Annotated in this window: 115 protein-coding genes, 2 pseudogenes and 1 riboswitch (1 of these 118 cut by a window edge); of the genes and pseudogenes, 65 read left to right on the top strand and 52 right to left on the bottom strand. The window is 72.6% G+C overall.

The genetic code is table 11. The features are described 5' to 3' along the window. On the bottom strand, positions 1-421 hold the start of the coding sequence (locus tag C2L58_RS35080; protein WP_103341926.1) for a sensor histidine kinase. It extends 761 nt beyond the left edge of the window; 421 of the gene's 1,182 nt are visible here — the first part of the coding sequence; its start codon is at positions 419-421; the stop codon falls past the left edge of the window. Positions 422-556: 135 nt separating this feature from the next. Between C2L58_RS35080 and C2L58_RS35075 the strand changes: the two genes are divergently transcribed. After that, entirely contained in the window at positions 557-1,033 is a 477-nt protein-coding gene (locus tag C2L58_RS35075) for a hypothetical protein (protein WP_103341948.1), read from the top strand. Between the two features lie 55 nt (positions 1,034-1,088). Here C2L58_RS35075 and C2L58_RS35070 read toward each other — a convergent pair whose 3' ends face one another. Further along, positions 1,089-1,616: a MauE/DoxX family redox-associated membrane protein gene (locus C2L58_RS35070; RefSeq protein ID WP_103341925.1), complete on the bottom strand. Its 528-nt coding sequence runs from the start codon at positions 1,614-1,616 to the stop codon at positions 1,089-1,091. Between the two features lie 147 nt (positions 1,617-1,763). Here C2L58_RS35070 and C2L58_RS35065 point away from each other — a divergent pair, with 147 nt between their 5' ends. Genes C2L58_RS35065 through C2L58_RS35050 form a run of 5 tightly spaced genes read left to right on the top strand, consistent with a single transcriptional unit; the run spans position 1,764 to position 4,261 of the window. Further along, complete coding sequence (locus C2L58_RS35065; RefSeq protein WP_103341924.1) at positions 1,764-2,456, top strand: hypothetical protein; 693 nt, start codon at positions 1,764-1,766, stop codon at positions 2,454-2,456. Next, positions 2,453-2,977, top strand: a complete 525-nt coding sequence (locus tag C2L58_RS35060) for a hypothetical protein (RefSeq protein WP_103341923.1) — start codon at positions 2,453-2,455, stop codon at positions 2,975-2,977. The genes C2L58_RS35065 and C2L58_RS35060 overlap by 4 nt, the downstream gene beginning before the upstream one ends. Continuing rightward, positions 2,943-3,509: a hypothetical protein gene (locus tag C2L58_RS35055; RefSeq protein WP_103341922.1), complete on the top strand. Its 567-nt coding sequence runs from the start codon at positions 2,943-2,945 to the stop codon at positions 3,507-3,509. Before C2L58_RS35060 ends, C2L58_RS35055 begins: the two co-directional genes overlap by 35 nt. After that, positions 3,506-3,679 carry a hypothetical protein gene (locus C2L58_RS50035; RefSeq protein ID WP_199191610.1) on the top strand — a complete coding sequence of 58 codons (174 nt, stop codon included), beginning with the start codon at positions 3,506-3,508 and terminating at the stop codon, positions 3,677-3,679. The genes C2L58_RS35055 and C2L58_RS50035 overlap by 4 nt, the downstream gene beginning before the upstream one ends. Positions 3,680-3,697: 18 nt before the next feature. Further along, on the top strand, positions 3,698-4,261 hold the full coding sequence (locus tag C2L58_RS35050) for a hypothetical protein (protein WP_103341921.1): 564 nt from the start codon (positions 3,698-3,700) through the stop codon (positions 4,259-4,261). On the opposite strand, the gene C2L58_RS35045 is transcribed toward C2L58_RS35050, so the two are convergent. Continuing rightward, positions 4,236-7,532, bottom strand: coding sequence for a S8 family serine peptidase (locus C2L58_RS35045; RefSeq protein ID WP_103341920.1), 3,297 nt, complete (start codon positions 7,530-7,532; stop codon positions 4,236-4,238). The genes C2L58_RS35050 and C2L58_RS35045 overlap by 26 nt on opposite strands. 208 nt (positions 7,533-7,740) lie before the next feature. Beyond that, positions 7,741-8,691 (bottom strand): LacI family DNA-binding transcriptional regulator, encoded by a 951-nt coding sequence (locus C2L58_RS35040; RefSeq protein WP_233226112.1) that lies wholly within the window; start codon positions 8,689-8,691, stop codon positions 7,741-7,743. A gap of 735 nt (positions 8,692-9,426) precedes the next feature. On the opposite strand from C2L58_RS35040, the gene C2L58_RS50965 reads away from it, so the two are divergent. Then, positions 9,427-10,503 (top strand): 4Fe-4S binding protein, encoded by a 1,077-nt coding sequence (locus C2L58_RS50965; RefSeq protein ID WP_103341918.1) that lies wholly within the window; start codon positions 9,427-9,429, stop codon positions 10,501-10,503. 6 nt (positions 10,504-10,509) lie between these two features. On the opposite strand, the gene C2L58_RS35025 is transcribed toward C2L58_RS50965, so the two are convergent. Both C2L58_RS35025 and C2L58_RS35020 read right to left on the bottom strand, forming a co-directional pair. Further along, positions 10,510-11,079 carry a TetR/AcrR family transcriptional regulator gene (locus C2L58_RS35025; RefSeq protein ID WP_103341917.1) on the bottom strand — a complete coding sequence of 190 codons (570 nt, stop codon included), beginning with the start codon at positions 11,077-11,079 and terminating at the stop codon, positions 10,510-10,512. A 9-nt stretch (positions 11,080-11,088) separates the two neighbouring features. Next, positions 11,089-11,805, bottom strand: a complete 717-nt coding sequence (locus C2L58_RS35020) for a TetR/AcrR family transcriptional regulator (RefSeq protein WP_233226111.1) — start codon at positions 11,803-11,805, stop codon at positions 11,089-11,091. Positions 11,806-11,890: 85 nt separating this feature from the next. On the opposite strand from C2L58_RS35020, the gene C2L58_RS35015 reads away from it, so the two are divergent. Continuing rightward, positions 11,891-12,694 carry an SDR family NAD(P)-dependent oxidoreductase gene (locus C2L58_RS35015; protein WP_103341916.1) on the top strand — a complete coding sequence of 268 codons (804 nt, stop codon included), beginning with the start codon at positions 11,891-11,893 and terminating at the stop codon, positions 12,692-12,694. Between the two features lie 84 nt (positions 12,695-12,778). Here the strand turns inward: C2L58_RS35015 and C2L58_RS35010 are convergent, their stop codons facing one another. Further along, the gene (locus C2L58_RS35010) at positions 12,779-13,213 is read right to left on the bottom strand and encodes an OsmC family peroxiredoxin (protein WP_103341915.1); all 435 of its coding nucleotides are present in this window, start codon (positions 13,211-13,213) and stop codon (positions 12,779-12,781) included. A 25-nt stretch (positions 13,214-13,238) separates the two neighbouring features. Then, the gene (locus C2L58_RS35005; RefSeq protein ID WP_103341914.1) at positions 13,239-13,688 is read right to left on the bottom strand and encodes a MarR family winged helix-turn-helix transcriptional regulator; all 450 of its coding nucleotides are present in this window, start codon (positions 13,686-13,688) and stop codon (positions 13,239-13,241) included. Between the two features lie 81 nt (positions 13,689-13,769). Between C2L58_RS35005 and C2L58_RS35000 the strand changes: the two genes are divergently transcribed. Then, complete coding sequence (locus tag C2L58_RS35000; RefSeq protein ID WP_103341913.1) at positions 13,770-14,276, top strand: DinB family protein; 507 nt, start codon at positions 13,770-13,772, stop codon at positions 14,274-14,276. Here the strand turns inward: C2L58_RS35000 and C2L58_RS34995 are convergent. After that, positions 14,263-15,024 (bottom strand): DUF1295 domain-containing protein, encoded by a 762-nt coding sequence (locus C2L58_RS34995; protein ID WP_199191609.1) that lies wholly within the window; start codon positions 15,022-15,024, stop codon positions 14,263-14,265. The genes C2L58_RS35000 and C2L58_RS34995 overlap by 14 nt on opposite strands. Positions 15,025-15,026: 2 nt before the next feature. After that, positions 15,027-16,289: an SAM-dependent methyltransferase gene (locus C2L58_RS34990; RefSeq protein ID WP_103341911.1), complete on the bottom strand. Its 1,263-nt coding sequence runs from the start codon at positions 16,287-16,289 to the stop codon at positions 15,027-15,029. 82 nt (positions 16,290-16,371) lie between these two features. Here C2L58_RS34990 and C2L58_RS34985 point away from each other — a divergent pair, with 82 nt between their 5' ends. The 20 genes from C2L58_RS34985 to C2L58_RS34890 all read left to right on the top strand — a co-directional run bounded on the left by C2L58_RS34985 (position 16,372) and on the right by C2L58_RS34890 (position 37,839). After that, entirely contained in the window at positions 16,372-17,640 is a 1,269-nt protein-coding gene (locus tag C2L58_RS34985) for an NAD(P)/FAD-dependent oxidoreductase (RefSeq protein ID WP_103341910.1), read from the top strand. Next, positions 17,634-18,368, top strand: a complete 735-nt coding sequence (locus C2L58_RS34980; protein WP_103341909.1) for a DUF1365 domain-containing protein — start codon at positions 17,634-17,636, stop codon at positions 18,366-18,368. The genes C2L58_RS34985 and C2L58_RS34980 overlap by 7 nt, the downstream gene beginning before the upstream one ends. Continuing rightward, a complete protein-coding gene (sigK, locus tag C2L58_RS34975; RefSeq protein WP_103341908.1) occupies positions 18,361-18,966 on the top strand; it encodes an ECF RNA polymerase sigma factor SigK in 606 nt (201 codons plus the stop codon). Before C2L58_RS34980 ends, sigK begins: the two co-directional genes overlap by 8 nt. Continuing rightward, a complete protein-coding gene (locus tag C2L58_RS34970; RefSeq protein WP_441296352.1) occupies positions 18,963-19,733 on the top strand; it encodes an anti-sigma factor in 771 nt (256 codons plus the stop codon). The genes sigK and C2L58_RS34970 overlap by 4 nt, the downstream gene beginning before the upstream one ends. Before the next feature lie 242 nt (positions 19,734-19,975). Next, positions 19,976-21,283: a cell division protein FtsZ gene (ftsZ, locus tag C2L58_RS34965; RefSeq protein ID WP_103341906.1), complete on the top strand. Its 1,308-nt coding sequence runs from the start codon at positions 19,976-19,978 to the stop codon at positions 21,281-21,283. Positions 21,284-21,358: 75 nt separating this feature from the next. Next, positions 21,359-22,063, top strand: coding sequence for a peptidoglycan editing factor PgeF (gene pgeF, locus C2L58_RS34960; RefSeq protein ID WP_103341947.1), 705 nt, complete (start codon positions 21,359-21,361; stop codon positions 22,061-22,063). 31 nt (positions 22,064-22,094) lie between these two features. Continuing rightward, the gene (locus tag C2L58_RS34955) at positions 22,095-22,811 is read left to right on the top strand and encodes a YggS family pyridoxal phosphate-dependent enzyme (protein WP_103341905.1); all 717 of its coding nucleotides are present in this window, start codon (positions 22,095-22,097) and stop codon (positions 22,809-22,811) included. A 98-nt stretch (positions 22,812-22,909) separates the two neighbouring features. Next, on the top strand, positions 22,910-23,512 hold the full coding sequence (locus C2L58_RS34950; protein WP_093947567.1) for a cell division protein SepF: 603 nt from the start codon (positions 22,910-22,912) through the stop codon (positions 23,510-23,512). Positions 23,513-23,627: 115 nt separating this feature from the next. Continuing rightward, positions 23,628-23,903, top strand: coding sequence for a YggT family protein (locus tag C2L58_RS34945; protein WP_013224824.1), 276 nt, complete (start codon positions 23,628-23,630; stop codon positions 23,901-23,903). Positions 23,904-23,955: 52 nt separating this feature from the next. Next, complete coding sequence (gene wag31, locus C2L58_RS34940) at positions 23,956-24,810, top strand: DivIVA-like cell division protein Wag31 (RefSeq protein WP_103341904.1); 855 nt, start codon at positions 23,956-23,958, stop codon at positions 24,808-24,810. Between the two features lie 124 nt (positions 24,811-24,934). Then, positions 24,935-25,546, top strand: a complete 612-nt coding sequence (locus tag C2L58_RS34935) for a hypothetical protein (protein ID WP_103341903.1) — start codon at positions 24,935-24,937, stop codon at positions 25,544-25,546. Between the two features lie 522 nt (positions 25,547-26,068). Continuing rightward, positions 26,069-29,227 (top strand): isoleucine--tRNA ligase, encoded by a 3,159-nt coding sequence (gene ileS, locus C2L58_RS34930; RefSeq protein ID WP_103341902.1) that lies wholly within the window; start codon positions 26,069-26,071, stop codon positions 29,225-29,227. A gap of 80 nt (positions 29,228-29,307) precedes the next feature. Further along, positions 29,308-30,933: a penicillin-binding transpeptidase domain-containing protein gene (locus C2L58_RS34925; RefSeq protein WP_103341901.1), complete on the top strand. Its 1,626-nt coding sequence runs from the start codon at positions 29,308-29,310 to the stop codon at positions 30,931-30,933. Between the two features lie 196 nt (positions 30,934-31,129). Beyond that, the gene (locus C2L58_RS34920) at positions 31,130-31,822 is read left to right on the top strand and encodes an ArsR/SmtB family transcription factor (protein WP_103341900.1); all 693 of its coding nucleotides are present in this window, start codon (positions 31,130-31,132) and stop codon (positions 31,820-31,822) included. Positions 31,823-31,919: 97 nt separating this feature from the next. Beyond that, positions 31,920-33,398 carry a potassium/proton antiporter gene (locus tag C2L58_RS34915; RefSeq protein ID WP_103341899.1) on the top strand — a complete coding sequence of 493 codons (1,479 nt, stop codon included), beginning with the start codon at positions 31,920-31,922 and terminating at the stop codon, positions 33,396-33,398. A gap of 119 nt (positions 33,399-33,517) precedes the next feature. Beyond that, positions 33,518-33,632: riboswitch (SAM riboswitch) on the top strand. A 39-nt stretch (positions 33,633-33,671) separates the two neighbouring features. Beyond that, positions 33,672-35,015 carry an aminotransferase class V-fold PLP-dependent enzyme gene (locus tag C2L58_RS34910; RefSeq protein WP_103341898.1) on the top strand — a complete coding sequence of 448 codons (1,344 nt, stop codon included), beginning with the start codon at positions 33,672-33,674 and terminating at the stop codon, positions 35,013-35,015. 212 nt (positions 35,016-35,227) lie between these two features. After that, a complete protein-coding gene (locus tag C2L58_RS50030; protein WP_233226110.1) occupies positions 35,228-35,632 on the top strand; it encodes a hypothetical protein in 405 nt (134 codons plus the stop codon). Positions 35,633-35,636: 4 nt separating this feature from the next. After that, positions 35,637-36,245, top strand: coding sequence for a hypothetical protein (locus C2L58_RS50025; protein ID WP_199191608.1), 609 nt, complete (start codon positions 35,637-35,639; stop codon positions 36,243-36,245). Positions 36,246-36,322: 77 nt separating this feature from the next. Further along, positions 36,323-36,913, top strand: coding sequence for a signal peptidase II (lspA, locus tag C2L58_RS34895; protein ID WP_103341944.1), 591 nt, complete (start codon positions 36,323-36,325; stop codon positions 36,911-36,913). Further along, complete coding sequence (locus C2L58_RS34890; RefSeq protein WP_103341897.1) at positions 36,910-37,839, top strand: RluA family pseudouridine synthase; 930 nt, start codon at positions 36,910-36,912, stop codon at positions 37,837-37,839. The genes lspA and C2L58_RS34890 overlap by 4 nt, the downstream gene beginning before the upstream one ends. On the opposite strand, the gene C2L58_RS34885 is transcribed toward C2L58_RS34890, so the two are convergent. After that, entirely contained in the window at positions 37,836-38,849 is a 1,014-nt protein-coding gene (locus C2L58_RS34885) for an AsnC family transcriptional regulator (RefSeq protein WP_103341896.1), read from the bottom strand. The genes C2L58_RS34890 and C2L58_RS34885 overlap by 4 nt on opposite strands. Positions 38,850-38,982: 133 nt before the next feature. Between C2L58_RS34885 and C2L58_RS34880 the strand changes: the two genes are divergently transcribed. From C2L58_RS34880 to C2L58_RS34870, 3 genes are all read left to right on the top strand, one after another. After that, positions 38,983-45,612 (top strand): DUF885 domain-containing protein, encoded by a 6,630-nt coding sequence (locus C2L58_RS34880; protein WP_103341895.1) that lies wholly within the window; start codon positions 38,983-38,985, stop codon positions 45,610-45,612. Continuing rightward, positions 45,609-46,820, top strand: a complete 1,212-nt coding sequence (gene fahA / locus C2L58_RS34875; protein WP_199191607.1) for a fumarylacetoacetase — start codon at positions 45,609-45,611, stop codon at positions 46,818-46,820. Before C2L58_RS34880 ends, fahA begins: the two co-directional genes overlap by 4 nt. A gap of 94 nt (positions 46,821-46,914) precedes the next feature. Next, a complete protein-coding gene (locus C2L58_RS34870; RefSeq protein ID WP_103341893.1) occupies positions 46,915-47,955 on the top strand; it encodes an LLM class F420-dependent oxidoreductase in 1,041 nt (346 codons plus the stop codon). Positions 47,956-48,120: 165 nt separating this feature from the next. Here C2L58_RS34870 and C2L58_RS34865 read toward each other — a convergent pair whose 3' ends face one another. Continuing rightward, entirely contained in the window at positions 48,121-48,702 is a 582-nt protein-coding gene (locus C2L58_RS34865) for a class F sortase (protein ID WP_103341892.1), read from the bottom strand. A gap of 257 nt (positions 48,703-48,959) precedes the next feature. Here C2L58_RS34865 and C2L58_RS34860 point away from each other — a divergent pair, with 257 nt between their 5' ends. Together C2L58_RS34860 and C2L58_RS34855 are read left to right on the top strand one after the other, a co-directional pair. Beyond that, positions 48,960-49,901, top strand: coding sequence for a Ppx/GppA phosphatase family protein (locus C2L58_RS34860; protein ID WP_199191606.1), 942 nt, complete (start codon positions 48,960-48,962; stop codon positions 49,899-49,901). Positions 49,902-49,942: 41 nt separating this feature from the next. After that, entirely contained in the window at positions 49,943-50,125 is a 183-nt protein-coding gene (locus C2L58_RS34855; RefSeq protein WP_103341891.1) for a hypothetical protein, read from the top strand. On the opposite strand, the gene C2L58_RS34850 is transcribed toward C2L58_RS34855, so the two are convergent. Genes C2L58_RS34850 through C2L58_RS34840 form a run of 3 tightly spaced genes read right to left on the bottom strand, consistent with a single transcriptional unit; the run spans position 50,106 to position 53,671 of the window. Then, complete coding sequence (locus C2L58_RS34850; protein WP_103341890.1) at positions 50,106-52,505, bottom strand: glycoside hydrolase family 65 protein; 2,400 nt, start codon at positions 52,503-52,505, stop codon at positions 50,106-50,108. The two genes, C2L58_RS34855 and C2L58_RS34850, sit on opposite strands and share 20 nt — an antisense overlap. Then, positions 52,502-53,233 carry an HAD family hydrolase gene (locus C2L58_RS34845; protein ID WP_103341889.1) on the bottom strand — a complete coding sequence of 244 codons (732 nt, stop codon included), beginning with the start codon at positions 53,231-53,233 and terminating at the stop codon, positions 52,502-52,504. Before C2L58_RS34845 ends, C2L58_RS34850 begins: the two co-directional genes overlap by 4 nt. Positions 53,234-53,242: 9 nt before the next feature. Then, positions 53,243-53,671 (bottom strand): ArsR/SmtB family transcription factor, encoded by a 429-nt coding sequence (locus C2L58_RS34840; protein ID WP_369904285.1) that lies wholly within the window; start codon positions 53,669-53,671, stop codon positions 53,243-53,245. Between the two features lie 123 nt (positions 53,672-53,794). Between C2L58_RS34840 and C2L58_RS34835 the strand changes: the two genes are divergently transcribed. Beyond that, a complete protein-coding gene (locus tag C2L58_RS34835; protein WP_103341888.1) occupies positions 53,795-54,295 on the top strand; it encodes a PaaI family thioesterase in 501 nt (166 codons plus the stop codon). Here the strand turns inward: C2L58_RS34835 and C2L58_RS34830 are convergent. Both C2L58_RS34830 and C2L58_RS34825 read right to left on the bottom strand, forming a co-directional pair. Next, positions 54,285-54,557, bottom strand: a complete 273-nt coding sequence (locus tag C2L58_RS34830) for a nuclear transport factor 2 family protein (protein ID WP_233226109.1) — start codon at positions 54,555-54,557, stop codon at positions 54,285-54,287. The genes C2L58_RS34835 and C2L58_RS34830 overlap by 11 nt on opposite strands. Then, on the bottom strand, positions 54,455-55,081 hold the full coding sequence (locus tag C2L58_RS34825; protein WP_233226108.1) for a MarR family winged helix-turn-helix transcriptional regulator: 627 nt from the start codon (positions 55,079-55,081) through the stop codon (positions 54,455-54,457). Before C2L58_RS34825 ends, C2L58_RS34830 begins: the two co-directional genes overlap by 103 nt. Here C2L58_RS34825 and C2L58_RS34820 point away from each other — a divergent pair. After that, entirely contained in the window at positions 55,080-55,541 is a 462-nt protein-coding gene (locus C2L58_RS34820; protein WP_103341886.1) for a pyridoxamine 5'-phosphate oxidase family protein, read from the top strand. The two genes, C2L58_RS34825 and C2L58_RS34820, sit on opposite strands and share 2 nt — an antisense overlap. A 35-nt stretch (positions 55,542-55,576) precedes the next feature. Here the strand turns inward: C2L58_RS34820 and C2L58_RS34815 are convergent, their stop codons facing one another. After that, entirely contained in the window at positions 55,577-55,948 is a 372-nt protein-coding gene (locus C2L58_RS34815; RefSeq protein WP_146073730.1) for a hypothetical protein, read from the bottom strand. A gap of 163 nt (positions 55,949-56,111) precedes the next feature. On the opposite strand from C2L58_RS34815, the gene C2L58_RS34810 reads away from it, so the two are divergent. After that, positions 56,112-57,089, top strand: coding sequence for a winged helix-turn-helix domain-containing protein (locus tag C2L58_RS34810; RefSeq protein WP_158264214.1), 978 nt, complete (start codon positions 56,112-56,114; stop codon positions 57,087-57,089). On the opposite strand, the gene C2L58_RS34805 is transcribed toward C2L58_RS34810, so the two are convergent. Beyond that, a complete protein-coding gene (locus tag C2L58_RS34805) occupies positions 57,086-58,285 on the bottom strand; it encodes an ROK family transcriptional regulator (RefSeq protein ID WP_103341883.1) in 1,200 nt (399 codons plus the stop codon). The genes C2L58_RS34810 and C2L58_RS34805 overlap by 4 nt on opposite strands. A gap of 100 nt (positions 58,286-58,385) precedes the next feature. Here C2L58_RS34805 and C2L58_RS34800 point away from each other — a divergent pair, with 100 nt between their 5' ends. Continuing rightward, complete coding sequence (locus C2L58_RS34800; RefSeq protein ID WP_199191605.1) at positions 58,386-59,126, top strand: DUF427 domain-containing protein; 741 nt, start codon at positions 58,386-58,388, stop codon at positions 59,124-59,126. Positions 59,127-59,130: 4 nt separating this feature from the next. Here C2L58_RS34800 and C2L58_RS34795 read toward each other — a convergent pair whose 3' ends face one another. After that, positions 59,131-60,411, bottom strand: coding sequence for a carotenoid oxygenase family protein (locus tag C2L58_RS34795; RefSeq protein WP_103341881.1), 1,281 nt, complete (start codon positions 60,409-60,411; stop codon positions 59,131-59,133). Beyond that, positions 60,408-60,971 (bottom strand): hypothetical protein, encoded by a 564-nt coding sequence (locus tag C2L58_RS34790; RefSeq protein ID WP_103341880.1) that lies wholly within the window; start codon positions 60,969-60,971, stop codon positions 60,408-60,410. The genes C2L58_RS34795 and C2L58_RS34790 overlap by 4 nt, the downstream gene beginning before the upstream one ends. Positions 60,972-61,062: 91 nt before the next feature. On the opposite strand from C2L58_RS34790, the gene C2L58_RS34785 reads away from it, so the two are divergent. Continuing rightward, positions 61,063-61,575, top strand: coding sequence for a PadR family transcriptional regulator (locus tag C2L58_RS34785; RefSeq protein WP_103341879.1), 513 nt, complete (start codon positions 61,063-61,065; stop codon positions 61,573-61,575). On the opposite strand, the gene C2L58_RS34780 is transcribed toward C2L58_RS34785, so the two are convergent. Continuing rightward, on the bottom strand, positions 61,529-62,320 hold the full coding sequence (locus C2L58_RS34780; protein ID WP_233226107.1) for a zf-HC2 domain-containing protein: 792 nt from the start codon (positions 62,318-62,320) through the stop codon (positions 61,529-61,531). The two genes, C2L58_RS34785 and C2L58_RS34780, sit on opposite strands and share 47 nt — an antisense overlap. 71 nt (positions 62,321-62,391) lie before the next feature. Here C2L58_RS34780 and C2L58_RS34775 point away from each other — a divergent pair, with 71 nt between their 5' ends. The 4 genes from C2L58_RS34775 (at position 62,392) to C2L58_RS34760 (ending at position 67,174) form a co-directional block, all read left to right on the top strand. Further along, the gene (locus C2L58_RS34775; RefSeq protein WP_103341878.1) at positions 62,392-62,943 is read left to right on the top strand and encodes a sigma-70 family RNA polymerase sigma factor; all 552 of its coding nucleotides are present in this window, start codon (positions 62,392-62,394) and stop codon (positions 62,941-62,943) included. A 164-nt stretch (positions 62,944-63,107) separates the two neighbouring features. Beyond that, complete coding sequence (locus C2L58_RS34770; protein ID WP_103341877.1) at positions 63,108-65,345, top strand: xanthine dehydrogenase family protein molybdopterin-binding subunit; 2,238 nt, start codon at positions 63,108-63,110, stop codon at positions 65,343-65,345. Between the two features lie 11 nt (positions 65,346-65,356). Beyond that, a complete protein-coding gene (locus C2L58_RS34765; protein WP_013224858.1) occupies positions 65,357-65,815 on the top strand; it encodes a (2Fe-2S)-binding protein in 459 nt (152 codons plus the stop codon). 135 nt (positions 65,816-65,950) lie between these two features. Beyond that, on the top strand, positions 65,951-67,174 hold the full coding sequence (locus tag C2L58_RS34760) for a PucR family transcriptional regulator (RefSeq protein WP_103341876.1): 1,224 nt from the start codon (positions 65,951-65,953) through the stop codon (positions 67,172-67,174). Here C2L58_RS34760 and C2L58_RS49485 read toward each other — a convergent pair. From C2L58_RS49485 to C2L58_RS34750, 3 genes are all read right to left on the bottom strand, one after another. Next, positions 67,171-67,338 (bottom strand): cyclic-phosphate processing receiver domain-containing protein, encoded by a 168-nt coding sequence (locus C2L58_RS49485; protein WP_158264213.1) that lies wholly within the window; start codon positions 67,336-67,338, stop codon positions 67,171-67,173. The two genes, C2L58_RS34760 and C2L58_RS49485, sit on opposite strands and share 4 nt — an antisense overlap. Before the next feature lie 104 nt (positions 67,339-67,442). Further along, on the bottom strand, positions 67,443-68,312 hold the full coding sequence (locus C2L58_RS34755; protein ID WP_199191604.1) for a TIGR03564 family F420-dependent LLM class oxidoreductase: 870 nt from the start codon (positions 68,310-68,312) through the stop codon (positions 67,443-67,445). Between the two features lie 16 nt (positions 68,313-68,328). Next, positions 68,329-68,994, bottom strand: coding sequence for a TetR/AcrR family transcriptional regulator (locus C2L58_RS34750; RefSeq protein ID WP_103341875.1), 666 nt, complete (start codon positions 68,992-68,994; stop codon positions 68,329-68,331). 142 nt (positions 68,995-69,136) lie between these two features. Between C2L58_RS34750 and C2L58_RS34745 the strand changes: the two genes are divergently transcribed. After that, positions 69,137-70,051, top strand: a complete 915-nt coding sequence (locus C2L58_RS34745) for an SDR family NAD(P)-dependent oxidoreductase (protein WP_233226106.1) — start codon at positions 69,137-69,139, stop codon at positions 70,049-70,051. A 47-nt stretch (positions 70,052-70,098) separates the two neighbouring features. Here C2L58_RS34745 and mgrA read toward each other — a convergent pair whose 3' ends face one another. Continuing rightward, complete coding sequence (gene mgrA, locus C2L58_RS34740; protein ID WP_103341874.1) at positions 70,099-71,127, bottom strand: L-glyceraldehyde 3-phosphate reductase; 1,029 nt, start codon at positions 71,125-71,127, stop codon at positions 70,099-70,101. A gap of 63 nt (positions 71,128-71,190) precedes the next feature. Between mgrA and C2L58_RS34735 the strand changes: the two genes are divergently transcribed. Both C2L58_RS34735 and C2L58_RS34730 read left to right on the top strand, forming a co-directional pair. After that, positions 71,191-72,072, top strand: a complete 882-nt coding sequence (locus C2L58_RS34735; RefSeq protein WP_103341873.1) for an AAA family ATPase — start codon at positions 71,191-71,193, stop codon at positions 72,070-72,072. Beyond that, positions 72,069-73,436 carry a vWA domain-containing protein gene (locus C2L58_RS34730; protein WP_103341872.1) on the top strand — a complete coding sequence of 456 codons (1,368 nt, stop codon included), beginning with the start codon at positions 72,069-72,071 and terminating at the stop codon, positions 73,434-73,436. Before C2L58_RS34735 ends, C2L58_RS34730 begins: the two co-directional genes overlap by 4 nt. Here the strand turns inward: C2L58_RS34730 and add are convergent. Beyond that, positions 73,414-74,388, bottom strand: a complete 975-nt coding sequence (gene add / locus C2L58_RS34725; protein ID WP_103341871.1) for an adenosine deaminase — start codon at positions 74,386-74,388, stop codon at positions 73,414-73,416. The two genes, C2L58_RS34730 and add, sit on opposite strands and share 23 nt — an antisense overlap. 162 nt (positions 74,389-74,550) lie before the next feature. On the opposite strand from add, the gene C2L58_RS34720 reads away from it, so the two are divergent. Beyond that, positions 74,551-74,766 carry an antitoxin gene (locus C2L58_RS34720; RefSeq protein WP_441296351.1) on the top strand — a complete coding sequence of 72 codons (216 nt, stop codon included), beginning with the start codon at positions 74,551-74,553 and terminating at the stop codon, positions 74,764-74,766. A 1-nt stretch (position 74,767) separates the two neighbouring features. Here the strand turns inward: C2L58_RS34720 and recQ are convergent, their stop codons facing one another. Then, complete coding sequence (recQ, locus tag C2L58_RS34715) at positions 74,768-76,606, bottom strand: DNA helicase RecQ (protein ID WP_103341869.1); 1,839 nt, start codon at positions 76,604-76,606, stop codon at positions 74,768-74,770. A gap of 68 nt (positions 76,607-76,674) precedes the next feature. On the opposite strand from recQ, the gene C2L58_RS34710 reads away from it, so the two are divergent. Then, a complete protein-coding gene (locus tag C2L58_RS34710; protein ID WP_103341868.1) occupies positions 76,675-77,103 on the top strand; it encodes a DUF6314 family protein in 429 nt (142 codons plus the stop codon). On the opposite strand, the gene C2L58_RS34705 is transcribed toward C2L58_RS34710, so the two are convergent. Continuing rightward, positions 77,100-77,843, bottom strand: coding sequence for an SDR family oxidoreductase (locus C2L58_RS34705; RefSeq protein WP_103341867.1), 744 nt, complete (start codon positions 77,841-77,843; stop codon positions 77,100-77,102). The two genes, C2L58_RS34710 and C2L58_RS34705, sit on opposite strands and share 4 nt — an antisense overlap. Positions 77,844-78,106: 263 nt before the next feature. On the opposite strand from C2L58_RS34705, the gene C2L58_RS34700 reads away from it, so the two are divergent. The 3 genes from C2L58_RS34700 to C2L58_RS34690 all read left to right on the top strand — a co-directional run bounded on the left by C2L58_RS34700 (position 78,107) and on the right by C2L58_RS34690 (position 80,094). After that, positions 78,107-78,838: a hypothetical protein gene (locus C2L58_RS34700; protein WP_103341866.1), complete on the top strand. Its 732-nt coding sequence runs from the start codon at positions 78,107-78,109 to the stop codon at positions 78,836-78,838. A gap of 2 nt (positions 78,839-78,840) precedes the next feature. Continuing rightward, positions 78,841-79,506 carry a hypothetical protein gene (locus C2L58_RS34695; protein WP_103341865.1) on the top strand — a complete coding sequence of 222 codons (666 nt, stop codon included), beginning with the start codon at positions 78,841-78,843 and terminating at the stop codon, positions 79,504-79,506. Positions 79,507-79,578: 72 nt separating this feature from the next. Further along, positions 79,579-80,094: a mycothiol transferase gene (locus C2L58_RS34690; protein WP_103341864.1), complete on the top strand. Its 516-nt coding sequence runs from the start codon at positions 79,579-79,581 to the stop codon at positions 80,092-80,094. Here the strand turns inward: C2L58_RS34690 and soxR are convergent. From soxR to C2L58_RS34665, 5 genes and pseudogenes are all read right to left on the bottom strand, one after another. Beyond that, entirely contained in the window at positions 80,082-80,561 is a 480-nt protein-coding gene (gene soxR, locus C2L58_RS34685; protein WP_103341863.1) for a redox-sensitive transcriptional activator SoxR, read from the bottom strand. The genes C2L58_RS34690 and soxR overlap by 13 nt on opposite strands. A gap of 203 nt (positions 80,562-80,764) precedes the next feature. After that, positions 80,765-80,860 (bottom strand): annotated as a pseudogene (locus C2L58_RS50960) (NADPH-dependent FMN reductase); the annotation flags it as partial. 169 nt (positions 80,861-81,029) lie between these two features. Next, on the bottom strand, positions 81,030-81,515 hold the full coding sequence (locus C2L58_RS34675) for a hypothetical protein (RefSeq protein WP_103341862.1): 486 nt from the start codon (positions 81,513-81,515) through the stop codon (positions 81,030-81,032). Further along, a complete protein-coding gene (locus C2L58_RS34670) occupies positions 81,512-82,921 on the bottom strand; it encodes a sensor histidine kinase (RefSeq protein ID WP_103341861.1) in 1,410 nt (469 codons plus the stop codon). The genes C2L58_RS34675 and C2L58_RS34670 overlap by 4 nt, the downstream gene beginning before the upstream one ends. Then, positions 82,918-83,607, bottom strand: a complete 690-nt coding sequence (locus C2L58_RS34665) for a response regulator transcription factor (RefSeq protein WP_103341860.1) — start codon at positions 83,605-83,607, stop codon at positions 82,918-82,920. Before C2L58_RS34665 ends, C2L58_RS34670 begins: the two co-directional genes overlap by 4 nt. 116 nt (positions 83,608-83,723) lie before the next feature. On the opposite strand from C2L58_RS34665, the gene C2L58_RS34660 reads away from it, so the two are divergent. Beyond that, the gene (locus C2L58_RS34660; RefSeq protein ID WP_103341859.1) at positions 83,724-84,620 is read left to right on the top strand and encodes a phosphatase PAP2 family protein; all 897 of its coding nucleotides are present in this window, start codon (positions 83,724-83,726) and stop codon (positions 84,618-84,620) included. 63 nt (positions 84,621-84,683) lie between these two features. After that, the gene (locus C2L58_RS34655; protein WP_103341858.1) at positions 84,684-86,060 is read left to right on the top strand and encodes a pyridoxal phosphate-dependent decarboxylase family protein; all 1,377 of its coding nucleotides are present in this window, start codon (positions 84,684-84,686) and stop codon (positions 86,058-86,060) included. On the opposite strand, the gene C2L58_RS34650 is transcribed toward C2L58_RS34655, so the two are convergent. After that, complete coding sequence (locus C2L58_RS34650; protein ID WP_233226105.1) at positions 86,057-87,682, bottom strand: thiamine pyrophosphate-dependent enzyme; 1,626 nt, start codon at positions 87,680-87,682, stop codon at positions 86,057-86,059. The genes C2L58_RS34655 and C2L58_RS34650 overlap by 4 nt on opposite strands. Positions 87,683-87,722: 40 nt before the next feature. Here C2L58_RS34650 and C2L58_RS34645 point away from each other — a divergent pair, with 40 nt between their 5' ends. Both C2L58_RS34645 and C2L58_RS34640 read left to right on the top strand, forming a co-directional pair. After that, on the top strand, positions 87,723-88,397 hold the full coding sequence (locus tag C2L58_RS34645; RefSeq protein WP_103341856.1) for a GntR family transcriptional regulator: 675 nt from the start codon (positions 87,723-87,725) through the stop codon (positions 88,395-88,397). Positions 88,398-88,436: 39 nt separating this feature from the next. Next, positions 88,437-89,282 (top strand): alpha/beta fold hydrolase, encoded by an 846-nt coding sequence (locus C2L58_RS34640; protein ID WP_103341855.1) that lies wholly within the window; start codon positions 88,437-88,439, stop codon positions 89,280-89,282. Here C2L58_RS34640 and C2L58_RS34635 read toward each other — a convergent pair. Together C2L58_RS34635 and C2L58_RS48880 are read right to left on the bottom strand one after the other, a co-directional pair. Beyond that, a complete protein-coding gene (locus tag C2L58_RS34635; RefSeq protein WP_103341854.1) occupies positions 89,256-90,260 on the bottom strand; it encodes a pirin family protein in 1,005 nt (334 codons plus the stop codon). The genes C2L58_RS34640 and C2L58_RS34635 overlap by 27 nt on opposite strands. Before the next feature lie 102 nt (positions 90,261-90,362). Beyond that, positions 90,363-90,974 carry a PhoU domain-containing protein gene (locus tag C2L58_RS48880; RefSeq protein WP_146073728.1) on the bottom strand — a complete coding sequence of 204 codons (612 nt, stop codon included), beginning with the start codon at positions 90,972-90,974 and terminating at the stop codon, positions 90,363-90,365. A gap of 125 nt (positions 90,975-91,099) precedes the next feature. Between C2L58_RS48880 and C2L58_RS34625 the strand changes: the two genes are divergently transcribed. Continuing rightward, positions 91,100-91,534, top strand: a complete 435-nt coding sequence (locus C2L58_RS34625) for a single-stranded DNA-binding protein (RefSeq protein ID WP_103341853.1) — start codon at positions 91,100-91,102, stop codon at positions 91,532-91,534. Positions 91,535-91,703: 169 nt separating this feature from the next. Next, a complete protein-coding gene (locus tag C2L58_RS34620) occupies positions 91,704-91,994 on the top strand; it encodes a hypothetical protein (RefSeq protein ID WP_103341852.1) in 291 nt (96 codons plus the stop codon). A gap of 205 nt (positions 91,995-92,199) precedes the next feature. Here the strand turns inward: C2L58_RS34620 and C2L58_RS34615 are convergent, their stop codons facing one another. Beyond that, positions 92,200-92,607, bottom strand: a complete 408-nt coding sequence (locus C2L58_RS34615; RefSeq protein WP_103341851.1) for a zinc-ribbon domain-containing protein — start codon at positions 92,605-92,607, stop codon at positions 92,200-92,202. 157 nt (positions 92,608-92,764) lie between these two features. On the opposite strand from C2L58_RS34615, the gene C2L58_RS34610 reads away from it, so the two are divergent. Then, on the top strand, positions 92,765-93,190 hold the full coding sequence (locus C2L58_RS34610) for a nitroreductase/quinone reductase family protein (protein ID WP_103341850.1): 426 nt from the start codon (positions 92,765-92,767) through the stop codon (positions 93,188-93,190). 1 nt (position 93,191) lies between these two features. On the opposite strand, the gene C2L58_RS34605 is transcribed toward C2L58_RS34610, so the two are convergent. The 5 genes from C2L58_RS34605 to C2L58_RS34585 form a co-directional block, all read right to left on the bottom strand. After that, positions 93,192-95,306 (bottom strand): transglycosylase domain-containing protein, encoded by a 2,115-nt coding sequence (locus C2L58_RS34605; protein ID WP_158264212.1) that lies wholly within the window; start codon positions 95,304-95,306, stop codon positions 93,192-93,194. 36 nt (positions 95,307-95,342) lie between these two features. Beyond that, entirely contained in the window at positions 95,343-96,164 is an 822-nt protein-coding gene (locus tag C2L58_RS34600; RefSeq protein WP_103341849.1) for an ABC transporter permease, read from the bottom strand. Further along, the gene (locus C2L58_RS34595; protein WP_103341848.1) at positions 96,124-96,930 is read right to left on the bottom strand and encodes an ABC transporter ATP-binding protein; all 807 of its coding nucleotides are present in this window, start codon (positions 96,928-96,930) and stop codon (positions 96,124-96,126) included. Before C2L58_RS34595 ends, C2L58_RS34600 begins: the two co-directional genes overlap by 41 nt. Next, complete coding sequence (locus C2L58_RS34590) at positions 96,927-97,367, bottom strand: MarR family winged helix-turn-helix transcriptional regulator (RefSeq protein WP_103341847.1); 441 nt, start codon at positions 97,365-97,367, stop codon at positions 96,927-96,929. The genes C2L58_RS34595 and C2L58_RS34590 overlap by 4 nt, the downstream gene beginning before the upstream one ends. A gap of 70 nt (positions 97,368-97,437) precedes the next feature. Continuing rightward, on the bottom strand, positions 97,438-97,761 hold the full coding sequence (locus C2L58_RS34585; protein ID WP_103341846.1) for an ArsR/SmtB family transcription factor: 324 nt from the start codon (positions 97,759-97,761) through the stop codon (positions 97,438-97,440). Between the two features lie 82 nt (positions 97,762-97,843). On the opposite strand from C2L58_RS34585, the gene C2L58_RS34580 reads away from it, so the two are divergent. The 4 genes from C2L58_RS34580 (at position 97,844) to C2L58_RS34565 (ending at position 100,807) form a co-directional block, all read left to right on the top strand. Continuing rightward, entirely contained in the window at positions 97,844-98,839 is a 996-nt protein-coding gene (locus C2L58_RS34580; protein ID WP_103341939.1) for a zinc-dependent alcohol dehydrogenase family protein, read from the top strand. 220 nt (positions 98,840-99,059) lie between these two features. Beyond that, on the top strand, positions 99,060-99,614 hold the full coding sequence (pspAB, locus tag C2L58_RS34575) for a PspA-associated protein PspAB (RefSeq protein ID WP_103341845.1): 555 nt from the start codon (positions 99,060-99,062) through the stop codon (positions 99,612-99,614). A gap of 74 nt (positions 99,615-99,688) precedes the next feature. Continuing rightward, a complete protein-coding gene (locus C2L58_RS34570; RefSeq protein ID WP_103341938.1) occupies positions 99,689-100,096 on the top strand; it encodes a VOC family protein in 408 nt (135 codons plus the stop codon). Between the two features lie 81 nt (positions 100,097-100,177). Then, on the top strand, positions 100,178-100,807 hold the full coding sequence (locus tag C2L58_RS34565) for a hypothetical protein (protein WP_233226104.1): 630 nt from the start codon (positions 100,178-100,180) through the stop codon (positions 100,805-100,807). Here C2L58_RS34565 and C2L58_RS50015 read toward each other — a convergent pair. Beyond that, positions 100,726-101,355, bottom strand: a complete 630-nt coding sequence (locus C2L58_RS50015) for a hypothetical protein (RefSeq protein WP_199191602.1) — start codon at positions 101,353-101,355, stop codon at positions 100,726-100,728. The genes C2L58_RS34565 and C2L58_RS50015 overlap by 82 nt on opposite strands. Positions 101,356-101,421: 66 nt before the next feature. On the opposite strand from C2L58_RS50015, the gene C2L58_RS50010 reads away from it, so the two are divergent. Both C2L58_RS50010 and C2L58_RS34550 read left to right on the top strand, forming a co-directional pair. Beyond that, positions 101,422-102,111, top strand: coding sequence for a GNAT family N-acetyltransferase (locus tag C2L58_RS50010; protein ID WP_199191601.1), 690 nt, complete (start codon positions 101,422-101,424; stop codon positions 102,109-102,111). Positions 102,112-102,264: 153 nt separating this feature from the next. After that, positions 102,265-102,621 carry a hypothetical protein gene (locus tag C2L58_RS34550; protein ID WP_103341842.1) on the top strand — a complete coding sequence of 119 codons (357 nt, stop codon included), beginning with the start codon at positions 102,265-102,267 and terminating at the stop codon, positions 102,619-102,621. Between the two features lie 10 nt (positions 102,622-102,631). Here the strand turns inward: C2L58_RS34550 and C2L58_RS34545 are convergent, their stop codons facing one another. From C2L58_RS34545 to C2L58_RS34525, 5 genes are all read right to left on the bottom strand, one after another. After that, positions 102,632-103,909 carry a sensor histidine kinase gene (locus C2L58_RS34545; RefSeq protein ID WP_103341841.1) on the bottom strand — a complete coding sequence of 426 codons (1,278 nt, stop codon included), beginning with the start codon at positions 103,907-103,909 and terminating at the stop codon, positions 102,632-102,634. Positions 103,910-104,111: 202 nt separating this feature from the next. After that, positions 104,112-105,542 (bottom strand): carboxylesterase/lipase family protein, encoded by a 1,431-nt coding sequence (locus tag C2L58_RS34540; RefSeq protein ID WP_103341840.1) that lies wholly within the window; start codon positions 105,540-105,542, stop codon positions 104,112-104,114. 198 nt (positions 105,543-105,740) lie between these two features. After that, positions 105,741-107,915, bottom strand: a complete 2,175-nt coding sequence (locus C2L58_RS34535; RefSeq protein WP_103341839.1) for a xanthine dehydrogenase family protein molybdopterin-binding subunit — start codon at positions 107,913-107,915, stop codon at positions 105,741-105,743. Beyond that, entirely contained in the window at positions 107,912-108,874 is a 963-nt protein-coding gene (locus C2L58_RS34530; RefSeq protein ID WP_103341838.1) for an FAD binding domain-containing protein, read from the bottom strand. Before C2L58_RS34530 ends, C2L58_RS34535 begins: the two co-directional genes overlap by 4 nt. Next, entirely contained in the window at positions 108,861-109,313 is a 453-nt protein-coding gene (locus C2L58_RS34525; RefSeq protein ID WP_103341837.1) for a (2Fe-2S)-binding protein, read from the bottom strand. The genes C2L58_RS34530 and C2L58_RS34525 overlap by 14 nt, the downstream gene beginning before the upstream one ends. A 195-nt stretch (positions 109,314-109,508) precedes the next feature. Here C2L58_RS34525 and C2L58_RS34520 point away from each other — a divergent pair, with 195 nt between their 5' ends. After that, positions 109,509-110,084, top strand: coding sequence for a TetR/AcrR family transcriptional regulator (locus tag C2L58_RS34520; protein ID WP_103341836.1), 576 nt, complete (start codon positions 109,509-109,511; stop codon positions 110,082-110,084). On the opposite strand, the gene C2L58_RS34515 is transcribed toward C2L58_RS34520, so the two are convergent. The 3 genes and pseudogenes from C2L58_RS34515 to C2L58_RS50950 form a co-directional block, all read right to left on the bottom strand. After that, a complete protein-coding gene (locus tag C2L58_RS34515) occupies positions 110,081-110,440 on the bottom strand; it encodes a hypothetical protein (protein WP_103341936.1) in 360 nt (119 codons plus the stop codon). The genes C2L58_RS34520 and C2L58_RS34515 overlap by 4 nt on opposite strands. Before the next feature lie 210 nt (positions 110,441-110,650). Beyond that, positions 110,651-111,025 (bottom strand): annotated as a pseudogene (locus C2L58_RS50955) (transposase); the annotation flags it as partial. Between the two features lie 40 nt (positions 111,026-111,065). Further along, entirely contained in the window at positions 111,066-111,422 is a 357-nt protein-coding gene (locus C2L58_RS50950) for a transposase (protein ID WP_233226103.1), read from the bottom strand. Positions 111,423-111,577 lie beyond the last annotated feature (155 nt).

The following is a 111,577-nucleotide window of genomic DNA, read 5'->3' as shown; positions in this document are numbered from 1 at the left end:
CGCAGCCACCGAGGATCGCCTGCGCGGTGGCCGCCCTCGGGGACAGCCGGTGGCAGCACGCCCCGACCATCAGCGCCAGCGCGAGAGCTTCGGCCGCACCCGGCTGCGGCGGCAGCCGGGCGCCCGTCGTGGCGAGCGCGGCGGCGACGGCCGTGCCCAGCAGCGACAAGCCGGACACGGCGGTGGCCAGACCGGCGATGTGGCCGGGAAACCGGCGGCGCAGCACGGCCAGCAGCGCCACCACCGGGCCGACCCCGGGCGCGAACTCGATGGCGACCGTGGCGAGCTGCCCCTGTCCGGGACCGGCCCGGGCCGCGACGACGGTGTCGAGGACGACCAGTGCCCCGAGGACGACCGCCTCGGCCACGAGCGGGCCACGGCGGCCGGTCCACGGGATCCGCGGGTGGCCGGCGAAGGTCATCCGCCGATGGTGCCGCACCGCGCGGCCGCGCGCCCCCCGCACCGGGCGAAACTCCTACCCGGGTACGAGACGGCGGTGCGCATCTCGTACCGGCGGCCGATCGCGCCGCGGTGGTTCCGCGGAAGACTCGGGCCGATGGACGATCGAAGCGAACAGATCCCGATGCGGGAGGCCGGTTCCCGCGGGACGCGGCCCGTCGAGGGCACGATCGAGGGCTTGCCGGGCTGGTACTTCGTGCTCGTCGGGCTGCTGGTGGCGAGCAATGACCTGAGCCGGCAGTTCAGCGACCGGTACGGCTGGGTCGCGCTGCTGCCGCTGGTGCTCGTGGCGGTGCACCTGACGCTGTGGTTCACCCTGTTGTCCCGCCGGCGGCGGTACCTGCGTTCGGTGTGGCGGAGCAAGCAGGCGCTCGCGCTCGTCGCCGTGCTGTTCACGGTGCGGCTGCTGCTCCAGTTCGGGCTCGCGAAGCTGACCGACGAAGCCGCGCCGCTGCACAGCTACACGCACCTGGTCATCGGGCTGGTGATGCTCGTCGTGACCACGGTCGGGGCGTGGTTCGACCAGTGGCTCGTCCTGCGCGTGGTGAACCGGGACGCGGACCGCCGACGGTGATTTTCCGGCCAACCGTCGTCGATTTCTTCCCGGGCTTCCGGAAACGGTAAAAGAATCATCGGAAAGCGCGGCCGGATTTTCGGCCGCCGGCTTCGCGCCACGCCGGAATCAGGTGGTTCGCCATCGCCAGGACCACCCCGGCGGCCACGCACGCCCCCCGGTCCGGGGCCGCCGCGGGCGCCCCGAGAACCACGCACCCGGCGCTGCCCGCGGCGAGCGCGACCGCCCGGGCCACCACCGCCCACGACACCGCCGCCGTCCCGAAACACCCGCACGGCACACCGGCCCGGCGCGTCCGCAGCACCGCCGCGTAACCCGCGAAAGCGCAGTACAGGGCCGTTTGTGCGACGGCGGGCGGGACCACGGCCGCCGGCTCGGTGAGCAGCGAGGCGAGCGTCGCCGTGCCCACGAGGACCTCGGCGCCGGCGGCCGGCGCGGCCACGAACGGCGGCAGCAGGCGGTGGGCGCGCAGCACCGCCCGGTGCTCCCGGGGCCGCGCCGCGTGGGCCACGCCGGCCACCGCGAGCAGGATCGCCCCGAACGCCGTCAGCGCGGTCATCGCCGCGGACCAGAAGGGGTGCACGGACCCACTGTATTCGCGGACACCGCAATAGTGGACAGAAGTACCGTCCCCGTTCGGAGCAATCCGAGAACCGTTGGAAAACGATCGTGGCCACCGCGGAATCCGTCGGCTAGTCTCACCGGGGCGATTCCGGGAATCGGAGGTCTCATGGCGACACAACGGCTGCGATTGGTGGCGCCGGGCGGCGATCGGGTGACCGTGGGCCTGCCCGCGGCGGCCCCCGTTTCCCACGTGGTGGCCGGTGTCCGGTTCGTCGGCGGTTCGTACGGCACCGGATTCCAGATCGGGCCGCGCGGCTACCACGATTTCGCGTGCACGCACGTCGCCCCGGCCGAAACCCGGGAGCGCCTGGTCGTGCACGGCCGGGAGGTGGCCGTCGCCGAAGCCCGTGACGGGCAGTCGTCCGTGGCCACCCTGTTCGGCGCCTACCACGAGCTGATGACGGTGTACGCGGGCCCGGCGCCCCGCCGCGAGCGCGTGCTGGCCCTGTTCGGCTCGCTGCGGATCGGAGACCACGTCGACGGCATGACCGTCGTGCCCCGCGCGGAGACGCTGCTGGACCCGATGAACGAACACTTCGTGGTCGTGGTCAAGGACCACGGTTCGCTCTCCATCCCCACGCCGCGCCAGGCCGCCGCGCTGATCCCGCGGCACGCGGGCGCGCGCACGCGCTACGGCGAGGTCTGGAAGGCCGGGTACGCGAAGGAGTCCGCGCGCTCGTTCGTCCTCGGCTGCCCGGCGGGCCTGGCCGAGGTCCACCTCGCGACCACGGCGGCGAAGACCGAACGCGAACGGCTCGACTGGCTCGACGGGATCGACATCGCCTGGGACCGCCGGTGACCCCGTCGATCGCGGTCACGCTCCTCACGTGGGCGGCGATCATCCTGCTGTTCTTCGGGTTGGCGGCCGTCCTGCGCGAAGTCCGCCTGCTGCGCGGGGTGGTCACCCGGACCACGGACGGCTTCGTGGCCGCGCCGCCCGATCTGGTGCTGGGCCCGCGGTTCGCCGGGGACGGCGGCCGGATCGTGGCGGCGGTCGATTCGGGCTGCCCGCTGTGCCTGACGGTGGTCGAGCGGCTGGCCGGGCTCGGCGCGGACGCGACCCTGCTGACCCACGAACCCCTGACGACGTGGGCGGACCTGGCCCACGGCCTGCCGGTGATCAGCGACGGCGAGGCGTGGCGTTCGGTTTCCCACCTCGCGCCACCGGTGCTGATGTCGCTCGACGGGACCGGCCGCGTCCGCCGGATGCTGCTCCCGGTCCGCGCGGCCGAAGTGGACACGGCACTGGCCGGCTGGGCCGGCCCGAAGGAAGGAGGCGAGACCGGTGACCCTGGAGTTGGCGCACATTCCCGACTTTGACCGCCCCGGCCCGGCGGCCGAGCCCACCCGCGCGGGGCGGAAGCTGACGGCCCGCGGCACGCGCAGGACGTTCCTGCGCGCGGTGACGCTCGGGGCGTTGACGATCGGCGCGACCGCGCTCGACTGGTCCGGCCTGTCCCGTGTCCGGAAGGCGAACGCCGAGTCCAGCCCGTACGGCATGCCGGGCTTCGACCGCAACGACTGCCGGGACGCCTACCCCACCGGCTACGCCGAACTGACCGACACCAGCGGCACCTACGTCAACACCTACGCCGCGTGCTTCGGCGGGTTCTGGCGGGGGAGCACCTACTGCGAAGCGGGCTGGCACAAGTACGGCACCTGGAACGAGGGCGGCATCCAGGTCGACCACCAGCCGGTGGCCAACACGTGCGGCCAGTTCGTGGGCAAGAACGCGTGGCGGTGGACGACGCCGGACATGAAGGTCTACCGCTGCTCCGACGGCTTCTCCACCTTCTGGGGTGGCGGCTACACCGGCCAGACGTACCTGACGATCTGCCGCGCCGCCCTGTGACCGAAGGGATCGCGCGGCGCCGGTGGCACCCGGTGACGCTCGCCGCCGGGCTCGCGCTGGCCGCGGCCGCGGTGACGATCGCGCTGGTGGTCGCGCCGGGCCGGCTGCTGCCGGGCGCGTGGCTCGTCCTGTGCGCGGCCGCCGGGTTCGCCACCAGCGGCTCCAGTTGAAGCCGGAACTCGGCCTTCGTGCTGAGCTCGCCGGTCTGGCGAGGCACTCCGACACTGGCGTTCTGCGCCGGGCTCGTCTGCGGCGGCGCCCTGAGCGCGCTCGTCCTGACCGTGGCGGGTTCCCTGCTGCGCGCCCCGCTTCCGGCGCTTCTGTGCTGGGCCGTGGTGGCCGCGGCGCTGGGTGCGGTGCTGCTGCGCGAAACGGGGGTGTGGTCCTTCCGGCTGCCCGAAAACCGCCGGCTGGTGCCGGACACGGTGTTCCGCCTCGGCCGCCACCTCGGCCCGCTGCAGTTCGGCTTCGAGATGGGCACCGGGGCGCGCACCTACCTGCCCAGCGGCCTGCCGTACGTCGCCGCGATCGCCGTGGCCCTCACGGCTTCGCTGCCCGCGGCGTTGTGCGCGGGCGCGGGGTTCGGGCTCGGCCGGGCGTTGATGACGACGGCGAACCTGCGCTACGACGGCGAAAGCGGCTGGGACGGCGAATGGCGGGCCCACGGCCGGAAGCTCAAGCTCCTGACCGGGGCCGCCTTCGCCGGCCCGCTCGCCGCCGTCGCCGTCACGGTGTTGTCTGGTACGCCCTGATCACCGTCTGGGTGACGGCGTTGCCGTCGGTGTCCCGGGCGGTGATCCGCAGCGACACGAACCCTCCGCCCGGCGGGTTGTGCACCACCGCGAGCCCGCCGTTGCCGAGGCGGGCGGTGGGCGTGGACGTCCACTTCGCACCGTCGTCCGTGGACGTCTCGACGCGCAGGTCCGCCAGCCGGAACTCGCCCGCGCCCGGCTGCCGCTGGGCGGTCAGCGCGAGCACGAACGGCTTCCCGGCCGGGGCGCGGCTCTGGTCGTCGACCGCGCCTTCGGCCCGGACCACCAGCAGCGGCAACGGTTTCGCCGGTGCCGCCGCCCCCGGCTCCCGGAACGTCCAGGCCACGTCCACCGCGGTACCGACCACCGACCACGGCACGCTGCGCGTGGCCACGGACCGCAGGGTGTAGGTCCCCGCGGCGTCCGGCATGGTCAACGCCCCGAAGGCCGGGCTCGGCGTGGCGGCCAGCGCGACGCCGTCGCGCGAAAGCGTCGCCGAGCCGGTGAGGCCTCCTGGCGGCGAGGTGTACTGCTCCGGGTCGCTGCCCGAGACCAGCGGGATCGCGTACGTCAGCAGGTTTCCGGCGCGAACCACCCCCCAGCCGTCCTGTGGTGCGCCGAACGCGGGCCCGACCGGGGCGCGGTTCCAGCCGGAGTGCTGCGGCCCGGGCCGGTAGGTCCGGTACGAGTAGTTGCTTTCCGCGTCGGTCAGCGGGTCCGGGTACACCGCCAGGAGGTGCTGCCAGCTCACCCCGGTCGTGTAGTACTCGGTGCGCCGGCTCGGCAGCGCTTGCGCCGCGACCTGGTAGGTCCCGCTGTCGGCGCCCGGGAACCCGAACGTGACGTCGTCGAGGCGCAGGCTCCCGGCCGGTTTCCCCTGGGTGTGGTAGCGGGCGTCGACCACCGCGAGGTCCCGGTCGCGCACCCGGAACACGGGATCGGCCGGCACGCGGCCGCGCTCGAGCAGCGCCAGCTGGTAGACGTACCCGTTCGGATCCACCCCGGGTGGCCGGGCGGCCAGCGTCGCCCGGAAGTACAGCGCGTAGGTGTGGTCGGTGACCTCGCGGTCCGAACCCACCGCGTACAGCTCGGTGCCCGGCTGGGCGATCCAGGCGAGCGTGTTCGTGCGGGTCCCGCCCGGATTTCCGGACACCAGGCCCAGTTCGCCGCCCTGCAGCCGTGCGTCGGGCCGATCGACCGCCGCCCGCAGCGGTTTGCCCGCCCGGGCGTCCAAAGTGAACGAAACGTCACCGGTCACCGGCTGGCCGGGCCGCGACAGCAGGGTCACGGCGGCGGGCCGGGTCTGGCCCGACGGGTCCCCGGACACGTCGAACGCGTTGAGGTCGTAGCGCCCCTTGGGTACCCGGACCACGGCCGTGCCGTCGGCGCGGAACGGCCGGACGCCGAACGCGGCTCCCGTCGCGGTGTCGACGAGCGTGGCGACCCCCGCGGTGAACCGCCCGTCCCGGCCGATCAGCCGCACGGACACGTCGTAGCTTTCCGCCTCCAGGAAGGCGCCGAGCGCGGTCTGCACGGTGATCCCGGGCGCCGTCGCGGTCAGCCGGGCGCCGTGCTGCCCGGCCGTGGCCGTGCCCGCTTGAAGGGTGACACCGACGTCGGCATCGCCGTGCGCGGGGACGACCACGGACGGCACCGAAGGCGTGAACAGCGACGCCGTCGTGGTGAGGGCCAGGGACACGGCCGTGTCGCCGTCGTTGTGGTAGGTCACGGTTTTCGTGACGGGTCGCGTGCGCGGCCAGGCGACGAAGCCGTAGCCGAGGCTGCCGGTGGTGGCGGTGACCTGCTGGGTGACCGCGCGCCCGGCGTCCACCCGGCCGGCGCCCTGCTCGGTGACGTCGGCGGTGGGGGTGGCGGTGCTCGTCAACGTCGTCTTGAGCCGGCCGGCGAGCCAGTCCGGGTGCCGCTGGACCAGCAGGGCCGCCGAACCGGCGACGTGCGGCGCCGCCATCGACGTCCCGGAAAGCCGGGCGTAGTTGTCGTCGACCGGAGCGGTGTCGCCGTCGCGCGTGCCCTCGGCCCGGGCCGAGACGATGCCTTCGCCCGGCGCCGCGATGTCGGGCTTGACCGCGTAGTCGCCGAGCCGCGCGCCCCGGTTGGAGAACGAGCTGGTGGTGTCCTGCGCCGACACGCTGCCGACGGCCAGCGCCGCATCCGCCGCGGCGGGCGCGACCACCGGTCCCGGCTCGGGCAGGTCGAGCGAGCGGTCGTTGCCGGCCGCGGCGACGAACAAGGTGCCGTACCGGCTGGTCAGCGCGTTCACCGCCTGGGACACCGGATCGGTGCCGTCGGTCGTGTCGCCGCCCAGGCTCAGGTTGACCACGCGGGCCTTCGGCGCGATCCACTCCATGCCGGCGATCACCGCGGATTCCGGGCAGCCGTAGGCGACGCAGACCTTGCCGCTGATCAGCCGGGCGTCCGGCGCCACCCCGCGGTAGCGCCCACCGGAGGCCGCGCCGGTGCCGGCGATGATGCCGGCGACGTGCGTGCCGTGCCCCAGGTCGTCGCCCGCGTCCGGCCGGGTCCCGGTGAAGTCCTGCGCTTCCACGACTTTGCCGGCGAGATCGGGGTGGTCGGCCCGGACGCCGGTGTCGAGCACGCCGACCGTGACGCCGCGGCCCGTGTAGCCCGCCTGCCACGCGGCCGGGGCGCCGATCTGCGGCACGCTGACGTCGAGTGCCGGGGTGGCCAGGCCGTCCAGCCACACCCGGCCGATCCCGGCCCGCAGCGCGGACCCGGCGGTGAGCCAGGTCCAGAACTCCGTGCCCCGGCGCCGGTCCTGGCGCAGGGCGGTGCCGCGCACGCTCGGCAGCTCCCGGACGGCGGTGGTGGCGGGCGGCGCGGCCGCGGGGGAGCCGGCGGACGACGTGACGATCAGGGGGAGGCTCCCCGCCGGGTCGCCGAGGTGCTGCCGCAGCAGTTCGGAAATGTCGAACAGCCGGGAATCGAGCCGGCCGGAGGCCACCAGCGCCAACGCGTCCGACGGCACCACGGTGATGTCGCCGGGCTTCGCGGGTGTGTGCGTTTCACGAAAGAAACCGATCCGCTCGCGGCCCGGGCCGGGTTCGACCGTGACCGTGTTTTCCCCGCGCAAATTCGGCAGTACCCGCACCCGGTCGCCGGTGATCAGCGTGACGGATTGGCCCGAATCGCGGGAGGCGCCGGGTGTGGCGGCCGGTTCCGCCGCCGCCGAAACGGGCAGTGACCAGCCCGCTACCACCACGGCCGCCAGTGCCAGCTGTCTTCGATGCATGTCAGGGCCCTCCGGCTGAGATCGTTTTCCCCCGGATTTCGTCTCGGCAAATGCGAGCGGGAAAAACAGCCGCGCGGTCGCCGCGGTCACGTTAACACCGGCCCGGGTGGGCCGGGCAATACGTCATTTCCGTGAACCAACAACCGACAATTGATCACCACAATACCGACCGTGGCAAAATGTCGGGAAAGTTATTCGACGCGCGGTGTCACAGCAGGCGTGGCGGTGCGGTGCTGGCGCGGGCGGCCAGCTTCGGCGCGAGCAGCCGGGTTCCGGGCGCGGTGCCGTCGTCGAGCTGCCCGATGACCGTTTCGACGGCCAGCGCGCCGATCTCCCGCGCCGGGATCGCCACGCAGGTCAGCTCGAGCAGGCTGTGCGCGGTCAGGCTGTCCGGGCAGACCGCGACGAGGGAGACGTCCTCGGGCACCCGCAGCCCCCGCTGGTGCAGCCCCGCCAGCACCGCGGGCAGCGCCGTTTCGTTGTGCACCACGAGACCGGTGACCTCGGGGTGCCGGGCGAAGAGCGCGTCGAGGCCGCGTAGCGTCCGCCGGTGGGTGGTCCCCCAGGCCAGCGTCGTCGAGCGGACGCCCCGGCGCGCCGCTTCCGCCGTGAAGCCCAGCGCGAGCCGGGCCGCGGAGCTGCTGCCGCGCCGGTAGGCCGCGGGCGGTGAGCCGATCAGGGCGACGTGTTCGTGCCCGAGGCCGGCGAGGTGGCCCAGGCTCAGCGCGCCCGCCGCGGCGAAGTCGAGGTCGAGGCAGCCGAGCCCGCGCGGCCGGTCCGGCAGGCCGATCAGCACCGCCGGCCGGCCCAGCCCGAGCAGCACGGGCACGCGCGGATCGGCCGCTTCGACGTCCATCACCACGACGCCGTCGGCGACGGACGAGGACACCGCGCGGCGCAGCGCGGCGGGACCCTCTTCGGCGGTGAGCAGGAGCAGGGCGTGGTCACGGGCGCCGGCCGCGGCGATCGCGGCGGCGACGAACTCCCGCACGACGACGTCGTGGGCGCCGGCGCGCAGCGGGACGACCAAGGCCAGGACGTTCGTCCGGTGGCCGGCCTCGAGCCGTGTCCCGGCGTGCCGGTGGTGACCGCGCTTGCGCATGGCGTTCTCGACTGCCCCCCAGAGACGGCGATCCGGCACGATGTCGTCGAACCGCATCGACGAAAATCGAACGTAGAGCACTCGCCGGGGATGTGCAAGCAGATCTCAGCTGGTCCGCCGGGTGTTCACCGGGCTCGGTGAAGATCGAACCGATTCGATCATCCGGGGGTGGACGGCAGGCCTGTGACGCCGCCGCGGTGACCAGACCGGCCAGCACGCCGGGCCGTTCCAGGGCGATGAAGTGGCCCGCTCCCGGCAGCTTGTGTGAATGCGGCCTTCGGCAGCAGATCGGCGTTGGCCCGGCGGCCGACCTGGAGCAGTTCGGCCAGGTAGTCCTCGCGCAGGGCGCTCTTGTCGCCGAGGCCGCCCCGCAGGATCCGGCGGAGCGCGGCTTTGGGTTCCACCCCGGCGATCGCCGGGCCCACGCCCGGCGCGAGGACGCCGGCCCCGGCAGGTCGAGGGCGTACACGGTGAGCCGGTCCGCGACGAGGGGGATGAGGTCGCGGAAGTGCTCGGCCTGGGTGCGCACGGTGTGCAGCAGGACCAGGGGAGCGTCGGTTGCCCGCCTCGAGGGAGCGCAACGTGCCTTCGGGGGCCCGCATGCGGGAAGGACGCGGCTGGTCGCGCCGGGGATGGGGAGCGTGGGGTGGGCGTTCGCGTCGGGCATCGCGCCGGCTTCCTCCCGGGAGCGGTCGGAAACCGATCGGTTTCCGACCGCAAGATGTGGTGCTACGGTAGGGAAACCGATCGGTTTACCGGGCGCCGCGGCGGCGTCCCTCCCGGGGAGGTCCGATGACTGTCACGCACGACGGCGAAGGAGAACCGGCGCTGCCGGCGAAGCTGGCCGCACACCCGTCGGTGCGGGCGGTGCTTTCGCGGCGCAAGGCCGGGGAGGACGCGGGGCCGCCGCCGGTGCTCGACGCGGACTGGCTGCGGGAGCTGTGCCTGGCCGCCGGTGCGGACGACGTGGCCGCGGTCGGCCTCGACCACCCCGACCTGGCCGGGGAACGCGAGTACGTGCTGGGCGCGCTGCCCGGCACCCGCACCCTGATCGCGATGGCGTTCCGGATGAACCGCGACAACTGCCGCTCGCCGGCCCGCAGCGTGGCCAACCAGGAGTTCCACCAGACCGACGAGCAGGCCAACCACGCCGCCCGCGGCGTGGTCCAAGCGCTGCAGGACGCGGGCCACCGCGCGATCAACCCGTCGGTCGGCTTCCCCCAGGAGATGGACCGCTTCGGCACGGACCGGATCTGGATGGTGGCGCACAAGACGGTCGCGGTCGCGGCGGGGCTCGGTGTGATGGGCCTGCACCGCAACGTGATCCACCCGAAGTTCGGCAGCTTCGTGCTGCTGGCCACCGTGCTGGTGGACGCGGAGGTGAGCGAGTACGGGACGGCGCTGGACTACAACCCCTGCATCGACTGCAAGTTGTGCGTCACGGCCTGTCCGGTCGGGGCCATCGGCAAGGACGGGGCGTTCGACGGCCTGGCCTGCACCACGCACAACTACCGCGAGTTCATGAGCGGCTTCACCGACTGGGCGCAGACCGTGGCCGACAGCGCGGACGCGGCCGACTACCGCTCCCGCGTCCCCGCCGCCGAAAGTGCCTCGATGTGGCAGAGCCTGAGTTCGCCGCCCGGCTACAAATCCGGCTACTGCCTGGCCGTCTGCCCCGCGGGCGAGGACGTCCTGGGCCCGTACCTGGAGGACCGCAAGGAGTACCTGAAGACCGTGCTGCGCCCGCTGCAGGACAAGCGGGAGACGCTGTATGTCCTGCCGGGTTCCCGCGCGCAGGAGTACGCCCGGCGCCGCTTCCCGCACAAGCCGCTCAAGGAAGTCACCGGCGGCTGGGCGCCGCCGGAGTGACGGACCTCAGCGCAGGCCCGCGGCGTCGAGCAGGGTGGTCACGGTCGGGACGATGAGCCCCTTCAGGTCGTCGACCCCGATGCCGGCCCGGGCGCTGGCGCCGTCGAAGACCACGAGGAGCTGCCGGGCCAGCAGCTCCGGATCGGCGGCCCCGCCCTGTTCGGCCTGCCGGCGGAAGAAGCCGAGCAGGTTCCGCTTGACCCGCCGCGCCACCCGGCTGGCGGGGTGGCGCTGGTCCTTGAGCTCGATCTGTGCGTCCAGGTACCGGCAGCCGTGGAAATCGGGGGTGCGCGCCTGCGCTTCCAGCCGCGCGAAGACGTGCATGATCCGGTCGCGGGGCGAGCGGCCGTCGTCCGCCGGCGGCAGCAGGCCGGCCACGAAGGCGGCCGCGCCGTCCTTCAGGCTCGCCGCGAGGAGTTCGTCCTTGCTTGCGAACAGCTGGTAGAGCGACCGCTTCGACACGCCCGCGGCCTTGCACAGCGCCTCGACGCCGATGCCGACCCCGTCCCGGTAGGTGAGGGTGGCCGCGGCGGCCAGCAGCCGTTCGCGGGAGGTGGGTTTCGCCTCGGTGGTCATCCCGCGAGGTTAACCCGGTTCGCCCGGGTTGAAAACCGATCGGTTTACCTCGTCGGCTTTCCCGGGGCGCGGCCGGGATTCGCTGCCACTGGCCGCCCTGTCGCGGAGGCCGGCCCGCGCGAAGGCGAGCACCTCCTCGACCAGATCGGACAGTTCGCTCGTCGCCGACCGCGACTGGCCCTCGCGGGTCACGTAGATCTCGCGGAGGCCGGTGACCACGGTGACGGCGGCGAGCCGGGGGAGCAGGGCGTCCGGCGGGAGGCCGATGTCCTCGCCGATGCCCGCCGCGATGAGGAGTTCGAGGTCGCGGTAGCCGGCCCGGGCGCGGCCGCGGAGGTCGTCGTCGGCCATGAGCAGGCCGGCGCGCAAGGCCCGGCGCTGCCAGATGTGTGCCGGGTCCACGCCGGAGCCGTGGTCGCGCGCGTCGAGTTCGCGCATGGTCGCCCGCATCCAGTCGCCGACCGCGTCGAGGGTGCTCTCCGCCTTCCGGGCGCGCAACCGGTCCCCGAGCGACTCCGGGGTGAACGGGTCGTCGGCGAACAGCAGGTCGTCCTTGGCCGGGAAGTGCAGCGTGACCGTGCGGGTCGCGACGTCGGCGCGCGCGGCGATCTGCGCGATCGTCGTTTCGCGGTAGCCCTGGCTCGCGAAGAGGTCCAGGGCCGCTTCCCGGATGCGGGTCCGGGTCTCGGCCTTCTTGCGCTCCCGGCGGCCGTCAGTCGCGATCATGACGGCAACTCTACCAGCCATCATAAAAATGCAGTCTGTGCTACTGTTAGCTTGAAAGGTAGAGAAGCTAACGGAAGGGCAAGTCGTGACGAAGAACTGGTTCATCACCGGGACGTCCAAGGGCTTCGGCCGTGAGTGGACCGAGGCCGCACTCGAGCGCGGCGACCGGGTCGCGGCCACCGCGCGGGACGTCGAAAGCCTGCGCCCGCTGGTCGACCGGTACGGCGACGCCGTGCTGCCCCTGAAGCTGGACGTCACCGACCGCGCCGCCGCCGTCGACGCGGTCGAGCGGGCGGCGGCCAGGTTCGGTTCGCTGGACGTGCTGGTGAACAACGCCGGCTACGGGCACTTCGGGATGGTCGAAGAACTCACCGAGGAGGAGGTCCGGGCGGAGCTGGAGACGAACTTCTTCGGCACGCTCTGGCTGACGCAGGCGGCCCTGCCGATCATGCGCCGCCAGGGGCGGGGCCGGATCATCCAGGTCACCAGCGAGGGCGGCATCCGCGCGTTCCCCGGCATCGGCGCCTATCACGCCTCGAAGTGGGCGGTGGAAGGGCTTTCGGAGTCCCTGCGGCAGGAGGTCGCGGCGTTCGGGATCGACGTGATCTGCCTGGAGCCGGGCCCGTACCGCACGGACTTCGGCGGCGGCAGCGTCCGGCAGAGCGAGCCGGACCCGGCCTACGAGGCGGTCCGCGAAGCGGGCCGGATCGAGTGGGACCTCGGCGACCCGCGGGCGACCCGGGCGCCGATGCTGGAACTCGCGGACACCGACGAACCGCCGCACCGGATGTTCTTCGGCAAGTCGTTCGCGGCGGTCGAAGCCGAGTACCAGGCCCGGCTGGACGGCTGGCGCAAGTGGGAACCCCTCGCCCTGGCCGCGTTCGGCTGAGGTGCCGTCGGCGCCCGCGGATTTGTGTTCTGACAAGCGAACGGCCCCTCGCCGCGAAGCGAGGGGCCGTACACCGGAGCGAGCTCAGGCGAGGGCCGCGTCCATGGTGATCGTCGTACCCGCCAGGGCCTTCGACACGGGGCAGGTCTTCTCCGCCGTCTCCGCGTACTCCGCGAACTGCTCCGCCGTCACGCCCGGGACCGAGGCGCGCAGGGTGATCGCGATGCCGCTGATCTCGAAGCCGCCGCCCTGGGCCGGGCCGAGCGTCACCTCGGCGCTCACGTCGATCGAGTCCGCCGTCAGCTTCTGGGACTCCAGCACGCCCGACAGGTTCATCGCCAGGCAGGACGAATGCGCCGCCGCGATGAGCTCCTCCGGGCTCGTCTGGCCGTCCGGGTCGCCCGCCCGGGTCGGGAACGAGACCGCGAACGTGCCCGCGTTGGACGAGTCCAGCGTGACCTCGCCCTTCCCGCTGTTCAGTCCGCCGACCCAGTGGGTGGTGGCGTCACGGCTGGGCATAAAGCCTCCTCAGTGCTCGGATGAGTCAGTGCTCGGATGAGTTCGAATACGCGGCGGCCGACGCCGTCAGCCGCCGCAGGGTGGTGATCAGTTCCCGCCGCTCCTGCTCGCCGAGGCCCAGTGCGCAGCCGATCGCCGAGGGGACGCCGGCGGCGCGCGTGCGCACCGCCCGGCCCTGCTCGGTCAGGCTGATCACCACCGTGCGTTCGTCCGCGGGCAACCGCACCCGCGTCACCAGGCCGTTGGCCTCGAGCCGCTTCAGCAGCGGGGAAAGCGTGCCGTAGTCCAGGTGCAGCGCCTCGCCGATCTCCTTGACCGGCCGGGCGTCGGACTCCCACAGCACCAGCAGCACCAGGTACTGCGGGTAGGTGAGGTCGAGCTCGCCGAGCAGGGGACGGTACGCGTCCGTCACCGCGCGCGACGCGGCGTAGAGCGCGAAGCAGGCTTGCTCGTCAAGAAGGAACTCGTCCGGCACGTCCGCAAACCTAGCCCACGATTACATCGTGCACAAGGTATTCCGGAGAACCTGTCGGTGGTGCCTGGCAGACTCCCGGCCATGACCGAACGACCCCAGCGCCCCGAAGTCCCGCTCACCGGTGGCGAGCGGGAAATCCTCACCGGCCTGCTCGACTACCACCGCGCCACCGTCGCGTGGAAGGCCGGCGGGCTCACCGAAGCCCAAGCCCGGCAGGTGCACCTGCCGAGCGAGCTGACGACCGTCGCCGGGCTGGTCGCGCACCTCACGCTCGACGAGTGGTTCTGGTTCGGCGTGGTCGTCGACGGCGAGGAGGACACCTGGGAGGAGCGCTTGAAGGACGACCCGGACGCGGAGTTCCGCGTCCCGGCGGACACCAAGCTCGAAACCCTCCTCGCGGACTACGAGAAGCAGTGCGCCCGCAGCCGCGAGATCATCGCGAAGCGCGACTTGGACGATCAGGTGACGCACAAGGACGAGACCTTCAACGTCCGCTGGGTCCTCACGCACATGATCGAGGAGACCGCGCGGCACGTCGGTCACCTCGACGTGCTGCGCGAACTGACCGACGGTCTCACCGGGGAGTGACCTTCTTCGGCGGCAACGGGAAGAACCCGCTGGTGCGCTCGACGTAGTGCGCGTACGCCGGGCGCGTGCGCGCCATTCCCTTCTCCAGCATGGGTTTGCCCGTTCCGCGGGCGAGGGTGAACGTCATCGCGACGGGGGAGAGGATCGTCAAGGCGCCCGGCCACGTCGAACAGGCCAGCAGGTAGAGGCCCCACCAGACGCACGCGTCGCCGAAGTAGTTCGGGTGCCGCGTGTAGCGCCACAACCCCGTGTCGAGCACCTTGCCCTTCGACGCCGGGTCGGCCTTGAACCGGCGCAGCTGGTCGTCGCCGATCGTCTCGAACGCGAACCCGACCAGCCACACCGCGACCCCGAGCCAGCCGAGGACGCCGATGCCCGTGCCGTCCACGGCGAACTGCACCGGCAGCGACACGAAGTACAGGACGACGGCCTGGAACAGGTACACGCGCAGGAACATCTTCAGCGGCCCGTGGCCCATCCGCGCGTACCGCGGGTCCTCCGGCAGCTTGTGGTTGCGCAGGTGCAGGTGCACCGAGAGCCGTACGCCCCAGACAACCGTCAGGAGCACCACCAAGAGCCGCAGCGGCAGCGGGCCGTCGCCGAACGGGAAGGCGGCGAGCGCGACGATCGCGAACCCGAGCCCCCAGAACGTGTCGATCGTGTCGTACCGGCGGCGCGCCCGCGCGATCCCGAAGGTCACGGTCACCGCCACGAGCGTGACGACGGCCGTGACGAGCAGCTGGGGCATCCTCACCACTCCCGCGTGGCCGGCAGGCCGGAGCCACCGTGCTGGCCGGGCCGCACGGCCAGGATCTGATCGACGCCCATCCGGTTCTCCTCGAACGCCAGCGCCCCGCCCACCAGGTACAGGCGCCAGACCCGCGCGCCCGTCTCGCCGATGAGCGCGACGACGTCGGCCCAGTTCTCCTCCAGGGTGGCCGCCCAGGCCCGGACCGTCCAGACGTAGTGCTCGCGCAGCGCCTGCACGTCCCGCACCTCGAGCCCGGCCGTCTCCAGGTGGTCGATGGTCCGCCCGACCGGGCGCATCGTCATGTCCGGCGCGATGTACCGCTCGATGAACGCCCCGCCGCCCGGGGCGACGTGCCCCCGGGACATCTGCTGCAGCAGCACCCGCCCGCCCGGCTTCACCATGCGGTGCAGCGTCGCCGCGTACGCCGGGTAGTTGACCTCGCCGACGTGCTCGCCCATCTCGATCGACGCGACCGCGTCGAACGGCGCGTCCGGCAGCTCCCGGTAGTCCTGGCGGCGCACCTCGACGCGGTCTTCGAGGTCGTGCTGGGCGAGCCGGCCGCGGATGTGCTGCAGCTGCTCGGCCGAGAGCGTGATGCCGACGGCCTCGACACCGTGGTGCTTGGCCGCGTGGACGAGCAGCGAGCCCCAGCCGCAGCCGACGTCGAGCAGCCGCATGCCCGGCCGCAGCCCCAGCTTGCGGCAGATCAGCTCCAGCTTGTCGTGCTGCGCCTGCTCCAGGCTCGACGAGCCGGAGGTGAAGTAGGCGCACGAGTACGCCATCGACTCGTCCATCAGCAGCTGGTAGAAGGCGTTGCTCAGGTCGTAGTGGTGGGCGATGGCGGAGCGGTCGCGCAGCAGGCTGTGCAGCTTCCCGGACAGCCGGGCCTCTTCGGCGGGCGGTTTCGGCGGGAGCCCGGCGACGCCGAGCCGGGCCGCCAGCCGGACGGCTTCGGCCCATTCGCGCGGTCCCAGCTTCGCCCGGTTGAGCTCACCCGCGCGGGTGAAGGCCCAGATCCGGCGGAAGCCGTCCGCCAGATCTCCTTCGACGTCGAGGTCGCCGGTGACGTAGGCGCGGGCGAGCCCCAGCTCGCCGGGCGCGTAGAGCAGGCGGCGCAGGGCACGGCGGTGGCGGAGCACGATCGTGGGTGCGTCCGCCGGGCCGGCCCGGGTCCCGTCCCAGGTCCGGAGGCCCACGGGGAGCGGGCCGCCGAGGAGTTTCGCGGCGAACGAGGCGAGGCGGTGCGCGGTGGTGTGCGGCATGACCGGGATTCGCTCTCCCCACCCCGGTGGATTGGTCGCCCGGTCGGGCAATCCGGGCGGGCCGCGGTCCCGAAGCACCGGTGTGGAGATCACCGGAGAACGCATCGGCGTCATCGGCAGCGGGGTGGCCGGGCTGACCGCGGCATACCTGCTGCAACGCAAGTACGAAGTGCTGCTGTTCGAGGCCGACGACCGCCTGGGCGGGCACGCGCACACGCACGACGTGCCGAGCACCCTCGGCGGCACCGTCGGGGTGGACTCCGGCTTCATCGTCCACAACGAGCGCACCTACCCGACCCTGCTCAAGCTGTTCGGCGAGCTGGGGGTGGCCACGCGCGACACCGAGATGTCGATGAGCATCCGCTGCGACGGCTGCGGCCTGCAGTACGCCGGCGCCAAGGGCGTGAGCGGCCTGTTCGCCCAGCGCGCCAACGCCGTCCGCGGCCGGTACCTGCGGATGCTGACCGAGGTGAAGCGGTTCCACCGGCACGCGAAGCGGCTGCTGGCGGCGAAGGACGCCGGCGACGTCACGCTCGGCGCGTTCCTCGCCATCGGCGGCTACACCCGCTACTTCGTCGACCACTTCATGCTGCCGCTGGTGTCCACCGTGTGGTCGGCCGACCGCGCCGACACCCTGCGGTACCCGGCGCGGTACCTGTTCGAGTTCCTCCGCAACCACGGCATGCTCTCGGTGCAGGACTCGCCGTCCTGGCGGACCGTCGTGGGCGGCTCGCGCGAGTACGTCGAGCTCGCGGCGAAGCAGCTGACGGCGGTGCACCTGTCGACGCCGGTGCGGTCGGTGCTGCGGACCGCCGGCGGTGTCGAGATCCGCGACGACGCCGACACGCCCCACCGCGTCGACAAGGTCGTCGTCGCCACGCACGCCGACCAGGCCCTGTCGCTGCTGGCCAACCCGACCGCCGCCGAGCGCGAGGTGCTCGGCGCGTTCCGCTACTCCGAGAACGAGGCCTGGCTGCACACCGACACGAGCGTGCTGCCCTCGTTGCCCCGCGCCCGGGCCGGCTGGAACTACCGCGCGCCCGCCTGCGGCGCGCCCACCGGCGCGGTCCAGGTCAGCTACGACATGAACCGCCTGATGCGCCTCGGCGAGCCGACCGGCTACGTCGTCACGCTCAACCCCGGCGACGGCCCCCACCAGGACCACGTCGTCGCGCGGATGCGGTACGAGCACCCGGTCTACACGCCGGAATCCGTGGCCGCGCAACGCCGGCTGGCCGGGCTCAACGACGGCGTGCTGGCGTTCGCGGGCGCCTACCACGGCTGGGGTTTCCACGAGGACGGCTGCGCTTCGGGCGCCCGGGCCGCGGAAAGCCTGGGGGTGAGGTGGTGACGAACGCGCTCTACGACGCCACGGTCGCGCACGTGCGGCGGATCGACCCGCCGCACGCCTTCACCCACCGCGTGTACCTGTGGCGGGTCGACCTGGACGACCTGCCGCGGCTGCCGTGGTGGCTGCGGCCGTTCGCCCGGTTCGACCCCCGCGACCACTTCGCGGCCGGCGACCCGCGCGGCATCCGGGAAAAGCTGGACGCCTGGCTCGCCGAGCGCGGGGTCGACCTGCGCGGCGGCCGGGTCGAGATGCTGGCCGCCGCCCGCGTGCTCGGGTACGCGTTCAACCCGATCAGCGTCTACTGGTGCCACGATCCGGCGGGCCGGCCGGCGTGCGTCGTCGCCGAGGTGCACAACACCTACGGCGGCCGCCACGCCTACCTGCTTCACCCGGACGAGGCCGGCCGCGCCCGCGCGGCCAAGGCGTTCTACGTCTCGCCGTTCCAGGAGATGGACGGTGAGTACCGGATGCGCCTCCCGCACCCGGAAGCGCTGCTCGACCTCACCGTGGCGTTGCGCCGCGGGACGGCCACGCCGCTGGTCGCTACGCTGCGGGGAGTTCGCCGCCCGGTGAACCCGCGGTGGCTGGCCCGGCTGGTCCTGGCCCGGCCGCTGCTCCCGCAGCGGGTGTCTGCGCTGATCCGCCGCCACGGCGTCGCGCTGTGGCTGCGGAAGGCCGCGGTCGTGCCGCGCACCCCGCAGAACGCCGGAGGACAGCTTCATGGATGAGCCGGCCCGCCCGCGCCACATGGCGCCGGTGCCCTCCGAAACCCCGGCCGGCCCGACGGCCGAGGAACTCATGGTGCGCGTCGCCAAGGGCGACGAGCGGGCCTTCGAGCTGCTCTACGACCAGTTCTCCGGGCCGATCTACGGGCTCGTCCGGCGGATCGTGCGCGACGCGGCCCAGTCCGAAGAGGTCGCCCAAGAGGTGCTCGTCGAGCTGTGGCGCACCGCCACGCGGTACGCGCCGGACAAGGGCTCGGCGCTGAACTGGGCGATGACGCTGGCGCACCGCCGCGCCGTCGACCGCGTCCGCTCGGCGCGCGCGAGCACCGAGCGCGAGCAGAAGGCGACCTTCGAGGCCGCCCGCGGCCGCCCGTTCGACGAGGTCGCGGAGTCCGTCACCGCGCGGCTCGAACGCTCCCAGGTGCGCCGGTGCCTGTCCTTCCTGACCGACCTGCAGCGCGAGTCCGTGCTGCTCGCCTACTACCAGGGCTATACGTATCGCGAGGTGGCCGAAGTGCTGTCGACGCCGCAAGGAACCGTCAAGACGCGGCTGCGGGACGGGCTGATCCGCCTGCGGGACTGCCTGGGGGTGACCGCTTGAGCACGCCGGAGATGCACACCCTGGCCGGCGCCTTCGCGCTCGACGCCGTCAACGACGTCGAACGCGCGGAGTTCGCCCGCCACCTCGAGCAGTGCGAGTCGTGCACGCAGGAGGTCGCCGAGCTGCGGGCGACGGCGGCCCGGCTGGGCGCGGCGATGGCCGAAGAGCCGCCGCCGGAGTTCAAGGACCGCGTGCTGACCGCCATGCACGCCACCCGCCAGCTGCCGCCGCGCACCCGGCCCGGTGCCCCGGAGCGGCACCGCCGCTCGGCGCGGGTGCCGCGCTGGGCGGTCGTCGTGTCGGCCGCGGCGGCCGTCGTGGGGCTCGCCGCGGGCGGGGTGTTCGGCGGGATCGCGCTGACCCAGCAACAGGAGCTGCAGGCCGCGCAGAGCCGGCTCGACCAGGCGAAACAGCAGTTCGCGCCGGTGGCGGCGCTGCTCGCGGCGCCGGACGCGAAGACCGCGCACGGCGAGGCGCCCACCGGCGGCGGCGTCACGGTCGTCCTGTCGCGGTCGCTGAACCGGGTGATGGTGATGGACGCGGGCCTGCCGTCGCAGCCGGGCGGGAAGGTCTACGAAGCCTGGCTGATCAGCGGCGCGGCCGCGCCGCGCCCGGCCGGGGTGATCGCGGCGGCGGACCAGGGCGGCCTGGTCGTGGCGGACGGCGTCGCCGGGGCCGACAAGGTGGCGGTGAGCGTCGAACCGGCCGGTGGATCGACGACCGGAGCCCCCACGGAAGTCCTCATGAGCATGCCCGTTCCCGCCTGATCCGGTGGCCATACCAGATCGGGCCGAAGGGGTGCTCGCGGCCCGTCGCTCTTGCGCGCTCGAACGTGTTGTGGCAAAACACCTTTGCGACACACGGCGTGCCTACTGGATTAGAGCCTGCCTGGTGCCTACCGTCCTGCCTAACGTCGGCGGTTGACATAACTCTCGATCTGGGGTTGAGGTTGAGGGTTGATCACCGGCGACGGGCTGTACGGGCACAACGATCAGGAAGGCGGACTTCGATGACGCCCCCGCACAACTACCTTGCGGTGATCAAGGTGGTCGGCATCGGCGGTGGCGGCGTGAACGCCGTGAACCGCATGATCGAGGTCGGCCTCAAGGGTGTCGAGTTCATCGCGGTGAACACCGACGCCCAGGCACTGCTCATGTCCGACGCCGACGTCAAGCTGGACATCGGCCGCGAGCTGACCCGCGGCCTCGGCGCGGGCGCCGCCCCCGAGGTCGGCCAGAAGGCCGCCGAAGACCACCGTGAAGAGATCGAAGAGGTCATCAAGGGCGCCGACATGGTGTTCGTGACCGCCGGTGAAGGCGGCGGCACGGGCACCGGTGGCGCGCCGGTCGTGGCCCAGATCGCCCGCAAGCTGGGCGCGCTGACCATCGGCGTCGTCACCCGCCCCTTCACCTTCGAGGGCAAGCGGCGCGGCAAGCAGGCCGAAGACGGCATCCAGTCGCTGCGCAACGAGTGCGACACGCTCATCGTGATCCCGAACGACCGGCTGCTGCAGCTCGGCGACATCGGCGTCTCGCTGATGGACGCGTTCCGCTCCGCGGACGAGGTGCTGCTCTCCGGTGTCCAGGGCATCACCGACCTGATCACCACGCCGGGCCTGATCAACCTGGACTTCGCCGACGTCAAGAGCGTCATGTCCGGCGCGGGCTCCGCGCTGATGGGCATCGGCTCGGCGCGCGGCGAGGGCCGGGCCATCCAGGCCGCGGAGAAGGCGATCAACTCGCCGCTGCTGGAGGCGTCGATGGACGGCGCCCACGGTGCGCTGCTGTCCATCGCGGGCGGCTCCGACCTGGGCCTGTTCGAGATCAACGAGGCCGCGTCGCTGGTCCAGGAGTCCGCGCACCCGGACGCGAACATCATCTTCGGCACGATCATCGACGACTCCCTCGGCGACGAGGTCCGCGTCACGGTGATCGCCGCCGGGTTCGACGCCGGCGCGCCGACGCACAAGAAGCTGGACCCGTCGACGTTCGGCTCCGGCTCCCGCGCGTCGTCCACCACCGCTTCGGCCTCGGCAGGGCAGGTCTCGAACTCGCAGGGGCCGCCGTCGGGCGCCACGCCGGTGCCCTCCGCGGGCAGCTCCGGCTACCCGGTGGCGCCGCCGCGGTCGCACTCGCCGCTGCCGCCGGCCGGCGGCAACCAGCCCTCCGGCGGGCTCCCGCAGCCCGGCGGCGGCTCGCGCGGCTACTCGCCGCTCGGCTCCAACGCGACCCAGGGCAGCCTGCCCGGGCGCGCGATGCCGGTGCACGACGACCCGTCGGACGACGAGGTCGACGTCCCGCCGTTCATGCGGCGCTAGCCACCACCTCTGAAGGCCATCACCCGCGAACTAGAGTCGGGGGTGATGGCCTTCAGTGACGTCCAGGAGGATTTCGTGCGGGTTCGGCGAGTGGTGACGACCAGGGCGGGCGGTGCGTCGCGGCCGCCCTACGACACCTTCAACCTGGGTGACCACGTCGGTGACGACGAGGGCAACGTCTTCGCCAACCGCAAGCGCCTGGCCGCCGAGCTGGGCCTGGCCGAGGACAAGCTGGCCTGGATGGAGCAGGTCCACGGCCGCACGGCGACCATCGTCGACGGTTCGGAGACCCGCGCGGCGGAGGCGACCGACGCCCTGGTGACCGCGACCCCGGGCGTCGCGCTGGTAGTGCTGGTCGCGGACTGCGTGCCGATCCTGCTGGCCGACGCCGAGGCCGGGGTGGTCGCGGCGGTGCACGCCGGGCGCGTCGGCACGCGGGTCGGGGTCGTCCCGGCCGCCGTCGCCGCCATGCGGGAAGTGGGTGCCGAGCCGCACCGGATCGAGGCCCTGCTCGGCCCGGCCATCTGCGGCGACTGCTACGAGGTGCCGGCCGCCATGGCCGCCGACGTCGAGAAACACGTCCCCGGCAGCGCCTGCAAGACCCGCAAGGGCACCCCCGGCCTCGACCTGCGCGCCGGGCTCTGGCGGCAGCTCGCCGACCTGGGTGTCGGCAAGATCGGTGTCGACCCGCGCTGCACGAACGAGGACAAGACGCTGTTCAGCTACCGCCGCGACGGGACGACCGGGCGGATCGCGGGCATCACCTGGATCGAAGCGTGACCGCCGACGTATTTCTTCCCGCGGAGGCGGCATGAGCACCGACCGGAAGGCCGAGCTGGCCGAGAACCTGGCCGAGGTCGAAGAGCGGATCGCTGCCGCTTGCCGCGCGGCCGGGCGCCCGCGGGACGAGGTCAAGCTGATCGCGATCACCAAGACCTTCCCTGCGTCCGACGTCGCGCTGCTGGCCGAGCTCGGCGTCACCGACGTCGGCGAGAACCGCGACCAGGAAGCCGGGCCGAAAGCGGCCGAAGTCGCCGCCGGGCTGCGGTGGCACATGGTGGGCCGGCTGCAGCGGAACAAGGCGCGGTCCGTGGTCGGGTGGGCGCACGAGGTGCAGTCCGTCGACTCCGGGCGGCTCGCCGACGCGCTCGCCAAGGCGGTGCACACCGAGCGTTACAGCGGTAAACGTGAGGAACCCCTCGACGTCCTGATCCAGGCCAGCCTCGACGACGACCCCGGGCGCGGCGGCTGCCCGCTCACCGAGCTGCCCGCGCTCGCCGACCGCATCGCGCAGTCCGGGGAGCTGCGGCTTCGCGGCCTGATGGCCGTCGCGCCGCTGGGTGCGGACCCGGCCGCCGCCTTCGAACGGCTCGCACGCGCGGGTGAAGCCCTCCGAAAAGATCACCCGAATGCCGCAGACGTCTCGGCCGGGATGAGCCATGATCTCGAACAGGCGATCACGCACGGCTCGACCTGTGTGCGTGTCGGAACCGCGTTGCTCGGGGGACGCGGTTTAGCCTCGCCGTAGGGAGCTCGCGCGGTCGTCACGTTTCGTGGCCGCCCGTGCGGGGCACTGACGGCGTGGAGATCGAGTCAGTGCGGGAGCGGCTAGGGCTAGGGAGAGGCATGAGCGCGCTGCAGAAGCTGAAGGCCTACTTCGGGATGGTGCCCGCTGATGACGACGGCTACGACGTCGAAGACGATTACCGGCGCGGTTACGCGGACGACGACTACGACTCCTACGAGGAGCCGGCACCGCGGTCGTCCCGCTCACGGTACCGCGACGTCGATGACACGTACGACGAGCCCGTCAGCCGCAGCCGGTCACGCTCCGTGCCCAGCTCCGAGCCCGCTGTCCACGGCGCGCTCGCCATGGACCGGCAGCCGGAACCCGTGGCCCGGCTTCGACCGGTCACCGAGCCGGTCGTGCGCCAGCCGGTGCGTGATCCGTTGAGCCGCATCACCACGCTGCACCCGACCAGTTACGCGGAGGCGCGGGCGATCGGGGAGCACTACCGCGAGGGCATCCCGGTGATCATGAACCTCACCGAGATGGAGAACGCGGACGCGAAGCGGCTCGTCGACTTCGCGGCCGGGCTGGCGTTCGCGCTCAGGGGGTCGATGGACAAGGTCACCAACAAGGTGTTCCTTCTCTCACCGCCCGATGTGGACGTCACCGCGGAAGACCGCCGGCGGATTGCCGAGGGCGGATTGTTTTTGCGGGGCTGAAGTCGCCCGTACCGCTGAGCGCAAGCAGACGTGACTTTGCCGACCCGGGGCGAGGTCGGCCCCCTCAACTGCGTCTTCGGAGAGGACGCCCGGTTAGAGTAGGTACGTGGAAGCTGTGTGGCTGGTCGTCTGGTACGTGCTGTTCGCCTTCTGGCTGCTGCTGACGGCGCGGATCGTGGTCGAACTCGTCCGGACCTTCGCGCGTGAGTGGCATCCGGCCGGAGGGGTTGCGGTCACGCTCGAGACCATCTACACAGTGACGGACCCGCCGGTTCGTCTGTTCAGGCGAATCATTCCGATGGTTCGAATCGGCGGCGTCGGACTGGACTTGTCGATTATGGTGCTGCTGTTGGTTGTGTTCTTCGCGATGCAACTGGCGACTCCAAGTTGATCGGGGAAACTTGGGTGGACCCTGCAGGCCATGGAGTGCGTGAGGTGATCTGATGTCGTTGACCCCCGCTGACGTGCATAACGTTGCGTTCAGCAAGCCGCCCATCGGCAAGAGGGGCTACAACGAGGACGAGGTGGACGCGTTCCTCGACCTGGTGGAGACCGAGCTGGCCCGCTTGATCGAAGACAACAACGAGCTGCGCCAGCAGATGGAGCAGCTCGACGCCGAGCTCGAGTCGGCTCGGAGCGAGCTCGACAGCGCCAAATCCGCCCCCCCGATGCGGGAAGAGCCGTCGCGCCGGCTGGCCCCGGTGCCGCCGCCGCAGTCGGCCATGGAGCAGACCCAGGCGCACTCGACGCACTCGATGGTCGGGGACAGCACGGAGCCGAACGTGCAGGCCGCCAAGGTCCTGGGCCTGGCCCAGGAGATGGCCGACCGGCTGACCGCCGAGGCGAAGACCGAGTCCGACGGGATGCTGGCCGAGGCCCGCACCAAGTCCGAGCAGCTGCTTTCGGACGCCCGGGCGAAGTCCGACTCGATGGTCAACGAGGCCCGCACCCGCGTCGACACGATGCTGAACGACGCGCGGACCCGTGCCGAGACCCTGGAGCGCCAGGCGCGCGACAAGGCGACCACGCTGGAGCGCGAGTCCCAGCGGAAGTACACCGAGACGATGAACAGCCTGAACTCCGAGAAGAGCGGGCTGGGCAAGAAGATCGAAGAGCTGCGCACGATCGAGCGGGAGTACCGCACGAGGCTGCGCGGGTTCCTCGAGTCCCAGCTGCGCGAGCTCGACGACCGCGGTTCCGCGGCCCCCGCGTCGGCGTCGTCGAACTCCGGGCAGTCGTCCGGTTCGACGAGTGGCGGCCAGGGTTACTCCTTCGGCCCGCGGGCCGAAGCCGGCTGAGTTTCCGTTCCGCGTCCACCCCATCGGCCCCCGCCGGTGGGGTGGACCACGGTTCGGAGTCGATCCGGTACCACACGTGGGCGGGTCGTGGTCCGCTCCCGGCCGGTTCGTGCTGTAATTCAGCGTGCTTTACATCGTGCTGGTCCTGGTACTGGCGGCTCTGGGGTTGCTCGTCACCGCGCTGATCACGGCTTCTTCGCTGTGGGCGTGGGTTTCCATCGGCCTGTCCGTGCTGGCCGGGCTGCTCCTGGTCGCCGACTGGCTGCGCCGCCGTCGCCGAGCTGCCGCGCCTCCGGCCCCGGCCGCCGCTGCGGCAGCTCCGGCCGCTTCGGCCGTTTCCCCGCCGGAGGCCGAGGCACCCGAGTCACCGGCCGAAGAACAAACCACCCTGATCCCGGCCTCCGGCGACCTCGGTGACCCAGCCGACACGCCCGACACCCCAGACACGCCCGACCCCGAGCCTCCCGAAGAGGCCGACGCTTCAGCCGAGGCCGAAACGAAGCCCGATTCCGACCCGGGAGTGGAAGAGACCCCGGAGGCCGACGTCGCGGTCCTGGCCGACCTCGAGGACGAGGTCGTGGTCGTCGACGAGCACCCCCGCTACCACCTCCGCACCTGCCCCTGGCTCGGCACCCGCGACACGATCCCGATCGGCGTGGGCGAGGCCCGCCAGCTCGGCTTCACCCCCTGCGACCGTTGCAACCCCGACGCCACCCTGGTCGCCGCCCACCGCTGACCGTGTCGACCCCCCAATCACGTGTGATGCCCCTCCAATCACGCGTGATGCCTCCCCAATCACGCGTAGTTGCCGCCGGAGCGGACGACACGCGTGCTTGAGGGGACGACACGCGTGTCTGGAGGGACGACACGCGTGTCTGGAGGGACGACACGCGTGTCTGGAGGGTCGGGCGTGGCCGGCCCGTTCGTCACGGGTCTGCACGAGGTGGGCACGCTCTGGCTGGTCGCGATCGTCGTGACCGGATGTGCCCCTCGTGACAACCCGGTTGCGCGGGCCGGTTAACCTGGTAGGCAACACGGCGTCGATCCGGCCATCACCGGGGAGCCTCCGGAAGAACCGAGCTTCACCGCTCTCAGTAGAACCGGACGGGTTCGGCCCGTGACAGCCGTCGAACGAAGTGGCCTGCGTGAGCGGGCAAGCGGGGTGGTACCGCGGAACGCCGAGGCGTCTCGTCCCCGTGTGGGTGACCGGTGCGAAGCCGGTCGTCCGTACGCGAGCGACGAACCGAGGAGCACCCGGATGTACCCCCAGGCCCAGCTTGGCGACGGCGCAGGAGTCCCGTCGCAGCCGTCGTTCCCCGCACTGGAGAAGCAGGTCCTCGCCTACTGGGAGAGCGACCGGACCTTCCAGGCGTCGATCGACGCGCGCCCGGCCGGCGAAAAGGGCGAAAACGAGTACGTCTTCTACGACGGCCCGCCCTTCGCCAACGGCCTGCCGCACTACGGCCACCTGCTCACCGGGTACGTCAAGGACCTGGTGCCGCGCTACCAGACGATGAAGGGCCGCAAGGTCGAGCGCCGCTTCGGCTGGGACACCCACGGCCTGCCCGCCGAGCTCGAAGCGATGCGCCAGCTCGGCATCACCGAGACGTCCGAGATCGAAGAGATGGGCATCGCGAAGTTCAACGCGGCTTCGCAGGAGTCCGTCCTCCGCTACACCGACGAGTGGCGCGAGTACGTCACCCGCCAGGCCCGCTGGGTCGACTTCGACAACGACTACAAGACCCTCGACGTCACCTACATGGAGTCGGTGCTGTGGGCGTTCAAACGCCTATGGGACAAGGGACTCGTCTACGAGGGCTACCGCGTCCTGCCGTACTGCTGGCGCGACGCGACGCCGCTGTCCAACCACGAGCTGGGCATGGACTCCGACGTCTACCGCAACCGCCAGGACCCGGCCGTCACCGTCGGGTTCCGCTTGCAGGGCAACGACAACGACCTCGACGGCACCTACCTGCTGATCTGGACGACGACGCCGTGGACGCTGCCATCGAACCTCGCCACCGCCGTGCACCCCGAAGTGCAGTACGTCGTCGTGGAGAGCGAAGGCAAGCGGTTCCTGCTCGCCGAAGCGCGGGTCGCCGCGTACGCGCGTGAACTCGGCGAAGAGCCGACGGTCGTCGCGCGCTACACCGGCACGCAGTTGCTCGGAACCCGTTACGCGCCGCCGTTCCCGTACTTCACCGGCACCGAGAACGCCCACCAGGTGCTGGCCGCCGACTACGTCACCACCGACGACGGCACCGGGATCGTCCACATCGCCCCGGCCTACGGCGCCGACGACAAGGTCGTCACCGACGCCGCCGGCATCCCGCCGGTCACGCCGGTCGACGCGCACGGCAAGTTCGACGCGACCGTGCCGGACTACGAAGGCCAGCAGGTCTTCGACGCGAACCCGAACATCGTGCGGGACCTCAAGAACGGCACCGGATCCGCGGCGCAGCAGGGCGCCGTGCTGCTGCGGCACGAGACCTACGACCACAGCTACCCGCACTGCTGGCGCTGCCGGAACCCGCTGATCTACCGCGCGGTCTCGTCGTGGTTCGTCGCGGTGACGCAGTTCAAGGACCGGATGGTCGAGCTCAACCAGCAGATCACCTGGTACCCGGAGAACGTCAAGGACGGCCAGTTCGGGAAGTGGCTGGAGAACGCCATCGACTGGTCGATCTCCCGCAACCGGTACTTCGGCACGCCGATCCCGGTGTGGCAGTCCGACGACCCGGAGTACCCGCGCACCGACGTCTACGGCTCGCTCGACGAGCTGGAGGCCGACTTCGGCGTGCGGCTGGACAACCTGCACCGGCCCTACATCGACGAGTTGACCCGGCCGAACCCGGACGACCCGACCGGCAACTCGACCATGCGCCGCGTCCCGGACGTCCTCGACGTCTGGTTCGACTCCGGCTCGATGCCGTACGCCCAGGTGCACTACCCGTTCGAGAACGCCGAGTGGTTCGAGCACCACTACCCGAGCGACTTCATCGTCGAGTACATCGGGCAGACCCGCGGCTGGTTCTACCTGCTGCACGTCCTGGCCACGGCGCTGTTCGACCGGCCGGCGTTCCGCACCTGCGTCGCGCACGGCATCGTGCTGGGCTCTGACGGCGCGAAGATGTCCAAGTCGCTGCGCAACTACCCGGACGTCAACGAGGTGCTCGAGCGCGACGGCTCCGACGCCATGCGCTGGTACCTGATGGCGAGCCCGATCCTACGCGGCGGCAACCTCGTCGTCACCGACAAGGGCATCCGCGACGCCGTCCGCCAGGCCGTGCTGCCGCTGTGGAACTCGTACTACTTCCTCGCGCTCTACGCGAACGCCGAGGGCATCGAAGGCCAGTGGCGCACCGACTCGCCGAACGTGCTCGACCGGTACGTCCTGGCGAAGACGCACGAGCTGGTCACCGACGTCGAGTACGCGATGGACCACTACGACGTCGCGGGCGCGTGCCAGACCGTCCGGGACTTCCTCGAAGTCCTGACGAACTGGTACGTGCGCCGCTCGCGCGACCGCTTCTGGGCGGGCGACAAGGACGCGATCGACACGCTGCACACCGTGCTGGAGGTGACTTCGCGGGTGGCGGCGCCGCTGCTGCCGCTGACCACCGAGGTCGTCTGGCGCGGGCTCACCGGCGGCCGTTCGGTGCACCTGACCGACTGGCCGAACGCGAACGACCTGCCCGCGGACGCGGCGCTGGTGACGGCGATGGACCGGGTGCGGCAGGTGGCGTCGTCGGCGCTGTCGCTGCGGAAGGCCAACAAGCTGCGCGTGCGGCTGCCGCTGTCGTCGCTGGTCGTGGCCGCTTCGGACGCGGAGACGATGGGTGCCTTCGCCGACATCCTGCGCGACGAGGTGAACGTCAAGGCGGTCGAGCTGACCACCGACGTCGGCGCGCACGGCGGGTTCGAGGTCGCGGTGAACGCCCGCGCCGCCGGCCCGCGCCTGGGCAAGGACGTCCAGACGGTGATCAAGGCCGTCAAGGCGGGGGACTGGTCGTTCCAGGGCGGCGCCGTGGTCGCGGCCGGGATCGCCCTGCAGGAGGGCGAGTTCGAACGCCGGCTGGTCGCCAAGGGCGGCGGCGCGGCGGCGGAGCTGCCCGGTGGGTCCGGGCTGGTCCTGCTCGACACCGAGGTGACGCCGGAACTGGCGGCCGAGGGCCTGGTCCGCGACCTGGTCCGGGTCGTGCAGCAGGCTCGCCGGGACGCCGGGCTCGACGTCGCCGACCGGATCGCGCTCACCATCGACGCGCCCGCCGACGTCGTCGAAGCGGCTCGGACGCACGAGGAGTTCCTCGCGTCGGAGACGCTGGCGACGTCGGTGAGCCACGGCCCGGTGGCCGAGGGCTTCGCCGGCACGGTCGGCGAGGGCACGAAGGTCACCGTGGCGGTCGCGAAGGCCTGACACCGGTCGTGAGTGGTAAGTAGGGTTAGAACCCGACTTACCACTCACGACGGTGGTGGGCTTGGGGGAGGGGAACGGGCATGAGCCCTGGTAAGAGACGCGGCGTCCTGATCGGTGGCGCGCTGCTGGTCGTCGTGGTTCTGGTGGCCGCGTTCTTCGTGCTGAACAGCGGGGGTTCGACGCCGGAGGCCGCCGCGGGCGCGACCACGGTCGAGAGCCCGGGCGCGCACGACCCGAACTCGGCGATCACCGAGTACCTGCAGGACTTTTCCGAGAACAACCCCGACGCGGCGGCCCGGCTGACCGACGACAACGCGGCGGCCGCGGTGGCGTTGCGGGCCACGCGGAACGCGCTGACCCCGTCGTCGGTCACCGCCAAGCTGACCGCCCTGCAGCCGACCCCGGCCGGCGGGAAGCAGACGGCCGGGACGTTCAGCCTCTCGTGGGTGCTGAAGCCGGGCAAGACGTGGACCTACGACGTGCCGTTCCAGCTCGCGCAGAACGGTGGGCAGTGGCTGGTCCACTGGGCGCCGTCGCTGCTGCACCCGAAGCTGGAGGCGGGCCAGCGGCTGGTGATCAGCACCGCCGCGCAGGACACCACCGCGGTCGCCGACCGCGACGGCAAGCCGCTGGTCGTCAGCGGGCCCGGCGGCGTGCGGCCGGTGGAGGGCAACCCGGCCCCGCTGCTGCGCTCGGCGCTCACCGGGCAGGTCACCGCCGCGGCCGGCGGGGGATTCGCCGTCGAGCGCGTCGACGCCGGCGGCAAGAGCCTCGAGACGCTGTTCGGGAAGGCGTCGGCCGAGGGGGCGAAGCCGCTCGTGGCGAGCCTGAGCCTGGACGCGCAGAACGCCGCCCAGGCCGCGGTGGACGGTTACCAGGGGTCGGCGATGCTCGTCGCCCTCGACACGGGTTCGGGCGACATCCTCGCCGTCGCGCAGAACGCCGCCGCCGGGAACTCGCCGAAGGCGCTCAACGGCCTGTACGAGCCGGGGTCGTCGTTCAAGATCGCGACCTCGGTGGCGGCGGTCCAGCAGAGCGGGCTCAACGCGACGTCGCCGGTCGACTGCCCGGGCGTCGCGACGATCGGCACGCGGACGGTCAAGAACGAGGGCTTCGAGCTGGGCGCGACCAACCTGCAGACGGCGTTCGCGCGTTCCTGCAACACGACGTTCGGGCAGCTCGCGCTCGGCCTGCCCGCGGACGGGCTGAAGAAGGCGGCCGACGAGCTCGGCCTCAACGCCGACTACGAGATCCCCGGGCTCAAGACGGAGCTGGGGAAGGTCGAGCCCGCGGCGAGCAAGGACGAGCAGGTCGAGGACGGGTTCGGCCAGGGCCGCATCCAGGCCAGCGCCCTCGGCGGCACGCTGATGGCCGCTACCGTCGCCTCCGGCAAGGCGATCACGCCGCGGCTGTGGCACGACGCCGAGACCACGGTCGTCAAGGGCTACTCGCCGCCGCCGGCGTCGGTGCTCGGCGAGGTGCGGAAGATGATGCGCGCGGTGGTCACCAGCGGCACCGGCCGCGCCGCCGCCGCGGCGGGCAACGTCTTCGGCAAGACCGGCACCGCCCAGTTCGGCGACGGCAAGCAGGCCACGGGCTGGTTCGTGGGCTACCGCGGCACCATCGCCTTCGCGGTGGTCCTGGAAAACTCGAACGACTCGGGCCCGGCCGTCCAGGTCGCCGCCAAGTTCCTCAAACCCCTCTGACCCCGCGTCCCCAGAGGGTCGGCTCGCGTACCCACAGGGTCGGCTCGCGTACCCAGAGGGTCGGCCGGCGAGCCGACTGCCCAGGTACGCAAGCCGACTGCTCAGGTACGCGAGCCGACCGTCCAGGTACGCGTGTCGTCCGGTGGGGTGCGATGGTTCGGCCGCGGGCGAAGGGTCGGGGCCGTAGCGTGGGGGTATGGAGACGATCGCGCTGGCCGAGGTGGCCGCGGTGCTCGCCGACCCGAGCCGGGCCACCATGTGCCTCGTGCTGCTGGACGGGCGGGCCTGGACCGTCGGCGAGCTCGCGAAGGCGGCCGGGATCGCCCTCTCGACGGCCAGTGAACACGTCACCCGGCTGGCCGGTGCCGGCTTCGTCGTCCGGGTCAAGCAGGGGCGCGCCAGCTACGTCCGGATCGCCGACCCGCGGGTGGCCGAGCTGATCGAGCACCTGGCCCAGCACGCCGAGCACCGGCCCGTGACCGGCCTGAAGTCCTCGCTGCGGGCGCGACGGCTCGGGTTCGCGCGGACCTGCTACGACCACCTCGCCGGCGAGCTCGGCGTGGCGCTGCGCGAAGGCATGCTCGCCACCGGCCTGGTCGACACCGCCAACGGCCTGGCGCTGACCCCGCGCGGGCGGACGGTGCTGGCGAACCTCGGCGTGCCGGTCGCCGCCGGGCGGCGGCCGCTGCTGCGGGACTGTCTGGATTGGACGGAGCGCCGCGACCACCTCGCCGGGGCCCTGCCCGCGGCGTTGCTCGACCGGGCGGTCGACGCCGGCTGGGTGGCCAGGGACGGCCACCGCGCGGTCAAGGTGCTGCCCGCGGCGGGGGAGCCGTTCGCTGCTCTCGGTGTCGATCTCGACGCGCTCGGTGGTGTCGCGGCGCCTTAACACACCGGGTGTCCGGCGCCGGGCAGCGGTACACGAACGAGTTAACGTCCGCGCCTCACTATTCTGAGGGCCCCACGGCACTCGGGAGGAGGCGGGCATGGACCAGCTTCCCGTGCTGCTCGGCGTCGGCGGCGTCGTGCTGCTCGCCTCCGTGCTGGCCGTGCGCGTGTCGATCCGGCTCGGCCTGCCCTCGCTGCTGCTGTACCTGGGGATCGGCGTCGTGCTGGGCGAAGCCGGCTTCGGCATCCGGTTCGACAACCCCGGGCTCACCCAGTCGCTCGGCCTCGCCGCGCTCGTCATGATCCTCGCCGAAGGCGGGCTGACCACCCGGTGGTCGGCGGTGAAACCCGCGCTGGGCCGCGGAATCGCACTGTCCACAGTGTCCGTGGTGGTGAGCATCGCGGTCACCGGCGCGGCGCTGCACTGGCTGCTGGGCCTGGACTGGCGGCTGGCGCTGCTGTGGGGCGCGGTGCTCGCCTCGACCGACGCGGCCGCGGTGTTTTCCGTGCTGCGCACGGCGGGGATCGGCAAACGGCTCACCGGCGCGCTCGAACTCGAGTCGGGCATCAACGACGCGCCGGCCTACATCGCCGTCGTGGTGCTGGCCGAAGGCACCACTGTGGACTGGACGCTGCCGCTGCTGGCGGTCTACGAGCTGGCCGCGGGCCTGGCCATCGGGCTGGCCTTCGGCTGGCTCGGCGGCCACGCCCTGCGCCGGGCCGCGCTGCCGGCGACGGGCCTCTACCCGCTCGCCACGGTCGCGGTGTGCGTCGTCGCGTACTCGTCCGGGCAGCTGCTGCACGCGTCCGGGCTGCTCGCCACCTACGTCGCCGCGCTGGTGCTCGGCAATTCGCGGCTGCCGCACCGATCGGACACGCTGTCGTTCGCCGAGGGCCTGGGCTGGCTGGCGCAGATCGGGCTGTTCGTGCTGCTCGGGCTGTTCGCGTCGCCGGGCCGGCTGCTCGACGCGATCGTGCCGGGCCTGGTCGCCGGCGCGGTCGTGCTGCTGCTGGCGCGGCCGGTCTCGGTCGTCCTGGCGATGCTGCCGTTCCGGCTGCCGTGGCGGGAACAGGCGTTCCTGTCGTGGGCCGGGCTGCGCGGCGCCGTGCCGATCGTGCTCGCCATGATCCCCCTGTCGCAGGGCCTGCCGGGCGCGCAGCGGCTGGTCGACGCGGTGTTCGTGCTGGTCATCGTGCTGACGCTGGTCCAGGGGGCGACGCTCGGCCCGCTCGCGCGCCGGCTCGGGCTGGCCAAGAAGTCCGAGCCGCACGAGGTCGAGGTCGACTCGGCGCCGCTGGACGAGCTGGGTGCCGAACTGCTGCAGGTCCGGATCCAGCCGGGATCGAAGCTGCACGGCGTGTACCTGTCCGAGCTGCGGCTGCCGATCGGGGCGACGATCAGCCTGGTCGTCCGCGACGGCGCCGGCTTCACGCCGCAGAAGACCAGCCGGCTGCAGGAGAACGACCAGCTGCTGGTCGTCACGACGAGCGCCGTCCGCGACGACGCCGAACGCCGGCTGCGCGCCGTCGACCGGGCCGGGCGCCTGGCTCGCTGGAAGGGCGAATCCGGTCGGTAACGAAGCCACCTCGGGGCGCTGTGCGCCGCGGCTGCGAGTGCTCACCGTCTGTGAACGGCGTCTCAGAATGTGAGGCGGGGGTTGGCCACCGGCCGCGTTCTCGGTTACCTTCTGACTCAGGTCATGAGTGCCAGCGCGAAGCCCCGGCTTGCTGGCCGGCAACCCTCCTACCGCGGTGGGGTGCCCCGGGTGAAGACCGGGCCGGTCGCGCCGTGCGACGGGCAAGCGCGGGCCCCTCGCCGGGGTCCCCCGGATCGCCGAGGAGGCACCCCGATGACTCTCGCCATCGACCGCACTCCGCTCGAAAGCCCCGCAAGCCCCGAAACCCGCGCCATCCCCGCCGTCGCGGGGGCGTCGCTGCGGGTGCCGCTGGTGACCGGCGGGGACATCGGCTACGCCAACCTCGACCACGCCGCGAGCGCCCCGTGCCTCGAGGCCGTCCGCGGCGCCGTCGACGAGTTCCTGCCCTGGTACGCCAGCGTCCACCGCGGGGCCGGCTTCGCGTCGCAGGTCTCCACCAAGCTCTACGAGCGCACCCGGGACGTCCTGCGCCGCTTCGTCGACGCCCGGCGGACCGACACCGTCGTCTTCACCCGCAACACCACCGACTCCTTCAACCTCCTCGCCCGCAGCCTGCCGCGGCACACCACGGTGATCGTCTTCGACACCGAGCACCACGCCGCGCTGCTGCCGTGGCCGGGACCGAACGTCCGGCGGATCCCGACCCCGCGCACCCGCCTCGCCGCGGTGTCCGCTGTGGACGAAGCACTCGCGGACGCCCCGCAGGGACCGCGGCTGGTCGTCGTCACCGGAGCGTCCAATGTGACCGGTGAGCTGCTTCCGGTGGCCGAAATCTCCGCTGTGGCGCGGAAACACGGCGCTCGCATCGCCCTCGACGCCGCCCAGCTCGCCCCGCACCGCCGGATCTCGCTCAAGGAACTGGACGTCGACTACATCGCCCTGTCCGGCCACAAGCTGTACGCGCCCTTCGGCGCGGGTGCGCTGATCGGCCGCGCCGACTGGCTGCGCGCGGCCCGGCCGTACCTCGCCGGCGGCGGCGCGACCAAGCTCGTCACCGAGGACGCCGTCGTCTGGAACACCGGCCCGGAGCGCCACGAAGCCGGTTCGCCCAACACCGTCGGCGTGTACGCGCTCGGCGTCGCGTGCGAAACCCTCGGTGACAACTGGGCCGCGATCGAAAACCACGAGCAGGCCCTGCTCGCCCGGCTGCGCAAGGGCCTCGAGGCCGTCCCCGGCTGCGCCGAGCTGCGGTTGTTCGACGCGCCGGTCGACCGGGTCGGCACGGTCAGCTTCGTCGTCGACGGCTTCGACCCGGGCTGGCTCGCCGCGGTGCTGTCCGCTGAGTACGGCATCGGCGTCCGCGACGGCGCCTTCTGCGCCCACATCGCGGCCAAGCGGCTGATCGGCGTCGCCGGCGGCGACGGGCAGCAGGCGGTCCGCGTCAGCCTCGGCCTCGGCAGCACGGCGGAACACGTCGACCGCGTGCTGCTGGCGCTGCGGCAGATCGTCGCCCGCGGAGCCCGCTGGGAGTACGCGAAGGTGGACGGCCGCTGGGCCCCGGTGGGCGACCCGCGGGAGCTGCCGCCCTTCTGCTGAGCGCTAGCCTGGACCGATGGGGAGAGGGCCGCGTTTCTGGTTTCCGCTGGCACTGCTGGGGTTCGCCCAGATCGGCCTGGCGGCGGTGCAGCTGGTAGCACGCCGTAGCCGGGCCGAGGACGAAGCCGCGAACCTCTTCGGGCCGTACTCGCTCCCGCCCGGCGCGACCGAGCACAGCCAGGCGTTCCGGTTGCCCCTGGACGATTTTTCACGTGGTGGAGAGCGGCTTGCCGGTCGGGCCCGCGTGGCTGGTCACGCTCGGCGTGGTGCTCGGCGGCACGGCCGTCTGGTACGCGCTCGCCCTGCGGCCCGTCCGCACCGGCTGGTTCGTTCTCGGCACGATCGGCGCGCTGCTCGCCGTCCCGCTGCTCGACCTGGTCGGGTCCTGGCAGTTCCGGCTCGGCGAGGGGCTGCGCGGCCCGCTGCTGGCCACGCTCGGCCTGCTCGTCCTCGCCGCCTACGAGCGCAGCCTGTTCCTCCTGCTCACCACGGTCGCGTTCGCCCTGGTCGCCGTGGTGCTTTCGGCGGACATGGCCGGCGTGCTGATCTCGTCGGTGATCCTGCTCGCCGCCGCCTTCATCGCCCTGCTGCGGGGAAACCCGCGCTCGATACCCTGACGCGATGGGGTGTGCACGGCGGTCCTGGTTCCCGTTGGCCGCGCTGGGGTTCGCGTTGCTGGTGATGGTGGCCGTCGAAGTGGTCCCCGGCGGCATCGAAGCCGCCCAGGGGTACCAGCCGTCCCCGAACTGGTACGGCCTCGGGACCGGCGGAGTCGGCGGTACCGGCCGTCCGGCCGGGAACGAGGTGCGGGCCGTCGCGGTCTCGGTCGATCCCACGCCCGCGACGAAGCTCGGCTGGCTCGCGGGTCTCGCCTGCGTCGTGCTCGCCGTGGCCGCCTGGTACTGGCGGGAGCTGCGGCCCCCGCGGCCCGGCCGGTTCCTGCTCGGCACGCTCGGGGCGCTGGCCGCCGTCCCGCTGCTCGACCTGGCCGGCGCCCTCCAGCTCCGGCTCGGCGGCGATGTCCGCGGCGCTCTGCTGGCGACGCTGGGCCTCCTGCTGGCCGGCTACGAGCGCAGCCGGTTACTGCTGGCCGTAGCCGGGGTGTTCGCGCTGGTCGCGACCGTGTTCCTGCCCCCGGTGGCCGGTGCGCTCGCCGCGGCGGGCGTGCTGTTCGCGGCCGCCTTCGCCGTCCTCCTGCGCCCGCGGCCGGACGGGCCCGACGCGGCCTGACCAGCGCCGTGGACAATGGACCGGTGAGCACCGAGCCCAGCCACTCCGAACCCGACACCGCCGTGCCCGCCGACGCGGTGCCCGATCCCGCCGCGGACGCGCCCGAGAACCCGGAGGTCCCGGCGAAGCCGCTGCTGCCCAAGCGGCGGGTCGGCTGGGTCTTCGCGGTCGCCGTCGTGTTCTGGGCGATCGACCTGGTGACGAAGAACCTGGTCGTGGCCAACCTGGAGGGCAAGGAGCCGGTCAAGGTCCTCGGCGGGCTGATCTACCTGCAGGTCATCCGCAACCCCGGTGCCGCGTTCTCGATGGCCACCGGCATGACGTGGGTGCTCGCCCTGGTCGCGCTCGCCGTCGTCATCGCGATCATCTGGCTGTCGCGGCGGCTGCGGTCGATCGGCTGGGCGATCGGCCTCGGCCTCGTGCTCGCCGGCGCCACCGGCAACCTGACCGACCGCATCTTCCGCGCGCCCGGCGGGCTGCAGGGCCACGTCGTCGACTTCATCTCGGCGTTCGCCCCGAACGGCAAGGGCTTCGCGATCTTCAACATCGCCGACTCCGCGATCTGCGTCGGCGGCGCCCTGATCGTGCTGCTGTCGCTGCTGGGCAAGGACTACGACGGCACGTCGACCAAGGACAAGAAGATCAAGCAGGCGGAGGAGCAGGCGTGAGCTCGCGGATGCTCCCGGTGCCCGACGGGCTCGACGGGATGCGGGTCGACGCCGGCCTCGCCAAGCTGCTCGGGCTGTCCCGCACGGTCGTCGCGGAGCTCGCCGAATCCGGGGACGTGCTGCTCGACGGCCGTCCCGCCGGCAAGTCCGACCGCCTTTCCGGCGGCGGCCTGCTGGAGATCACCCTGCCGGAGCCGGCGAACCCGGTGGAGGTCGTCGCGGAGCCGGTTGCGGGCATGCAGATCCTGCACGACGACGACGACATCGTCGTGATCTCGAAGCCGGTCGGTGTCGCGGTGCACCCGAGCCCGGGCTGGACCGGCCCGACCGTCGTCGGCGGCCTCGCCGCGGCCGGCCTGCGCATCGCGACCTCGGGCGCGGCCGAGCGCCAGGGCGTGGTCCACCGGCTCGACGCGGGCACCACCGGCGTGATGGTGGTGGCCAAGAGCGAGCACGCGTACACCGTGCTGAAGCGCGCGTTCAAGGAGCGCGCGGTCGACAAGGGCTACCACGCGATCGTCCAGGGCCACCCGGACCCGATGCGCGGCACGATCGACGCCCCCATCGACCGCCACCCGCGCCACGACTACAAGTTCGCGGTGGTCCAGGGCGGCCGCCCGAGCGTGACGCACTACGAAGTCGTCGAGGCGTTCCGGGCGGCGTCGCTCGCGCACATCAAGCTCGAAACCGGGCGGACGCACCAGATCCGCGTCCACTTCTCGGCGCTGCGGCACCCCTGCGTCGGCGACCTGACCTACGGCGCGGACCCGGTCCTGGCCCGCCACCTCGGGCTCAGCCGGCAGTGGCTGCACGCGAAGACCCTGGGCTTCGCCCACCCGGCGGACGGCCGCTGGGTCGAGTTCGAGTCGGAGTACCCGGACGACCTGGCGAAGGCCCTGGAAAAGCTGCGCGACGAGAGCTACTAGTCCTCGATCGACCAGGTCAGCGTGCGCTCGTCCGGCTCCGGCCGCGGGCTCCAGCGGACCGAAACCACGCGGGTGGTGTCCGGGAGGACGTACACCGTGTGGCCGCCGAGGGTTTCGCCCGGCTTGACGCCGATCTTGTGCGGCGGCCGGGACGTCAGCGACACCGGTGCCTTGCCGATCGCCTGGCCGTCGGCGGCGAGCAGCTCGAGGTAGTTGTCCGGCAGCGACGCGAACGGGATCGGCCCGCGGTTGGTGATCTCCGTGTGCACCACCACCGCACGCTCACCGGCTTCCAGGCGGTAGCCGGCCGCGCTGAACAGGTAGTCGGCCGGGTCCTGGACTTCCAGCAGCTGCACCGACAGCTGCTCGCCCTCCAGGCCCTGGGTCTCCATCACCTCGCCGAGCCGGCCCTGCTTGCCGGCGGCGGGCCCGCTCGGCCGGGCGGGGTCGTCGCCGCGGGCCCAGGACGCCGTCTGCGGCACGCCCCACGTGCTCACGGCCGGGTCGAGCGGCACCGGCGGCGGCGTGAACGGCCGGGGCGGGCGCGGCGGCTGCTGCGGTGGCGGGCCGGGGTAGCGCCCGGACGGCGTCCCCTGGACCTGGTGCGGCCCGGACGGCGTGCCCTGGACGGTGTAGGGCCCCGAAGGCGCGCCTTGCACGGTGTACGGCCCGGAAGGGGCGCCCTGGACGGTGTACGGCCCCGAAGGCGTCCCCTGGACGGGCGGGGGCATCGGCGGCGCGGGCTGGTGCGGCACCGGCTGCGAAGGCGGGGGGACCTGCGGCCGGTTCGCCCACGACGGCGGGGCGCCGGCGATGGCCGCGCGCAGGCCGTTCGGGTCGCTTTCGACGCCGACGAGCAGGGGGAGCCCGCTGCCGGAGAGGGCGACCAGCCGGTAGGCGACCTCGCGGGGATCCATGCCGACCTTGGCCGCCAGCTCGTGCACCGCCGCCTTGCCGAGGTCGGCGAGCGCGGCGAGCAGGCGGGCATCCACGGGATCGGTCACGGCCACATCGGAAACGCTACCGCCTGGCCGGTCCGCGCCGCCCGAGGCGGTCCGCCCCCGGCGAACGGTCCACCGTTTCTGTCGGTGATCTCCGTTAGGGTCGGCCGTGAGCACATCAGCCGAAGCTGGGGGTCCTGCCATGACCGCGGTCACCGAACTCGCCGACGAGTTCGTCGAAGCGCTGTTCGCCGCCGATCCGCTGACGCCGGCGCTGCTGGGCCTGCGGCCGGCGGCGCCCGGCTTGGCGGACCTGTCCGCCGAGGCCGAGCGGGCGTTCCGGGCCCGGCTCGCGGAGTTCCTCGGCCGGGCCCGCGCGCTCGAGACCGAGGGCCTGCCGGCCGAGGACCGCGTCACCCGCGAAGTCCTGATCACCACGGCCGAGAACCGCATCGCGGCGATCGACAGCCGGATGACCGAGTTCACCGTCACCGACCTCTCCGTCGGGATCGCGGCCGGCCTGCTCATGGCGTTGCCGATGACGACGGTGACGCCGGGCGAGGCCGCGGAGGCCCAGCTCGGCCGGCTGGCCGCGATCCCGGAGTACCTGCGCCAGGCCGCGCGGCGGCACGCGGACGGCATCGCCGACGGCCTGCTCCCGGTGGCCCACCTGGTCGACGCGGCGATCGCGCACCTCGACCGCTACCTCGCCGATCCCGACGCCGACCCGCTGCGCCGCCAGCCCGCCCCGGACGAGGAGTTCGAGCGGCGCCGGGAGGAGCTGCTCGCCGACGTCGTCCGCCCGGCCTTCGCCGGGTACCGCGAGTTCCTGATCACCGAGGTCAAGCCGCACGGGCGGCCCGCGGACCGGCCCGGCCTGTCGTGGCTGCCGGGCGGGGACGAGACCTACACCCGCTTGGCCCGGATGCACACGACCACCGAGCTCACCCCGGAAGAGCTGCACCGGATCGGCCTCGACACCATCGAGGCGCTCGCCGCCGAGTACCGCGAGCTGGGGCTGAAGGTGTACGGCACCGACGACCTCGCCGAGATCTTCGCGCGCCTGCGCACCGACCCGGCGCTGCGCTGGCGCGGCGCGGACGAGCTGCTGGAGACCGCCCGCACCGCCGTCGCCCGCGCGGCCGCGGAGGCCCCGAAGTGGTTCGGCCGGCTCCCGGAGCAGCAGTGCACGGTCGAAGCCGTGCCGGCGGAGGTCGCGCCCGGCGCGCCCGCGGCGTACTACCTGCGCCCGGCCGCCGACGGCTCGCGGCCGGGGATCTACTTCGCGAACACCCACGAAGCCACCGAACGGTTCCGGCACATGGCCGAAACGACCGCGTTCCACGAAGCCGTGCCGGGCCACCACTTCCAGATCAGCCTCGCGCAGGGGCGCACCGAGCTGCCGCTGCTGCGCCGCATCGGCATGTTCAACGCCTACATCGAGGGCTGGGGCCTCTACAGCGAGCGCCTCGCCGACGAAATGGGGCTCTACTCCGACGACATCGCCCGCCTCGGCATGCTGGCGGGCGACTCGCTGCGGGCGGGCCGGCTGGTGGTCGACACCGGGCTGCACGCGCTGGGGTGGAGCCGGCAGCAGGCGATCGACTACCTGCTGGAGTACACGCCGGAGTCGCGCGCCGAGGTCGAGTCCGAGGTCGACCGGTACATCGCGTGGCCGGGCCAGGCGCTCGGGTACCTGGTGGGGCGGCTGGAGATCCAGCGCGCCCGGGCCCGCGCCGGGCAGCGGCTCGGTTCGCGGTTCGACGTCCGCGCGTTCCACGACCTCGTGCTGGCCGGCGGCCCGCTGCCGCTCTCGGTGCTCGCCACCGTCGTCGACGAGTGGGTGGCCGGGCACGGCGACACCGTCGACGGCCTGGCGAGCGAGCTCGTCGAGCTGTCCTTCGAGCAGGAGCCGCTGAACCCGTCGATCCTCGGCCTGCCCGGCGACCACGATCGGCTCGCCGACCAGACGCGGGAAGCCCAGGAACGGTTCCGGGCGGCCTACACGGATCTCGCCGCCCGCGCGCGGGCGCTCCCCACCGGCGGCCTGACGCCGGAAGAAGCGGTGACGCGCGAGGTCGTGATCGCCTCGGCCGAAGTCGAGGCCGACCGGCTCGGCGCACGGGCCGCCGACATCGCGGTCAGCGACGGGCTCACTTCGCCCGCGCTCGGGCTGCTGATGGCCCTGCCGTACTACAAGCTGGACGACGAGAAGAAGGCCCGCGGCTACCTGACCCGGCTCGGCGCGATCGAGCCGTTCCTCGCCGATCTGACCGAGCGGCTGCGCGAGAGCCTGGCCGAAGGGCTGGTGCCGCCGGCGTACCTGGCCCGCGTCGGCGTCGAGTACGTCGACCGCTACCTCTCCGCGCCGGACACCGATCCGCTGAAGCTGGGCACGACGGCGGCCGTCGAGGGCTTCGAGGCCGAGCGGGACAGGCTGCTCGCCGAGGTGGTCCGCCCGGCGTACGCGCGGTACCGGGACTTCCTGCGCACGGAGGTCGAGCCCGCCGGGCGCCCCGACACCGCACCGGGGATCTCCCACGTGCCGGGCGGGGCCGAGCGGTACGCCGCGCTGATCCGCGCGGAGACGACCACCGAGCGCACGGCGCAGGAGCTGCACGAAACCGGGCTGGCGCTGATCGAGAAGCTCGCCGGCGAGTACCGCGAGCTCGGCGCGAAGGTGTTCGGCACCACCGAGCTCGGCGAGATCTTCGAGCGCCTGCGCACCGATCCGGCCCTGCGCTGGCGCGACGGCGAGGAGCTGCTGTCCGCGGCCCGGGACGCCATCGCGCGGGCCGAAGCCGTGGCGCCGCTGTGGTTTTCCCGCATCCCGGCGGAGAAGTGCGAGGTCGCGCCGGTGCCGGAGGCCGACGCGGCGAGCGGCACGATCGCGTACTACCTCCAGCCCTCGCTCGACGGTTCACGGCCGGGCACGTACTACGCGAACACCCACGAGGCGGCGAAGCGCCCGCGCTTCACCAGCGAGGCGATCGCGTTCCACGAAGCCGTGCCGGGGCACCACTTCCAGCTCAGCCTGGCCCAGGAGCTGCGGGACCTGCCGCTGCTGCGGCGGATCGGCATGTTCAACGCCTACGCCGAGGGCTGGGGCCTGTACGCCGAGCGGCTCGCCGACGAGATGGGCCTGTACTCCGACGACGTCTCGCGGTTCGGCATGCTCACGCAGGACTCGATGCGGGCGGGCCGGCTGGTCGTCGACACCGGGCTGCACGCGCTGGGCTGGAGCCGGCAGCAGGCGATCGACTTCCTGACCGACCACACGCCGATGGCGCCGCTGGAGATCGAAGCGGAGATCGACCGGTACATCGGCTGGCCCGCCCAGGCGCTGGGCTACATGGTGGGGCGGCTGGAAATCCAGCGGCTGCGCGCCGAAGCCGAGCAGGCGCTGGGCGAGCGCTTCGACATCCGCGGGTTCCACGAGGTCGTGCTCGGTCACGGCATGCTGCCGCTGTCCGCGCTGGCCAAGGTGGTCGAGGACTGGGTGGCCGGCCGGCTCGACACACCCGGCCGGCTCGCCGACGAGCTGGTCGCGCTGCACTTCGAACGGCAGCCGCTGTACCCGTCGGTGTTCGGCCTGCCCGGCGACCACGGCAAGCTGCCCGATCCGGGTGCCGAAGCCCAGGCCCGGCTCCGAGCCGGGTACGCGGCGATCGCCGCGCGCGCCGAGGCCCTCGACACCACCGGATTGCCCGCCGACGAGCGCGTCACCTCGGAAGTCGTGCTGTCCCAGGCGAAAGCGGCCATCGACGAAATGGATTCCGGCCGCGCCGACATCTCGGTCAGCGACGGGCTCGGCGCACCTGCGCTGCAGCTGCTGCTCTACCTGCCGCAGACGGTCCTGGACGACGAGCCGAAGGTCCGCGGCTACCTGAGCCGGCTCGCGGGCCTGGGCGGCCACCTCGACGCGCTGATCGACCGGCAGCGCGCGGCGGTGGGCGCAGGGCTGGTGCCGCCGGGCTTCCTGGTGCGCATCGGCATCGAGTACGTCGACCGCTACCTCGCCGCGCCGGAGAGCGACCCGCTGCGGGTGACACCGCCGTATGCGCTCGACGGCTTCGAGGCCGAGCGCGATCGCCTGCTCGCCGAGGTGGTCCGGCCCGCGTACGCGCGTTATCGCGCGTTCCTGGCCGACGAGGTCGCGCCGGTGGCCCGGCCGGAGACGTCGCCGGGCATCGGTGCCCTGCCGGGCGGGCCGGAGCGGTACGCGGCGCTGATCCGCGTCGAGACGACCACCGAGCGCACGGCGCAGGAGCTGCACGAAACCGGGCTGGCGCTGATCGAGAAGCTCACCGCCGAGTACCGCGAGCTGGGCGGGAAGCTGTTCGGCACCACCGATCTCGGGGAGATCTTCGACCGGATCCGGACCGATCCGGCGCTGCGCTGGCGGGACGGCGAAGAGCTGCTGGCCGGGGCCCGGGCCGCCATCACGCGGGCGGAAGCCGTGGCCGGGCAGTGGTTTTCGCGGGTGCCGGAGCAGCGGTGCCAGGTCGCGCCGGTCCCGGCGGCCGAGGCCACCAGCGGCACGATCGCGTACTACCTGCGGCCGTCGCTCGACGGCACGCGCCCGGGCGTCTACTACGCGAACACGCACGAAGCGGAGAAGCGGCCGCGGTTCACCAGCGAGGCGATCGCGTTCCACGAAGCCGTGCCGGGGCACCACTTCCAGCAGTGCCTCGCCCAGGGCCTCACCGGCCTGCCGCTGCTGCGCCGGATCGTGCACGTCAACGCCTACGGCGAGGGCTGGGGGCTCTACGCCGAGCGGCTGGCCGACGAGATGGGCCTGTACTCCGACGACGTGTCGCGGCTGGGCATGCTGACCCAGGATTCGATGCGGGCGGGCCGGCTGGTCGTCGACACGGGCCTGCACGCGCTCGGGTGGAGCCGGCAGCAGGCCGTCGACTACCTCGCCGAGCACACCCCGATGGCCCGGCTGGAGATCGAGGCGGAGATCGACCGGTACGCCGCCGATCCCGGCCAGGCGCTGGGCTACATGGTGGGGCGGCTGGAGATCCAGCGGCTGCGCGCCGAAGCCGAGCAGGCACTGGGGGAGGCGTTCGACATCCGCGAGTTCCACGACGTCGTGCTGGGCAGCGGGACCCTGCCGCTGCCGGTGCTGTCCGGCGTGGTCGCCGAGTGGGTGGCGCAGCGCCGTGACACGCCCGGCAAGCTCGCCGACGAGTGCCTGGAGCTGATGTTCGAGGCGCAGCCGCTGCTCCCGTCGGTGCACGGCCTGCCGGGGACGCACGACAAGCTCGCCGACCAGACCGCCGAAGCGGCCGCCCGGTTCCGCGCCGGGCTCACCGGCGTCATCGCGCGTGCCGAGGCGATCGACCCGGCCGGGCTGACCTCGGCCGACCGCGTCACCCGGGACGTCGTGATCTGGCAGGCCCGCACCCAGGTCGACCTGCTCGACTCCGGCCGGGCCGACATCGCGGTGAGCGACGGGCTGGACGCACCGGCCCTCAGCCTGCTCACCGAGCTACCGCAGACGATCCTCGACGACGACGTCAAGGTGCGCGGCTACCTGAGCCGGCTCGCCGCCGTCGGCACCTACCTGGACCAGGTGATCGAGCGGCAGCGGGCGGCGCTCGCCGAGGGCCTGACGCCGCCGGCGTTCCTGGCGCGCATCGGCGTCGGCTACGTCGAGCGGTACCTCGCCGCCCCGGAGAACGACCCGTTGAAGGTGCCGGTCCGCGGCCGGGAAGCCGAGCGCGACCGGTTGCTGGCCGAAGTCGTGTGGCCCGCCTACCGGCGGTACCGGGACTTCCTGGCCGACGAGGTGGTCCCGGTGGCCCGGCCGGAGACGTCGCCGGGGATCGGCGACCTGCCGGGCGGGCCGGAGCGCTACGCGGCGCTGATCCGGGCCGAGACGACGACCGAGCGCACACCGCAGGAGCTGCACGAAACCGGCCTGGCGATCATCGAGCGGCTGGCGGAGGAGTACCGCGAGCTGGGCGCCGAGCTGTTCGGCACCACCGAGCTCGCGGAGATCTTCGAGCGGATCCGCACGGACCCGGCGCTGCGCTGGCGGGACGGCGACGAACTGCTGGAGTCCGCCCGCGCGACGATCAAGCGGGCGGAAGCCGCGGCGCCCCGGTGGTTCTCGCGGATACCGGAGCAGCGGTGCCAGGTCGCGCCGGTGCCCGACGCGGAGGCCGAAAGCGGCTCGATCGCCTACTACATCGAGCCGTCGCTCGACGGTTCGCGGCCGGGCACGTACTACGCCAACACGCGCGAGGCGGACCAGCGGCAGCGGACGCTGAGCGAGTCCGTCGCCTTCCACGAAGCCGTGCCGGGCCACCACTTCCAGCTGACGCTCGCCCAGCAGCTCACCGGCGTGCCGATGCTGCGCCGCATCGGCATGTTCAACGCGTACGCGGAGGGCTGGGGGCTGTACGCCGAGCGGCTCGCGGACGAGATGGGGCTGTACTCGGACAACACGGCGAGGCTCGGCCTGCTGACGCAGGATTCGATGCGCGCGGCGCGGCTGGTGGTGGACACCGGCCTGCACGCGCTGGGCTGGAGCCGGCAGCAGGCGGTCGACTACCTGGTCGAGCACACGCCGATGGCCCGGATCGAGATCGAGGCGGAGATCGACCGGTACGCGGGCCTGCCGGGCCAGGCGCTCGGCTACATGGTGGGCCGCCTGGAGATCCAGCGGCTGCGCGCCGAGGCCGAGCAGGTGCTGGGCGAGGCGTTCGACATCCGCGAGTTCCACGACACGGTGCTGGGCAGCGGAACCCTGCCGCTGCCGGTCCTGGCGGACGTGGTGGCCGAGTGGGTGGCGGCGCGGGCCGCCCGGGACGAGGAGTGACTGTGACCTGGCTCGAACTCGCCGACGACACACCGTTCGGCCTGGACAACCTGCCCTACGGCGTCTTCTCCGTCGGCGGCGCGCCCGAGCGGCGGATCGGCGTGCCGGTCGGCGATCAGGTGCTCGACCTGACCGCCGCGGCCGCCGGGACCGCCGCCGCGTTCGCCCCGCTGCTCACTTCCGGGGTGCTCAACCCGCTGCTCGCCGCCGGGGCCGCCACCTGGCGCGAAGTCCGCGAGAGCGTCACCGAGTGGCTGACCGAACCCCGCTACGCCGACCAGCTCCGGCCGCACCTCGTGCCCCTGGCCGAGGTGACCACGCACCTGGCGTTCGAGGTCGCCGACTACGTCGACTTCTACTCCAGCGAGCACCACGCCCTCAACGCCGGCAAGATCTTCCGCCCGGACGCGACCGAGCTCCCGCCCAACTGGAAGCACCTGCCGATCGGCTACCACGGCCGGGCGGGCACGGTCGTGGCGTCCGGCACGCCGGTCGTCCGGCCGCACGGGCAGCGCAAGCCCCGCAACGCCGATGCCCCGTCGTTCGGCCCGTCGCAGCGGCTGGACATCGAGGCTGAGGTCGGGTTCGTCGTCGGCACTCCGTCCACTGTGGGCACCAGTGTGTCCGCAGCGGACTTCGCGGACCACGTGTTCGGCGTCTGCCTCGTCAACGACTGGTCGGCGCGCGACATCCAGGCCTGGGAGTACCAGCCGCTCGGCCCGTTCCTCGGCAAGTCGTTCGCCACGTCGGTGTCGCCGTGGATCGTCCCGCTGGCCGCGCTGGAGCACGCGCGCGTCGACGGCCCGCCGCAGGACCCGGAGCCGTTCGAATACCTCCGGACCTCCGAAAAGTGGGGGCTGGACCTGGCGCTGGAGATCCGCCTCAACGGCCACCTGGTGTCGAGCCCGCCGTTCGCGACGCAGTACTGGACGGCCCCGCAGCAGCTGGCGCACATGACGGTCAACGGCGCGAGCCTGCGCACGGGCGATCTCTTCGCCTCGGGCACGGTGACCGGCCCGGAGCGTGACCAGCGAGGCTCGTTCCTGGAGCTGTCCTGGGGCGGTCAGGAGCCGCTGGAGCTGCCCGGCGGCGTGGCGCGGACGTTCCTCGAGGACGGCGACGAAGTGGTGATCGGCGCGACCGCGCCCGGCCCGAACGGCACGCGCATCGGCTTCGGCGACGTGCGGGGGACGGTGGTTCCGGGCTGAACCGAGCCAGAAGTGGCGGTGCGCACACCGGAACGGGCTGGGGAGCGCGCATAATGACGGCGACTAAGCGCTTGCTCACCACAGGAGGACGCCCATGAGGATCGGGACCGGCATCAGCTACTCCGGAGGCTTCGCCGAAAGCGTCGCCGACGTCGTCGAACTGGAGAAGGCCGGCCTCGACGTCGTCTTCGTGCCGGAGGCGTACTCGTTCGACGCGGTCAGCCAGCTCGGCTACCTGGCCGCGAAGACCGAGCGCGTCCAGCTGGCGTCCGGCATCTTCCAGATCTACACCCGCACGCCGACGCTGACCGCGATGACCGCGGCCGGCCTCGACTTCGTCTCCGACGGCCGGTTCATCCTCGGGCTCGGGGCGTCCGGCCCGCAGGTCATTGAGGGGTTCCACGGCGTGAAGTACGACGCGCCGCTGGGCCGCACGCGGGAGATCGTCGAGGTCTGCCGCCAGGTGTGGCGCCGCGAGCGCGTGGTGCACGAGGGCAAGCACTACACGATTCCGCTGCCGCCCGAGCAGGGCACCGGGCTCGGCAAGCCGCTCAAGCTGATCAACCACCCGGTGCGGGAGCGGATCCCGGTGCTGCTGGCCTCGATCGGGCCGAAGAACGTCGCGCTGACGGCCGAGATCGCCGAGGGCTGGCAGCCGATCTTCTTCCACCCGGAGAGGGCCGCCGACGTCTGGGGCGCCTCCCTGGCCGAGGGCAAGGCCAAGCGCGACGCGGCACTGGGCGAGCTGGAAACGTTCGTCACGGTGGCCCTGGCCATCGGCGACGATGTGGAGCCCCTGCTCGACTACGTGCGCCCGGTCCTGGCCCTGTACATCGGCGGGATGGGTGCGCGGGGCAAGAACTTCTACAACGACCTGGCCTGCCGCTACGGCTACGAGGCCGAGGCGAAGCTGATCCAGGACCTGTACCTGGACGGCAAGAAGGAAGAAGCGGCGGCGGCGGTCCCGGCCGAGCTGCTGCGCGCGATTTCCCTGGTCGGCCCGGCGGGCTACGTGAAGGAGCGCCTGGCGGCCTTCGCCGAGGCGGGCGCGACGACGCTGGTGGTGAACCCCCTGCAGCCCGGCCGCGAGGCCCGCGTGGCGGCGGTGTCACAGCTGCGTGAGCTGATCGACTGAGGTCAACGCGCGGCGGCCACCTCGGGGAAGGTTCTCGAGGTGGCCTTCGCGCGTTTGAGGTGCGGGGGTCTTCGCGCCGCTCGGCCGGCGGGGTCGGGTGCGGTGCCTGCGCTGTGCTGCCGGAAAGCCGCAGCCGCACGGCCGCAGTGACCGCCGCCCCTGCCGCTAACCCAGGGTTGCGTAGACCGCGACCCTCGTACCGCCGAGACCGGCACTGTCGTACGTTCCGTCGCTCGTGATCAGCCGCAGCTCCGGCCCAGCGCCCTCCGGGGCCACCAGCGTCGTGTCCGGCTCGGTCGCCGGGAACACCGCCGTCCTGCGGACCGTGAAGCGGGACTCCCGGCCCCTCGCGTCGCGGATCGTGATCGCCGCTTTCGGCGGGAGCTTGTCCAACCGGGCGAACGCGCCGGCCGTGTAGCCGAAGCTCGCGTGGGCCGACAACACCGCCACCCCGGGGGCTCCCGGCGGCGGCCCGTCGGCGAACCAGCCCACGCCCGATGCCGTGCCCGGCTGCTCGCGGCGGCCACCCACGTAGCCGAGGGCCACTACGTGGTTGAGCGTCAGGCCCAGGTCCGGGATCAGCACCACCGCCGGCGGGGCTCCGGCGGCCTCGGGGCGGTCCGCGGCCGGGGTGGCCGCGGGCGCCGGTGCGAGCACCGACGTCACGGCGAGGAGGACGCAGCCGAGCCCGGCCACGACCGCGAACACGACGGCGGCCGGCCGCACGAGCTGCTCGGGTCGTTGCATCTCTTTCCCCTGCTCGACGCCGGTTCCGATGTCCGATTAATCGCAGGGCCGGCGCGGGCGTTACCGAATCGTGTCCGGTTGCCCAGGGGTTCACTCGATCGGGTTATCTCACTGTGACCTTCGCATCAGGAATGCGCCCCCGGAGGGCTTCATTCGCGGAAACGCCCGGCAATGACGCGTGAGATCGGACATGATTAGTGGTTTCGAGCCGTCGAACTGGGGATATTCACCTAGGCGGAAGTGAGGTGCGCCGAGCAGTGCGTAAAAGAGCTGTGCCCGCGGTGGGCGTGTTGGACGTCGGTTCGTTCAGCGCCCGGCTCGTGGTGGTGCCGGTGGACGGCTCACCCCGCGAACCCGTGGTCAACCACCAGACGCGGCTGCGGCTGGACCGTGAGCTCGACGTCCGCGGCCGCCTGTCCGAGCGCGGCATCGACGCCGTCACGGCGGCCGTCGCGGCGGGCATGACCACCGCCTACCGCCACGGCGTCAGCGACGTCTACCCGCTCGCGACCTCCTCGATCCGCGACGCGGCCAACGCGGCGGACGTCGTCCGGCACGTCGCCGGCGAAACCGGTGTCGAACTGCGGTTCCTCTCCGGCCGCCGCGAGGCCGAACTGACCTACCTGGCCGCCCGCCGGTGGTACGACACCGAACCCGGGCCGATGCTCGTGCTCGACATCGGCGGCGGGACGGTCGAACTGGCCGCCGGCTCGGGCGAGAAAGCCACCTTCGCGCGCTCGCTGCCGCTGGGGGCCCGCTCGATGACGCGGGACTGGCTGCCGTCCGAGCGCGTGTCGAACAAGCAGGTCAAGGCACTGCGGGCGCACGCCCTCGACGTCGTGACCACCGCGCTCGGCGCCGCCGACGTCGACGATCCGCGGGTCGTCGGCTGCTCCAAGGTGCTGCAGCAGCTCGCGCGGCTGGCCGGCGCCCGCCCGGGCAAGTGCAAGGAGCTGCGGCTCGACGAGCTCCGCGCGTGGATCCCGCGGCTCGCCGCGCTACCGCCGTCGCGGCGGGCGGAACTGCCCGGCATCTCGCGCAACCGCGCCCACCAGGCCCTGGCCGGCGCGATCGTCGCGGAAGCACTGCTGACGGTCGCCGGCGGCAAGGTGACGATCTGCCCCTGGTCGACCCGCGACGGCCTGCTGCTCACCCTGCAGGACAAGGCGCGGGCGGCGGCGGGGATGCACGCGGCCTGATCCGCTGGCCGTCACCGGGAAAACCGGGTATTCCGGAAAGCATGAGCGAGCAACAGCGCCTCCACGGCCGCGACGACGAAGACGAAGAGCTCCCGAAGCTCCCGACCCCCGGCAAGCTGACGCACGACGTGCCGACCGCGCCGGACCCGGACGTGAGCCCGGGTGGGACCGAGGACGTCCAGGTCCCACCCGGCCGCGAAGCCGCTAGCGACCTTCCTCGGTGATCGGGTTGGCCGGCTCCGCGTACTGACGCACCGCTTCCGAGTCGCGCCGCATCGGGGCGCGGCCGGGTGGCTGCTTCGGCGGCGTGCCGGCGTCGATCTTCGGGATGGCGTACCGCTGCGGCTCCTTGGTGATCGTGATGCGCTCCCCGTGGTGCACGACCTCCAGGGGCGCACCGGCGACGACGTGGTAGGTGGCCTGGTCGGGATCGACCTCGACCTGGAACCGGGTGCTGCGGAACATCAGGCGGAAGGTGATCCGCCCCAGCTGCGGGGGCAGCCGCGGCGCGAACGCGAGCGCCCCGCCGTGGTCGCGCAGGCCGCCGAACCCGGCCACGGCGCCCTGCCACGCGCCGGCCAGCGACGCCATGTGCAGGCCGTTGCGCACGTTGTTGTGCACGTCGTGCAGGTCGGTCAGCGCGGCTTCGGCGAGGTAGTCGTAGGCCAGCTCCAGATGCCCGACCTCGGCCGCCACCACCGCCTGCGTTCCCGCCGACAGCGACGAGTCGCGCACGGTCCTCGCCTCGTAGTAGGCGAAGTCGCGCGCCTTCTCTTCCGCGCTGAACGAGTCGCCGCACAGGTGCAGCGCCAGCACCAGGTCCGCCTGCTTGACGACCTGCTTGCGGTACAGGTCGAAGTACGGGAAGTGCAGCAGCAGCGGGTACTGCGCCGCATCGGTGTGCTCGTAGTCCCACTCGTCGTGGTCGAGGAACCCCTCCGACTGCGGGTGCACGCCGAGTTCTTCGTCGTAGGGCAGGTACATCGCCGCCGCGGCCGCGCGCCACGAGTCCAGCTCGACGGTGTCGACGCCGAACCGCGCGGCCACGTCGGGGTGCCGCTCGCACGACTGCGCCGCCGCCTGCAGGTTCCGCCGCGCCATCAGGTTCGTGTAGACGTTGTTGTCCGCCACCGCCGAGTACTCGTCCGGCCCGGTGACGCCGTCGATGCGGAACGTGCCGTGCCGGTCGTGGTGGCCCAGCGACGCCCACAGCCGCGCGGTTTCCAGCAGCAGCTCGGTGCCGTAGTCGCGCTCGAACTGCTCGTCGCCGGTGGCGTTGAGGTAGCGCAGGACGGCGTCGGCGATGTCCGCGCTGACGTGGAAGGCCGCCGTGCCCGCCGGCCAGTACGCCGAGCACTCGGCGCCGTTGATCGAGCGCCAGGGGAACGCCGCGCCGCGCAACCCCAGCTGGTGCGCGCGTTCCCGGGCCTTGTCCATTGTGGAGTGACGCCAGCGGAGGGCGTCGCGCGCCGCGTCCGGGATGGTGTAGGTGAGCACCGGCAGGACGAAGGATTCGGTGTCCCAGAAGGCGTGCCCGTCGTAGCCCGGCCCGGTCAGCCCCTTGCCGGCGATCGCGCGGCTCTCGCCGCGGGCCCCGGCCTGCAGGATGTGGAACAGGGCGAAGCGGACGGCCTGCTGCAGTTCGGGATCGCCCTCGATCTCGATGTCCGAAGTGGCCCAGTAGTCGTCCAGGAACTCGCGCTGCTCGGTGAGCAGCCCCTTCCAGCCCGTCTGGCGGGCGCCGGCCAGCGCCGCCTCGACCTGGGACCGCAGCGCGGGCACCGAGCGCTGCGCGGACCAGCCGTAGGCGAGGAACTTGGTGATCCGCAGCCGCCCGCCCTTGGGCACGTCGACGGCGACGGTGAGCCGCGCGAGGTCCTCTTCGCTGTGGATGCGGGCGCGGATCCCGTCGTCCACCTCGATCTTGTGGTCCATCGCCGCGGCCATCCGCAGCCCCGACCGGCGGGTCTGGTGCACCAGTACGGCGTTGTAGTCCGACGCGCGGTGGAACTCGCCGACCAGCGGCGATTCCAGCGCGGCGGCCACCCGCGGGTCACTCGTGTCGGACTCGATCGGCTCGTTGGCCAGCAGGTCCGACTGGACCACCAGCTGCAGGTCCTCGTCGAGCGGCTCGACCTCGTACCGGATCGCGGCGATCGCGCGCTGGGTGAACGACACGAGCCGCTCGGTGCGCACGCGGACCCGCCGCCCGGTCGGCGACGACCACTCGGTGTTGCGGCTGAGCGTCCCCGTGCGGAAGTCGAGGACCCGGTCGTGCGCGGTGGCGGCGCCGTAGCGCATGTCGAGCGGTTCGTCTTCGACGAGCAGCCGGATGATCTTGCCGTCGGTCACGTTGACGACGGTCTGGCCCTCTTCGGGGTAGCCGTAGCCGGCCTCGGCGTAGGGGAGTTCGTGCTGCTCGTAGAACCCGTTGAGGTACGTCCCGGGCAGCCCGCGCGGCTCGGCCTCCTCGAGGGTGCCGCGCAGCCCGATGTGGCCGTTCGACACGGCGAACGCCGATTCCGTGCGCTGCAGGGCGTCGACGTCCATGCCGCGCCACCGCAGTTCCCAGGGCGCGCACTCGTAGCCGTGCGGTTCGGTCATCGGTCCTCCAGCAGGTCGGCGAGGTCGTCGACGACGATGTCGGCCCCGTGGGCCCGCAGTTCTTCGGCCTGGTCCGCGCGGTTCACGCCCACTACGTACCCGAAGCCGCCGGCCTTGCCCGCCTGGACGCCGGACTGGGCATCCTCGAAGACGGCCGCGTGCGCGGGCTCGACGCCGAGCGCCTCGGCGCCGGCCAGGAACGAGTCCGGCGCGGGCTTGCCGCGCAGGTGCCGTTCGCGGATCACGTTGCCGTCGATGCGCGCCTCGACGTACTTGCTGAGATCGGCGCCGTCGAGCACCTTGGCGCCGTTCGCGGACGACGTCACGACGGCGATCCGCAGCCCGGCGGCCTTGGCCGCTTCGAGGTAGCGCACCGAGCCCGGGTACGGGTTGACGCCGCGCTCGTCGATGATCTTGAGGACCAGCTCGTTCTTGCGGTTGCCGATGCCGTTGACGGTCGGGGCGTCCACCGGGTCGTCCGGGGTGCCCTCGGGCAGTTCGATCCCCCGGGACCGCAGGAACTCCCGCACGCCGTCGGCGCGCGGGCGGCCGTCCACAAAGGTCGCGTAGTCGTGGTCGGTGAACTCCGCGAACCCGGCGCCGTCGCGGGCGCGGAGAAATTCGTCGAATGTCCGCTTCCAGGCCTCGCGGTGGAGGACCGCCGTGCCGGTCAATACTCCGTCGAGGTCGAACAGGCAGGCGGTGATGGTCTCGGGCAATCCCGTCATGCCCGCACGCTACCGGTCTTCGCCGGCGTTCGCGGGTTGTTCGGGGGTCCGGGTGGCGGAGCCCCCGGCTCGGGGCGAAGCCCCGGTTGTCTCAGCTTGTTCGGGGTGCGGGCGCACGTGGTGGATCAGTTCGTGCACGGTCGCGTCGGCGAGCCGGTACCGGACGACCCGGCCGACGCGCTGCGGCGTGACCAGGCCGTGGGCCCGCAGCAGCCGCAGGGCCTGCGATACCGCGGTGTCGGTCATGCCGGTGGCCGCGGCGAGGTCGGTGACGCTGATCTCGCGGGCGTAGTGGATGGAGACCAGCAGGGCCAGCCGGGACGGGTCGGCGACCACGGAGAAGCGCCGGGCCCATTCGTCGATGACGGCGCGGTCGCCGAGCCCGTCGACCGCCGCCGCGACGCGTTCCGGGTCGATCAGCTTGCGGTCGGTGCTCACCCCCGGATGATTCCACCCGTCGCGCGCGCGGACCACGGGTGGTCTGGGTCACGCCGCGCTTGACGCCGCCCGTCCCGCGGGCGACGCTGGCGTTAAGACAGTTGTCATAGTCGAGGAGCCGGGATGACCGACGTCGAAGCGCAGGTCCGTTCGAAGACCATCACGTGGCAGGACCCGCTGGAGACGGCTCGGCTCGGCGCCACGATGTCCGGCCTGGAGTACATGCGGGCGATCGCCGACGGCAGCGTCCCGCCGGCGCCGATCGCCGCGCACTTCGGCATGCGCTGGGAGCGCATCGAACCGGGCGAGGTCGTCGCGGTCGCCGAGCCGGACGAGTCGCTGTACAACCCGATCGGCATGGTCCACGGCGGCGTGGCGGCGACGATGCTGGATTCGGTGGTCGGTTGCGCGGTCCACACGACCCTGCCGGCCGGCGTCGGGTACGCGTCGGTGGAGCTGAAGGTGAGCTACCTGCGCGCGATCCACGCGGGCCGCGGCGAGATCCGGGCGACGGGCCGCGTGGTGAAGGAGGGCTCGCGGATCGCCTTCGCCGAGGGGGAGATCCGCGACGCCGGGGGCAAGCTGCTGGCCACGGCGTCGGGGACCTGCGTCATCACGCGCTGAGGGGTTGCTTGACGTCCCAGTGCTCGACGAGGAGACCGTCCTCGACGCGCAGGACGTCGACGACGGCCGTGCCGGCCACGTGCAGGTGCACCATGACGAGGTCGTTCTCCGCGACGACGTGCTGGATCCGCGCGGCCGCGCCGGCCAGTGGCGAGTTCTTCACGGCGTCGGCGAACGCCTCGCGGCCGGAGGGCAGGCCGGGGCTGTGGGTGACGAAATCGGGGTGCAGCGCGGCTTTCGCCGTGTCGAAGTCCTTGTGCACGAACAGGTTTTCCAGGCAGTCGACGACGATCCGGCGGTTCTCGGCGGTGGCGGCCGGACGCGGCGGGCGCGGATCGCGTCACCGCCACCGAAGCGGCCGATGACCGCCGCCAGCAGCGCCCGCGCGTCGTCGACGCGTTCGGTGCCGTGCTCCGCGATCAGTTCCTCCTGGAGTTCCCGCCGCAGCACCCGCGTCGCTTCGACGGCGGCCAGCGCGTGCTCGGTCAGGTGCAGCAGCTTCGTGCGCGCGTCGGCCGCGCCGGGCTCGCGGCGGACCAGCCCCCGGCGTTCGAGGTCGGCGACCGCCTTCGACGCCGCCTGCTGGGTCACGCCCATCCGCTCGGCCAGCGCGGTGATGGACAGCGGCGCGGCCAGGACGTGCTGGATCACGACGCCGTCGTTGAAGCGGAGTTCGCCGAAGCCCTGCCCGGCGAGCCGCCGCTGGACCTCGTCGGTCATCGCCCAGCCCGCGAAGAGCGCGGTCAGTGACAAGTCGAGGGTGTCGGCGCTAGGATGCACAACCATGGTTGTGGAATCTAGCAGAATTCCGGCCGAGCTGGCCGAAGCGTTCGTGCGCGTGGCGCACCGGATCGTCTGGTGCACGTTGGTGACGGTCGACCGGCGGGGGAGACCGCGGTCCCGGGTCGTCCACCCGATCTGGGAGCGCACCCCGGACGGACTGGTCGGCCGGCTGTTCACCCGGCCGACGCCGTTGAAGCTCGCCCACCTGGCGGCGACGCCGTACGTGTCGTGCTCTTATTGGGATCCGCAGCACGAGGTGGCGGTGGCGGAGTGCCGGGCCGAGTTCGAGGACGACGAGGAGACGCGCAAGGACCTGTGGGACCGGTTCGCATCGACGCCCGAACCGCTCGGCTTCGACCCGAAGATCCTCGGCGGCGAAGACCACCGCGACCCGAAGATCACGGTGCTGCGCTTGACACCCTGGCGGCTGTCGGCCGGTGGCGAAGCCTGGCGAGCGGCCTGAACCGGGGCGCGGCCGGCCGCGCCCCGGTGCCCGGGCTAGCAGTGGTACGGGCTACCGCGGTGTTCCAGGAGGCTGTCGTTCACCCAGCCCCGCGAACCGCTGCTGTAGACGAACGTCCACGTCGGCGTCCCCTGGACGTCGCCTCCGTCGACCCAGCACATGTACGTCGCGGCCGCCCCTCGCGCCCCGACCTTGTTGATGGCGCAGTCGAGATACGGACCGGAACGGATGTTGGTGGGGTCACCGGTCAGGTGACCGTAGGTCGGCTGGTCTTCCCGCCAGCCCGGGTGTGCACACGGATTGAGCGAGGTGGCCGAGGCGGTCGCGGGCCCGGCGACCGCGATCCCGGCGAGGGGCAAAGCCGCGAGCGCGGCGGTGGACAGCAACCGCCTGAAATGTGCTGACATGGTTTTCCTCCCGAAGAACTGAATGCGGAATCGTGCACCCGCCTGCCGGCTTTCCGCGGATTCGCGGTTCCGTTGCCGCGCGGGCAAAGCCGAGCTTCGGGCATCGGCGGCCACCTCTTCCACAACCTTTCCTCCTGGGGAAAACTTGCCGGGGGAGGGGACGATGATTCGTATTCATTTCACGGCGGCCGACCTGGCCAGGACCAGGCTCGTGCTCGAGCCGGCTCCGCTCGTCGAGGCGGCGTTCAGCCTGGAGTTACTGCTGCGTCGCCGGGGTGGCCCGGCCTTCGCGCCCTGGCGTGCGCTGGCGGCGTCGCGCGTGCGCACGCCGCTGCCGATGTTGCGGCAGCTCATCGGCCCGTCGGGGCTCTGGCCCGCGTTTCTGTGCGTCACCGAACCGCGGCTCGACACCGCCTGGGACCACGTCCGGAGCACGCCGCGGGGCCGCCTGCTCCCACCCGCGCAGTACCTCGAACGCCGCGGGCGCCTCCCGGCCTGGGGCCGGCCGCTCGCCGACGGGGATCGTGAGGTCGTCGACCGGGTCGTCGACGAGTACTGCGGCTACCACGACGCCGCGATCGCCCCGGTGTGGCCCACGATCACCGAGCACCTGCGGGCCGACCTGCGGCGACGCGCCGCGATCCTCGCCGAAGGGGGCGTCGAGGGGCTTTTCTCGAGCCTGCACCCGGCGCTGAGGTGGCAGGCACCGACGTTGTGGTGCGCCGTGCCGGAGATGCCGGACGCCGACGTCGAGCTCGGCGGGCGCGGGCTGTGCCTGGTGCCGTCGGTGTTCGCGCGGACCCCGGATTTCCTGGTCGGCGTGGCGGTCCCGACGATCACCTACCCCGCCGGCCCGCTCGACGGAGCACGCTGGTGGCCCGAGGCCCAGGTCGCCCCGGGGAGCCTCGCCGACCTGATCGGGCGAACCCGGGCGAACGTCCTGCGGGCCATCGCCCGGCACCCCGGCTCGAGCACGAGCCGGCTCAGCGGCCGCCTCGGCATCTCCCTCCCGGCGGTGTCCAAACACACGGCGGTGCTCCGGGCGGGCGAGCTGATCGTCAGCCACCGCCGGCGCCACCAGGTGGTCCACTTCGTCACGTCGCTCGGCGAGCGGCTGCTCGGCGAGGCCCACGCGGTCTAGCCGGCACCCACCCGGCGGTCGAACACCAGCCCCTCGGCCGCCCGCAGGCCCACGCTGATCGCGCCGGTCAGCACCGCGTCCTCGCCCAGCTCGCCCTGGACCACCTTCGGCACCAGCGGCGTGAACGCGCGCAACGCGCGGTCGATCGGCTCCAGCAGCAGGTCGGCCGCCGTGCCCATGCCGCCGCCCAGGACGATCAGCTCCGGGTCGATCACCGCCGCCACCGAGGCCACCGTGTACGCCAGGCGGTCGGCTTCCGCCGCCAGTGCCTGGCGGGCCAGCTCGTCGCCTTCGCGGGCCAGGCGGAACACCTCACGGGCCGATTTCGCCGTGCCCAGCCCGAGTTCGCGGGCGCCCTGGACGACCGACTGGGCCGCCGTCGCCTCTTCGAGGTGCCCGCGCGCGGGCGGGGTGCCGGGCTCGTCGGCCGCGCGCGTGCGGCCGTACGGGAGGTAGCCGATCTCGCCCGCCGCGCCGGTCGCGCCGCGGAACACCCGGCCGTCGACCATCAGGCCCATGCCGACGCCGGTGCCGATCGTGATGCAGCCGAACACCGACGCCCCGCGCGCGGCGCCGCTCTCCCACTCGCCGACCGCGGTGAGGTTCGCGTCGTTCTCCACCATCAGGTCCGGGCCCAGCGCCGCTTCGAGGTCGTCGATCAGGCCCGCGCGGCCCCAGCCGGGCAGGTTCGGCGCGTGCCGGAAACACCGCTTCTCCGGATCGGCGACGCCGGGGGAGCCGACCACGCGGACAACGATGTCGCCCGCCGCGAGGCCGGCCTCCGCGACCGCCGCGGCCGCGATCTTCCCGACCGCCGTCACCAGGGCCGCGCCGGACCGTGCCGTGTTGCGCTCGTCGCGGCGCGCCACGAGCGTCCGGCCGAGGTCCGACACCGCGACCCGCAGGTGCTCGCGGCCGATGTCGACCCCCAGCACGTACCCCGCGGTGGGGTCGGCTTCGTACAGCACGGCCGAGCGCCCGGTGCCGGTGGACGTCTGCCCGGTCGGCCGGGCCAGCCCGGCCGCCTCCAGCGCCAGCAGCGCCTGGCTGACCGTCGGCTTCGACAGCCCGGTGTCCTTCGCCACCTGCGGCCGGGTCGCCGGCCCGCCGCGGCGCAGCAGGTCCAGCACCGCCCGCTGGTTGATCTTGCGCATCCCGGCGGGGGTACCGACCGTGGGGATTGCTGCGCCGGTCACCCGTGCCCGCCTCCTGTCGTCCTCGTGCTGCCTGCCACGCTAGCCGTCCAGCCCCGGAGCCCGCCGGAATACCCGTCCTTCGCGGCCCGTTGAGCGGTGCATGAGCACTCCGGGACGCGGCCGGGTCCGCGTGGCACAAGGCGCGAAGCGGGTACGGGTGTTCCTCGGCGGGCAGGTCGTCGCGGACACGGTGCACCCCCTCCTGGTGTGGGAAGTTCCGTACTACCCCACGTACTACATCCCGCGCGCGGACGTCGTGAGCGGTGTTCTCACCCCCTCCGGCCGGACGGCGCACTCGCCGAGCCGCGGAGAAGCTGTTCTGTCGACGATAAAGGGTGCCGGAGCCGAGGCGGTGGACGGCGCGCTGGAGTACCCGGATTCCCCGATCGAAGAGCTCCGCGGCCACGTCCGCTTCGAGTTCGGCGCGTTCGACTGGTTCGAAGAGGACGAACAGATCTTCACGCACCCGCGCGACCCCGGCGTCCGCGTCGACATCCTGCCGAGCTCGCGGCACGTCCGGATCGAGGTCGACGGCGAGACCGTCGCCGACACCGTGCGGCCGCACCTGCTGTTCGAGACCGGCCTGCCGACCCGCTACTACCTGCCCCGCGTGGACGTCCGGATGGACCTCCTGGAGAAGGTCGACGTCGTGACGCACTGCCCGTACAAGGGCGCCGCCGAGCACTTCGACGTCGCCGGGCACGAGGACCTCGCCTGGAGCTACCCGACGCCGCTGCCCGAGAGCACCCGCGTCGCCGGGCTGGTCGCGTTCCTCGACGAGAAGGTGGACGTCTACGTCGACGACGTCCGGCAGGAGCGCCCGAAGACCAAGTTCGCCTGAGCGCTCACGCGTCCGGCAGCCAGTTCCCGTGGAAGCCCGCGGGCACCCGCTGTGGGAGGTGGACGGTCGCCACCGGCGCCGCGGCGAGGTTCCCGGCGTCGAGCACGACGAGGTCGCTGCGATCCTCCGCCGCGTCGTGGACGTAGGTGAGCAGCCAGCCTTCGCCGTGCTCGGCGGGGACGAACACCGCCTCGCCGGGGGTGCGCCCGGGCGCGAAGACGTGCTCGGTGGCCGTGTCCGTGTGCAGGTCGTGGCGGCGCAGGACGTCGCGGCCGGTGACGTGCCCGAAGCGCGCGTCGGACCCGGTGAGCCGGTCGTCGATGCGGGGGAACTCGCCCGGCCGGTCGTCGAGCCGGTCCTCGGTCACCGTGCCGGCCGCGAGGTCGATCGTCCAGCGCCACAGCGACGCCGGCGGGTCTTCGTGGCTGGCCCACCACTGGTGGTCGTAGCGCATCACGTGCACGACGATCCGGCCGTCGGGCGTATCGAACGCGTTGAGCGTGTGGAAGACGTAGCAGGGCTCGATCGCCAGCCAGCGCACGCCGGCCTCGGGCCGGTCGCGGCGCAGCACGCCGAGCCGGGCGCCGTAGCCGGGGTCCCAGCGGTACGGCATGCCCCGGCCGACCGACGCCCGGTCGAACACCACCGGCAGGTCGTAGAACACGACGTTCGCCCCGGTGAGCGCGAAGTCATGCATCATCGTCAGCCCGGGCACGTCGATCGGCTGTTTGACGACGAGCTTCCCGGCCGCGTCGGCGCGGTAGTAGCCCACGTGCGGGGCGGTGATGCTGCCGTAGCCGAAGAAGTGCAGTTCCCCGGTCACCGGGCAGATCTTCGGGTGCGCGGTCATCGCGTCGGCCAGTTCGCCGCCGAAGTCGTACACGCCCACGGTTTCGAGGTCCGTCGTGATCTCGTACGGCAGCGACGACTCGACGAGCGCGAGCGTGCGGCCGGCGTGGTTCACGACGTGCGTGTTCGCGACGCTGCTGTGCAGGTTCCGCGTGCCGTCTTCGTTGTACAGCTCGAGATCCGGGTCCGCGAAGCTCTCGGTGCGCACCCAGCGGTTGCGGTACCAGGCGGCGCGGCCGCGCTCGAGGCGGACGCCGTGGACCATGCCGTCGCCGGTGAACCAGTGCTTGCTGTCCCCGCGCGGGTTCGGGCCGTTGCGCAGGTACCAGCCGGTCAGCTCGGGCGGCAGGGCGCCGGTCACCGGGAGGTCGAACGCGGTCAGCTCGTCGTGGACGGGCGCGTAGGCCCCGGTGAGGTGGAAGGCGGAGGTGGTCATGCGGCTTCCCGGGCGGCGCGGGCGCGCACGATGCGCGGGTAGCGGATGGTGAAGGCGACCGGGACGGCGAAGCAGAGGACCTTGAGCGCGATCAGCGCGAAGGTGGCGTGCGGCGCGAAGTTCAGCAGGACGATGCCCGCGATGCCGCCGACGGTGAAGCTCGCCGCCCACACTGCCGTGATGATCACGTTGACCCGCTTGAAGATCGGGTTGTCCCAGAGCGCCTCCGGGGTCGACGTGCGGGCGATGCCGAGGGTGAAGGGCTTCCCGATGGCGAGCGAGCCCCAGGCGGTGAGCGCCAGCCACGCGTCGGTGAGCGCGCCGGTGTAGGTCTTCAGCGGTGACGCGGGGAAGCCGAACGCGACGGCGGTGAGCAGGGCGAAGAAGGCGAACCCGCTCCATTCGATGATCAGCGTGCCGGCCTTGCGGCCGTCTCGGCGGGCGAGCAGGAGCAGCGCGGCGGAGATCACCAGGCCGGTCAGGGCCGACCAGCGCCAGTCGAACTGGGTCGCGACCACGGCGAACGCGATCCACGGCAGCAGGCTCTTCAGGTAGTTCACGAGAGGTTCCTCCCCGACATTCCAACTTTGACAGGTCGAAGTTAGAACGTGTCGGTTGGACATGTCAATAGTGGAATGTCATGATGGCGGTATGAGCCTTCGACACGCGGTGCTGGGGATGCTGGCCGACGAGCCCGGAAGCGGCTACGACCTGCTGAAACGGTTCGAGCGGGCGATGGCCGACGTCTGGCCCGCGACGCAGAGCCAGCTCTACGGTGAGCTCGGCAAGCTGCAGGCCGCGGGCATGATCCGCGCTCGCGCCGAGGGGCCGCGCGGGCGCAAGGAGTACGAGATCACCGAAGCCGGGCTCGAGGAGCTGCGGCACTGGCTGGTCGAGGCCGACCCCGGGGGCCCGCCCCGCAGCGCCGGCCTGTTGCGGGTGTACTTCCTCGGCTCGGTCGCCCCGGACCAGGCGCGCGGCTACCTGGCGGCGATGGGGGAGTCGGGACAGGAGCGCGAGCGGCGGCTCGAGGAGCTGGAAGCCACGATCGACTGGGGCGAGGACAACCAGTCGCGGTACGGCCGGCTGGTCCTGGAGTGGGGCAAGCGCTTCTCGGTCATGCAGCGCGAGTGGGCGGAGTGGGCGGTGAAGCAGGTCGAGTGACCCGCTGGGTGCTCAGGCCGTGGGCCTGCCGCCGGAAGGGACGGGGGCGCGGCCGTCCCGCCGCCGGAGCGTCCACAGTGGACTCGAGCGTCGCGGTGCCGTCGCCGGCCGTGGCCGCCGGGAACGGAGTGCCCCGGTGCCGGTCGGCCCGGTGCACCGCGTAGAGCAACGCCAGGCCGAGCACCACGAGCACGTGCGTCGTCACGCGCGACACCGCGACCTGGCCGGTGGCGAGGTCGCCCGCCGACAGCCCCAGCAGCACTCCGACGAACCCGGTCAGCAGGGGCAGCTGGCCGCCCGCCGTCTTCGGGCGCAGGGCCGCGGTCAGCAGCCCGATGCCCACCGCCAGGTTCCACGCGCCGCTCTCGTGGCCGAGGTGGACGAGGGGGACGCCGTCGTGCGCGTGGGCCGTCCCGAGCAGCTGCGCGAACGCCAGCCCGAGCTGGGCGATCGCCACCACGGCCAGCGCGATCCGCCACCCCCAGCCCTCGCCGGAGGGGGCGGGCGTGCGCTCGAGGATCGCCGCGGTCAGATCCGGCACCGGCGGGGCCGGGCGCAGCAGCATCGCGCGCCGCAGCCGGTCCGCGCCGGCGAACCATTCCCGGCACGCGGCGCAGGACGCGAGGTGCTCGTCGGGCGAAGCCGGCTCCGCCTCGCCGTCCAACCGCGCCGACAGGGCTTCCCGGCATTCCTCGCACCTCATGGTCGAGTAGTCGGACGGCGGCTCCGCGAAGTTCCCCGTCACTGCTAACGCCGCCTTCCTCCCCACCACCACCCTCAACGGAGGCGCTTCGCGCCGCTGTATGTTTCCGGATCATGACCCACCGTGAGGACGACGACCGCGTCACGGCTCTCGCCCTGGCCGCCGGTCGCGGCGATCGGCGCGCGCTGGAAGCATGGGTCCGCGCCACCCAGGCCGACGTCTGGCGCTTCCTCGCCCACCTCACCGACGCCGCGGCGGCCGACGACCTGACGCAGGAGACCTACCTTCGCGCTTTCGGCAGCCTTCGCCGCTTCGCGGGCCGCTCGTCTTCGCGGACGTGGCTGCTGTCGATCGCCCGCCGCGTCGTCGTCGACCAGATCCGGGCCGCCGGTGCGCGACCCAAGATCGCCGGCACCGACTGGGCAGCCGCCGCCGAGCGCACCCCGGATCCCGCGGCCGGCTTCGAGGAGCTCGTCGCACTGCGCCTGCTGCTCGACGGCCTGGAACCGGACCGGCGCGAGGTGCTCGTCCTGACCCAGGTGCTCGGGCTGTCCTACGCCGAAGCGGCCGACGTCTGCGGCTGCCCGGTCGGCACCGTCCGCTCCCGCGTCGCCCGCGCCCGCGAGGACCTGATCCGGGCCCGGCGCGCCCGCGGGGCCGGCTGAACCAGCCCGCTGGGCCGTCCGGCGCTGTGGCGGCGCACACATTCGGGCGCCCGGACTGTCATCTCGTCACAGAGATGGGCGAACTCGACTACTCCGCGTTGACGACCGGCCAACGGCTCCTTAGCGTGGCGCGCACCCCGCCACCACCCAGCAAGGGATCCCCGATGGCCAGTCCCACCACCGAACAACCGGAGCCCGGGCAGGTCGGCCGCCGCCGCTTCCTGACCTACCTGGTCGCCGCGCCCACGCTCACCGTCGCCACGAAGCTGACCGCCGACGCCGTCGCCCCGGCCAGCGCCGAAGCCGTCGTCCCCACGCTGCCGCAGCCGGCGGAGATCCTCGACCTCGGTGACGTCCTGACCCTCTCCTGCGTGCCGACCGCCGGGATGCTCGTGCTCGAGATGACGTCCGGCGGCCGGGCGCGGCTGCAGCTGCCGCGCGCCGAGGTCGGCCAGGGCATCACGACGGCGACGGCCATGCTCGTCGCCGAAGAGCTGGACCTGCCGCTCGACCGCGTCGACGTCGTGCTGTCCGACGCCCGCACCGAGCTGCTGTTCAACCAGCTCACCGGCGGGTCCAACACGATGCGCTCGCTCTACGACCCGGTCCGCGCCACCGCGGCGACCGCGCGGGCCCGGATGGTCGCCGCGGCCGGGGCGCAGTGGGGGACCGGCGCCGCCCGGCTGTCCACACGCGACGGTGCGGTGTGGGCGCCGGACGGGCGCAGCGCCTCCTACGGCGCCCTCGCCGGGCCCGCGTCGCGCACGGACCTGACCACCGGGACCATCGCGCCGAAGGCCGAGTCGGCGCACACGCTCGTCGGGACACCGACCGCGCGCCAGGACGCCCGCGCGATGGTCACCGGCAAGCAGGTCTACACGCTGGACCTCGACGTCCCCGGCGCGAACCCGGTGATGGTGCGGCGCCCGCCGACCATCAACGGCACGGTGCGGACGGTCAACAACGAGGCCGCCGTCCGGGCCATGCCCGGGATCATCGACATCGCGGTCGTGAAGACCGGCGTCGCGGTGATGGCCGAGACCTTCGGGCAGGCCCTCGACGGCAAGGACGCCCTCGACGTCACCTGGGGTCCCGGCACGGTCGACGGCGAGGACAACGAGACGATCAAGAAGAAGCTGCGGGCCGCCGCGCTGCCGTTCGTGGTGCCGCCGCTGCTGACCCAGTACGTCGACGGCGAGTTCGACTTCGCCTTCGCCAGCCACGCGCCGATGGAGTCGAACTCCGCGGTCGCCGACGTCCGCGCGGACAGCGCGACCATCTGGGCCGGGCTGAAGTCGCCGATCGTGGCGAAGCAGACCATCGCCCAGGAGCTCGGGCTGCCGGAGAACAAGGTCACCGTGCACGTCCAGCAGGGCGGCGGGTCGTTCGGGCGGCGGCTGTTCTTCGACGCCGCCCTCGAAGCCGCGCACATCTCGAAGGCGATGAAGAAGCCCGTCCGGCTGATGTGGAGCCGGATCGACGACATGCGCCACGGCCGCGGGCGCGCGGCGAGCTACCACCGGATCCGCGCCACCTTCGCGCTCGGGCAGGTGCTGACGTTCGAACACCGCGTCGCGAGCGTCGAGACCGACTGGAGCCACGGGCTCGGCGAAATCCTCACCGCGTTCGCGGCGAAGCTGCCCGTCGGCGGCAACCTCAGCTTCGCGCAGACGGTGTTCCTGCTGACCGTCAAGTCGCCGTACAACTTCGGCGTCACCACGCAGCTGCTCAACGAGGTGCCGCTGAAGTTCCACACCTCGGCGTGGCGGTCGGTCTACTCGGCGAACACCCGCGGCGCCGAAGAGATCATGGTCGACGAGATCGCGAAGAAGCTCGGCAAGGACCCGGTGGCCTTCCGCCGCGAGTTCATCAAGTCCGACCGCCAGCGCGCGGTGCTCGACAAGGTCGCCGAACTCGGCGAGTGGGGCAAGAAGATGCCCGCCGGGTTCGCGCAGGGGATCGCGGTGCACGGCGAGTACAAGTCCTACACCGCCTGCCTGGTCGAGCTGGACGCCCGCGACCCGAAGCACCCGCGCGTCACGAAGGCGACCATCGCGGCCGACGTCGGCAAGCCGGTGAACCCGCGCGGGATCCAGGCGCAGATGCTCGGCGGCCTGACCGACGCGATTTCGACGACGCTCACCGCGGGGCTGCACATCGACAAGGGCCTGCCGCTGGAGGGCAGCTACTCGCAGTTCCACTACGCGCGGCAGAAGAACTCGCCGATGGACGTCCGGGTGCACGTCATGCCGGCCACCGGCGAGGACATCGGCGGGGCGGGCGAGCTGGGCGTGCCGGCGCCGGTCGGCGCGATCGCCAACGCCTACGCCCGGGCGACCGGGATCAAGCCCCGCAGCTTCCCGATCACCTTCCCGGTCGACTTCGACCCGTTCCCGCGCTGAGGAGAACCCCCATGCCGAACTACACCTTCGTGGTGAACGGGAAGACCGTCACCGTCGACGCGCCCGCCGACCTGCCGATGCTGTGGGCGCTGCGCGACAAGCTCAAGGTCCGCGGGCCGAAGTACGGCTGCGGCATCAACGTCTGCAAGGCCTGCACCAGCCACCTCGACGGCGAGGCGTTCAACCCCTGCGTCACGCCGGTGTCGGAGTGCGCCGGGCGCGAGGTCACCACGATCGAGGGGCTGGCCGACGGCGACGAGCTGCACCCGGTCCAGGAGGCCTGGCTGGAGCAGGACGTCGCGCAGTGCGGCTATTGCCAGCCCGGCCAGATCATGGCGGCCGTGGCGCTGCTGAAGAAGACGAAGAACCCGACGGACGCGGACATCGACGCCATCCAGAACGTGTGCCGCTGCGGCACCTACTTCCGGATCCGGGAGGCGATCAAGAGCGCGGCCGCGAAGCTGGCCTGACGCGAATGCGGAGGTTCCACAAAAGAACCTCCGCATTCGCGGGTGCTGTAGAAAGTTCACCCGGACGTGGCGGCCTCGTTCGGGTTAGCTGTCGGTCCCGGACCTCGACGAGGAGGCCGGGGACCGGAGGCCACCATGCACTACCAGGCGCTTCTGTCCGACGGGCTCGCGCCGCGCGTCGCCCTCCTCGCCACCGAGGTCGAGGCGGCGATGCCGGAACTCGTCGAGAGCACCGTGCGGCAGATCCGCGCCGAAATGCCGGTCTACGCCGACGCCCGCTTCGTCACGCACACCGAGCTGCGGAACTCGGTGCGGGCCAACCTCGAGCACGTGATGCGCACCCTGCGCGGCTCGGACGTGCCGGACCTGTCCCAGGCCCGCGCGACCGGCCGCGCCCGGGCGTTGCAGGGCGCGCCGCTGCCGGAGCTGCTGCGGGCCTACCGGATCGGGCTCACCGAGGTCTGGCACCGGTTCGTCGAGCTGACCGCCGGGGCGCAGGACCTGGCCGGGCTGGTCGCCGCGACGACGGCGATCTGGGCGCTGATCGACGACCTCGCCGAGGCCCTCACGACGTCCTACCGGGACACCACCGCGGAAGTCATGGTGGCGCACCAGAACCGGCGCTCGGCGCTGGTGGAGGCGCTGTTCGCGGGCGGCGCCGCGACCGAGGGCACGTTGTGGGACATCGCCCGCGTGCTCGACCTGTCCCTGGACGGCACGTTCGTCGTCGTCGCCGCGGAAACCCCGCGGCTGGGCCAGGAGCCGCTGCCGCAGGTCGAGGCGCGGTTGCGCGCGCTCCAGCACGCCTCGGCGTGGCGGCTCACGCCGGACCTGCAGGTCGGCGTGGTGTCCCTGCGCAACCCCGCGGCGGCCCCGGCGATCGTCGACCTGGTCCGCGAGCACCCGGTGGGCCGGGTCGGGATGAGCCCGGTGTTCACCGGCCTCGGCAACACCGCCCGCGCGCTGCACCTCGCGCGGGTGGCGCTGTCGAGCATGACGCCGGGGACGCCCGGGCTGGTGCAGTTCACCGAGTCGCCGCTGGCCGGTCTGGTGGCCAGCGCCCCGGAGGCCTCGGTGCAGCTGGCCCACCACGTGCTCCAGCCGGTGCTCGACCTGCCGGGCGACGACCGCAACGTGCTGCTGCTGACGCTGCGCGCGTGGTTCGACTGCCAGGGTTCGACGAAGCTGACGTCGGAGCGGATGTTCTGCCACCCCAACACGATCCGCCACCGCCTGAAGCGGATCACGGAAGAACTCGGCCGGTCGCTGACGAACCCGGCGGACATCGCCGAGCTGGGCGCGGCCCTGCGGGCGCTGAACCTCTTCCCGGAGGCGACCCACCTGCCGGCGCCGCGTTAGCGCACGCCGGGCCCGTACCGCCGTGCCATCCCGGTCAGCCACTCGCGGCCGGCCGGGTTCGCCGTGTGGACGCGCACCTCGGCCGGCCGGCGGTCGTGCTCGCACAGCCAGAGCACCACCGGGCGGGTCGTGTCGTCGCCGCGTTGGCGGCCGCCGGGCGGCACGGAATTGTCGGTGCTCGCCGGTAGAGTGGAAAACGGGGGGCGCCCCGCGGCCGGGTGAGCTCAAGCGTCCGGGGCCGCATGCGGGGCGTCGACCCAGAGATGGTTCACGGGGCCAGCAGTTCGCGGGTGCGGGCCTGCTCCTCCGCCGAGCCGAACGGCATCACCAGCAGCTCCGTCGCGCCTGCCTCCTCGAGGGACTTCACCTGGCGGCGCACGGTTTCCTCGTCGCCGATGAGCACGCTGTCGGAGACCCGCTGGTGGCCGTCGCGGTCGAGGATCGCCCGGTACGCCGGGATGCTCGCCGCTCCGCCGTAGGTCTCCTCGACCCAGTTGCGGCGTTCGTCCACTTCGGACGTCACGCAGATCAGCTGACCGGAGACCACCCGGGCCGGCCGCCCCAGCGCCGGCACCACGAACTCGCCGATCGCCCGCGGGCCGGCCCAGGTCGTGATGACGCCGTCGGCGAGCTCGCCGGCCAGCCGCGTCGACTGCGGGCTCACCGAGCCGATCAGCACGGCCGGCGGCTGCGCGCCGGGCGCGTTCACCGCGCCCGCGGCCGTCAGCGACTCGCCGTGAACGTCGGCCTTTTCCCCGCGCAGCAACGGGTGCAGCGCCTGGAGGTACTCGCGCAGATGACGGATCGGCCGATCATAGGAGTAGCCGAACTCGCCTTCCACGATGAACCGGTGGCTCAGCCCGAGACCGAGGTGGACCGGCACCCCGGCCGCCGCCTGGACCGTCAGTGCCTGCGCCGCCATGGTGATCGGGTGCCGCGAGTACGTCGGCACGACGCACGTGCCCAGCCCGGCACCGGGGGCGGCCGCGGCGAGCGCGGGCAGCGCCGTGAGCGCGTCCCAGCCGCCGCGCTGCGCGACCCACAGCGTGCCGTAGCCGAGCTTCGCCGCTTCGCGGGCTTGGGCCGTGATGGCGTCGAAGCCGACGCCGAGTTCGTCGATCAGGATTCCGGTGCGCACGAGGTCCTCCAGGGTTTCAGTAGGCGCGTTCGAGCTGTTTGCGGTCGAGCGCGACGGCTTCGGTGAACAGCGCCAGTGCCCGCGGTGCCACGGCGCGCAGCTGCCTCGTCGACACGGCGAGCGGCTCGAAGGCGTGCGCGACCGTGTCGGCGAGCAGGGCCGGTTCGGGGGGCCGGGAGGCGCCGAGGAACCCGTGCAGCACGGCCGAGAAGGCGACGACGAGCTCACGGGCCGGCCGGTCCGCGCGGAGCAGGTCGTTGGCGGCCAGCAGCTCCAGGTACTCGACGAAGGCTTCCCCGTGGCGGGGGTCGAGTTTGCCGTGCAGCTTCGGCAGCAGCTTGCCGAGTGTCTCGGTGTCGTCGGCGTACCCGGCCCGGAGCAGCGGACGCTTCAGCACGTTGGCGTACTGGATCTCCGTCAGCCGCGAAAGCCGCACGCTGAGCGGATCGGCCGCGATCGCCGCCACGAGCTCTTCGAGCACCCGGACCGACTCGCGGAGCAGGACGGCGAGGAACAGCTCTTCGCGGTTCTTCCAGTGCAGGTAGACGGTGCCCTTGCCGACGTCGGCCCGCTCGGCGACGTCCTCGATCGTCGTCCGCCGGTAGCCGGCGCGCAGGAGCAGTTCGGCGGCGGCGTCGAGGATGCGCTCGGCCCGTTCGGCCCGGTCTTCGGCTGGAGGCACGTTGGCAGCATATGACCAAATATGAAATTTGGTCAAACGTTGAGGTGGCGAGTGATCGGCGTCACGGCGGCGCGGCTGTCACGGGCGTCCGGCCGCCGGTGTCCTGTGGGCGATCGGATGTCACTGCGGAGAACGGAACATCATGAGCAAGGTCTGGTTCGTCACGGGTTCGTCGCGCGGCTTGGGCCGCTGTTTCGTCGAGGCCGCCCTGTCCCGAGGCGACCGGGTGGCCGCCACCGCGCGGTCCACCGGGAGTTTCGACGACCTCGTCGCCCGCTACGGCGACGCGGTGCTCCCCCTGGAGCTGGACGTGACCGACAAAGCCGCGGTCTTCGAGACCGTGAAGCGGGCCGCCGAGCACTTCGGGCGCTTGGACGTCGTCGTGAACAACGCCGGCTACGCGCAGATCGGCGCCATCGAGGAACTGACCGAGCCCGAGCTGCGCGCCCAGCTGGAGACCAACGTGTTCGGCCCGGTGTGGGTCATCCAGGCCGCCCTGCCCGTCCTGCGCGAACAAGGCGCCGGGCACTTCATCCAGCTGTCGTCGGCCGCGGGCCTCATCGCGATGCCGCTCGGTGGCGCGTACCAGGCGTCGAGGTGGGCGATCGAAGCCCTGAACGAAACCCTGGCCAAGGAGGTCGCGGACTTCGGCGTCAAGGTCACGATCATCGAGCCGGGCGGCTACGCCACCCGCGACGGCAAGAACCCGGACCCTCTCGCCAACGGCCACGTCGCCGAGACCAGCCCGGTCTACGACGGGCTCCGCCGGCGCATCGCCGAGGTCGCGGGCAAGCAGCCGGCCGGGGATCCGGCCGCCGCCGCCCGGGCCCTGCTGAAGGTCGTCGACGCGGCCAACCCACCCCTTCGGGTGCTCTTCGGGACGGGCTTCTACCCGATGGTCCAGCAGGCTTACGCGGACCGGCTCGCGACCTGGGACGAGTGGCAGGACCTGTCGGCGGAGGCCCAAGGCGGCGACGCCGAAAGGGAAGCCCGCGGCGGCGACGCCGAAGCGGAGGCCCGCCGCGACGACGCCGAAACTGTCGGTGCTCACCGGTAAAGTGGAAAACGGGGGGCGCCCCCGCGGGCACCCCCCGCCGGCTGGGCTCAGGAGTCGGACGAACGCTTCCAGAGGTTGATGTCCGCGTCGGTCGCGTGGCCGTCGATCTCGGTCAGCTCCTCGGACGAGAACTCGAGGTTGCCGAGCGCGCCGACGTTGTCCTCCAGCTGCCGCACGCTGCTCGCGCCGATCAGCACCGACGTCACCCGGCTGTCGCGCAGCGCCCAGGCCAGGGCCAGCTGCGCCAGCGACTGCCCGCGGCGGCTCGCGATGTCGTTCAGCGCGCGGACCCGGCCCAGGCGGTTCTCGTCGAGGGTGTCCGGATCGAGGGACTTGCCCTGCGCCGCGCGGGAGTCGGCCGGAACGCCCTTCAGGTACTTGTCCGTCAGCAGGCCCTGCGCGAGCGGCGAGAACGCGATGCAGCCGGCGCCCGCCTCTTCGAGGGTGTCGAGGAGGCCGTCCTCATCGATCCAGCGGTTGAGCATCGAGTACGACGGCTGGTGGATCAGCAGCGGCGTGCCGAGTTCCCGCAGGAGCCGCGCGGCCTCGGCCGTCCGCTCCGAGTTGTAGGACGAGATCCCGACGTACAGCGCCTTGCCGGCGCGGACGGCGGCGTCGAGCGCCCCGACCGTCTCCTCCAGGGGCGTCTCGGGGTCGAAGCGGTGCGAGTAGAAGATGTCGACGTAGTCCAGGCCCAGCCGGCCGAGCGACTGGTCCAGGGAGGACAGCAGGTACTTGCGGGAGCCCCACTCGCCGTACGGGCCGGGCCACATGTCGTAGCCGGCCTTGGTGGAGATCACCAGCTCGTCGCGGTACGGCTTGAAGTCCGTGGCCAGCAGCCGCCCGAAGTTCTCCTCCGCCGAGCCGTACGGCGGGCCGTAGTTGTTGGCCAGGTCGAAGTGGGTGATGCCCAGGTCGAACGCGCGGCGGGTGATCGCGCGCTGGGTTTCCAGCGGCCGGTCGTGGCCGAAGTTGTGCCAGAGCCCGAGCGAGATCGCGGGCAGCTTGAGCCCGGAACGCCCGCAGCGCCGGTAGGGGATCGAGTCGTATCGGCCGGAAGCGGCAACGTAGGTCACGAGGCCGATGCTAGCCCGCTGTTCGGGTACGCTCCTGGTGAGCGACCGCTTAGGAGGCACGTGGTGGGCACCGGATTCTTCACCTCCGTCGACGACGTGTCGGCCCGGCTGGCCGAGGCGGGCTACCTGGCGTCCACGGCGGTGGCGACCACCGTGTTCCTCGCCGACCGGCTCGGCAAGCCGCTGCTGGTCGAGGGGCCCGCCGGTGTCGGCAAGACCGAGCTGGCCAAGGCCGTCGCCCAGGTCAGCGGCTCGCGGCTGGTGCGCCTGCAGTGCTACGAGGGCATCGACGAGGCCCGCGCGCTGTACGAGTGGAACCACGCGAAGCAGCTGCTGCGGATCACCGCCGGCCGCGACGAAACGTGGGAGGCCGCGCGCACCGACATCTTCGGCGAAGAGTTCCTGCTGCGCCGCCCGCTGCTGACGGCGATCTCGTCGGACGAGCCGACCGTGCTGCTGATCGACGAGACCGACAAGGCCGACATGGAGGTCGAGGGCCTGCTGCTGGAGGTGCTCGGCGACTTCCAGGTCACCGTCCCGGAGCTCGGCACGATCACCGCCACGCGCGCGCCGTTCGCCGTGCTGACGTCCAACGCGACCCGCGAGCTGTCCGAGGCGCTGCGCCGCCGGTGCCTGTTCCTGCACATCGACTTCCCGGACGAGGACCTCGAACGCGACATCGTCCGGCTCAAGGTCCCGGGCATCGACGCCGCCCTCGCCGATTCCGTCGTCCGGGTGATCGCCGCGTTGCGCGCGATGGACCTGCGCAAGCTGCCGTCGGTCGCGGAGACGATCGACTGGGCGCGCACCCTGCTCGCGCTCGGGGCGACCGCGCTGGACGAGCGGGTCGTGCGGGAAAGCCTCGGCGTCGTGCTCAAGCACCAGGACGACATCGCCAAGGCCGGCGCCGGCCTGAAGCTCGAACAGGTCCTGGACGCGTCGTGACCGGCGGCGTGCCGGAGCGGCTCGCCGCGTTCGTCAAGGCGCTGCGCGCCCAGGGCATCCCGGCCGGCCCCGCCGAGACGGTCGACGCCGCCGCGGCGCTGGAGGTGCTCGGCCTCGACGACCGGGCGCTGGTGCGCGAAGGCCTGGCCGCGGCGCTGGTCCGGCGCGGCGGGCAGCGCGCGGTCTTCGACGCCGCCTTCGACCTCTACTTCCCGGCGGGGATCGGCACCCCCGAGCGGGCCCGCGAGGAGCGGCCGTCGACGCTGGAGGAACTGCGGGAAGAGCTGGCCGCCGCGCTCGCCGACGGTGACCAGCAGGCGTTGTCCCAGCTCGCCGGCCTCGCCGTCGACATGCTGGGCCAGTACGGCTCGGCGTCGGGTCCGGGCGGCGGCTTCTCGGCCCACCAGACCCTGGAGCGGCTCCAGCCGCAGACGCTGATCGCCCGGGTGCTGGCCGCGGTCCGCGGCGGCGGCGCGCGCGGCGAGTTCACCGACCGGTTCGACCGCGACGAGATCCGCCGCCGCGTCGAGGGCTTCCGCGGGCAGGTCCGCACGGAGGCGCGGCGCCGCGCGGCCGAGATCCGCGGCCGCGAACGCGTCGCCAAGCACGCCATCGCGCCGTCGCCCGACCGGGTCGACTTCCTCATCGCCAGCCGCACCCAGCTCGCGGAGCTGCGGCGCACCATCCAGCCGTTGTCCCGCAAACTGGCGACGCGCCTGGCCGCCCGCCGCAAGCGGACGACGCGCGGCCAGATCGACCTGCGGCGCACGCTGCGCCGGTCGCTCTCGACCGGCGGCGTGCCGCTGCGCCCGGCCTACCGCCACCGGCGGCCCGGACGGCCGGAAATCGTGCTGCTGTGCGATCTTTCCGGCTCGGTGGCCGGGTTCGCGAACTTCACCATGCTGCTCGTGCAGGCGCTGCGCGACCAGTTCGGCAAGATCCGCGTGTTCGCCTTCGTCGACAGCGCCGACGAGGTCACCCACCTGGTCACCAGCGGCGCGGCCGACCCCGAACACCTGGGCGCGCGCATGCTGTCCGAAGCGGCGCTGGTGCGCTGGGACGGCCACAGCGACTACGGCGGCTCCCTGCGCCAGTTCACCGAGAACTGGCTGGACGCGATCGGCCCGCGGACGTCGGTGCTGATCCTCGGCGACGCCCGCACCAACGGCGGCGACCCCAACCTCGACGCGGTCCGCGCCATCAAGTCCCGCGCCCGGCACGTCTACTGGCTCAACCCGGAACGGCGGTCGCTGTGGTCCACCGGGGACTCGGCGGCGCTGGAGTACGCCGAGGTCGTGGAGATGCACGAGTGCCGCACGGTGCACCAGCTCGGTACGCTGGTCACCCGCCTGCTGCCGGTGTGAGCCAGGCGTCGATGCCGCGCAGGATGGCCTGTTTGGTCGCTTCGGGCGCGAAGGACGCCGTGACGCTCGCACGGGCGAAGTCCGCCATCGTCGTGTCGTCGTAGCCGAACGCCCGTTGCACCCGGGCGTACTCCTCGGCCAGGCCGGCGCCGGTGACCGACGGGACGTCGGTGTTGAGCGTGACCGTCAGGCCCGCGTCGAGCAGGCGGGGGAGCGGGTGTTCGGGCAGCGACGGCACCAGCCCCAGCGTCACGTTCGACGACGGGCACACCTCCAGGGCCAGGCCGCGCGCCCGCACTTCCGCGACCAGCGAAGGGTCGTCGAGGACGCGGATGCCGTGGCCGAGCCGTTCCGTGCGGCCCACTTCGATGGCCTCGCGGATGCTGCCGGGCCCGGCGTCTTCGCCGGTGTGGTGCAGCAGGTGGATGCCGGCCGCATGAGCCTTTTCGAAAAGCGTCGCGAACGGCCGGAGCGAGTGGTTTTCCTCGCCCGCCATGCCGATCGCGAAGACTTCGTCGTACTTCAGCGCGAGGTCGAGGGTGCGCCCGGCCCGCTCGACCGAGCGGCGCCGGGAGTGGTCGAGCAGCAGCCGCCACGCCAGGTCGGTGCTCTGCGATAGTCCTTTGAGGACGGAGGCCAGCGGCATTTCGAGGTCGCCCAGCCGTTCCCCGTGCGAGGCCGCGGTGAAGGTGACTTCGGCGTAGCGCGTGCCCTGCGCGGCTTCGTCCTCACAGTACTCGCGCGCGATGCGTTCGAAGTCTTCCGGACGCCGGAGGCAGGACCGGATCAGCGCGTTGTAGTCGGCGAAGGCGCGGAAGCCGTCGAACACGGGGGGCTCGCCCGGGACGTCGACCCCGTTCGCCTCGCCCAGTTCGCGGAGCGTGGCGGGGCGGATCGTGCTCTCCAGGTGGACGTGCAGGTGGGCCTTCGGCAGGGCGGCCAGGTCGCGCATGATCGCGAGCCTAGGGCCGCGCGGCGGCGGTCCGCGCGGCCTTTTCCGGGGCCGGCCGCGGCGGGCCCAGGTTTTGGCCCTCGTCACACGGGGAACCTCCGGGTGGTTCGTCCGCGTTGTCAGGATGACCGCAACCGACGAGGGAGGGCCACCGTGCCTCTGATGAAGAAGCTGACCATGCTGGCCGGCGCCGCCGGTGCGGCTCGCGCCTACGCCAAGAAGAACCCCGAAAAGGTGAACCAGGCCGTCGGCAAGGCCGCGAAGTTCGTCGACGGCAAGACCAAGGGCAAGTACCACCAGCAGATCGCCGGCGCGGTCCGCAAGGTCAACTCGGTGACCGGGCAGCCGGGCCACCCCGGGCCGGCCACCGGCCGGTAGCTCACTCGGCGGTCAGGACCTCCAAGAGCCCCTCGCCGTACTTGGCGAGCTTGTTCTCCCCGACGCCGCTGACCGTGCCCAGATCCGCCAGCGACGCCGGCCGTTGCGTGGCGATCTGGCGCAGGGTCGCGTCGTGGAAGACGACGTAGGCGGGCACGCCCTGTTCCTTCGCGGTGGCGGCCCGCCAGGCCCGCAGGCGTTCGAACAGCGGGGCCGCCTCCGCGGGCATCTCCACGACCGCGGCGGCGGCCTTCTTGGCGCTGCGGACCTTCGCGGCGGGCGCCCGCTCGGGTTCGCGCCGCAGCAGCACCTGGCGACCGCCGCCCAGCACCTCGGCGCTCGTCTCGGTGAGCACGAGCGAGCCGTAGTCGCCTTCGACGGCGAGCAGGCCCTGGGCGAGCAGTTGCCGCACCACCGCCCGCCATTCCGGCTCGCGCAGCTCGGTGCCGATGCCGAACGTCTTGAGCGTGTCGTGCTGGAACTGCGTGACCTTCGGCGTGGACTTGCCGAGCAGGATGTCGATGACCTGGCCGGCACCGAACTTCTGGCGCCGCTCGTTGCGCAGCCGCACGACTGTCGACAGCAGCTTCTGCGCCGGGATCGTGCCGTCCCACTTCTCCGGCGGGTTCAGGCACGTGTCGCAGTTGCCGCACGGGCCGGCCGGCTGCCCGAAGTAGTTGAGGATCTGCACGCGGCGGCACTCGACCGTCTCGCACAGCGCGAGCATCGCGTTCAGGTGCGCACCCAGCCGCCGCCGGTGTGCCTCGTCACCCTCGGACGTGTCGATCATCTTGCGCTGCTGGACGACGTCCTGCAGCCCGTACGCGAGCCAGGCGGTGGACGGCAGGCCGTCGCGGCCCGCGCGGCCGGTTTCCTGGTAGTAGCCCTCGACCGACTTCGGCAGGTCGAGGTGCGCGACGAACCGGACGTCCGGTTTGTCGATGCCCATCCCGAACGCGATCGTCGCGACCACGATCAGCCCGTCCTCGCGCAGGAACCGCGACTGGTGCTTCGCGCGGGTGCGCGCGTCGAGCCCCGCGTGGTAGGGCACCGCCGGAATCCCGTTCTGCACCAGGAACTCCGCGGTCTTCTCCACCGAGTTCCGGGACAGGCAGTAGACGATTCCCGCGTCACCCGGGTGCTCGGTGCGCAGCAGCTCCAGCAGCTGCCGCTGCGGGGAGTTCTTGCCGACGATCCGGTACTGGATGTTCGGCCGGTCGAAGCTCGCGACGAAGTGCCGGGCCTCGTCGAGGTTCAGCCGGGCGGCGATCTCCTTGTGCGTGGCCTCGGTCGCGGTCGCCGTCAGCGCGATCCGCGGCACGTCCGGCCACCGCTCGTGCAGTGCCGAGAGCTGGAGGTAGTCGGGCCGGAAGTCGTGGCCCCACTGGGCGACGCAGTGCGCTTCGTCGATCGCGAACAGCGAGATCTTGCCGCGGTCGAGCAGCCGCACGGTGGATTCCACCGAAAGCCGTTCCGGGGCCAGGTAGAGCAGGTCGAGCTCGCCGTTCAGGAACGCCGACTCCACCTCCTGCCGCGCCGCGTAATCCTGGGTGGAGTTGAGGAAACCGGCGCGGACGCCGGCGTTGCGCAGCGCGTCGACCTGGTCCTGCATCAGCGCGATCAGCGGCGAGACCACCACGCCCACGCCGGGCCGCACGAGCGCGGGAATCTGGTAGCACAACGACTTCCCGCCGCCGGTGGGCATCAGCACGAGCGCGTCGCCGCCGGCGATCACGTGCTCGACGATCGCCGCCTGGTCGCCGCGGAAGCTGTCGTAGCCGAACACGCGCCGGAGGGTCTCCAGCGCGTCGGACGCGGGTGCGAGGTCGGTCTCTGCCACCCGCCCGACTATAGAGCGGGGGTCCGACAGTTCCGGCCCGCCCCGCCGCGGGGTGCCAGAATGGGGGCGTGCAGTACTGGCCGGTTCCCGATCTCGCCGCGTATTTCGGCGGCGCCTGGCGCCTGGACCGGGAAATCCGCACTACGGACGGCGACCCCGCGGGCGAGGTGACCGGGACCGCCACCTTCACCGAGGCCGGCGGCGTCCTCGTCTACCACGAGGAGGGCGAGCTGCGGCTCGGCGGTCACACCGGGCCGGTCACCCGGACCCTGCACTACCGCCCGGCGGGCCCCGGCCGCGCGTCGGTCCACTTCGACCACGGCGGCTTCTTCCACGACCTCGACCTGCGCGAAGGCCACTGGACGGCGGACCACCCCTGCCGGGCCGACCACTACCGCGGGGAGTACCGCGTGACCGGCGCCGCCCGCTGGCGGCAGGAGTGGGCGGTGCGCGGGCCGGCGAAGGACCACGTCATCGTCAGCCGGTTCACCCGCTAGACGATGCCGCCGTTCGCGCGCAGCACCTGGCCGTTCACCCAGCGCGCCGGACCGGCCAGGAACGCGACGACCTCGGCGATGTCCTCCGGCTGCCCGAGCCGCTCCAGCGGCGGCTGCTTGGCCATCCGGGCGATGGTCTCCTCGTCCTTGCCGTCGAGGAACAGCGCGGTCGCGGTCGGGCCGGGCGCGACCGTGTTCACGGTGATGTCGCGGCCGCGCAGCTCGCGGGCCAGGATCATGGTGATCGCCTCGACCGCGCCCTTCGTCGCGTTGTAGACGCCGTAGCCGGGCAGGTTCAGCCCGAGCACCGACGTCGACGTGGTGATCACCGCGCCGCCGTCGCGCACCCGCCGCGCGGCCTGCTGGGCCACCGCGAACGTGCCGCGGATGTTGGTGCGGTGCACGCGGTCGAGGACCTCGAAGTCGGTGTCGGCGATCGGGGTCGGCGGGTTCATCACGCCGGCCAGGTGGGCCACGACGTCCACGCCGCCGTACGTGCGTTCCGCGGTGTCGAACAGCTCCGCGACCGCGGCCGGGTCGGCCACGTCGGCGCGGGCCGCGATGGCCCGGCCACCGCGCGCGGTGATGGCCTCGACGGTGGCGGTGGCCTCCTTCTCGTTGCCCGCGTAGTTGACGACGACCGCCATGCCGTCGGCGGCCAGGCGCTCGGCGACCTGGCGGCCGATGCCGCGGGAGCCGCCGGTGACGATCGCGACGCGGGACTCGGTGGGGGTGCTCATCGGTTCCTTCTTTCCGGTCCGGGCGGCATCGGTGGCCGCCGCTTCACTCGAACTGTTATCAACGATACTACTATATTGATAACGCTGCTAGCTACGCGGTGTCATCACCGTCACCTCGCCGTGCGGGTCGCGGGCATCCGGCCGTATCGACGCCGCCGGACGGCCGAATCCCGAGGTCAGGAGCCCCGTGCCCGTTTTCGGCCGAGGTAATCCGGGAACACCGCTCGCATCGGGGGCTTGACATCCTTGAAGGAGTTTGAGCGATGCCCACATGGCTGATCGTCTTGATCGTCGTCGTGGCCGTCGCGGTGCTCGGCGCCGTGATCTGGCTGGTGACGCAGGAAATGCAACGAAAACGGCTGCAGCAGCGGTTCGGTCCCGAGTACGACCGCACGGTCGCCGAGAAGGACAGCCCCCGGGCCGCGCAGCGCGAGCTCGCCGAGCGGGAACGCCGGCACAAGGAGCTCGACATCCGGCCGCTTTCGACGTCGGCGCGCGAGCGCTACGTCCGGGAATGGGCGCAGGTACAGGAAAAGTTCGTCGACGAGCCGGCCCCGGCGGTCGCCGAGGCCGACCAGCTGCTGAACTCGCTGATGGCCGAACGCGGCTACCCGACCGAGGGCTACGAGCAGCAGGTGGCCGACCTTTCCGTGCGGCACGCCAAGACCCTCGAGCACTACCGGGCCGCGCACACCACGCAGCAGAAGCGGGACGGTGCGTCCACTGAGGACCTGCGGGACGCGATGGTGCGCTACCGCACCGTGTTCGAGGACCTGCTGACCGACGGCGCCGGCGAGGAGCAGCACGACCACCACGACCGCCGGAACGGGCACGACCACGATCGTGACCGCACCGAGCAGCGGGCGGCCGACCGCCGCGACGCCGGCCGTGACGACAGCAACCGTCACGAGGCCGAGCTCCACGAGACCGACCGTCACGAGACCGAGCGCCAGGCGTCCGCGAACCCGCGGACCGAGTGGAATGGAGGACGTTGACCATGACCGAGCACCTGACGCGGCACGACGCCGAGGACGACCGGGACCTGACGGGGCGTGAGGACGTGCACGAGACCGGCGGCTACCGGGACGACAGCACCACCGATGTCCCCGGCCACGAGCGGGCGGACTTCCGCGAACCGGACACCGCCGACGACGAACAGAACCTGAGCACCGCCGACCTGGCCTCGGCCGGGCGCCACGATGCCGACGACACCGCCACTTCCTACGGCTCGGGCGGGGACGTGGAAGCGCCCGCCGGATCGGGCGGGGACGTGGAAACGCCCGCCGAATCGGGTGGCGACGTCGAGACGCCCGCCGCGTCGGGTGGCGATGTCGAGACGCCCGCCGGCTCGGCCGGGAACGGGGAACGGCCGGCGGCGTCGGGTGGCGACGTGGAGACGCCGGAGCTGATCGACGAGGAGAAGGTCACCGGCTTCCGCGAGCGCTGGCAGAACGTCCAGACCGGCTTCGTCGACGACCCGAAGCAGGCGGTCCGGCAGGCCGACGAGCTCGTCGCCGCCGTGATCAGCGCGCTGGCCACCACCTTCGCCGAGCACAAGAGCGAGCTGGAATCCCAGTGGCAGCAGGGCGAACCGGCCACCGAGGAGCTGCGGATCGCGCTGCGCCGCTACCGCTCGTTCTTCGACCAGCTGCTGCCGCGGTAGCGGACGCGGTTTGCCGGCGGGCATGATCGGGTAGCACCGCGGGAAACGGTGTCAGCAACGGGAGGCAACCGGATGAACGTGGCCGATCTGCTCGTCGAAGGGTTCAGCCGGGTCCAGGGCACGGTGCACGCGGCGGTGGACAAGCTCACCGCCGGGCAGCTCGGGACCCGGCCGGACGACGAGGCCAACTCGATCGCCTGGCTGGTGTGGCACCTGAGCCGGGTCCAGGACGACCACGTCGCCGACGTGGCCGGGACGGAGCAGGTGTGGACCGGCCAGGACTGGCTTTCCCGGTTCGGCCTCCCGTTCCCGGCCGGTGACACCGGCTACGGCCACCGCCCGGCCGACGTCGAAGCGGTCCGCGTCGAGGAACCGGACCTGCTCACCGGCTACTACGACGCCGTGCACGAGCAGACCGTCCGGTTCGTCGCCGGTCTCGGCGAGAAGGACCTCGACCGGATCGTCGACGAGGCCTGGGACCCGCCGGTTTCGCTGGGCGTGCGCCTGATCAGCGTCCTCGACGACGACATCCAGCACGCCGGGCAGGCGATGTACCTCCGCGGTCTGCTGGAGCGTCAGTCTTCGTAGCCGCCCCCGCGGTGGTCGGCGAGGCGCCGCGGCCCCGGGCCGTCGGCGCCGAGCCGGTCGCCGGGGTTGGCGAGCCGGCACTTGGCCAGCGACATGCAGCCGCAGCCGATGCAGTCGTCCAGCTGGTCGCGCAGCTGTTCCATCTGGCGGATCCGCGCGTTCAGGTCGTCCTGCCAGCACCGGGAGATCCGGGCCCAGTCGGCGCGGGTGGGCGTGCGGTCGTCGGACAGCAGGCCGAGCACTTCCCGGATCTTCGACAGCGGCATGCCGACCCGCTGGGACATCCGGATGAACGTCACCCGCCGCAGCGTGTCCCGGCAGTAGCGCCGCTGGTTCCCCGCGGTGCGGCGGCTGTGGATGAGACCTTCGTCCTCGTAGAAGCGCAGGGCCGACGCGGGGACTCCGCTGCGCCGGGAGAGTTCGCCGACCGTCAGGTCGGGCAGCGGCCGGGCCGTGGCGTTCACCATGGGCACAGCCAACCACAGCGGCGCCCTTGACCTCAAGCGAACTTGAAGTCTCACCCTTGGTGCGAGAGCAAGAACGTCTGCGTGTCAAGGAGGAAGTGTGCCGGAAGCGCCGAGCCGGGTCGCGTGATCGTGGGAAGTGTCCGGGAAGGACGGTTCGGGCCGGTGGTGGCGGACTGGCTGGCCGGGGTCGCGCAGGCGCACGGCCCGTGGAAGCTGACCGTCTCGCGGATGGTCACGGCGTGCAGCTCCGCGAAGACCGCCCGCAGGTGCTCGACCGCGCGCAGCCCGCCCGAAATCCCAGCGCCCAGGCGCGGTTCGGGGACGACGGCGTGCCGAACGACGCCGCGGCGGGCGTCGCGGCGAAGGCGATGCTCGACCAGCTGGGCTGGTGGGCCCGGTCGCTGGCCGAGGCCCGGGCGGCGCGCCCTTACCCCGGCTGAGGCTTTGGCGTCATGTCGACATCGGCCCTCACGCCTGGCACGTCTGGTAGGGCAGCAGGACGTCCGGGCCGGCGAGGGCCACGGTGCCGTCGGCGGTGTACCCACCCTGGGCGGCCAGCGCCGCGAACGCGGTGCAGACCAGCTGGTTGATCCCGGCGCCGGTGATCGGCCGCAGCGGGAACGGGACGGTGATCGTCGTCGGCGGGCCGGGGGTCGAGGTGATCCTGCCGGAAAGGCGGGGGAGGTCCGTCGTGTACCCGCCTTCCCGCTCGTCGGCGGACGGTCCGTCCATCAGCAGCGCCAGCGCGGACTCGATGCCTGTCACCCCGCCGGAGGGCCGCACCACCGGGGTCACCCGGTCGGCGAGGACGAAGTAGAGGATCGGTTCGGTGCCGCGGCCGTCGCTCGCCGGGCTCCGCAGGGTCGGCGCCGGGCCCGCCTCGAGCACCGGTGTCGGTTGGATCCCGCACCCGCTCACCAGCAGCAGCACCGCGAGGACGGCGAGTTTCTTCACGGCGCCTCCCGGGGCAGGCGCAGCTCGAACCGGGCACCGGTGCCCGTGTTGGCCGCGACGATGTCGCCACCGTGCAGCCGCGCGTTCTCCCGGGCGATGGAGAGCCCGAGGCCGCTGCCCTCGGACCGGGTGCGGGCGATGTCGGCCTTGGTGAAGCGGTCGAACACCTTCGGCAGCACGTCGGCGGGGATGCCCGGGCCGTGGTCGGTGACGGTGAGCACGACGTCACCGTGCTCCTGCCGCAGCACCACCTCGACCGGCGGCGCGCCGTGCCGCAGCGCGTTGCCGACCAGGTTCGCCACGACGATGTCGAGCCGCCGCCGGTCGAGGCCCGCCCTGATCCCCGGCGGCAGGTCGGCGACCAGGTCGGTCCCCGGTGCCCAGCCCCGGGCGGCGAAGGTGTCGGTGATCGCCGCGGCGACGTCCAGCCCTTCCCGGAGCAGCTCCGCCCGCCCGGCGTCGAACCGGGAGATCTCGATCAGGTCCTGCACCAGCCGGGTCAGCCGGCGCGTCTCGGCCGACACCAGCCGCGCCGCGACCGCGGTGTCCGGCGGCAGCTGCTCGGCGTCCTCGTCGAGCACGTCGGTGACCGCGTTCATCGCCGCCAGCGGGGTCCGCAGCTCGTGCGAGACGTCGGCGACGAACCGCCGCGCGTCCGCCTCCATCGCGCGCAGGCTGCCCATCGTGCGCTCCAGCTCCGCGGCGGTGTGGTTGAACGTCGTGACCAGCTGCGCGAGCTCGTCGGAGCCCTTGGCGCGCAGCCGCACGTCCAGCCGGCCGCGGCCGAGCTGGCTCGCCGCGGCGTTCAGCGCGCGCACCGGCCGCAGCACCTGCCGCGCCGCCAGCAGCGCGACCCCGACGGCGACGGGCAGGGCCAGCGCGGAGAACAGAAACGCGTTGCGGGCCAGCTCGTCGATCCGCTCCTGCTGGTCGATCAGCCGCGTCATCGAGTAGACCTCGAGGCCGCTCGGCCGGCCGCTGGGGGTCTGCACCGGGACACCGACGAAGAACAGCGGGAAGCCCTGGACGTCGACGCGCTGGAAGTGGATGTCGGTGGTGGTGGCCACGGCGTGGCGCAGGTCGCCCGGCACGTCGTCGATCGACAGGCCCGAGGTCGCGTGCAGGTCCCGGTAGACGACGAGGGCGTTGCTGGACTTGAGCGCCGTCGCGAAGGCGTCGAGCGTGGGCTGGGTCGGCGGCAGCGACATGGTGGGCAGGTAGGCGGCGATCTGGTCCCGCAGCTTCAGCATCGTCTGGTCCTGGACGCCTTCCAGGATGGCCCGGCGCGCGAAGACGTAGCTCACGCCCGCCGCGGTGGTGGCGCCGAGGATCATGATCACCGCGAACGCGGCCACCAGCCGGGGCCGCAGCCCGGCGAGCCAGGACCGGATCCGCGGTGCCGTCACGACCGGCCGAACCGGTAGCCGAACCCCCGGACCGTCTGCACGTGCTCCGGGTGCGCCGGCACGTCCTCGATCTTCGCGCGCAGCCGCTGCACGCAGGCGTCGACGAGCCGGGAGTCCCCGAGGTAGTCGTGGTCCCACACGGCGGAGAGGATCTGCTGGCGGCTGTACACCTGGCCGGGTGTGCGCGAGAGCTCGAGCAGCAGCTTGAGCTCGGTCGGGGTCAGCGACACCGGCGTGCCGCGCTTGGTCACCTGGAGCGCGGCCCGGTCGATCACCAGGTCGCCGTGCCGCTCCTCGGCCGCGGCGGGCTCGCCCGGCCGCTCACCGATCGCCCGGCGCAGGACGGCCCGGATCCGCGCGTCCAGCACGCGCGGCTCGACCGGCTTGGCGACGTAGTCGTCCGCGCCCGCTTCGAGCCCGGCCACGACGTCGAAGTCGTCGCTGCGCGCGGTGAGCATGATGATCGGGACCGGGCCGGACGCCCGCATCCGGCGGCAGGTCTCGAAGCCGTCCATGCCGGGCAGCATCAGGTCGAGCACGACGATGTCGGGCCGGTGGCGCACGAGCCCCTCGATGCCGAGCTCACCCGATTCCGCGGTGTGCACCACGTGCCCCTGCCTGCGCAGGGCCAGCTGCAGCCCCTCCCGCACCGCCGCGTCGTCCTCTACCACCAGTACCTCGGCCACGGCGCCATTATTCGGAAAAGCGCACGTCATGGCGACCCGGGCGGATCTTGTAGCGAAACCATGACATCGCGTTGACGGGATCCCGAAAAGCTCGTTCCAGACTCGGGGACATGGCAGTGATCCTCACCGACGCACCTTCCGCGACCCGCCCGCCCCGCCCCGCGCTCGTGACCCGGGCCGCGTCCCGCACGGCGGTCCTGGCGGCGAGCGCGGCCGGGTTCGCCCTGGCTTTCGTCGCGGCCTACCTGCTCTTCGTCCGCACGGAGGCCGGCCGCGGCGTCGAAAACGGCGTCGTCCGCAGTGCCCAGTCGGCGGGGACCACGGTGGACTGGGCGGCCCCGCTGCGGGAGACCGACCTGGTGGTGGCGCTCGGCGGGGTCGCGGTCCTGATCGTGGCGATCGCCCTGGTGCGGCGGCGGCCGGCCCTCGGCGTGCCGGCGCTGGTGCTGCTGGCCGCGCCGCTGGTGGTGGCGCAGCTGCTCAAGCTGTACGTCCTGGAGCGCCCGAGCACCGGCGACCGCCTCGGCGTGGCGAGCCACAACAGCTTCCCGAGCGGGCACGCCAGCGCGGCGATGGCCGTGCTCGTGGCGCTCGCGATCGTCCTGCCCCGCCGGTTCCGGCGGCCGGCCCTGGTGACCGGGGGCTTCGGCGTCGCCTGGGTCTCGGCGGCCGCGGTGGCCCTGGGCTGGCACCGGTTGAGCGACACCGTCGGCGGCTGCTTGCTGGTCGCGGCGGTCACCTGCGCCGGGGCGGCGGTGGTGTCCGCCCGCCGCCCCGACGGTGACCGGGTGCCGCTCGTGCCGGTGGTGACCGGCTTCCTGGCCCCGCTCGTCCTGGTGCTGGCCGGCTACGCGGTCCTGGCCACGGCGACGTCGGGCGCGGCCCAGTTCGTGGCGGCGCTGGTGCTGGCGGCGCTGTCGTCGATGGCGGTGGTGCTGCTGCTGGCGGCCCCGTTGCGCCGGGTGGCGTTCGACCCGGCCGAGTCCCGGGTCCGCCGGCTCCGCAGGCGCTGACCGGACCAGTTTCCGGGGATTGGCCCGCGACAACGGGATGCCGCCGAGCCTAGCGTCGGCGAGATGGACCCGAGGCTCGCCGAAGACCTGCACGCCCTGCCCGATCTCCTCGGCGCCGCAAGCAAACTCGCGGCGGAGGCGCTCGCCGGGCTGGACCGCCGGGCGGCGGCCGTCCCGCCCCGCCCCGTGGTGCCGGCGCCCTTGCCGGCTGCCGGCGCGGGTGCGCGGGGTGCGCTGGACGAGTTCGCCCGGCGCTGGGAACCGGGCTTCGCCGCCAGCGCCGGTCCGCGGTACCTCGGCTTCGTGACCGGCGGGGCCACCCCGGCCTCCCTGGCCGGCGACTGGCTCACCGCCGCCTACGACCAGAACCCCGCCAGTGGCATGGACTCCTCGGCGCAGGACCTGGAACGCGAGACCGTCGGCTGGCTGGCCGAGCTGTTCGGGCTGGGCCCGGAGTTTTCCGGCGCGTTCGTCACCGGCGCCACGATGTCCACGGTGACCGGGCTGGCCATCGCCCGCGAGTGGCTCGGCGAACGGGCCGGGGTGACCGTCTCCACCGAAGGCGCCGCGGCGCTCGGTCCGGTCACCGTGTTCTCCGGTTCACCGCATTCGAGCGTCCTGAAGGCGTTGTCGTTCCTCGGAATGGGGCGTTCCGCCCTGCGGCAGGTGCCGGTGCTGCCGGGCCGCGAAGCCGTCGACGTCGCGAAGCTCGCCGAAGCGCTCGAGACGCTCGACGGCCCCGCCGTGGTCGTCGCGAACGCGGGGACGGTCAACACCGTCGACTTCGACGACCTGCGGGCGATCGCCGCACTCAAGCAGCGGTACGACTTCTGGCTGCACGTCGACGCCGCGTTCGGCGGGTTCGCCGCGCTGGCCCCGGACCACGCGGCGTTCACCGCCGGTCTCGACCAGGCCGATTCGGTGGTCGTCGACCTGCACAAGTGGCTCAACGTGCCCTACGACTCGGCCGTCCAGTTCACCCGCCGCCGCGACCTGCAGTTGCGCGTGTTCAGCAACAACGCGGCCTACCTCGGCGAGATCGGCGACACCCCGGACTTCCTGCACCTGACACCGGAGAACTCCCGGCGGCTGCGCGCACTCCCGGCTTGGTTCTCCCTCGTGGCGTACGGCCGTGCCGGGCACCGCGAGATCGTCGAGCGCTGTGTCGCGCTGGCCCGCGACCTGGGCGCGCGCATCGACGGCTCGCCGCACTGGCACCTCCTCGCACCGGTGCGGCTCAACGTCGTCTGCTTCACCCCGGCGGCCGAACGGGACATCGATGCCCTCGTCCGCGCGATCGCCGAGGAGGGGACCACGTTCCTGACCCCGACGGTGTACGACGGCCGTCCGGCGTTGCGCGCCGCGTTCAGCAACTGGCGGACGACCGAGGCCGACGTCGAGCGGGTCTTCGCCGCCCTCCAACGCGTGGCCGCCGGCTAGCTGCGGTCCGAATTCGGCATCAGGTACTTCCACGGCGACGCACCGACGCCCAGTTCGCACGGCACGTGCACCACCGCCGGCCGGCCCGCGGCGAACGCCTTGTCCAGTGCGCCGCGCAGGTCGTCCGGGGTGCGGGCGGTCAGGCCGAGCGCGCCGAACGTGTCGGCGAGCCGGGCGAAGTCCGGGTTGCCCAGCCGCCCGCCCAGCGCGCGGCCCTCGAACAGCCGCTCCTGGTCGAGGTGGACGTTGCCGTAGTAGCCGTTGTCGAACACCACCGCGACGACGTTGAGTCCGTATTGGACGGCGGTGGCGAGTTCCTGCGCGGCGAACATGAACCCGCCGTCGCCGGCCACCGCAACCACCGGACGGCCGGGGAAGGCCGCCTGCACGCCCAGCGCCGTCGGGTAGCCGAAGCCGAGCGTGCCCTGGTGGCCACAGGTGACGAACGTGCGCGGGGCGTAGACCTCGAACCCGAAGTAGGACGCGAAGCCGACCTGGCAGATCTCCTCGACGAAGAAGCCGTCGCGCGGGAGCACGTCCCGGATCGCCCGGAGGTACTCCAGTTCCGGCCCGACGTCGGTGACGCGCTCGGTCACGGTGGCTTTCAGCGCGGTGAACTCCGCCGTCCGGTCCGTCCGTTGTGGACCGGCGGCGGCGGTGAGCGCGGCCGTCGCGTCGGCGGCGTCGGCGATGATCGCGACGTCCGCTTCGAGCCGGGTCGCCTGCCGCGGGTCGATGTCGAGCAGGATCGTCTTCAGGCCGGCGGGCTTGCCCGGCCAGCGGAACCACGACAGCTCCATCCGCGAGCCGATGCCGATCACGACGTCGGTCTCGGCCCACCGTTCGAAACCCGAGACGCAGGTGAAGCCGAGCGGGTGGTCGTCGCCCACGATGCCGCGTCCGCCGCGGAACGGCACCACCGGCGCCTGCAGCCGCTCCGCCAGCGCCCGCACCTCGGCGGCGGCGTGCCGGGCGCCGCCCCCCACCATGATCATCGGGTGCTTCGCCGAGCGCAGGAGTTCCGCGGCTTCCTCCACGCCGGCCGGGTCGACGGCCGGCCGGGGCAGCGGCAGCGGGCCGGTGACCGCGGCCGGCGCGCGCAGGCCGAGCACGTCCCACGGCACCGCCAGCGAAACCGGCCGGGGCCGCCCGCCGGCCGCTTCCCGGAACGCCGTCGCCAGTGCGTCCGGCACCTCCACCGGGTGCTCGACCAGCGCCGACCACTTGGTGATCGAGCGCAGGGTCGCCAGCTGGTCGGGCATTTCGTGCAGGTGCCCGAGCCCGCGGCCGAGGTACGCGCGCGGGATCTCGGCGGTGAGGCACAGCACGGGTGCGCTGGCCCCGTGTGCCGAGAGCAACGCGGCGGATGCGTTGAGGACGCCGGGGCCGGGGACGACGGTGCAGACGCCGGTGCGGCCGGTCGCCTGCGCGTACCCGAACGCCATGTAGGCGACGGTCTGTTCGTGCCGGGCGCCGATCACGCGGATGTCGCCGCCGGTGCGGGCGAGGCTGTCGAACAGGTCGTAGGTCTGCACGCCGGGCAGGCCGAAGACGGTGTCGACGCCGTGGGCGCGCAGCCCGCCGACGATCAGATCGGCCGCGGTCGGGATCACCGGGGACATCGGCATCGCCTCCTGGGGGTCACTCGCCGGCGGACCATATATGGTTTCCTACATGATTGGCGCGTCCGCGGGAAGACCGGTCACCAAGTCGCAGCTGGCCTACGAGACGATCAAGGCCCGGATCCTCGAAGGGCGCTACGGGCCCGGCTATCGGCTGGTGCTCGACCAGATCGGCCGCGAGCTCGACGTCAGCGCGGTGCCGGTCCGCGAGGCTCTGCGCCGGCTGGAGGCCGAGGAGCTGATCGAGTTCGAGCGGAACGTCGGCGCCCGGGTGGTGGCCATCGATCCGGTCGCCTACCAGCACGCGATGCAGACGGTGGCGATCGTCGAGGGCGCGGCCACCGGCCTCGCGGCGCCGCTGCTGACGGCCGAGGCGCTGGGGCGGGCCCGCGCGCTGAACGACCGGATGCGCCGCAGCCTCGCCGAGTTCGACCCGGTGGCGTTCACCGCGCTGAACGCCGAGTTCCACGAGGTGCTGTTCGGCGCCTGTCCCAACCCGAACCTGGCCGACCTGGTCCAGCGCTGCTGGACCCGGCTGGCGGCGGTCCGCGACAGCACGTTCACGTCGGTGCCGGGCCGGGCGCCGGAGTCGGTCGAGGAGCACGAGCGGCTGCTGGCGCTGATCGAGGGCGGGGCGGAACCGGACGAGGTGGAGCGGTTCGCGCGCGGCCACCGGATGGCGACGCTGGAGGCCTATCTAGCCCGGGAGCGGTGAAGCTTGTTTCCCCGGGCCCGGGGATGCCAGGGTCGGGGCGTGCCGATCTTCTCCGCGCCGGACGGAACCGCGCTCGTCGTCCACCTCTCCGGGCCGGGCGCCGGGCCGCCGGTGGTCTGCCTGCCCGGCGGCCCGATGCGGGCCGGCCGCTACCTCGGCGACCTCGGCGGCCTGACCACCCGGCGCCGCCTCGCCGTGCTGGACCTCCGCGGCACCGGCGACTCGGAAGTGCCCGCCGACCCCGCCACCTACCGGTGTGACCGTCAGGTCGAGGACGTCGAGGCGCTGCGCAAGCACCTCGGCCTCGAACGCTTCGACCTCCTCGGGCACTCGGCCGGGGCGAGCCTGGCCGTCCGGTACGCGGCCCGCTATCCGCGGCGCTTGAGCCGGCTCGCGCTGATCGCGCCGAGCCCGCGAGCCGTCGGCTTCGACGTACCGCCCGGGGAACGGCGGCGGATCATGGCCCGGCGGGCCGGCGCTCCCTGGTTCGCCGGCGCGGCCGCCGCCTACGAATCGATCGCCGCGAAGAAGGCGACCAGCGCGGACTGGGCCGCCTTCGCGCCGCTGTACTACGGCCGCTGGGATGCCGCGGCCCGGCAGCACCAAGCCGGCGAAGCAGGCCAGCGCAACGGTGCGGCCGCCCGGATCTACAACTCTGACGGCGCCTTCGAGCCCGAGACGACCCGCGCCGAGCTCGGCGCCGTCACCGCTCCGGTGCTGGTGCTGGCCGGCGAACTGGACTGGATCGCCGGCCCGGCCGTCGCGGACCGCTTCGCCGCGCTGTTCCCGGACGCCCGCGCGGTCGTCCTGCCCGGCGTCGTGCACTACCCGTGGCTGGACGACGCGCCCGCGTTCGGGTCAGCCGTGGGCGGTTTCCTGGCCTGACCCGGGGTTGCGGCGGGGTTTGATGCGGACCGCCGGCAGCGGGGGAGCGGGCAAGCGCTCGCCCGCATAGCCGGTGACGCTGCCGAACTGTTCCGACCCGGCTTGCCACGCTTCGCGGAACGCGGCGATCTCTTCGTGGGTGCGGCCGACGAAGTTCCACCACATCAGGATCTCTTCGTCGAACGGCGTGCCGCCCAGCAGCAGGAACCGGGCCGGTTCGGTGCCGCGGTTGCTCAGGGTCAGCGACCGCACCCCGGTGCCGACGTAGCCCAGCTCCGCCGTCCGGACGCGGGTCCCGGCCACTTCGACGTCGCCGGTGTCGGCCAGCACGCCGTGCTCGAAGCCGGGGTCCACGCCGAGGGACATGTGGGCGTCCGGCCCCAGCACGACTTCCGCGCCCAGCAGCGGGCTGAACGTCGGGATCGGCGACGTCCGGCCGGCCAGCGAGCCGAGGAACACGCGGATTTCCGCGCCCTCGATCCGGTTCACCGAGGGGACGTAGTGGTCGAACGCCGGCGCCGTGTCGCGGTGCCGCTCGGGCAGGGCCACCCAGAGCTGGACGCCGTGCAGCGTCTTCGTGGCGGCGGTCGAGACTTCGGAGTGGCAGATGCCGTGCCCGCCGGTCATCAGGTTCAGTTCGCCGGGCCGGACCATCGCGTGCGTGCCCAGGCTGTCGCGGTGTTCGATCTCGCCGGAAAACAGCCAGCTGACGGTCTGGAGCCCGGTGTGCGGATGCGGCGCGACGTCCATCGCCCCGGGCCCGCTGACCTCGTCGGGGCCGTAGTGGTCGGCGAAGCACCAGGCGCCGATCAGCGACCGCGACCGCTGCGGCAGGGTCCGCCGCACCCGCATCGCCCGCGGCCCGCCGAGCGGCACCGCCCGCGGAGCGAGCACCTCGACCACGGGCCGATCGGGATCGGCGGCCGCGGGCCGATCGCCACAGGCGAGTTCGGCGGGGGCGGCCTCGGTGTTGCTCATGCCCGCCACGGTAGTCGGGATGGCCGCCGGGGCGCGGCAGGGCGGCGTCCTGAAGGTGTTGGGTACCGGTCGGCCAGCCACTGCGCCCCACCGACCGAGCGGTCAAGCCTCGACCGGCGTGGATCCCTTGGCCCGGCGCCCGATCCTGGCCGCCGTCGCGGCGAACCGGCCGTAGACCGCGGCGAGCAAAGCGAGCTCCACCGCGAAACCGGCCGCGCGCGGTCCCTCCCGGCCGTCCGCCCACGCCCGCACCTCCCGCTCGGCCGACCCCACGAGCGACACCGCGTCCCCGAGCCCGGTCCCGTCCCCACCGACCAGCACCACCCGCAGGGCCCGCGCGGCGGCCACCGCGTGCCCGCCGAGCCGGCCCAGCGCGGGCCGCACCTCCGCCGGCACGGGCCCCCGCGCCTCGGCGACCTCCCGCGCAAGACCACCCATCCGAGTGAGATCCGCGGCGGTGTGCACGGCCGCGACGACCGCCTTCACCTCCGCCTCCCGCGGCGCGTGGAGGGCCAGCAACGCACACGCCTGGTCCTCGCACGCGGCCCCGAGCGAGGTCACCGCCGCCCCTTGCTCCCGCGCACGTCCGCCCAGCGTGTGGTCACTTTCCAGCACCGAGCGAGTGGCCTCCTCGAGCGCGATCGCGACGAGGTCGCACAGGTCCGCGAGCCGGTGGGCGAGCGTGACGAGCTCCTTCTGAAACGCCGTCGGCATGGCGGCAGGTAACCAGCCCGGCCGGGTGCCGGCATCTCGTCGCCCGGCCCGGAATTGTCGGACCCCCGTGCTCTCCTCATCGGCAAGAGCGGTGCACCCCGCACCCGGAAGACGAGGAGAGACCGATGGCAGGCGAAACGACGGTCACCGTGGTCGGCAACCTGACGGGCGACCCCGAACTGCGCTTCACCCCGGCCGGCTCGGCGGTCGCGAACTTCACGGTCGCGAGCACCCCGCGGCTGTTCGACCGCGAGTCCGGCGCCTGGCGCGACGGCGACGCGCTGTTCCTGCGCTGCAGTTTGTGGCGGGAGTACGCGGAAAACGTCGCCGAGTCGCTGGCGCGCGGCGCTCGCGTGGTCGTCCACGGCCGGCTGAGACAGCGGTCGTACGAAACGAAGGAGGGCGAGAAGCGCACGGTCGTGGAGCTGGAGGTGGAGGAGATCGGGCCGTCCCTGCGGTACGCCACCGCCAAGGTGACCAAGGTCAGCCGCGCGACGGGTGGCGAAGGGAGCAGCGCCTGGACGCCGGAACCGGTGGGGGCGGGCGGGCCACCCTTCTGAGCCCCATCCGTTCGCGCCCGGCCTCCGAACACCTGTCGATGAGGCTTCGACCCGCGCTGGATCGCCTGCGGTGACGATGAGGGAACGCTCCGGCCGCACCCGCTGTCGAAATCCCGCCCACCGGTTCGACGCAGGTATAGAGGCCGAACCACGAGCGGGAGGGACCGACATGAACGGGAACGAGAAGACCGGCTCACCGGCAGCGCACCCCGTCGTCAACCACCGGGTGCGGGCGATGCTCCGAGCAGTCGGCGCGGGCCGCGGCCGGGTCTCCTGCAGCAGCGAGCCGGACCTGTTCATCGACGGCCTGTCGTGCGGCGACCAGTTCGCCGCCCACGCACTGGCCCACCAGGGCCTGGTCCGCGCGGCCCGCCCCGGCCACCCGGGCCAGCTCGTCCCGGCGATCCTGACACCGGCAGGCCAAGCCCTGATCAACCCCGAGCACAGATCGGCCGCCTGACCCGGCGACCGGCGGATGTTTGACAACTGCACAGAGAAGTCCCACCGCCACGAAGACGGCTGGCCCGCAACGGCGCGAGTCGGCCGCCGGGATGAAGGCGCCGGGCGACCTGCCAAACCCCTTGCCGCTGCCGGAAATTCCCGAACCGAAGACAGGCGCGGCGGCGGTCCGGGCATTCACCAGACCGCCGCCGACGGGCCGATGCCTACTGACCCTGCTGCGGGAACTGGCCCTGCTGCTGCGGACCCGGCTGCGGGAACCCCTGCGGCTGGGACGGGTGCTGCGGGTACCCCTGCTGCGGGAATCCACCCTGCGAAGCACCACCCTGCGAAGGGTGCGGCGGATACCCCGGCGCCGCCTGCTGCTGGGCCTGGCCCTGTTCCTCCTGGGCCTGCAGCCGGAGCGCGTCCTCCTTCGGGATGCGGTTCTCGATCCCGCAGAACGTGCACTGCGCCGTGTACTTGACGCTGATCGGGAACAGCGGGATGAAGAACAGCGTGAACTTCGTGACCGCCTTGCGCACCGCGTGCGAAGCCGGGTTACCGCACCGGCCGCACAAGAACGTCGTCATCGCCAGCACGTAGATGCGCGTACGCCAGCCCCAGATCAGCATCGGTCTTCTCTCTTCCGGTTCTTCCTTCGCCGCGCAGCCTCGCACACCGTTGCCGGTTGCCGGGGCGGTTTTGCCGATCCTGTCCGGACCGGCCTCCGGCGAACCGGACATTCGGGCCGTACCGCGACGCCGGAAGCCGCGGGACTAGATTGGGATCATGCCAAGCGACTTCGCTCTGAAGGCGATGAACACCGTGCACCGCGGCCTGATCAAGCTCACCGGTGGGCGGGTGGGCTGGCAGGTCGCCATGCCCGTCCTGGAGCTCACCACCGTCGGCCGCAAGAGCGGGCAGCCGCGGTCGGTGCTGCTCACCTCGCCCCACCAGGAGGGTGACGCGGTGGTCGTCGTGGCGTCGCGGGGTGGCGACGACACGCACCCCGCGTGGTTCCTCAACCTGCGCGCCAACCCCGACGTCGAGGTCTCACTGAAGGGTGGCCCGAAGCGGCCGATGCGCGCCCGCGTCGCCGACGCCGACGAGCGTGCCCGGCTGTGGCCGAAGATCACCGCCGACTTCAAGAACTACGCGCAGTACCAGACGAAGACCGAGCGCGAGATCCCGCTCGTCTTCCTCGAACCGCGGTAGGTCACGACCGCGCCGCCAGGTACGCCGGATCGGCGGGCGGGATCGGCTGGTCGGGGACCCCGGCCAGCAGCCGGCTCATGGCGTGGAAGTACGGCGGCGCGGCGACCGTGCCGCCGAACGCGCCGTGGCCGCAGTCGCCGAGGTGCACCGGCGTGCCCGGGCAGATCTCCCGCGGGTGCGGCCCGTCGGCGAACACCATGGACGACACCGCGTAGCCGTCGACACCGCCGACGAAGGCGACCGATTCGCTCAGCTGCGTGGTGCCCGTCTTGCCGATGTCGGGCCGGGTCCAGCCGGCCGCGCGGGCCGCTTCGGCGGACGTGCCGCTCGTGGTGTCCTTGCTCAGCCCCGCTTCCAGGGTGTCCGCCACGCCCTGGGGGATGACCCGCTCGCACGCCTGCTGCGCGACCGGCACGGCGTTGCCGTCCCGGTCGGTCACCGACAGGATCGGGTTCGGCGGGCACCACACGCCGCCGCTCATCAGCGTCGCCGAGACGTTGGCCATCTCCAGCGGGCTCACCGGGCTGTTGCCGAGGGTGAACGACAGCAGGTTCCGGAAGTACTGCGACTGCGGCTCGCGGTACTGCGGGTTGCCGGACTTCGGGTCCGGCGTGCGGCCGGCGTCGTTGGTCGCGAGGGTGGTGCGCAGCCCGAGCTTGTAGGCCATGTCGAGCACGGCAGGCATCCCGACCTGGCTCTCGAGCCCGACGAAGGCGACGTTCGGCGACGTCGCCAGCCCGTCGGCGAGGGTGATCGGGTCCGCGTAGTGGCCGTCGTTGTGGACGGTGTAGCAGGACGAATGCGCGTCCGGCACCGGGAAGCACTGGCTGTCCGGGTTGGGCAGCGGGGTGTTCAGGCCCGCCTGGCCGGTGACGAGCGCCGCGGCCGAGGTGAAGATCTTGAACGACGAGCCCGCGCCGAACTCGTTGCTCGCGTCGGCGACGATGTCGGTCGACGTCTGGCCCCGCGCCGGATCGGTGCCGTAGTCGCGGTTCGCGACCATGGCGAGCACCGGGTGCCCGTCCTGGCCCGGCTGGACGACGGCGAAGGTGTTGGCCACGCCGTCCTGGGTGGTCGGCACGTTCGCGTCGACGGCGTCCTTGGCGACCTGCGAGACGCGCGGGTCGAGGGTGGTCTTGATCGTGTACCCGCCGGTGGCCAGCCGGTCGGCGGTGAACCCGGCGTGCACCAGGTAGCTTTCCGCGTAGGCGCAGAAGAATCCGGCGTCCGGGGCCGCGCCGAGGCACGTGCCGGACGGCGTGACCGGGCCGTTCGGCAGCAGCCCGAGCGGGGCGGCCTTCGCCGTTGCCGCGTACGAGGCCGGGATGGAGCCGTTGGCGACCATGCCGTCGATGACGAGGTTGCGGCGCTGCAGCGCCTTGTCCGGGTGGGTGTACGGGTTGTAGACGCTGGGGTTGTTCACCATTCCGGCGAGCAGTGCCGCCTGGGGCACGGTCAGTTTGTCCGCCGTTGTCCCGAAATACGCCTGGGCCGCCGCGCCGACCCCATACACGGTTCCGCTGAATTCGACCACATTGAGGTAATTCGCCAGAATGTCGTCCTTGCTCATGGTGTCGTTGAGCTGGACGGCCATTTTCGCCTCCCGCAGCTTGCGGGCGAGCGAATCCTCGCGGTCGGCCTGCTGGGCCGCGGGGTCGTTCCGGTCGACGACGTTGATGAGGTAGTTCTTGACGTCCTGCTGCGTGATCGTCGACGCGCCCTGCAGTGCGCCGCCGGTGCTGTCGTTGACCGCCGCGCGGAGCATGCCTTGCAGGTCGACGCCGCCTTCGGTGTAGAACCGGCGGTCCTCGATGGCGATGATCGCGGCCTTCATCGTGGTCGCGATCCCGGCCGCGGTGACCGGGAGGCGGTACTGCGCGTAGAGCGTCGCGATGGGGGTGCCATCGCGGTCGGTCACGGTCGTGGTCAGCGGCAGGTCGGCCGCGGCGAGCCGGGCGGAAATGGCGTCCACCGAATCGCTGACCTGATTGGACAGCAGGCCCGCCCCGATGGCGGCGGGCGCCATCGTCCCGGCCACCAGAATTCCGGCGAGCGCACACAACCCGGCAAAAGGGACCACGCCCCGGCGACGTTTCACGAATTCGAGATTAGGCATCGGGTGATAAAGGTTCCGTTCGGTGAGACATGTCCCTCACCGGGCCAACCTGCTGAGCAGGGCCGAGGCGACCGAAACGGCCACCGCCGTCGCCACGGCCAGCACGGCGAAGTCGGTCCCGAGGTGGGCCGGGGTCCCGATGAGCAGGCCGCGCAGCGCGTCGACCTGGTAGCTCAGCGGGTTGACGTGGCTGAGCACCTTCAGCCACGGCGGCATCAGGTCCACCGGGTACAGCGCGTTCGACCCGAAGAACAGCGGCATCGTGATCGCCTGCCCGATGCCCATCAGCCGTTCCCGCGACAGCACGATCCCGGCGATCACGATGGACAGGCAGCAGAAGAACGCCGAACCGAGCACGAGGACGACGGCCATCGCGAGCAGCTTCAGCGGGTTCGCGGTCAGCCCGACGCCGAGGATCGCGGCCAGGATCAGCACCATCAGCGCCTGGACGAGCGCGCGGACCCCGGCGGCGAAGGCCTTGCCCGCGACGAGCGCCGCGCGCGGGGTCGGGGTCACCAGGAGCTTGGCGAGCACACCCGCGTCGCGCTCCCAGATGATCTGGATGCCGTAGAAGATCGCGATGAACAGCGCCGACTGGGCCAGGATGCCCGGCGCCAGGAAGTCGAGGTACGGCGTCGAACCGGTCGGGATCGCGCGCAGCCGGGTGAACGTCTCCCCGAAGATCAGCAGCCACAACGCGGGCTGGATCGCCCTGGTCAGCAGCTCGGTCTGATCGCGGCGCAGTTTCTGCAGCTCCACCAGGCACATCGCGCCGACGCGGGCGCCGAGCAGGCGCACCCGGCGCAGCGGGCCCGGGTCAGCCGAGGCGGCGGGCGGTACGGCGAGTGGCACGGACACCGCGGATCCCTCCTTCTTCGTGGTCGAGGCGGTTCCCGGTCACCGCCCGGAACACGTCGTCCAACGTGGCCTCCGGGCCGAGGTCGGCCTCCAGCTCGGCGGGCGTGCCCAGCGCGCGGATCCGGCCGGCGTCCATCAGGGCGACGCGGTCGCAGTACTGCTCGGCCTCGTCCATGTAGTGCGTGGTGACGAGCACCGTCATGCCGGTCGCCCGGCGGATGGAGGCGATGCGGTCCCACACCGACGACCGCGCGACCGGGTCGAGCCCGATCGTCGGCTCGTCGAGGATGAGCAGCCGCGGCGAGCTCACCAGGGCCTGGGCGAGCTCGAGCCGGCGGATCATGCCGCCGGAGTACGTCTTGGCCGTGCGGTCGGCGTCGCCGGCCAGCCCGACCAGGTCGAGGGCGAGCCGCACCTGCTCGGCCCGCCCGCGGCGGGGCACGTCGAAGAGCCGGGCGAACAGGGCGACGTTCTCGCGGCCGGTCAGCGCGCTGTCGGCGGACAGCTGCTGCGGGACGTAGCCGATCAGCCGCCGCACGGCCATCCGGCGGCGCGCGACGTCGACGCCGAAGACCGTGATGCGGTCCGGGGCGGCCGGCAGCAGGGTGGTGATCATCCGGAGCGTGGTCGTCTTGCCGGCGCCGTTCGGGCCGAGCAGGCCGAACACCTCGCCCGGGTGGATTTCGAGGTCGACGCCGTCGACCGCGCGGGTCGCGCCGAACGAGTGGCTCAGGCCGGTGCAGCGCACCGCCGCGGGGTCGGTCATGGCTCCTCCTTCAGGATGCCCATGAGCTTTTCCAGTGCCGGCAACGCCTGGCCGATCGCCGCGGTGTCCTCTTCGGACAGTTTCGCGAGGGCGTCGGCGACGAGCCCGGTGCGGGCGCGGCGCCAGGCCGCCATCCGGTCGGCGGCCGCGGCGGTGACCTCCAGCCGGGCCGCGCGCCGGTCGGCGGGATCGGCCTCGCGGCGCAGCAGGCCGGCGTCGGCGAGCTGGTTCACCAGCGTGCTGACCGAGTTGTTCGCCAAGTGCAGCTCGCGTGCGGCCGCGGCGACGCCGATGCCGGGGTGGTCGGCCACCACGCGCAGGAGCTCGACCTGGGCGCCCGGCAGCGGCACGCCCGGCACGTCGGCGCGCACCCGGCGGCGCACCACCCGGCGGATCCCCTGGACGGCCCCCAGCAGCCGGTCGGCGAGTTCGGTCATGCCCTCGACGGTAGCTCTGCCCCAGATCTATTAGCAACGCTAAATGTCTGGTTGGCGAGGAAGGGGAGAATCAGCCGCGGGTGGCTTCGGCGAGAGCGAGGTCGAGCAAGCCGGGGAAGCGGGTGTCGAACTCCTCGCGGCGCAGGGCGTTCAGCCGCTGCGTGCCGCTGTCCCACTGCCGGAGCAGCCCGGCCGCGCGGAGGATCTTGAAGTGCCGGGACGCGGCGGGCTTGCTGACCGGCGGCATGATCGCGCCGCACGACTGCCCGGGTTCCCGGGCGAGGGCGGCGACCATGGCCAGCCGGTGCGGGTCGCGCAGGGCTTCCAGGGCTGCGCTGAAGGGGACGTCCTCGAGGGCCGGGTGGTCCAGGGGAGTCGCGGTGCGGCTGGCCATGCGCCGAGTATCCCCGGTTGCCGGGCGGTGCGGCGTTGTGCCATGGTCGATGTTAGTCGATTGATTAACATGAGGAGGCGTGGTGCGCGTTTACCGTCCCCGGTCCGGCCGCCTGGCCCAGCGCGAAGAGCCGACGCCCGAGCCGCGGCGCGGCGAGGTGCTCGTCCGGGTGCGGGCCGTGTCGCTGAACTACCGCGATCTGCTGATCCTCGACGGCGACCACTTCGCCGCCGGGGCCGGGGGTGGGGCCCTGATTCCGGTGTCGGACGCCGCCGGTGAGGTCGTGGCCGTCGGTGAGGGGGTCACGCGCTTCGCCGGCGGAGAGCGGGTGATCAACGCCTTCCACCCGGACTGGATCGCCGGGCGGATGCCGGACACGATGGCGGGGTACGGCAACGGCCGGGACGGCTGGCTCGCCGAATACCGCGCCGTCCCGGAGCAGGCGCTCGTCGCCCTGCCGGATTCGCTGACCTTCGAGCAGGGGGCGACGCTGCCGTGTGCCGCGGTCACGGCGTGGACGTCGCTCGACGGCGTGCGCCCGGGCGACGTCGTGCTGACCCTCGGCACCGGCGGCGTCTCCCTGTTCGCCGTGCAGCTGGCGAAGGCGCGCGGGGCGCGGGTGGTCGCGACGACGTCGAGCGCGGCCAAAGCAGCCGAGCTGACCGGACTCGGCGCGGACACGGTGATCGACTACGTCGCCACCCTGGAATGGGGCAAGGCGGTGCTCGACGCCACCGGCGGGCGGGGTGCGGACCGGATCGTCGAGGTGGGCGGGCCCGGCACGTTCGCGCAGTCGCTGGTCGCGGCCGGAACGCACCACGCCGAGATCGCGCTCGTCGGGTTCGTCGGCCGCAGCGGGTCGCCGGTCGACTTCATGGAGCTGTTCCGCAGCGGGGCGACCGTGCGGAAGATCTGGGTCGGCAGCCGCGAGGACACCGAAGACCTGCTGCGGTGGCTCGACGTGTGGCCCATCGAGCCGGTCATCGACAGCGTTCACTCGTTCGAGGACGCCGGAGCGGCCTTCCGGCGGTTCGGGAGCCGGGAGAACTTCGGCAAGGTGGTGATCGCCGCCGCGTGAGGCGAGAGGGATACCGCTGATCGGCGGAACCTACCCGGAGTGACCGTTCGGCGGCGGGCTGGTGCCGTTCGCCGCGTCGCGGGCCGGTCGCGGTACGGAATCGGCGGCGCGGGCGCATGCTGTCCTTTCCGGTCCCGCGTCCCCGCGTCTGACGTCCACAGTGGACATTGCCAGTGCGCCCGGTCCGGCGGCCTCCGAAATGAGGATAGGAACGTTCGTCGTGACCCTGCTGGACAGCAAGCTCGTCCGGTGCTGGACCTCCCGCCCGCACCTGCAGTCCCTCTACACCCTCGCCGCGGCCGCCCCGCGGATGCGCGCCGCGCTCGGCCTCGCGCCCACCGGCGGCGGCACGGTCGACTTCAAGGTGGACGGGGACGCGCTGGCCCGGACCGCGGCGGAGCTGATCGCCGCGACCTCGGCGCGGCTGCCGGTGCACCCGCTGGTGACGCAGGACCTCCAGGGCCGGTCGACGGTCCGGTGCTGGCGCCGCAACCGCGACCTGCGCGTGCTGACCGGTGACCTGGTGGACGTCGCGGACCGGCTGGCCCGGGCGGGTTACGGTGGCTGCCTGCGGTTCGCGACCGTCGAATTCGGCGAGACGTCCGGGCGCCGCGAGGGCAAGCTCGCCCTGGTGTACCTGTTCGACCGCGGCACGTTCCACACCGCGGCGCCGGGAGCCCGGCCGCTGGACCGGGCGCTGGAGCTGCGTGCCCGGGCCGCCTTGCACGGCGCCCTGCCGATGGAACCCGTCGCGCAGCGGCGGTTCGTGCTCTGACTGAAAATCCGCCGATTGGCGCAGCCCGGGCATTCTGCGAGGATGCTGCTCTCGTCCGATCGAAGGAGATGGCCGTGGCTTCTCGTCTCAACCCGTACCTGAGCTTCCGCGACGACGCGCGGCAGGCCATGGAGTTCTACAAGGGTGTCTTCGGCGGCACGCTCACGCTGAACACGTTCGGAGAATTCGGTTCACCCGAAGGGGCGGACTCGGACAAGGTCATGCACGCGCAGCTGGAGGCCGAAAACGGCTTCACGCTGATGGCGTCGGACACCCCGGCCGGCATGGAGCACAACCCGGGCACCAACATCTCGGTGAGCCTCAGCGGGGACGACGCCGACGACCTGCGCGGCTACTGGGACAAGCTGAGCGACGGCGGCACCGTCACGGTTCCCTTCGAAAAGCAGATGTGGGGCGACGAATTCGGCGCCTGCGTCGACAAGTTCGGCATCCCGTGGATGGTCAACGTCGTGCACGGCTAGCCACGAGCCGTTGCAGCCGGTGCCCTCGTCGGTGACGATGGAGGGACCGGCGTGGCGTGGCGCCGGGCCGAAGGAGGCCCGATGGCGGGTTTTCCCTGGACGTGTGCGCAGTGCGGCGCGGTCAACGACCCCGCCGCCCGGCGCTGCGGCACCTGCGCGGGCCTGGCGCCGGGCCGGGCTCGCGCGCGGGCTCTGTGGGTGCTGCTGGCCCTGATGGTGGTGGCCGGCGCCGCGGTGGGCGGGGTCCTGCTGTTCAGCGGCGACTCGCGGCCCTCGCCGGCCGCGTCGGGGCCCTACCCGGAGTACACGACGCCCGCGCTGCCGACCACCAAGACCGTGGTCACGACCGCGAACGGCGTCACCCCGCCCGTCACGCCGCCGACGACCACGGCGACGCCGGCGGACAAGCCGTGTCCGGGGGACGCGGCGCGCTACCTGCCCGGCGGCACCGGGACGGCGCTGCTCGTGGCGCAGACCGCGAAATCCCTCGTCACGATCTGCCGGACCCCCGACGGCCGGATCTTCTACGACGGCCAGGCCCGCGGCCAGGCCGCCTCCGACGACACGCACATCATGCTGCCGGCCCAGGCCGAGGGCGGCGGCTTCGTCGCGGTGAACGGCGACTACCGCTACCGGGTCGACGGCGGCCGGCTGGTCGTCTCGGCCGGCGCCGAAGTGCTCTCCGACGAGGAACTGACCACGGTCGGCTGAGCACTGTACAGCTCGTCCACCGGTTCGGCGTCGAAGCCGAGGTCGGCCCGCATCCGGGCGCGCATGACGCGGTAGCCGCGCTGGCCGGCCTCCCAGGCGGGCCGCAGCCGGGTGCGGTCGCCGCCGGGCTCCAGCAGCATCATGGCCAGCCGCATCCGGGGCAGCGTCGCGTCGCTGACCAGCCGCCGGACCGCCTCCGGCGCGTGCAGCACGACGGGCCCGAGCGCGTGCTGGGCCTCGCTGCGCACCTCGCGCAGCTCGGTGATCTGGTGTTCGTCGAGTTCGCGCTCCGACTCGACGATCGCGCGGGCTTGGAACAACACGCCGTCGAACGCTTCGAGGACGCCCATCAGCTGGGCGTAGGCCTCGGCGCGGGTCTCGTGGGTGCGGGCCTCGCGTTCACGCTGCCAGCGGCGCTCTTCGCGGGCCGCTTCCTCGGCCATGCGCCGGGTCTCCCGCCGTCCGGACAGGATCTGGGTCAAGATCACCCCGGCGAGGCCGAGCAGCGCGACGACGATCGGAATCCACACCGGGACCTGGGAACCCACGTGCGCACCCTACCCAGGATGTGGGAGTGGCGGCGGTCACCCGGCCCGCCTCCGCATGCTGGAGCCATGGCTTCTCCGCTCGACAACCCGGCCTGGGCGTCGCTGACCGGTCCGCACGCCCGCTTCGCGGAACGGCGGGGGCGCGTCCTGCGCTACCCGGAGGACGTCGCGCCGTTCCTGGCCCTGCCCGACGACCCGGGCGAGCAGGATTGGCGGGACGTCGCCGAGCTGGCCGGGCCGGGGGCGACCGTCGTGCTCGCCGCGACCGCCGCGCGGCCGCCGTCCGGCTGGACGGTGCTCGACGAGATCCCCGGTGTGCAGCTGGTCGACGAGGGCGTCGCGGCCGCGCCCGAGCCGGAGGCCGTGCGGCTCGGCCCCGCGGACGTGCCGGAGATGCTGGACCTCGTCGAGCGGACGCGGCCGGGACCGTTCCGGAAGCGGACCGTCGAGCTCGGCACGTACCTCGGCATCCGGCGCGGCGGCGCGCTCGTGGCGATGGCCGGCGAGCGGCTGCACCCGCCGGGCTATACGGAGATCAGCGCGGTGTGCACGGACCCGGCGTACCGCGGCCAGGGCTTCGGGACGCGGCTGGTGCTCGCGGTGGCCGCGGGCATCCGCGAGCGCGGCGAGATCCCGATGATGCACGCGGCCGCCGGCAACACCTCGGCGATCCGTCTCTACCTCTCCCTGGGCTTCGCGCTGCGGCACCGGCCGGACTTCGTGGCGGTGCGCGTGCCCTTCGCGGTCGCGGTCTAGGCCCCGGTCGACACCCGGGGCCGCCGGCGATCTTCACCGAGCCGGGGGAGTGGCCGGAAGAGCGCCGACCCGCCGGGATCCGGCCGGCCGGCACCCGGGTGTCGAATCGGGGCCGGCCGATTCGACGTCCGGGTGAAGGGAAAGGGGAGCGCCATGACCGCCACGACCAGCACCCCGAGCCGGGTCCGGAGCCTGCCGGTCCTGCTCGCCACCGAGGACGACGCCGAGGAAATGGGCCTGCTCGCGCCCGACGACCGGCTGACCTGTCACGTGCACGGCCGGTGGATCCACCAGTGCGTGGCCTCGCCGGCGCACGTCAGCCCGGTCACCCGGCACCGCTGGTGCCGCGGCTGCCGGACCGAGCCGGCCGTCGCCGTCGACGAGCTGGCCCTGGCCGTGGCGATGTCCTGCCCGCGCTGCGGGCACGGCGGCAGCGCCGCCACCACCCGGCTGACCGCGGCCTGCCGCGCGAGCCTCGCCGCCGAGCGCGCCGCCCGCCGCGTGGCCTGAGGGCGTGGGTTCAGCCCGGCACCCACATCGTGACGCGGGTGCCGCGGCCCGGCTGCGAGTCCACCGTGCCGTGCCCGCCGACCTCGGCCAGCCGGGCGATGATGGACTGGCTGATGCCGAAGCCCGGTGGCCGGTCGCCGACGTCGAAGCCCTGGCCCTGGTCGCGGGCCACCACCGCGATCCCGCCGTCGCGTTTCTCCACGCGGAGCACGACCTGCTTCGTCCCGGAGTGCTTCACCGTGTTGCGCAACGCTTCCCGGACCGCCTCGCACAACGCGGTGCGCCGGTCCTGCGAGACCTTGTGGTCGTCGGCGAAGTCCGCGGCGACGAGCTGGGTGCGCAGGCCGTCGCGGGCCAGCTCGGTGGCGACGTCGGCGAGTTCGACCGCGAACCCGCGCGTCGGCCCGGTCGGCACGGGCTCGGTGATCCGGCGGCGCAGCTCGGCCGCTTCCGCTTTGGCGACCGAACGCAGCTCCGACAGCCGCGTGACGGCCTGGGCGTCGTCGCCCGGCGCCGAAATGGCCAGTGCTTCGAGGGTCTGCAGCACGCTGTCGTGCATGATGCGCCGCGTCCGGCGGCGCTCGGCCTCGCGTCCGCGCCGCAGCCCGATGTCCACCGCGAACCGCGTGCCGACGCCGAGCAGGATGAGGATCGCCACGGCGAGCACGATCGCCACCGCCAGCGCCACCATGCAGCCGATCGACCGGGTGAGGGCGAGCTGGTTGCTCAGGGGCAGGCCGCCGGCGAGCGTGAGCGCGGCCCGGAGCGGGACAGCCGCCGCGAACAGCCACAGCGCCGCGGGCAGCCCGGACGTGCCCGCCCACATGGCGACCGAGCCGACCAGCCAGGTCCAGGACACGTCGACGGCGAACGGCTGCACCGCGGCCGGGGCGGTCATGGCGACCACGAAGTTGAGGGCCACGCCGAGGGAAAGGTCCAGACCGAGGGCGCGCCCGGTGAGACGGGCCCGCAGGCCGCCCGAACGCAGCACCCAGACGACGGCGGCGGTGTTGGCCGCGACGGCGAAGAGGGTGGCGCCGAGCACCGGCCCGAGCCCGAGCACGCCGTTCGCGGCGGTGAACCCGATGAACACCTTGACGAACGCGGCGGCCCGGTACGCCAGCGGCACGGCAACCCAGTAGCGCGAGGCGCGCGCGAGCGTTGCTTCCCCGACGGCGGTGAGGTCGCTGCTGTCGGAAACGGGTTCGGCGGGGTCCGCGGGAGTGCCGCTGCGCAGCAGCGTGCGGACGAAAGCACGTGGCGGTGCGGCTGAAGCCGCCTCGGACATCGGTGGTCCCCATTCATCCGGCCGTCCGGGCGCCTGAGCGTGGCAGCGGAGCAGGGGGATAGTCAACCGTCCCGGCCCGGAGCCAGCCCGCTGGAGCAAAGCCCCCGACCGGTTCGTGATCAACCGGTCGCACAGGGAGATGAGGGGTGCGTCGGCGCCGCCCCGCGCGGAGGTTGCGGCGAGCCGAGCCCGCGGCGCGCCGTCAGTACGCGTGGAACATCGTGTCCTCGCCGGTGTACTCCGCCCAGCCCGGCGAACCCGTCGTGGCGAAGCGGTGCCAGGCACCGTTCAGCTCGGCCGCCAGCTCGTGCGGGGGGTTCTCGCCGAGCAGGCCTCGCGGCCCCGAAAGCGCATCCAATGCGCCGAACACGAACGGCAGCTCCAGCCCGTGGCACGCACCCAGCCGGCCTTCGAGCAGGGGCGAGCCCCACTCGAACTCGTACCTGAACGTCCGGCCGGTGTGGTGCTCGGCGAGGTCGCGCACGCCGTCGCGGAAGACCAGGTCCGTCAGGGCTTCCACGAGGACCTCGCCCGCCGTGCGGCCCGATCCGAGGCCGTACGCGTACAGCACGCCCGCCGGGTCCGGGTGCGAGACCGCCAGGGAGGCCACCGCCTGGTCGTCGGTGACCGCTTCGAGGGCACCCGTCGGCACCAGGTAGAGCCGCATCTCTTCGCTGCAGCTGCCGGCGATCAGGTCGACGTCCCGGCCCGCGCCCGCCTTGATCGCCTTGGCCGGGTGCTGGGGCAGGACGTCGTCGCCGACCATCGGGAGGAAGGGGCTCAGGCCGTAGCCGCGGTCGTAGCCCAGTGCGTCGCGCAGGTCGGGCGCGCCGCCCGGGCGGAGGACCGCGTCCTGGGCGTCGAGCAGCTGCTCGGTCGAGACCTTGCGGAACGCCTCCGCCGTCGGTTCCGCCTTGAGCTCGTCGGCGACCACCTTGGCCAGCCGCCGGGCCTGGACGCTGTCGCGCACCATGTCCGGGTGTCCGCTTTGGACGATCGCGCGGTGGAAGAGCCCGGCCGACAACGGCGAGCCGAGCAGGCAGGAGACGCTGACGGCCCCCGACGCCGCGCCGAAGAGGGTGACGTTGGCGGGGTCGCCGCCGAACGCGGCGATGTTCTCCTGCACCCAGTGCAGCGCCGCGAGCTGGTCGCGCAGGCCGAGGTTGGTCGCCCCGCCGTCGAGGGGGAGGAACCCGTCGATGCCGAGGCGGTACTGCACGGTCACCAGCACCGCGCCGGCGCGGGCGAACGCCGTGCCGTCGTGGACCGCGGCGGACCCGGTGCCGCCGAGGAACGCGCCGCCGTGCACGAACACCAGCACCGGCAGGGAGGCGGCGCCCGGCTGCGGCGTCCAGACGTCGACCGTCAGGTACTCCGGCCCCGGGCGCCAGCCGGTGCCGGAGAGCGGGGTCAGGTCGAGGCCGGGTACGTCGTGACGGCGTTGCGGCGCCGTCGGTCCGGGTCTCCGCGTCTCGCGGACGCCCTCCCACGGCGGGGCCGGGACGGGTTCGGCGAAGCGCAGCTCGCCTTCGGGCGCGGCGGCGTACGGGATGCCGCGGAAGAGCACCACGCCGGCGGGGGTGACCTGACCGCGGACCGCGCCGGATGTGGTGGGGACGACGGGGTCGGACATGCGGGGGTCCCTTCGTGGACTGTCGGGGGAAGCGCCCGTCAGCCTAGGACCGCGGACGGGCCGCCGTCATGGGCGTTCCGTCTCCGAGGTTGTCGCGGATGGATAACGGCGCCGGCCCGGATCGACCGGACAAGGGGCGGCACCGTGCATTCCTGGTGCGGTGCGGGCAGGGCGTCCGGGGACGCCCTGCCCGCCCCGTCAGCCTTCGAGGAGGTCCTCGATGGTGATCGGGATGTGCCGGACCCGGATGCCGGTGGCGTTGTACACGGCGTTGGCGACCGCCGCCGCCATGCCGACCGTGCCGATCTCGCCGAGGCCTCGCGCACCGACCGCGTTGTGCAGGGTGTCCGGGTACTCGACGAAATGGACGCCGACCTCGGGGATGTCGGCGTTGACCGGGAGCAGGTAGCTCGCGAAGTCGCCGTTGGCGAGCCGGCCGTTCGCCTCGATCTCCAGGCCCTCGTGCAGCGCGGCCGAGACACCCCAGATCATGCCGCCCATGATCTGGCTGCGGGCCGCCTTGTCGTTGATGATCCGGCCCGCGTCGAACACGCCGAGCATCCGCGACACCCGCGCCTCGCGCGTCCACTTGTGCACCCGGACCTCGACGAACTGGGCGCCCCACGAGGCGAAGGAGTGCTTGGTCAGCTCCTCCCCGGGCGCCGACGTCCCGGTCACCTCGAGCGTTTCGCGTCCCACGGTCCGCAGCAGCTCGCCGAAGGTCATCGACTCGCCGCCGGCGAAGACGCGGCCGTCGGCGTAGGTGACCTCCCGCCCGGCGAACGGCGAGCCGGGGTCGGCGGCGAGCGCGGTCAGTTCGTCGATCGCCTTGGTGGCGGCGAGCATGATCGCCGTGCCGGCGCTCGCCGTCGCCGTCGAGCCGCCGGACATGCCGCCCGGCGGGAGGGCCGAGTCGCCGAGGCGCGGGGTGATCCGGTCCGCCGGGATGTCCAGCGATTCGGCGCCCACCAGGGAGAGCACGGTCAGCAGGCCGGTGCCGGGGTCCGCGCCGCTCGTCGCGACGACGGCGGTGTCGTCCGCCCGCAGCGTGATGCCGACGGTGGCCGGGAACCGCAGGGCCGGGAACACCGCGGTGGCCACGCCCATGCCGACGAGCCAGTCGCCGTCGGTGCGGGAGCCCGCCGGGCGGTGCGCCCAGCCGAAGCGGTCCGCGCCGATGCGGAAGCACTCGTCGAGGTGCTTGCTCGACCACTGCAGGTCGTGGCCGGGCGGGGCGGTCGAGTTGTTGCGGACGCGCAGCTCGATCGGGTCCATGCCCAGCTTCACGGCGAGCTCGTCGACCGCGCTCTCCAGCGCGAACGACCCCGGTGCCTCGCCGGGAGCCCGCATGAACGTCGTCGGCGGGACGTTCAGCGGCACGATCTTCTGGGAGATGGACAGGTTCTTCGTGGCGTACCACTCGCGCGAGGTGCCGTGCGACGTCGGTTCGACGAACGACCGGGCGGTGTCGGTGTGGCACCACGAGTCGTGGCGCAGGGCCACCAGGGTGCCGTCCGGCTCGGCGCCGAGCGTGAGCTTCTGCACCGTCGCGGCCCGGCCGGCGGTGGCGGTGAAGACCTGTTCGCGGGTGAGCGCGGCCTTCACCGGCCGGCCGAGGGCGCGGGCCGCGGCCGCGGCCAGGAACGCCGGCGTGGACGTCCGCCCCTTGCCGCCGAACGCGCCGCCGACGAACGGGTTGACCGCGCGGACGGCTTCCGGTGCCAGGGCGAGCGCCGTGGCCACCTCCGCCGCCTGCATGTTCGACGCCTGGTTCCCGCTGTAGATGGTCAGCTCGCCGTCGTCCCACACCGCGACCGCGGAGTGCGGCTCCATCGCGGCGTGGTTCTGCGTCGCGGTCGTGTAGGTCGCCTCGACCACTACCGGGCTCGCGGCCAGGGCGGCATCGAAGGATTCGACGCCGTCTTCGAGCACCTCGATTTCCGGCGGTGCGCCGTCCATGGCCGGCGGCGCGGGTTCGGCCGAGTCGAGGTGTTCGGCGAGCGAGGTCCGGGCGGGCAGCTCGCGGTAGGCGACCTCGACGAGGGTCGCGGCGTCCCGGGCCTGCTCGAACGTCTCCGCGACGACGAAGCCGATCGGCTGGCCGTAGTAGGTGACTTCCTTGTTCTGCAACGGAACCCACGTCTCGCCGAAGGGCGGCATGCTCGGGGTCTGCAGCGTCAGCGGGTCGAACGGCGTGTAGACCTCGAGCACGCCGGGCGCGCTCTTCGCCGCGGTGGCGTCCACGGCCTCGATCTCGCCGTGCGCGACCGTGCTGAGCAGGACGTAGCCGTAGACCATGCCGGAAAAGGCGTGGTCGGCGCCGTACTTGGCCTCGCCGGTGACCTTCAGCGGCGCGTCCAGCCGGGTGATCATCGGGAGCTCCCCTCGGTCAGTTCGAGCAGCGCTCGGATGATGGTCCGCTGCAGCAGCGTCACCTTGAACCCGTTCTCGGACAACGGTAGTGCGCCGTCGGCGGCCGCGGCCGCGGCCGCTTCGAAGGCGGCCTCGGTCGCCGGGCCGCCCCGCAGGGCCGCTTCGACGGCCGGCAGCCGCCACGGCACCGTCCCGACGCCGCCGGCCGCAACCCGGGCGTCGGCGACGACCCCGTCCCGGACGTCGAGCGCGACGGCGGCGGAGCACAGCGCGAACTCGTAGGACTGCCGGTCGCGAACCTTCACGTAGGTGGAGTTCACGGCCCAGTCCAGCCGCGGCACGATGACCTCGGTGATCAGTTCGCCGGGGCGCAGGTCGTTCTCCACGGCGGGGGTGTCGCCGGGCAGCTGGTAGAAGTCGCCGAGCGCGACCTCGCGGGTGCCGGTCGCGTCCGCCAGCCGCAGGCGGGCATCGAGGGCGACCAGGGCGACGGCGACGTCGCTGGCGTGCGTCGCCACGCACGACTCGCTGGCGCCGAGGATCGCGTGCATCCGGTTCGCGCCGGTGATCGCGGAACAGCCGCTGCCCGGAACGCGCTTGTTGCACGGCATGGCGATGTCGCGGAAGTACGAGCAGCGCGTGCGCTGCAGCAGGTTCCCGCCGATGCTGGCCATGTTCCGCAGCTGCTGGGACGCGCTCAGCAGCAGGGCTCGCGAGATCGCCGGATAAACGCCGGGGTGGGCGGCGATGGCGCCCATCCGCTCGAGCGCGCCGAAGCGCAGCCCGTCGGTGGTGTCGATGCCGCGCAGCGGAACGTCGTTGATGTCCAGGACGTGGTCCGGCGTCAGGACGTCCAGCTTCATGAGGTCGACCAGGGTCGTCCCGCCGGCCAGGTACGTGCCGGGCGTGGCGACCGCCGCCTCGACGGTGGTGGGTGCGGTCAGCTCAAAGGGACGCATCGGCCCGCCTCGCCTGCTCGACGGCCTTGACGATGTTCGGGTAGGCCGCGCACCGGCAGAGGTTGCCGGACATGAACTCCCGCACGTCGTCGACGTCCTGCTCGACGGCGGCGACCGCCGACATGATCTGCCCGGCGGTGCAGAACCCGCACTGCAGGGCGTCCTGGTCGACGAACGCCTGCTGCACCGGGTGCAGCCCGTCCTCAGTGGACAGTCCTTCGACGGTGGTCACCGGCTTCTTGACGGTCGCGGCCAGGGTGAGGCACGAAAGCACGGGCCGGCCGTCGACGTGCACGGTGCAGGCGCCGCACTGCCCGCGGTCGCAGCCCTTCTTCGGGCCGGTGACGGCGAGGCGCTCGCGCAGGGCGTCCAGGAGCGTGACGCCGGGATCGACGTCCAGGTGTTCGGTTTTGCCGTTGACTTGGAGTGAGATTTCCACTGGTCTCTTTCCGCGGAGCCGGGCGGACTGCCCGACGGTGTGGTGGGGCGGTGAAGGGCGGGAGCGGATACTCATCCGCTTCACTCGGTCGCGAGGCTAGCGGATTACAATCCGCTTGGCAACGAACTGCAGGGGCTGGAGCTGCTCCAGCACTCGGCTAGATTCAGCGGGACGGCACGACCACCGGGAGGAACGATGACGACCGGATCGGTCAGCCCCCGCCGCGCGGACACGCGGCGCAACCACGAGCGCATCCTCGCCGCCGCGGCGGCCTCGCTGGCCGACACGGGCGAGGTCTCGTTCAACGCGATCGCCAAGCAGGCCGAGGTCGGCGTCGGCACGGTCTACCGGCACTTCCCGACGCCGGAGTCGCTGATCCTGGCGGTCTACCGGCGCGAGGTCCGGCACATCGTGGAAGTCGTGCCGGTGCTGCTGGAGAAGCACGCCCCGGACGAAGCCTTCCGGGTCTGGGTGACCGACCACGTCGCCCACTACATGATGACGAAGAAGGGGCTGGCCGACGCGCTGCGGACCGCGACCGCGTTCCGGGGCGAGCTGCCGGGCGACGCTTACGAGGACATGCTCGGCGCGGTGTCGGCGATGCTCGGAGCCAACGTGGCGGCCGGGACGGTCCGGCCGGGCCTGACCCCGGTGCTGGTCATGCGGGGACTGGGCGGCCTGCTGTGGCTCGACCCGGAGGGCGATTGGAAGGGCGATGCGGCGGACCTCGCCGAGCTGCTCTGGCACGGGATGGCCGCGCAGCCCGGCTAGGCTTCGCCGTCGAGGTGGACGGTCACGGTGACCCGCCCCTTCGCATCGCGGCGCGCGACCGCGTGCCCGCTGCGGCCGGTGTCGCCGAGTTCGAGGGTGAGCGGGCCGCCGTCGCCGGTGAAGTTGCGCCACCACGACTTCGCGTCGGGCATCATCACGCCGATGGTGACGACATCGCCGGCTTGCCGATAGCCGACCGGAGTGCGGAAGGTGCGCCCCGACCGCCGGCCCGTGTAGGTGATCTCGGTGAGGTGGCGGCGGACCATCGGCCCCCAGCGCGGCGACGTCCGGAGCGCGCCGACGCAGGTGTTGAAGCGGTGGACGGCGTTCTTCGGCAAGGGGACTCGGTATCCCACGGCGGCCTCCTTCGGCGGGCTGCCGCCACGGTACCGGAAAACGGAGAAGGATGTTCCGGTTGCGGCCGCCGACTCATCGCGGCCAACCACGCCGCAATCCGACCGGATCACTTGCCGGACGCGTCTAGGCGTGTCTGACAATGCCTTGGTCCAGGTGACCACGGCATGCAGGACGACTGCTGACCGGTAGACGAGGGCCAACTTGTCGTACCGAGTCGCCAGGCCACGCCACTGCTTGAGCAGGTTGAACCCTCGCTCGACCACGTTGCGGCCGCGGTAGTCAACCGCATCGAAGGCTGGTGGACGACCGCCGCAGGACCCGCGGCGTTTGCGGTGCCCCGCCTGATCGGCAGGCTCCGGGATCACCGCGGCGATGCCACGGTCACGCAGATGGCCGCGGATCGCCCGCGAAGAGTAAGCCTTGTCGGCGCGGACGCGATCAGGGCGGGTGCGGGTCCGGCCGCGTCCCGCGCGACGGATCCGCAGGTGCCGCATCAGGTGCGGAAACATCGGGGCGTCCCCGGCCTGCCCGGGCCCGACCAACGTCACCAGTGGCCGGCCGTTCCCGTCGACGAGGTGGTGCACCTTGGTGCTCCAGCCGCCGCGGGAGCGGCCGATCGCGTGATCAGGCGGCTCGGTCAGCAGATCCGTGTAGTTCGACCCAGCCCCCTGTGAGGCGGGTGATGTTGGTGGCGTGCTGATGCGCCCGCGCGATCATGTAATCCACCGACACCGACCAGTCCGCCAGACCCGCGGCATCGGCCTCGGTGAGCAGCCGTTGCAGCACGATGTCCCAGGTTCCATCGCCGGCCATCCGGCGATGCCAAGTCCAGATCGTCTGCCACGGACCGAACACCGCCGGCACATCACGCCACGCCAGCCCGCACCGATACCGGTAGATGATCCCTTCGACCATCGCCCGCGCATCCGAGAACGGACGCCCGCGCTTACCGGTCCGGACCGGCAGCAGATCCTCGATCAACGCCCGCTGAGCATCCGAAAGCAACTGAAACCGCGACGAACAGCAGCATCCCAGCACTGAGCCGGAACGTTTGTCAGACACGCCCTAGGTGGCTGGTGTCGAACGGGGGTCTTGAGGGCGCCGACCGGCGGGGCGGGGCGGCTGTGGCCGGTTCT

The organism is Amycolatopsis sp. CA-126428, from assembly GCF_002904335.1.
Taxonomy (GTDB): domain Bacteria; phylum Actinomycetota; class Actinomycetes; order Mycobacteriales; family Pseudonocardiaceae; genus Amycolatopsis.
Note: the sequence above shows the minus strand (reverse complement) of the source record. Positions and strands in the feature narration are given on the sequence as shown.

Coding starts and splice junctions, on each gene's coding strand:
- C2L58_RS35075 (WP_103341948.1), top strand. CDS start 557: ATGGACGATCGAAGCGAACAGATCCCGATGCGGGAGGCCGGTTCCCGC.
- C2L58_RS35065 (WP_103341924.1), top strand. CDS start 1,764: ATGGCGACACAACGGCTGCGATTGGTGGCGCCGGGCGGCGATCGGGTG.
- C2L58_RS35045 (WP_103341920.1), bottom strand. CDS start 7,532: ATGCATCGAAGACAGCTGGCACTGGCGGCCGTGGTGGTAGCGGGCTGG.
- C2L58_RS35040 (WP_233226112.1), bottom strand. CDS start 8,691: ATGCGGTTCGACGACATCGTGCCGGATCGCCGTCTCTGGGGGGCAGTC.
- C2L58_RS50965 (WP_103341918.1), top strand. CDS start 9,427: ATGACTGTCACGCACGACGGCGAAGGAGAACCGGCGCTGCCGGCGAAG.
- C2L58_RS35025 (WP_103341917.1), bottom strand. CDS start 11,079: ATGACCACCGAGGCGAAACCCACCTCCCGCGAACGGCTGCTGGCCGCC.
- C2L58_RS35020 (WP_233226111.1), bottom strand. CDS start 11,805: ATGATCGCGACTGACGGCCGCCGGGAGCGCAAGAAGGCCGAGACCCGG.
- C2L58_RS35010 (WP_103341915.1), bottom strand. CDS start 13,213: ATGCCCAGCCGTGACGCCACCACCCACTGGGTCGGCGGACTGAACAGC.
- C2L58_RS35000 (WP_103341913.1), top strand. CDS start 13,770: ATGACCGAACGACCCCAGCGCCCCGAAGTCCCGCTCACCGGTGGCGAG.
- C2L58_RS34995 (WP_199191609.1), bottom strand. CDS start 15,024: ATGCCCCAGCTGCTCGTCACGGCCGTCGTCACGCTCGTGGCGGTGACC.
- C2L58_RS34990 (WP_103341911.1), bottom strand. CDS start 16,289: ATGCCGCACACCACCGCGCACCGCCTCGCCTCGTTCGCCGCGAAACTC.
- sigK (WP_103341908.1), top strand. CDS start 18,361: ATGGATGAGCCGGCCCGCCCGCGCCACATGGCGCCGGTGCCCTCCGAA.
- ftsZ (WP_103341906.1), top strand. CDS start 19,976: ATGACGCCCCCGCACAACTACCTTGCGGTGATCAAGGTGGTCGGCATC.
- C2L58_RS34955 (WP_103341905.1), top strand. CDS start 22,095: ATGAGCACCGACCGGAAGGCCGAGCTGGCCGAGAACCTGGCCGAGGTC.
- C2L58_RS34950 (WP_093947567.1), top strand. CDS start 22,910: ATGAGCGCGCTGCAGAAGCTGAAGGCCTACTTCGGGATGGTGCCCGCT.
- wag31 (WP_103341904.1), top strand. CDS start 23,956: ATGTCGTTGACCCCCGCTGACGTGCATAACGTTGCGTTCAGCAAGCCG.
- ileS (WP_103341902.1), top strand. CDS start 26,069: ATGTACCCCCAGGCCCAGCTTGGCGACGGCGCAGGAGTCCCGTCGCAG.
- C2L58_RS34925 (WP_103341901.1), top strand. CDS start 29,308: ATGAGCCCTGGTAAGAGACGCGGCGTCCTGATCGGTGGCGCGCTGCTG.
- C2L58_RS34920 (WP_103341900.1), top strand. CDS start 31,130: ATGGAGACGATCGCGCTGGCCGAGGTGGCCGCGGTGCTCGCCGACCCG.
- C2L58_RS34915 (WP_103341899.1), top strand. CDS start 31,920: ATGGACCAGCTTCCCGTGCTGCTCGGCGTCGGCGGCGTCGTGCTGCTC.
- C2L58_RS34910 (WP_103341898.1), top strand. CDS start 33,672: ATGACTCTCGCCATCGACCGCACTCCGCTCGAAAGCCCCGCAAGCCCC.
- C2L58_RS50025 (WP_199191608.1), top strand. CDS start 35,637: ATGGGGTGTGCACGGCGGTCCTGGTTCCCGTTGGCCGCGCTGGGGTTC.
- C2L58_RS34880 (WP_103341895.1), top strand. CDS start 38,983: ATGACCGCGGTCACCGAACTCGCCGACGAGTTCGTCGAAGCGCTGTTC.
- C2L58_RS34870 (WP_103341893.1), top strand. CDS start 46,915: ATGAGGATCGGGACCGGCATCAGCTACTCCGGAGGCTTCGCCGAAAGC.
- C2L58_RS34865 (WP_103341892.1), bottom strand. CDS start 48,702: ATGCAACGACCCGAGCAGCTCGTGCGGCCGGCCGCCGTCGTGTTCGCG.
- C2L58_RS34855 (WP_103341891.1), top strand. CDS start 49,943: ATGAGCGAGCAACAGCGCCTCCACGGCCGCGACGACGAAGACGAAGAG.
- C2L58_RS34850 (WP_103341890.1), bottom strand. CDS start 52,505: ATGACCGAACCGCACGGCTACGAGTGCGCGCCCTGGGAACTGCGGTGG.
- C2L58_RS34845 (WP_103341889.1), bottom strand. CDS start 53,233: ATGACGGGATTGCCCGAGACCATCACCGCCTGCCTGTTCGACCTCGAC.
- C2L58_RS34835 (WP_103341888.1), top strand. CDS start 53,795: ATGACCGACGTCGAAGCGCAGGTCCGTTCGAAGACCATCACGTGGCAG.
- C2L58_RS34820 (WP_103341886.1), top strand. CDS start 55,080: ATGGTTGTGGAATCTAGCAGAATTCCGGCCGAGCTGGCCGAAGCGTTC.
- C2L58_RS34825 (WP_233226108.1), bottom strand. CDS start 55,081: ATGGTTGTGCATCCTAGCGCCGACACCCTCGACTTGTCACTGACCGCG.
- C2L58_RS34815 (WP_146073730.1), bottom strand. CDS start 55,948: ATGTCAGCACATTTCAGGCGGTTGCTGTCCACCGCCGCGCTCGCGGCT.
- C2L58_RS34810 (WP_158264214.1), top strand. CDS start 56,112: ATGATTCGTATTCATTTCACGGCGGCCGACCTGGCCAGGACCAGGCTC.
- C2L58_RS34800 (WP_199191605.1), top strand. CDS start 58,386: ATGAGCACTCCGGGACGCGGCCGGGTCCGCGTGGCACAAGGCGCGAAG.
- C2L58_RS34795 (WP_103341881.1), bottom strand. CDS start 60,411: ATGACCACCTCCGCCTTCCACCTCACCGGGGCCTACGCGCCCGTCCAC.
- C2L58_RS34785 (WP_103341879.1), top strand. CDS start 61,063: ATGAGCCTTCGACACGCGGTGCTGGGGATGCTGGCCGACGAGCCCGGA.
- C2L58_RS34775 (WP_103341878.1), top strand. CDS start 62,392: ATGACCCACCGTGAGGACGACGACCGCGTCACGGCTCTCGCCCTGGCC.
- C2L58_RS34770 (WP_103341877.1), top strand. CDS start 63,108: ATGGCCAGTCCCACCACCGAACAACCGGAGCCCGGGCAGGTCGGCCGC.
- C2L58_RS34765 (WP_013224858.1), top strand. CDS start 65,357: ATGCCGAACTACACCTTCGTGGTGAACGGGAAGACCGTCACCGTCGAC.
- C2L58_RS34760 (WP_103341876.1), top strand. CDS start 65,951: ATGCACTACCAGGCGCTTCTGTCCGACGGGCTCGCGCCGCGCGTCGCC.
- C2L58_RS34745 (WP_233226106.1), top strand. CDS start 69,137: ATGAGCAAGGTCTGGTTCGTCACGGGTTCGTCGCGCGGCTTGGGCCGC.
- add (WP_103341871.1), bottom strand. CDS start 74,388: ATGCGCGACCTGGCCGCCCTGCCGAAGGCCCACCTGCACGTCCACCTG.
- C2L58_RS34720 (WP_441296351.1), top strand. CDS start 74,551: ATGAAGAAGCTGACCATGCTGGCCGGCGCCGCCGGTGCGGCTCGCGCC.
- C2L58_RS34705 (WP_103341867.1), bottom strand. CDS start 77,843: ATGAGCACCCCCACCGAGTCCCGCGTCGCGATCGTCACCGGCGGCTCC.
- C2L58_RS34700 (WP_103341866.1), top strand. CDS start 78,107: ATGCCCACATGGCTGATCGTCTTGATCGTCGTCGTGGCCGTCGCGGTG.
- C2L58_RS34695 (WP_103341865.1), top strand. CDS start 78,841: ATGACCGAGCACCTGACGCGGCACGACGCCGAGGACGACCGGGACCTG.
- C2L58_RS34690 (WP_103341864.1), top strand. CDS start 79,579: ATGAACGTGGCCGATCTGCTCGTCGAAGGGTTCAGCCGGGTCCAGGGC.
- soxR (WP_103341863.1), bottom strand. CDS start 80,561: ATGGTGAACGCCACGGCCCGGCCGCTGCCCGACCTGACGGTCGGCGAA.
- C2L58_RS34655 (WP_103341858.1), top strand. CDS start 84,684: ATGGACCCGAGGCTCGCCGAAGACCTGCACGCCCTGCCCGATCTCCTC.
- C2L58_RS34650 (WP_233226105.1), bottom strand. CDS start 87,682: ATGTCCCCGGTGATCCCGACCGCGGCCGATCTGATCGTCGGCGGGCTG.
- C2L58_RS34645 (WP_103341856.1), top strand. CDS start 87,723: ATGGTTTCCTACATGATTGGCGCGTCCGCGGGAAGACCGGTCACCAAG.
- C2L58_RS34635 (WP_103341854.1), bottom strand. CDS start 90,260: ATGAGCAACACCGAGGCCGCCCCCGCCGAACTCGCCTGTGGCGATCGG.
- C2L58_RS48880 (WP_146073728.1), bottom strand. CDS start 90,974: ATGCCGACGGCGTTTCAGAAGGAGCTCGTCACGCTCGCCCACCGGCTC.
- C2L58_RS34625 (WP_103341853.1), top strand. CDS start 91,100: ATGGCAGGCGAAACGACGGTCACCGTGGTCGGCAACCTGACGGGCGAC.
- C2L58_RS34620 (WP_103341852.1), top strand. CDS start 91,704: ATGAACGGGAACGAGAAGACCGGCTCACCGGCAGCGCACCCCGTCGTC.
- C2L58_RS34615 (WP_103341851.1), bottom strand. CDS start 92,607: ATGCTGATCTGGGGCTGGCGTACGCGCATCTACGTGCTGGCGATGACG.
- C2L58_RS34610 (WP_103341850.1), top strand. CDS start 92,765: ATGCCAAGCGACTTCGCTCTGAAGGCGATGAACACCGTGCACCGCGGC.
- C2L58_RS34605 (WP_158264212.1), bottom strand. CDS start 95,306: ATGCCTAATCTCGAATTCGTGAAACGTCGCCGGGGCGTGGTCCCTTTT.
- C2L58_RS34595 (WP_103341848.1), bottom strand. CDS start 96,930: ATGACCGACCCCGCGGCGGTGCGCTGCACCGGCCTGAGCCACTCGTTC.
- C2L58_RS34590 (WP_103341847.1), bottom strand. CDS start 97,367: ATGACCGAACTCGCCGACCGGCTGCTGGGGGCCGTCCAGGGGATCCGC.
- C2L58_RS34585 (WP_103341846.1), bottom strand. CDS start 97,761: ATGGCCAGCCGCACCGCGACTCCCCTGGACCACCCGGCCCTCGAGGAC.
- C2L58_RS34565 (WP_233226104.1), top strand. CDS start 100,178: ATGGCGGGTTTTCCCTGGACGTGTGCGCAGTGCGGCGCGGTCAACGAC.
- C2L58_RS50010 (WP_199191601.1), top strand. CDS start 101,422: ATGGCTTCTCCGCTCGACAACCCGGCCTGGGCGTCGCTGACCGGTCCG.
- C2L58_RS34550 (WP_103341842.1), top strand. CDS start 102,265: ATGACCGCCACGACCAGCACCCCGAGCCGGGTCCGGAGCCTGCCGGTC.
- C2L58_RS34545 (WP_103341841.1), bottom strand. CDS start 103,909: ATGTCCGAGGCGGCTTCAGCCGCACCGCCACGTGCTTTCGTCCGCACG.
- C2L58_RS34540 (WP_103341840.1), bottom strand. CDS start 105,542: ATGTCCGACCCCGTCGTCCCCACCACATCCGGCGCGGTCCGCGGTCAG.
- C2L58_RS34535 (WP_103341839.1), bottom strand. CDS start 107,915: ATGATCACCCGGCTGGACGCGCCGCTGAAGGTCACCGGCGAGGCCAAG.
- C2L58_RS34530 (WP_103341838.1), bottom strand. CDS start 108,874: ATGCGTCCCTTTGAGCTGACCGCACCCACCACCGTCGAGGCGGCGGTC.
- C2L58_RS34520 (WP_103341836.1), top strand. CDS start 109,509: ATGACGACCGGATCGGTCAGCCCCCGCCGCGCGGACACGCGGCGCAAC.